General features: G+C 44.5%; 108 protein-coding genes and 4 pseudogenes (1 of these 112 running past the window's edge). 37 read left to right on the top strand and 75 right to left on the bottom strand.

Annotated features, from left to right (window positions below):
- Positions 1-214 carry the 3' end of a GTP cyclohydrolase II gene (locus BLS49_RS13965; protein WP_091231477.1) on the top strand. Its footprint begins 527 nt before the window's first position, so only the last 214 of its 741 coding nucleotides appear in the window; its start codon lies beyond the left edge, outside the window; its stop codon occupies positions 212-214.
- A 503-nt stretch (positions 215-717) separates the two neighbouring features.
- Here BLS49_RS13965 and BLS49_RS13960 read toward each other — a convergent pair.
- From BLS49_RS13960 to BLS49_RS13895, 14 genes are all read right to left on the bottom strand, one after another.
- Positions 718-1,275 carry a hypothetical protein gene (locus tag BLS49_RS13960; RefSeq protein WP_091231474.1) on the bottom strand — a complete coding sequence of 186 codons (558 nt, stop codon included), beginning with the start codon at positions 1,273-1,275 and terminating at the stop codon, positions 718-720.
- A 330-nt stretch (positions 1,276-1,605) separates the two neighbouring features.
- On the bottom strand, positions 1,606-2,694 hold the full coding sequence (locus tag BLS49_RS13955; RefSeq protein WP_091231471.1) for a toxic anion resistance protein: 1,089 nt from the start codon (positions 2,692-2,694) through the stop codon (positions 1,606-1,608).
- Between the two features lie 17 nt (positions 2,695-2,711).
- Positions 2,712-3,380, bottom strand: a complete 669-nt coding sequence (locus BLS49_RS13950; protein ID WP_091231467.1) for a hypothetical protein — start codon at positions 3,378-3,380, stop codon at positions 2,712-2,714.
- 231 nt (positions 3,381-3,611) lie between these two features.
- Positions 3,612-4,637: an ATP-grasp domain-containing protein gene (locus tag BLS49_RS13945; RefSeq protein ID WP_091231462.1), complete on the bottom strand. Its 1,026-nt coding sequence runs from the start codon at positions 4,635-4,637 to the stop codon at positions 3,612-3,614.
- A gap of 11 nt (positions 4,638-4,648) precedes the next feature.
- Positions 4,649-5,473 carry an HAD family hydrolase gene (locus BLS49_RS13940; RefSeq protein WP_091231458.1) on the bottom strand — a complete coding sequence of 275 codons (825 nt, stop codon included), beginning with the start codon at positions 5,471-5,473 and terminating at the stop codon, positions 4,649-4,651.
- The gene (locus tag BLS49_RS13935; RefSeq protein ID WP_091231455.1) at positions 5,470-6,615 is read right to left on the bottom strand and encodes a cysteine protease StiP family protein; all 1,146 of its coding nucleotides are present in this window, start codon (positions 6,613-6,615) and stop codon (positions 5,470-5,472) included. Before BLS49_RS13935 ends, BLS49_RS13940 begins: the two co-directional genes overlap by 4 nt.
- Positions 6,616-6,640: 25 nt before the next feature.
- Entirely contained in the window at positions 6,641-8,029 is a 1,389-nt protein-coding gene (locus tag BLS49_RS13930) for a phosphoribosyltransferase family protein (protein WP_091231452.1), read from the bottom strand.
- Positions 7,950-9,176 carry an HpcH/HpaI aldolase/citrate lyase family protein gene (locus BLS49_RS13925; RefSeq protein WP_091231449.1) on the bottom strand — a complete coding sequence of 409 codons (1,227 nt, stop codon included), beginning with the start codon at positions 9,174-9,176 and terminating at the stop codon, positions 7,950-7,952. Before BLS49_RS13925 ends, BLS49_RS13930 begins: the two co-directional genes overlap by 80 nt.
- Positions 9,177-9,315: 139 nt before the next feature.
- A complete protein-coding gene (locus BLS49_RS13920) occupies positions 9,316-10,122 on the bottom strand; it encodes a TerC family protein (RefSeq protein ID WP_376769599.1) in 807 nt (268 codons plus the stop codon).
- Between the two features lie 27 nt (positions 10,123-10,149).
- Complete coding sequence (locus BLS49_RS13915) at positions 10,150-11,379, bottom strand: TerD family protein (protein WP_091231443.1); 1,230 nt, start codon at positions 11,377-11,379, stop codon at positions 10,150-10,152.
- Positions 11,380-11,399: 20 nt separating this feature from the next.
- On the bottom strand, positions 11,400-11,981 hold the full coding sequence (locus BLS49_RS13910; protein ID WP_091231440.1) for a TerD family protein: 582 nt from the start codon (positions 11,979-11,981) through the stop codon (positions 11,400-11,402).
- A 79-nt stretch (positions 11,982-12,060) separates the two neighbouring features.
- Positions 12,061-12,636 carry a TerD family protein gene (locus BLS49_RS13905; RefSeq protein ID WP_091231439.1) on the bottom strand — a complete coding sequence of 192 codons (576 nt, stop codon included), beginning with the start codon at positions 12,634-12,636 and terminating at the stop codon, positions 12,061-12,063.
- 25 nt (positions 12,637-12,661) lie between these two features.
- A complete protein-coding gene (locus BLS49_RS13900; protein WP_091231436.1) occupies positions 12,662-13,264 on the bottom strand; it encodes a TerD family protein in 603 nt (200 codons plus the stop codon).
- A gap of 1,990 nt (positions 13,265-15,254) precedes the next feature.
- Positions 15,255-15,599, bottom strand: a complete 345-nt coding sequence (locus tag BLS49_RS13895; protein ID WP_175471412.1) for a DUF5597 domain-containing protein — start codon at positions 15,597-15,599, stop codon at positions 15,255-15,257.
- Positions 15,600-15,965: 366 nt separating this feature from the next.
- On the opposite strand from BLS49_RS13895, the gene BLS49_RS13890 reads away from it, so the two are divergent.
- Positions 15,966-16,385: a hypothetical protein gene (locus tag BLS49_RS13890; RefSeq protein ID WP_091231432.1), complete on the top strand. Its 420-nt coding sequence runs from the start codon at positions 15,966-15,968 to the stop codon at positions 16,383-16,385.
- Positions 16,386-16,452: 67 nt separating this feature from the next.
- Here the strand turns inward: BLS49_RS13890 and BLS49_RS13885 are convergent, their stop codons facing one another.
- Complete coding sequence (locus BLS49_RS13885) at positions 16,453-16,989, bottom strand: hypothetical protein (RefSeq protein ID WP_091231426.1); 537 nt, start codon at positions 16,987-16,989, stop codon at positions 16,453-16,455.
- Positions 16,990-17,161: 172 nt separating this feature from the next.
- On the opposite strand from BLS49_RS13885, the gene BLS49_RS13880 reads away from it, so the two are divergent.
- The 3 genes from BLS49_RS13880 to BLS49_RS13870 are packed head-to-tail and all read left to right on the top strand — an operon-like array spanning position 17,162 to position 20,087.
- Positions 17,162-18,958: an ABC transporter ATP-binding protein gene (locus BLS49_RS13880; RefSeq protein ID WP_091231422.1), complete on the top strand. Its 1,797-nt coding sequence runs from the start codon at positions 17,162-17,164 to the stop codon at positions 18,956-18,958.
- A complete protein-coding gene (locus tag BLS49_RS25790; protein WP_091231418.1) occupies positions 18,955-19,497 on the top strand; it encodes a MauE/DoxX family redox-associated membrane protein in 543 nt (180 codons plus the stop codon). Before BLS49_RS13880 ends, BLS49_RS25790 begins: the two co-directional genes overlap by 4 nt.
- A gap of 26 nt (positions 19,498-19,523) precedes the next feature.
- On the top strand, positions 19,524-20,087 hold the full coding sequence (locus BLS49_RS13870) for a redoxin domain-containing protein (protein WP_091231415.1): 564 nt from the start codon (positions 19,524-19,526) through the stop codon (positions 20,085-20,087).
- Between the two features lie 526 nt (positions 20,088-20,613).
- On the opposite strand, the gene BLS49_RS13860 is transcribed toward BLS49_RS13870, so the two are convergent.
- Positions 20,614-23,220, bottom strand: a complete 2,607-nt coding sequence (locus BLS49_RS13860; RefSeq protein ID WP_091231409.1) for an adenosylcobalamin-dependent ribonucleoside-diphosphate reductase — start codon at positions 23,218-23,220, stop codon at positions 20,614-20,616.
- A 433-nt stretch (positions 23,221-23,653) separates the two neighbouring features.
- On the opposite strand from BLS49_RS13860, the gene BLS49_RS13855 reads away from it, so the two are divergent.
- From BLS49_RS13855 to BLS49_RS13845, 3 genes are all read left to right on the top strand, one after another.
- Positions 23,654-25,441 (top strand): DEAD/DEAH box helicase, encoded by a 1,788-nt coding sequence (locus BLS49_RS13855; RefSeq protein WP_175471411.1) that lies wholly within the window; start codon positions 23,654-23,656, stop codon positions 25,439-25,441.
- Positions 25,442-25,445: 4 nt separating this feature from the next.
- The gene (locus BLS49_RS13850; protein WP_091231403.1) at positions 25,446-26,390 is read left to right on the top strand and encodes a YqhG family protein; all 945 of its coding nucleotides are present in this window, start codon (positions 25,446-25,448) and stop codon (positions 26,388-26,390) included.
- Positions 26,391-26,540: 150 nt separating this feature from the next.
- Positions 26,541-27,548, top strand: a complete 1,008-nt coding sequence (locus BLS49_RS13845) for a hypothetical protein (protein WP_091231400.1) — start codon at positions 26,541-26,543, stop codon at positions 27,546-27,548.
- Between the two features lie 63 nt (positions 27,549-27,611).
- Here BLS49_RS13845 and BLS49_RS13840 read toward each other — a convergent pair whose 3' ends face one another.
- Entirely contained in the window at positions 27,612-27,803 is a 192-nt protein-coding gene (locus BLS49_RS13840) for a YqzE family protein (protein WP_091231397.1), read from the bottom strand.
- Positions 27,804-27,934: 131 nt separating this feature from the next.
- On the opposite strand from BLS49_RS13840, the gene BLS49_RS13835 reads away from it, so the two are divergent.
- Positions 27,935-28,639: an N-acetylmuramoyl-L-alanine amidase family protein gene (locus BLS49_RS13835; protein ID WP_091231495.1), complete on the top strand. Its 705-nt coding sequence runs from the start codon at positions 27,935-27,937 to the stop codon at positions 28,637-28,639.
- A gap of 82 nt (positions 28,640-28,721) precedes the next feature.
- On the opposite strand, the gene BLS49_RS13830 is transcribed toward BLS49_RS13835, so the two are convergent.
- From BLS49_RS13830 to BLS49_RS13810, 5 genes are all read right to left on the bottom strand, one after another.
- Positions 28,722-29,588 carry a divergent polysaccharide deacetylase family protein gene (locus BLS49_RS13830; protein ID WP_425432150.1) on the bottom strand — a complete coding sequence of 289 codons (867 nt, stop codon included), beginning with the start codon at positions 29,586-29,588 and terminating at the stop codon, positions 28,722-28,724.
- A 50-nt stretch (positions 29,589-29,638) separates the two neighbouring features.
- Positions 29,639-30,217 carry a putative ABC transporter permease gene (locus tag BLS49_RS13825; RefSeq protein WP_245742405.1) on the bottom strand — a complete coding sequence of 193 codons (579 nt, stop codon included), beginning with the start codon at positions 30,215-30,217 and terminating at the stop codon, positions 29,639-29,641.
- Between the two features lie 78 nt (positions 30,218-30,295).
- Positions 30,296-31,486 (bottom strand): Ger(x)C family spore germination protein, encoded by a 1,191-nt coding sequence (locus tag BLS49_RS13820; protein WP_091231391.1) that lies wholly within the window; start codon positions 31,484-31,486, stop codon positions 30,296-30,298.
- The gene (locus BLS49_RS13815) at positions 31,479-32,582 is read right to left on the bottom strand and encodes a GerAB/ArcD/ProY family transporter (RefSeq protein ID WP_091231386.1); all 1,104 of its coding nucleotides are present in this window, start codon (positions 32,580-32,582) and stop codon (positions 31,479-31,481) included. The genes BLS49_RS13820 and BLS49_RS13815 overlap by 8 nt, the downstream gene beginning before the upstream one ends.
- A gap of 24 nt (positions 32,583-32,606) precedes the next feature.
- The gene (locus BLS49_RS13810) at positions 32,607-34,268 is read right to left on the bottom strand and encodes a spore germination protein (protein ID WP_091231384.1); all 1,662 of its coding nucleotides are present in this window, start codon (positions 34,266-34,268) and stop codon (positions 32,607-32,609) included.
- A 264-nt stretch (positions 34,269-34,532) separates the two neighbouring features.
- Between BLS49_RS13810 and pdxR the strand changes: the two genes are divergently transcribed.
- Complete coding sequence (pdxR, locus tag BLS49_RS13805; protein ID WP_091231381.1) at positions 34,533-35,966, top strand: MocR-like pyridoxine biosynthesis transcription factor PdxR; 1,434 nt, start codon at positions 34,533-34,535, stop codon at positions 35,964-35,966.
- Positions 35,967-36,054: 88 nt separating this feature from the next.
- Here pdxR and BLS49_RS13800 read toward each other — a convergent pair whose 3' ends face one another.
- Together BLS49_RS13800 and BLS49_RS13795 are read right to left on the bottom strand one after the other, a co-directional pair.
- Positions 36,055-36,798: a YggS family pyridoxal phosphate-dependent enzyme gene (locus tag BLS49_RS13800; protein ID WP_091231379.1), complete on the bottom strand. Its 744-nt coding sequence runs from the start codon at positions 36,796-36,798 to the stop codon at positions 36,055-36,057.
- A gap of 15 nt (positions 36,799-36,813) precedes the next feature.
- A complete protein-coding gene (locus BLS49_RS13795; RefSeq protein WP_091231377.1) occupies positions 36,814-37,350 on the bottom strand; it encodes a pyridoxamine 5'-phosphate oxidase family protein in 537 nt (178 codons plus the stop codon).
- A gap of 251 nt (positions 37,351-37,601) precedes the next feature.
- On the opposite strand from BLS49_RS13795, the gene BLS49_RS13790 reads away from it, so the two are divergent.
- Complete coding sequence (locus BLS49_RS13790; protein WP_091231374.1) at positions 37,602-38,252, top strand: hypothetical protein; 651 nt, start codon at positions 37,602-37,604, stop codon at positions 38,250-38,252.
- Positions 38,245-39,951 (top strand): GMC family oxidoreductase N-terminal domain-containing protein, encoded by a 1,707-nt coding sequence (locus BLS49_RS13785; protein WP_091231372.1) that lies wholly within the window; start codon positions 38,245-38,247, stop codon positions 39,949-39,951. The genes BLS49_RS13790 and BLS49_RS13785 overlap by 8 nt, the downstream gene beginning before the upstream one ends.
- Positions 39,952-40,322: 371 nt before the next feature.
- Here BLS49_RS13785 and BLS49_RS25340 read toward each other — a convergent pair whose 3' ends face one another.
- The 4 genes and pseudogenes from BLS49_RS25340 to BLS49_RS13770 all read right to left on the bottom strand — a co-directional run bounded on the left by BLS49_RS25340 (position 40,323) and on the right by BLS49_RS13770 (position 43,023).
- Positions 40,323-40,847, bottom strand: coding sequence for a glycoside hydrolase family 32 protein (locus BLS49_RS25340; RefSeq protein ID WP_245742404.1), 525 nt, complete (start codon positions 40,845-40,847; stop codon positions 40,323-40,325).
- Between the two features lie 400 nt (positions 40,848-41,247).
- Entirely contained in the window at positions 41,248-41,670 is a 423-nt protein-coding gene (locus BLS49_RS25330) for a hypothetical protein (RefSeq protein WP_245742402.1), read from the bottom strand.
- A 10-nt stretch (positions 41,671-41,680) separates the two neighbouring features.
- Positions 41,681-41,953 (bottom strand): annotated as a pseudogene (locus tag BLS49_RS13775) (sugar ABC transporter permease); the annotation flags it as partial.
- A 101-nt stretch (positions 41,954-42,054) separates the two neighbouring features.
- Positions 42,055-43,023, bottom strand: coding sequence for a LacI family DNA-binding transcriptional regulator (locus BLS49_RS13770; RefSeq protein WP_091231369.1), 969 nt, complete (start codon positions 43,021-43,023; stop codon positions 42,055-42,057).
- A gap of 255 nt (positions 43,024-43,278) precedes the next feature.
- On the opposite strand from BLS49_RS13770, the gene BLS49_RS13765 reads away from it, so the two are divergent.
- From BLS49_RS13765 to BLS49_RS13755, 3 genes are read left to right on the top strand one after another with little or no spacing between them, the layout of a single operon-like run.
- The gene (locus tag BLS49_RS13765; protein ID WP_091231366.1) at positions 43,279-44,808 is read left to right on the top strand and encodes a spore germination protein; all 1,530 of its coding nucleotides are present in this window, start codon (positions 43,279-43,281) and stop codon (positions 44,806-44,808) included.
- Positions 44,805-45,974, top strand: coding sequence for a Ger(x)C family spore germination protein (locus BLS49_RS13760; protein WP_175471410.1), 1,170 nt, complete (start codon positions 44,805-44,807; stop codon positions 45,972-45,974). The genes BLS49_RS13765 and BLS49_RS13760 overlap by 4 nt, the downstream gene beginning before the upstream one ends.
- Before the next feature lie 27 nt (positions 45,975-46,001).
- Complete coding sequence (locus BLS49_RS13755; protein WP_245742392.1) at positions 46,002-47,105, top strand: GerAB/ArcD/ProY family transporter; 1,104 nt, start codon at positions 46,002-46,004, stop codon at positions 47,103-47,105.
- Positions 47,106-47,491: 386 nt separating this feature from the next.
- Here BLS49_RS13755 and BLS49_RS13750 read toward each other — a convergent pair whose 3' ends face one another.
- The 4 genes from BLS49_RS13750 to BLS49_RS13735 form a co-directional block, all read right to left on the bottom strand.
- On the bottom strand, positions 47,492-48,268 hold the full coding sequence (locus BLS49_RS13750; protein WP_091231355.1) for a DUF4367 domain-containing protein: 777 nt from the start codon (positions 48,266-48,268) through the stop codon (positions 47,492-47,494).
- Positions 48,269-48,361: 93 nt separating this feature from the next.
- Positions 48,362-49,366 carry a DUF4367 domain-containing protein gene (locus BLS49_RS13745; protein ID WP_091231350.1) on the bottom strand — a complete coding sequence of 335 codons (1,005 nt, stop codon included), beginning with the start codon at positions 49,364-49,366 and terminating at the stop codon, positions 48,362-48,364.
- The gene (locus tag BLS49_RS13740) at positions 49,335-49,907 is read right to left on the bottom strand and encodes an RNA polymerase sigma factor (RefSeq protein ID WP_091231347.1); all 573 of its coding nucleotides are present in this window, start codon (positions 49,905-49,907) and stop codon (positions 49,335-49,337) included. Before BLS49_RS13740 ends, BLS49_RS13745 begins: the two co-directional genes overlap by 32 nt.
- 144 nt (positions 49,908-50,051) lie before the next feature.
- Positions 50,052-50,744 (bottom strand): DUF2628 domain-containing protein, encoded by a 693-nt coding sequence (locus BLS49_RS13735; RefSeq protein ID WP_139173138.1) that lies wholly within the window; start codon positions 50,742-50,744, stop codon positions 50,052-50,054.
- A gap of 515 nt (positions 50,745-51,259) precedes the next feature.
- On the opposite strand from BLS49_RS13735, the gene BLS49_RS13730 reads away from it, so the two are divergent.
- Positions 51,260-52,228 (top strand): tyrosine-type recombinase/integrase, encoded by a 969-nt coding sequence (locus BLS49_RS13730; RefSeq protein WP_091231339.1) that lies wholly within the window; start codon positions 51,260-51,262, stop codon positions 52,226-52,228.
- A 285-nt stretch (positions 52,229-52,513) separates the two neighbouring features.
- Positions 52,514-53,146 carry an HD-GYP domain-containing protein gene (locus tag BLS49_RS13725; protein WP_091231336.1) on the top strand — a complete coding sequence of 211 codons (633 nt, stop codon included), beginning with the start codon at positions 52,514-52,516 and terminating at the stop codon, positions 53,144-53,146.
- Positions 53,147-53,160: 14 nt separating this feature from the next.
- Here the strand turns inward: BLS49_RS13725 and BLS49_RS13720 are convergent, their stop codons facing one another.
- Positions 53,161-53,364 (bottom strand): hypothetical protein, encoded by a 204-nt coding sequence (locus tag BLS49_RS13720; protein WP_091231333.1) that lies wholly within the window; start codon positions 53,362-53,364, stop codon positions 53,161-53,163.
- Between the two features lie 240 nt (positions 53,365-53,604).
- Between BLS49_RS13720 and BLS49_RS13715 the strand changes: the two genes are divergently transcribed.
- The 3 genes from BLS49_RS13715 (at position 53,605) to BLS49_RS13705 (ending at position 56,628) form a co-directional block, all read left to right on the top strand.
- Positions 53,605-53,988 carry a BlaI/MecI/CopY family transcriptional regulator gene (locus BLS49_RS13715; RefSeq protein ID WP_091231330.1) on the top strand — a complete coding sequence of 128 codons (384 nt, stop codon included), beginning with the start codon at positions 53,605-53,607 and terminating at the stop codon, positions 53,986-53,988.
- Complete coding sequence (locus BLS49_RS13710) at positions 53,985-56,321, top strand: DUF5301 domain-containing protein (protein WP_091231326.1); 2,337 nt, start codon at positions 53,985-53,987, stop codon at positions 56,319-56,321. The genes BLS49_RS13715 and BLS49_RS13710 overlap by 4 nt, the downstream gene beginning before the upstream one ends.
- A gap of 133 nt (positions 56,322-56,454) precedes the next feature.
- Positions 56,455-56,628 (top strand): sigma factor, encoded by a 174-nt coding sequence (locus tag BLS49_RS13705; protein WP_091231323.1) that lies wholly within the window; start codon positions 56,455-56,457, stop codon positions 56,626-56,628.
- A gap of 412 nt (positions 56,629-57,040) precedes the next feature.
- On the opposite strand, the gene BLS49_RS13700 is transcribed toward BLS49_RS13705, so the two are convergent.
- From BLS49_RS13700 to BLS49_RS13685, 4 genes are all read right to left on the bottom strand, one after another.
- A complete protein-coding gene (locus tag BLS49_RS13700; RefSeq protein WP_091231320.1) occupies positions 57,041-57,823 on the bottom strand; it encodes an SPL family radical SAM protein in 783 nt (260 codons plus the stop codon).
- A gap of 371 nt (positions 57,824-58,194) precedes the next feature.
- Positions 58,195-58,566 (bottom strand): retropepsin-like aspartic protease, encoded by a 372-nt coding sequence (locus BLS49_RS13695; protein ID WP_091231318.1) that lies wholly within the window; start codon positions 58,564-58,566, stop codon positions 58,195-58,197.
- Positions 58,556-58,813, bottom strand: coding sequence for a hypothetical protein (locus tag BLS49_RS13690; RefSeq protein ID WP_091231316.1), 258 nt, complete (start codon positions 58,811-58,813; stop codon positions 58,556-58,558). The genes BLS49_RS13695 and BLS49_RS13690 overlap by 11 nt, the downstream gene beginning before the upstream one ends.
- 364 nt (positions 58,814-59,177) lie before the next feature.
- Positions 59,178-59,465, bottom strand: a complete 288-nt coding sequence (locus BLS49_RS13685; RefSeq protein WP_091231314.1) for a DUF6809 family protein — start codon at positions 59,463-59,465, stop codon at positions 59,178-59,180.
- Between the two features lie 148 nt (positions 59,466-59,613).
- Between BLS49_RS13685 and BLS49_RS13680 the strand changes: the two genes are divergently transcribed.
- Both BLS49_RS13680 and BLS49_RS13675 read left to right on the top strand, forming a co-directional pair.
- The gene (locus tag BLS49_RS13680) at positions 59,614-59,832 is read left to right on the top strand and encodes a helix-turn-helix domain-containing protein (RefSeq protein WP_091231311.1); all 219 of its coding nucleotides are present in this window, start codon (positions 59,614-59,616) and stop codon (positions 59,830-59,832) included.
- 119 nt (positions 59,833-59,951) lie between these two features.
- Positions 59,952-60,170 (top strand): helix-turn-helix domain-containing protein, encoded by a 219-nt coding sequence (locus BLS49_RS13675; RefSeq protein WP_175471414.1) that lies wholly within the window; start codon positions 59,952-59,954, stop codon positions 60,168-60,170.
- 105 nt (positions 60,171-60,275) lie between these two features.
- Here the strand turns inward: BLS49_RS13675 and BLS49_RS13670 are convergent, their stop codons facing one another.
- Positions 60,276-60,623 (bottom strand): hypothetical protein, encoded by a 348-nt coding sequence (locus BLS49_RS13670; RefSeq protein ID WP_139173137.1) that lies wholly within the window; start codon positions 60,621-60,623, stop codon positions 60,276-60,278.
- 114 nt (positions 60,624-60,737) lie between these two features.
- Positions 60,738-61,667, bottom strand: coding sequence for a DsbA family oxidoreductase (locus BLS49_RS13665; protein ID WP_091231301.1), 930 nt, complete (start codon positions 61,665-61,667; stop codon positions 60,738-60,740).
- 143 nt (positions 61,668-61,810) lie between these two features.
- On the opposite strand from BLS49_RS13665, the gene BLS49_RS13660 reads away from it, so the two are divergent.
- On the top strand, positions 61,811-62,161 hold the full coding sequence (locus BLS49_RS13660) for a winged helix-turn-helix transcriptional regulator (protein ID WP_091231298.1): 351 nt from the start codon (positions 61,811-61,813) through the stop codon (positions 62,159-62,161).
- A gap of 73 nt (positions 62,162-62,234) precedes the next feature.
- Here the strand turns inward: BLS49_RS13660 and BLS49_RS25035 are convergent, their stop codons facing one another.
- The 11 genes from BLS49_RS25035 to BLS49_RS13610 all read right to left on the bottom strand — a co-directional run bounded on the left by BLS49_RS25035 (position 62,235) and on the right by BLS49_RS13610 (position 74,265).
- Positions 62,235-62,570, bottom strand: a complete 336-nt coding sequence (locus BLS49_RS25035) for a hypothetical protein (RefSeq protein ID WP_217640065.1) — start codon at positions 62,568-62,570, stop codon at positions 62,235-62,237.
- 109 nt (positions 62,571-62,679) lie between these two features.
- Positions 62,680-63,651 (bottom strand): helix-turn-helix transcriptional regulator, encoded by a 972-nt coding sequence (locus BLS49_RS13650; protein ID WP_091231293.1) that lies wholly within the window; start codon positions 63,649-63,651, stop codon positions 62,680-62,682.
- A gap of 228 nt (positions 63,652-63,879) precedes the next feature.
- Positions 63,880-63,975 (bottom strand): MerR family DNA-binding transcriptional regulator, encoded by a 96-nt coding sequence (locus BLS49_RS25630; RefSeq protein WP_342707198.1) that lies wholly within the window; start codon positions 63,973-63,975, stop codon positions 63,880-63,882.
- Positions 63,976-64,227: 252 nt separating this feature from the next.
- Positions 64,228-64,605: an aldo/keto reductase gene (locus BLS49_RS13645; protein ID WP_245742390.1), complete on the bottom strand. Its 378-nt coding sequence runs from the start codon at positions 64,603-64,605 to the stop codon at positions 64,228-64,230.
- Between the two features lie 159 nt (positions 64,606-64,764).
- Complete coding sequence (locus tag BLS49_RS13640) at positions 64,765-65,886, bottom strand: metallophosphoesterase (protein WP_091231290.1); 1,122 nt, start codon at positions 65,884-65,886, stop codon at positions 64,765-64,767.
- 228 nt (positions 65,887-66,114) lie between these two features.
- Complete coding sequence (locus tag BLS49_RS13635) at positions 66,115-68,052, bottom strand: sigma-54-dependent Fis family transcriptional regulator (RefSeq protein WP_091231287.1); 1,938 nt, start codon at positions 68,050-68,052, stop codon at positions 66,115-66,117.
- 32 nt (positions 68,053-68,084) lie between these two features.
- Positions 68,085-69,386 (bottom strand): RNA polymerase factor sigma-54, encoded by a 1,302-nt coding sequence (gene rpoN / locus BLS49_RS13630; RefSeq protein WP_091231285.1) that lies wholly within the window; start codon positions 69,384-69,386, stop codon positions 68,085-68,087.
- Positions 69,387-69,553: 167 nt separating this feature from the next.
- Entirely contained in the window at positions 69,554-70,945 is a 1,392-nt protein-coding gene (gene lpdA / locus BLS49_RS13625; protein WP_091231282.1) for a dihydrolipoyl dehydrogenase, read from the bottom strand.
- 13 nt (positions 70,946-70,958) lie between these two features.
- Positions 70,959-72,290 carry a dihydrolipoamide acetyltransferase family protein gene (locus BLS49_RS13620; protein ID WP_091231279.1) on the bottom strand — a complete coding sequence of 444 codons (1,332 nt, stop codon included), beginning with the start codon at positions 72,288-72,290 and terminating at the stop codon, positions 70,959-70,961.
- 41 nt (positions 72,291-72,331) lie between these two features.
- On the bottom strand, positions 72,332-73,312 hold the full coding sequence (locus BLS49_RS13615) for an alpha-ketoacid dehydrogenase subunit beta (protein WP_091231276.1): 981 nt from the start codon (positions 73,310-73,312) through the stop codon (positions 72,332-72,334).
- On the bottom strand, positions 73,309-74,265 hold the full coding sequence (locus BLS49_RS13610; protein ID WP_091231489.1) for a thiamine pyrophosphate-dependent dehydrogenase E1 component subunit alpha: 957 nt from the start codon (positions 74,263-74,265) through the stop codon (positions 73,309-73,311). Before BLS49_RS13610 ends, BLS49_RS13615 begins: the two co-directional genes overlap by 4 nt.
- A gap of 534 nt (positions 74,266-74,799) precedes the next feature.
- Between BLS49_RS13610 and BLS49_RS13605 the strand changes: the two genes are divergently transcribed.
- From BLS49_RS13605 to BLS49_RS13595, 3 genes are all read left to right on the top strand, one after another.
- On the top strand, positions 74,800-75,219 hold the full coding sequence (locus tag BLS49_RS13605) for a bacteriohemerythrin (RefSeq protein ID WP_091231273.1): 420 nt from the start codon (positions 74,800-74,802) through the stop codon (positions 75,217-75,219).
- The gene (locus BLS49_RS13600) at positions 75,216-75,671 is read left to right on the top strand and encodes a chemotaxis protein CheX (RefSeq protein WP_091231269.1); all 456 of its coding nucleotides are present in this window, start codon (positions 75,216-75,218) and stop codon (positions 75,669-75,671) included. The genes BLS49_RS13605 and BLS49_RS13600 overlap by 4 nt, the downstream gene beginning before the upstream one ends.
- Before the next feature lie 235 nt (positions 75,672-75,906).
- Complete coding sequence (locus BLS49_RS13595; protein ID WP_091231267.1) at positions 75,907-76,392, top strand: tetratricopeptide repeat protein; 486 nt, start codon at positions 75,907-75,909, stop codon at positions 76,390-76,392.
- Between the two features lie 132 nt (positions 76,393-76,524).
- Here the strand turns inward: BLS49_RS13595 and BLS49_RS13590 are convergent, their stop codons facing one another.
- From BLS49_RS13590 to BLS49_RS13560, 7 genes are all read right to left on the bottom strand, one after another.
- Positions 76,525-77,490 carry a LacI family DNA-binding transcriptional regulator gene (locus BLS49_RS13590; RefSeq protein ID WP_091231264.1) on the bottom strand — a complete coding sequence of 322 codons (966 nt, stop codon included), beginning with the start codon at positions 77,488-77,490 and terminating at the stop codon, positions 76,525-76,527.
- Positions 77,491-77,526: 36 nt separating this feature from the next.
- Positions 77,527-78,375, bottom strand: coding sequence for a sugar ABC transporter permease (locus BLS49_RS13585; protein WP_091231261.1), 849 nt, complete (start codon positions 78,373-78,375; stop codon positions 77,527-77,529).
- Complete coding sequence (locus tag BLS49_RS13580; protein WP_091231259.1) at positions 78,372-79,685, bottom strand: carbohydrate ABC transporter permease; 1,314 nt, start codon at positions 79,683-79,685, stop codon at positions 78,372-78,374. The genes BLS49_RS13585 and BLS49_RS13580 overlap by 4 nt, the downstream gene beginning before the upstream one ends.
- 94 nt (positions 79,686-79,779) lie before the next feature.
- On the bottom strand, positions 79,780-81,066 hold the full coding sequence (locus tag BLS49_RS13575; RefSeq protein WP_091231257.1) for a sugar ABC transporter substrate-binding protein: 1,287 nt from the start codon (positions 81,064-81,066) through the stop codon (positions 79,780-79,782).
- A gap of 5 nt (positions 81,067-81,071) precedes the next feature.
- Entirely contained in the window at positions 81,072-82,226 is a 1,155-nt protein-coding gene (locus BLS49_RS13570) for an MFS transporter (protein WP_245742407.1), read from the bottom strand.
- A 71-nt stretch (positions 82,227-82,297) separates the two neighbouring features.
- Entirely contained in the window at positions 82,298-83,659 is a 1,362-nt protein-coding gene (locus BLS49_RS13565) for an alpha/beta hydrolase (RefSeq protein WP_091231253.1), read from the bottom strand.
- A complete protein-coding gene (locus tag BLS49_RS13560) occupies positions 83,634-84,983 on the bottom strand; it encodes an alpha/beta hydrolase (protein WP_091231249.1) in 1,350 nt (449 codons plus the stop codon). The genes BLS49_RS13565 and BLS49_RS13560 overlap by 26 nt, the downstream gene beginning before the upstream one ends.
- A gap of 234 nt (positions 84,984-85,217) precedes the next feature.
- On the opposite strand from BLS49_RS13560, the gene BLS49_RS13555 reads away from it, so the two are divergent.
- Both BLS49_RS13555 and BLS49_RS13550 read left to right on the top strand, forming a co-directional pair.
- The gene (locus BLS49_RS13555) at positions 85,218-85,577 is read left to right on the top strand and encodes a BlaI/MecI/CopY family transcriptional regulator (protein ID WP_091231245.1); all 360 of its coding nucleotides are present in this window, start codon (positions 85,218-85,220) and stop codon (positions 85,575-85,577) included.
- An 80-nt stretch (positions 85,578-85,657) separates the two neighbouring features.
- Positions 85,658-87,376, top strand: a complete 1,719-nt coding sequence (locus BLS49_RS13550; protein ID WP_091231242.1) for a M56 family metallopeptidase — start codon at positions 85,658-85,660, stop codon at positions 87,374-87,376.
- Positions 87,377-87,473: 97 nt separating this feature from the next.
- Here the strand turns inward: BLS49_RS13550 and BLS49_RS13545 are convergent, their stop codons facing one another.
- Positions 87,474-88,055, bottom strand: coding sequence for an LOG family protein (locus BLS49_RS13545; protein WP_091231239.1), 582 nt, complete (start codon positions 88,053-88,055; stop codon positions 87,474-87,476).
- A gap of 22 nt (positions 88,056-88,077) precedes the next feature.
- A complete protein-coding gene (locus BLS49_RS13540) occupies positions 88,078-88,392 on the bottom strand; it encodes a MazG nucleotide pyrophosphohydrolase domain-containing protein (RefSeq protein WP_091231237.1) in 315 nt (104 codons plus the stop codon).
- Positions 88,393-88,608: 216 nt separating this feature from the next.
- On the opposite strand from BLS49_RS13540, the pseudogene BLS49_RS25325 reads away from it, so the two are divergent.
- Positions 88,609-88,974 (top strand): annotated as a pseudogene (locus BLS49_RS25325) (ABC transporter ATP-binding protein); the annotation flags it as partial.
- Between the two features lie 133 nt (positions 88,975-89,107).
- Here the strand turns inward: BLS49_RS25325 and BLS49_RS13530 are convergent.
- From BLS49_RS13530 to BLS49_RS13475, 12 genes and pseudogenes are all read right to left on the bottom strand, one after another.
- Positions 89,108-90,529, bottom strand: a complete 1,422-nt coding sequence (locus BLS49_RS13530; protein ID WP_091231235.1) for a glycoside hydrolase family protein — start codon at positions 90,527-90,529, stop codon at positions 89,108-89,110.
- Positions 90,530-90,544: 15 nt separating this feature from the next.
- Positions 90,545-92,257 (bottom strand): extracellular solute-binding protein, encoded by a 1,713-nt coding sequence (locus BLS49_RS13525; protein WP_091231231.1) that lies wholly within the window; start codon positions 92,255-92,257, stop codon positions 90,545-90,547.
- Positions 92,258-92,309: 52 nt separating this feature from the next.
- Positions 92,310-93,248, bottom strand: a complete 939-nt coding sequence (locus tag BLS49_RS13520; protein WP_245742386.1) for a carbohydrate ABC transporter permease — start codon at positions 93,246-93,248, stop codon at positions 92,310-92,312.
- Entirely contained in the window at positions 93,224-94,081 is an 858-nt protein-coding gene (locus BLS49_RS13515; RefSeq protein WP_091231227.1) for an ABC transporter permease, read from the bottom strand. The genes BLS49_RS13520 and BLS49_RS13515 overlap by 25 nt, the downstream gene beginning before the upstream one ends.
- A 200-nt stretch (positions 94,082-94,281) precedes the next feature.
- Positions 94,282-95,922 (bottom strand): response regulator, encoded by a 1,641-nt coding sequence (locus BLS49_RS13510; protein WP_091231223.1) that lies wholly within the window; start codon positions 95,920-95,922, stop codon positions 94,282-94,284.
- Complete coding sequence (locus BLS49_RS13505) at positions 95,919-97,655, bottom strand: sensor histidine kinase (protein WP_091231221.1); 1,737 nt, start codon at positions 97,653-97,655, stop codon at positions 95,919-95,921. Before BLS49_RS13505 ends, BLS49_RS13510 begins: the two co-directional genes overlap by 4 nt.
- Before the next feature lie 289 nt (positions 97,656-97,944).
- A pseudogene (locus tag BLS49_RS25785) lies at positions 97,945-98,227 on the bottom strand (substrate-binding domain-containing protein); the annotation flags it as partial.
- Between the two features lie 354 nt (positions 98,228-98,581).
- The gene (locus tag BLS49_RS13495) at positions 98,582-99,274 is read right to left on the bottom strand and encodes an ABC-2 family transporter permease (RefSeq protein ID WP_091231218.1); all 693 of its coding nucleotides are present in this window, start codon (positions 99,272-99,274) and stop codon (positions 98,582-98,584) included.
- Entirely contained in the window at positions 99,252-100,193 is a 942-nt protein-coding gene (locus tag BLS49_RS13490; RefSeq protein ID WP_091231215.1) for an ATP-binding cassette domain-containing protein, read from the bottom strand. Before BLS49_RS13490 ends, BLS49_RS13495 begins: the two co-directional genes overlap by 23 nt.
- An 886-nt stretch (positions 100,194-101,079) precedes the next feature.
- Entirely contained in the window at positions 101,080-101,757 is a 678-nt protein-coding gene (locus BLS49_RS13485; protein WP_091231213.1) for a TetR/AcrR family transcriptional regulator, read from the bottom strand.
- A 75-nt stretch (positions 101,758-101,832) separates the two neighbouring features.
- Positions 101,833-102,228 (bottom strand): hypothetical protein, encoded by a 396-nt coding sequence (locus tag BLS49_RS13480; RefSeq protein ID WP_091231211.1) that lies wholly within the window; start codon positions 102,226-102,228, stop codon positions 101,833-101,835.
- A 36-nt stretch (positions 102,229-102,264) separates the two neighbouring features.
- The gene (locus tag BLS49_RS13475; RefSeq protein WP_091231208.1) at positions 102,265-103,083 is read right to left on the bottom strand and encodes an oxidoreductase; all 819 of its coding nucleotides are present in this window, start codon (positions 103,081-103,083) and stop codon (positions 102,265-102,267) included.
- Between the two features lie 328 nt (positions 103,084-103,411).
- Here BLS49_RS13475 and BLS49_RS25780 point away from each other — a divergent pair, with 328 nt between their 5' ends.
- Together BLS49_RS25780 and BLS49_RS25030 are read left to right on the top strand one after the other, a co-directional pair.
- Positions 103,412-103,804 carry a HAMP domain-containing protein gene (locus BLS49_RS25780; RefSeq protein ID WP_425432149.1) on the top strand — a complete coding sequence of 131 codons (393 nt, stop codon included), beginning with the start codon at positions 103,412-103,414 and terminating at the stop codon, positions 103,802-103,804.
- 30 nt (positions 103,805-103,834) lie between these two features.
- Positions 103,835-104,209, top strand: coding sequence for a hypothetical protein (locus tag BLS49_RS25030; RefSeq protein ID WP_091231202.1), 375 nt, complete (start codon positions 103,835-103,837; stop codon positions 104,207-104,209).
- Positions 104,210-104,568: 359 nt separating this feature from the next.
- Here the strand turns inward: BLS49_RS25030 and BLS49_RS13460 are convergent, their stop codons facing one another.
- Positions 104,569-105,825 (bottom strand): Zn-dependent hydrolase, encoded by a 1,257-nt coding sequence (locus tag BLS49_RS13460; protein WP_091231199.1) that lies wholly within the window; start codon positions 105,823-105,825, stop codon positions 104,569-104,571.
- Between the two features lie 465 nt (positions 105,826-106,290).
- On the opposite strand from BLS49_RS13460, the gene BLS49_RS13455 reads away from it, so the two are divergent.
- From BLS49_RS13455 to BLS49_RS13445, 3 genes are all read left to right on the top strand, one after another.
- Complete coding sequence (locus tag BLS49_RS13455) at positions 106,291-107,880, top strand: PTS transporter subunit EIIC (RefSeq protein ID WP_091231195.1); 1,590 nt, start codon at positions 106,291-106,293, stop codon at positions 107,878-107,880.
- A 102-nt stretch (positions 107,881-107,982) separates the two neighbouring features.
- A complete protein-coding gene (locus BLS49_RS13450) occupies positions 107,983-108,735 on the top strand; it encodes a glucosamine-6-phosphate deaminase (RefSeq protein WP_091231192.1) in 753 nt (250 codons plus the stop codon).
- Positions 108,736-109,106: 371 nt separating this feature from the next.
- Positions 109,107-109,886, top strand: a complete 780-nt coding sequence (locus BLS49_RS13445; RefSeq protein ID WP_091231189.1) for a MurR/RpiR family transcriptional regulator — start codon at positions 109,107-109,109, stop codon at positions 109,884-109,886.
- Between the two features lie 284 nt (positions 109,887-110,170).
- On the opposite strand, the gene BLS49_RS13440 is transcribed toward BLS49_RS13445, so the two are convergent.
- On the bottom strand, positions 110,171-110,404 hold the full coding sequence (locus BLS49_RS13440) for a hypothetical protein (RefSeq protein WP_091231185.1): 234 nt from the start codon (positions 110,402-110,404) through the stop codon (positions 110,171-110,173).
- A gap of 863 nt (positions 110,405-111,267) precedes the next feature.
- On the opposite strand from BLS49_RS13440, the gene BLS49_RS13435 reads away from it, so the two are divergent.
- The 3 genes from BLS49_RS13435 (at position 111,268) to BLS49_RS13425 (ending at position 112,976) form a co-directional block, all read left to right on the top strand.
- The gene (locus tag BLS49_RS13435) at positions 111,268-111,645 is read left to right on the top strand and encodes a BlaI/MecI/CopY family transcriptional regulator (RefSeq protein ID WP_091231181.1); all 378 of its coding nucleotides are present in this window, start codon (positions 111,268-111,270) and stop codon (positions 111,643-111,645) included.
- 192 nt (positions 111,646-111,837) lie between these two features.
- Positions 111,838-112,722, top strand: coding sequence for a M56 family metallopeptidase (locus tag BLS49_RS13430; RefSeq protein WP_175471409.1), 885 nt, complete (start codon positions 111,838-111,840; stop codon positions 112,720-112,722).
- A gap of 17 nt (positions 112,723-112,739) precedes the next feature.
- Positions 112,740-112,976: a hypothetical protein gene (locus BLS49_RS13425; protein WP_091231175.1), complete on the top strand. Its 237-nt coding sequence runs from the start codon at positions 112,740-112,742 to the stop codon at positions 112,974-112,976.
- 115 nt (positions 112,977-113,091) lie between these two features.
- On the opposite strand, the pseudogene BLS49_RS13420 reads toward BLS49_RS13425, so the two are convergent.
- Both BLS49_RS13420 and BLS49_RS13415 read right to left on the bottom strand, forming a co-directional pair.
- Positions 113,092-114,615 (bottom strand): annotated as a pseudogene (locus BLS49_RS13420) (IS1182 family transposase).
- 189 nt (positions 114,616-114,804) lie between these two features.
- A partial coding sequence (locus BLS49_RS13415) for a transposase (protein WP_139173136.1) occupies positions 114,805-115,343 on the bottom strand: 539 nt, incomplete at its 5' end.

Raw genomic sequence — 115,343 nt, 5'->3', positions numbered from 1 at the left:
CAGAAACTACGGAGATGCCATTAAAGTGCTTGAGACCCTGCGAACCAAACCAGTTACACTCATGACCAATAACCCGAAAAAAATCGAAGCACTAAAGAGTGCCGGACTAGTTCTGTCCGGAAGAGAGCCGATGTGGGGTGGTAAAACCGAGTTCAATGAAAATTATTTAAAAACCAAAATCCAGCGTTCTGGTCATATAGGGGAAACTAAATAATATACCTGCTCTACAAGCATCGGCTGGACTGCTAGATCAGTGCAAATTCCTGCAAATGTGCAGGCTTTGGCCTCTTATTTCAAACATATACACGAAATTACTGCAAATGTGCAGGCTTTACTCACAAACACGCTAATAGCTGACTCAGTATCAAAAAATTGCTGCACATTTGCATCCTTTCAACGAAATTTAACTGTTTCCTTCGGAAAAACTGCATTTTTATATTAACTAATAAAAAACGTTGATTTATCAATGCTCGTTTTCATAATTAATGATAAAATCGAGTAAAAATTTTTTCAATGTATGCTCTACTTCGAAAGCGATGCTTAGTAAATATTGTAATTTTTCTAAATTGATATCATCAATTCTTACTCGATTTCGGAGGCTTCGTTGAAACCAGCTAATTTTACATATTCCCCCACAATCAAAGCCCCCCCTTTTATCTGAAAGTCGTTTTTTACCTAGATGACCATTCATTTTCACTGATCTCGGTAAATTAGTTGTTAGAATCTTTTTCTATCAGGAAAGTGAGGTCCGCTGGATCCTTGGATGTGATCAACAGCCGTTTCGAAGGCATGAATAATACGTTGAACAGCTATGAACTCCGGATCATCTGGTCCTAAATCCTGCATAAACATCAACTGAAGAATCTGTCTGTAAAATGAAATTCGCTCGTTAAGACGTTCCTTTTCCAAACAAATAATGTCATCAAGAGTGTGTGATTGGATAAACTCCTTAACTGGATTTCCCTCGGAAGCTTTTGCGTCCCGTTCCCAGGTTGTAAATATCATTTCTTCGGAGTCAGACAAATCAATCGAGGAGCGAATACTATTAAACGTAATCTGTTCTTTTGCTAACATGACGTGAAATGATTTGTTTTGAAACAGCTCTTTGAGAACTAAAACACACATCTGTCGATTACCGAGCAGTATTCCTTCAAAAGGATGAATGATCCAATATCCCTCCTTCGGATACATGTTGAAGGTAAAGAATTCCCCACCATAGTTGTACTTTATCTTAATCGACATATTCGACATAAGCTCATACTGAAACTCTTGCATATCTTTCCTCCCGCACCACTTCTACTAATTCTTATCATAGCAGAAGTGGTGACGTTAAGCATCTCTATTATGATTCAATTCAGTTATGGATTCTGAACGTTCGGATGCTGCCAAAAATATTAGTGTAATCAAGAGTCCAGCGCAGACAATGAAACCTAGCATTGCTTCCACCCCATGGCTTTTTCTACTTTATATGCATTCTGGTGAAGGTATATGCTATTCATGATTCCCACTGTTCTCTACTTATATAATGTTATGTGATGAATAAAAGGGGGCAATGCCCCAATGGCCCCCCCCACATTTGATCAAGAATTATGAGATTAATAATTTCTATTCCAGAAGTCCGAACTCTGCACTTTCCAACTCGGGGTTTGCTTTCGCGCCTGCATTCAAACCAATACGCTGACCCATCTGCTGATTGATTGCGCCAAGACGTTTGTTTTGCTCGCTCGCTGTCTGAATAATGGTGCGGTTTGATTGTTCGAATAAATCCATGGCAGCAAAAAGATCCGAGATACCCCGTTCAATGGATTCAATCTGTAATCCCGGCTTACTCATCAACTCGTTCGTCTTCTGAGTCGTCTCTTTCAGCAAACGCGAGTTTTCCTCGAACATACTACTTAGCGTAGCATTTGTATTGTTGACGGCTTCAATTGTTTGCGCCTGGTCCTCCAAGGCCATCGAAATCATAGCCGATACCGTCAACAAATTTTGAGTTTTCTCGATCGTTGCATCAACCGCATCAATGAGCTTGTCATTATTATCGTTAATAATATCGGTACCAGCGATAGCCTGCTGATACAGGATAATCATTTCATGAAAGGACTGAATTCGAGTAACTACCTTACGTAGACCCCGCTCCAAATGTGATTTTCTAGCCTCATTTTCCGACTTCGCTATTTCTTCTTCGAACAAGGACTTTAGTTTCTCTCCCATGGCAATTCGCATTTGGAGCTGATATACATTTTCGATGGAGCTTTTCTTGAGAGTTTTCATGTAGGCCATGTTCTCCTCGAGCGTTTCCTTACCATTGCGAAGCGATTGAACAATAGCATTCACATTTGTTTTAACGGATTGATACTTATATATGTAATTTTTCAGCGGTGTTTTTTTCAGAAGCTTGTCCATTAATCCAAGTTGTTTGCTTTTGCTCAGGGAATCGATCTCACCACGCAACTTCAAGATATTGTTTTGAACCTCAGAACGTTTTCCGGACATCAGTTCATTTACTGGTCGTTCAAGCATCGTGAGTGACTGACCTGCTGACTCCATCGTTTTTGATCCCATTCGACCGATGCTATCCATGAGAGTTTCCAATTCCATTGTATCGGTTGCTGATACTTTACTGAGCAGCAGCTTTGCCTCTTCTTCGACTTTCATCAAATCCGTTTGTTTCAATTCAACAAGTTGTGCAGACATTGTTACTCCTCCTCTAATTAGTCGGCAGATCCATACCTTTGATGGATAAGTTCTACCCGTGTTTGAAGTTCAATAAGATCTTTTTGCTCGATTGACTCAACATACGAAGAAAGCTTTGTATGGATATCTTTCAGACCATTCAGCAGCAAGCGACGGTTAATTCGCTTACCTTCCCCACTGAGTTTCAAGAACGGGTTGATCGCTCCATTCAAGTCCTTAAAAACTAGGCGCTGAATATTGTGGTTCATGTTGCCAGCATTCATTTCCTTGAGTTGAGGGATCAGATGTTTAATTCTTGTGAGAAGACTTAAGCTTTTTTCGACGATCTCATTATCTAGTGCGTCTTTCTGCCCCTCTGAAATGATCATCTCTTGAAGGACGTCTATGTAGTCCTGAATCGGTCCCCAAAACGGATCTTGTGCGATAGCATGTTCCGTTTCTTCGATCCCTAGCCCCTCACTGACTCGATTCTGCTCATAGGTCGGCTTCTGCTCTGTGATTGTCTGAGCCGGAGTAGTAGGACCTTTCAATGCGATAGATTGCTTACTTAATATGAGAACCCCAATGATCGAGATCGCTGTTGGAATCAATAGAACCAATGCTACAGGAAGGATCAAAGATGTTATCAAACTAATGATATATCCGGCTGCCGTTGCACTTATTGCTAATTTGTATTTCAGTTGCAAAGAATTTGCACCTCCATCTTATGATTGTTGGTAAAGTTCTCGGTTAAGTTCGTGTATTCCTTTGAAATTCCATTTTCATAGTGCTGTTGATGGAATAGCAATCAAAGAAAGATATGAATATCTCAGCTAGGACACCAGAAGGATGGGATGCTTTAGATGATAAAAGAATTGTTGATTCCTGTCAATTAAGGGAATGCAAAGAAACCGATCCAATAAGGATCGGGAAGTGAATCATAGATGGTGTTTAAGTATGATTTCTTTTTCGTAATGCGTAGCCATGATATTAAGCTGGTATTCTTGAATCGGGACATCCCTTCCAAGTAGGAGTTTCAACGCCAGGTAGGGAAAATTGACCCCACTCAGGCAAGAAGTATACATTCCACCGGACATTCTCGGATTTATTTCAAGCAACTTTGGCGTGTCGCCCTGGTATATGAATTGAATATTGAAATTGTATTGCAAAGGAAGCCTTCGGTGAATCGCAGTGGATAGTCGAATTAGGTCATTGTTATCTTCGAGCGCCCTAATTCTCCCTTCGACCTTTTTACGTGGAACAGCGGCAAGCAACTGCTGCTTCGTTCCTAAACAATCCACACTATACTCTGATCCTTTTAAATGTTCCATGATCATAAGTGGTGCAACTGGCCCTTTGTGCTCCTCAAGCAATCGAAGAATATCACCAATGCAAATACGTGGCTTCACTGACTCGTACAGGGATTGAATGGTTGGGGGGGCATTATCAATAATTCGAAAACCCGCTCCACCTTCAGCTGTTACCGGTTTTACACAAACATCTAATCCCTTTGTAAGAAGGTTTGTGTACGCTCTTTCAAATTCATCAAGCGTAGTAACCACATAATGCTCCGGAATGTGAAGTCCTTCAATGTCTGCTAACTTATTGAATAGTTCACCCTTATCAGAGACGATCTTTAATAGTTCTGGATCCCCGGAGAGCATTACTTTGGTTCTGATCTGATTGAAGTCTTCAATATACGGGGCAATGTCCGTCAGTCCATAGTGGGGAAAAAACACATCAATTTGGTGCTTTCTGCAGAAGTCTAAGCAATATTTCACATATTCATCCATTGGTAGAGTTGGCTCGAGCTCTGAATAATCAGCTGCTTGAAGCATCAAGGAGTGTCGCTTCGGATGGGTAGCGTAAATTTCCACCTTCAGATCGTCAGGATTATTGCGAATCATTTCAACATAATGAATTGCTGTTGCGAAGGTTCGGTTAAACCAAATACGTAATGTCATGGGACTTCCTCCTAACGTGAAGAAATGAGTTGACTCTTGTGTTCCAGAAATCCACGATGTACCCATTCCAGAAGCTCCTCCGAGGCCCTTATCCCCGAAGATTCAGTGAATCTATAATGGTGACTGTCCCCATAGAGCGCATAAAGTTCTCCGTGTCTTGGGGAAATTGCATAATTTGCAACTTTTAAGAGACTTTCGTCAAGTAATGAATCTCCAGAAGCAGCGATATATGTAGCTCCGATTCGTTCCTTTAGATATAACAGGGCATCCCCTTTAGTAATCCGCTCCGGCACAAGATAAACCTTTCTTCCTTGTATGGATAATACCCACCCTTGAGCAAGCAACTTACTCCTAAATTGATCAAGTATTTCCAGTGGTGTCTTGTCCGGATCAATGATCATCGTATAGAAGAGATCATCACAAAGCCATCCACGTAGGGCCCACTCGGGGGAAGATATTTCATCATACATCATCTTAATCTCTTCCCTGCTGGCACTACTTTCTACAGCTAATCTTACGTGTTCGCACCATTCTTGGTCAGGCTCCCCGTCAACAAGTATATTTCCACCATTACTGGTAACTGCATACTTCACATTCACGTTCTTCGAAAACTGAAAAACCCTACGATATTGGGAGATGGTCCGTGTGGTAACAGGTATGAATGAAGCGACTTGGGTGATCAAAGTCAGCCATGACAATGCACTTTGGGTCATGAAGGAAGTGAAAGCACCCCCATTTTCCTCTACTGGTACAAGTTCATCTTCAGATAAGGTTTCTTTCATTGATTTTTTTGAATAAATCAAGGTTTTGTCGAGATCACTTGCGAATATCATCATGACTGATCACCCCCGTTTACAGGCTTTATGATCCCGCAGCATGAATATGTCAGATCAGGATATACCTCTACAGGGACATTACGATCTTCGGCCAACAACAAGATGTGTTTAAGGTGTGGATTATCCATACGGTCCACAAGAATCTTCCATGGAACACGGCGTAAAAGGACACGAGTCGTTTCTCCAACACCCGGCTTCACTAAGTTCACATCCGCGATGCCAAAGTCTTCTTGGATTCGATTAATATCTTTCATACCTTTCCAAGTTACTTCTGTTTCATGGGGGTTGTCATAGAGATAAGTTGCTTGTTGCTTGGCTTCCTCTTTTACGTCAGCGAAATACCTTGAAACGGTATCGACAAAGAGATTGGATACATCGTCTTTCAACCATTCCTTATAGAACTTGGCACCATGGTAATCATCGGGCCCAATTAGGTCATCACGCAAAACAGTTCTACTCATAAGACCTGATACGGTTGAATTTAAACAGGCGCTAGGAATGAGAAAGTCTTCCCGGGTACCGAATGTTGCCGAGCAACGAGCGGGATCTGCTAAAACTGCAAGGTCATCATCAATGATGATCCCATACTTCATTTTCAATGTTTCCCGAGCTTGGATAAGGACGTTTCGAATAACCCCTTTCCCTGTCCATCCATCAACAAACTGAATGCTAAATTGAGGATGTTGTTTCAACATATAGAGTACAGCGTTTTCGTCGATCCCTTTTCCTCTGATGATGGAAATGCTGTAGTGAGGAAGATCATGTTGGTAAACCAACCGAATGTAGCGCTTAATCAAGATACCGATCGGTGTTCCGGCTCTAGCAAGAGAAGCAATAATCGTATTTTCCCCTCTTTTACTCCATATGAGTTCAGCTGTAATCGCGGAAGCAAGCGCGACATTCCGTGCCGTGGTTTTTAACGTATCATGGAAAAGTTGAATATATTGTTGCGTTGGCTGATACTCCATCGGCAACATTTCAGAGTAATGTGTTCCTGACTGGATGGCCTCTTCCCTATCTTCCATGTCCTTTTCCAACTCAACTGTACTTAGATCCTTAAGCAGGAATACGACATCTCCAGGACTATAACTGCCGAGCGGTGTAGGTTGGGGAAGGTTCTTTACAATCGTTTGAATGGACATGAGACTATCCTCCTTGTTGATAATGTTAGAAATGAACAAAATGAATAATAGGGATACCGGTTCCTTTTAGTGCATCGGTTAATGGGGTGAGCATTTCGCTGGAGGACACTCTCTCCAAAAAGACGAATACTTCATCATACATACCAATATTGATATTGTAAAAAAAATTGCTTACTGAACGATCATCTTGGCTTTGGAATGAATAAACATTTCGTATGGCGTAATTATCGTCGTCAAAAGGATGAATTGGGCTCCGTGTGCTGGATTGATATGATATTCCCTCACCCATTTCCGCCGCTATACGCATGGGCAAATACATGAATTCGCCTGTCCCCATACATAACGTCCTTTGACCACACCTTTGGCTCTTTAAAACGCTTGCGCACTTGGAGATACGATCATCAATCGCAGGTCTATCATTACCTGTTATGCCGAATCGTCCTGTTTCCATAAGGTATGGACGTACATTCTTTGTACCATCTTCAAACGATGAGACGAAGGGAATATACTTGAACATGTGGTCGATAGAATAATGAAGAATGGTCGGCTCAGACTTTGAATTAGCACATGTCTTGGAAGAAGGTCGGTCTACTGGGCCTCCGTTTACAACAATTCTTCCTTGTAGAAAAGTAAGACAAGTAATCGAAATCCCCAGTTCACGCTCAACTTGATTGAATCTCTCTATATCCTCTTCGGAACGCCAATCCAATAATGACGCAACGATATATTTGTGCCTCGGTGACTTTGCATGCAGATCACGAATAATATTGAGTGCAGTCTTACCTGTCGTAATCTCGTCATCAACCAGCACAACCGTTTCGGTTCCCTTCAAAAAGTGGTTGTCCGTGATATAGCACCGATGTGCTGATGCGTGGGAGTGTTCTTCCTCAAACACTATGGATGGCTGTTTATTGGTGACGTTTTCCCTAGTTGTATGGATATATTTTGTTGGGCCGCTGAATACATCAAACATGCTAGTGCCCAGTGCCGTTGCTGTTTCAGCAAATCCTATAAACAAGGTCGGTTCCGATAATTGAAACGGGTTGCTCTTTATGCTTCGAAATACCTTTTCAGCAACCTTCGGATCTTGAAATGCCGATTTAATCTCCGTTTGATCCAAACTGATCGGATAACCCTCTAGTTTGTAATAAAGCAGACCAAGTATTGCTCCACCCATTAAAGAAATGTAAGGATTCACTGGGAGATGTTTTCCCAAAACTTTACTTACGAAGAGGAAACTTCTCTTCTTATTGATTCGCGCTGCCATTTGAAAAAGTGCTTCAAGAGGCAGATCGAACGGGTTGTTCATAATTTCTATGGAGACTTCTAAGTCATCAAGAATACGAAAGGATTGTCTTCTCATGTTGTGAAGATTCGTGTCCGAGTAAGATGGAAGTATAGTTTTTGTTTTCATTTAGCACCCCATAAATTTTCGCTCTCGTCAGGATTCGATTTGCCCAGTTTAGATGTGGTTTAATTTCGTTCATCTTATTCTCGTGTTGACTCTTTACCACTCCAATCATTCCGTTATTGCTGTTCACGATGTTGGTTGCATCGAGATATTCTTCATACGTGACAACATACGAGGACTGAACCGGAATAATGTGACTCGGATGAATAATTGACTTTCCGATGATTCCATTTGCCTTGTCTAGGGAGACTTCACGAATTAACCCTTCCATGTATTCATTGACAATATCTATACGTGTACGTTGACCCGCTTTTCCACCCGCGTCCTCAAATGTTGCGGCTCGTATATGAAGTTTCGAGGCACGCTCATTTTTGAAATATTCCCAGACCGGTCCAGAAATCACGTATTGGTCGTTAGCTCTACCAAATATGTTTACAACATCAATGATACAATCACGGATTACACCTATATCATATATGGTCATATCCGGGCTCCGGCGAAGCCCGAACAAACTTGAGAAATCCGTTGCTCCAATCCGAACATTCAGAACAAGATCTCGGTACTGCGACAACAGATCCTTGATCCCATGAAGCGTGGCGTACCTGGACTCTTTAAAAATGACATCTGACGTTTCCAGAATAGGCATAACATATAATGTCGGGAAATTAGATGGCTTGTGCCCATTGTAAGAGCGAATTATATCGAAATATTCTGTCCCAACCTCCACACTGAATTTCGGTAACACAAAGCCGGTTACAAATTCTAAAGACGACTCAAGCAAATCAATAATTTGCTCCATCTGCTTCGGTGTTCTGACTCTTATGAAGATAAGCGGTAAGTCGTCGGATTTTATTGCTTCCAGCTTGACCATACCTGCCAAGCGGTACATTTGCTGTTTCAAGTTTTCCTCTGCTAATTCAACTTGATGGTCACCGACTGCATCTTCGAGATCCATCACAACGGAAACAAGTCCCTCGTGCTTGCCCGACGCGAGTTCATCGGCAATATTCAATCTTGTAGCCGGCATATACAGAGCTGCACCGATGGAATGAGACAGAATTTCTCGGTCCGATTGATTACTGAAGGTCATTGGTGAGGAGTGAAAGATCCGTTCTTCTTCATCGTGAGTGAGATAATTAAAATACCGCATTTTCTACCTCCTTATTTATAATATCGAGGTTGATACCTAATCGTTGTCCGACAAATCTGACGCTTTAGGAAGAGGTATAAAATATCCCTCCCTGATAGGGAGGGAAGATTTATTAAATTCTTGTATTCCGAAGGGAAGATTAAGCCGATTTCGTCGTTGTATCTTGGCTTTTTTTGCGAAGGGTGCTCAAGATGATTGCTCCTACAAATACAGCGATCAAAAGGGCGAAGAATACGATATGCGGAAGGTGAAATCCTACGACTGCTGCAAGCATTTTAAGTCCAATAATGATAATGAGGATGAATGCTGCTTTCTCAAGCTCTGGGTAGCGTCCAATGAGTTTCAAGAAGACTTGAGCTACACCACGCATCATCAGAACGCCGAGGATGCCTCCAAGGAACAAGACCCATACTTGTTCACTTACACCAAACGCCGCTATAACGCTGTCGACACTAAATGCAATGTCCATTAGCTCTACAGTCAGAACGGTCCGCCAGAAGCCTCTTGCTTTGTTTTCCACTTGGTCTTCTTCTGCCGCATCATTGTTCCTTCCTATGTAAGGAAGTACAGGAATTTTACCTGCGCGCACCCATTTAACTTCGAGGTGGAAGAGGTGGCTACATGCAATCCACAGAAGATACAGGCCGCCTATAACTTTAACCCAAGTGATTTTTACAAGGAAGGTACCAATACTAATTGCGAGGAAGCGGAATACATAGGCACCAAGCAATCCGTAAAATAAAGCCTTCTTTTGTTGCTCCTTGGGAAGGTGCTTAACCAACACTGCAAGTACAAGGGCATTGTCTGCGGATAACAAGCCTTCCAACAATACTAGGCTTGCTATAATCCCCCAGCTAACTGGGTCCGAAAGAATCGCTACAGTATGTTCCCAGTTGAAATACTCAGAAAAATTGTCAATAAAACTATTAATAAAATCCATCATAATTCTACATCCCACCCCGAAATTTTGTTATCATTTGCTTCCTGCTACCCAATTTAAGTCCCAATTGTAGGCCCTGTCCAACTCCTCATGACCCGAAAAATATTCAACAAGTCTTTCTATGCTGAACGTCTGGTCGTTCACATTCCGGATCATAGCAATGGCGCACATTCCCTTGCGATTATCGTGTTGGTCGAGTTTAACCTCAATATCGGGTCCCCCGTTTTGTTTAATGGTGACAACCCCGTCGGCATCGGACCACTTTGTAACCCCTTCATATATAAAGGCATATACGACAATCCGCTTAATATCTGAAACATGCTTGCCGTTAATTCGAAGATTCTCGCCCGATGTTACAGCCCCCGTGCGGTCATCCCCGTCTAATGCAACGAAGGGAACTCGATTGAGACTTCCGAAACTATCACCAAGAGCCTGAATCGCCCCTTTACGACCGTCTTTTAATTCAAACAGGCAACCTAAGTCGAGATCGATCCCTTTGGACGCAAAGAACGAACTTGATTTGCCTCGATTCCAATTCAGGTTTACCAGAACCTCACCAATTGGGCCGCTACCTTTCTGAAGGTTGATGACATCCCCCTTTTTCTTTAATTCAATCTTTGAGAGATTAATAGACGGTGGGAAACTTGGTGCAGGAGTAGATTGATCACGAATTTTTGGTGTTTCTTGTTCTTGATGGATTTCTTGGGATATATCCACTCCATAGCTTGTACAGAGCGCCTCTAGTCCTCCAGAGTACCCAGATCCAATCGGATTGAATTTCCATTCTCCGTTATATCTATAAAGTTCTCCGACGACAATTGCTGTTTCGACAGAAAAGGAATTTCCAATGTTAAAATGCAACTGTTCCTTTCTTGAAACTGTATCAATGATTCGTATGTAACAATCATCCAGCATCGAGAAATTTTGTTTTCTCTTTTCTCCTTCGTAAATAGTTAAAGCAAAGGAAATTCTCTCGTATTGAGAAGGAATGTCTCGCAAAGAGACAGAAACTTGTGTATTGTCTTCTGACAGTGAAGATAAATTAATTACCTGTATCGAATTGTTTGGTCCCGTAGGATTTCCATAAAATATTAAATCCTCATCTTTAGTAACTTTGGATTCTACGGTGAGGAGAAATGCCGAAAAGTCAACTTCAATTGAGGTATTGGGAGTTTTCCACCCCATGCCGACAATGATATTATTTATAGTAGGATTACCTTTTGTGAGGTCTGCCTTTTGACCTTTTACAAGTTCGGTAGACATGTATATCAACCTTTCAAATGTTATTGAGCATCCAGACCATAATTTTTACACAGCGCAGCAAGCCCGCCATTGAATCCGGAACCAATCGCTTGGAATTTCCATTCAGATCCATGTCTATACAGCTCGCAGATTACAACGGCGGTCTCCAGAGAGAATTCCTCACCAAGATCGTACCGGAGAACCTCACGATCTGTAGCTGCATCTACAACACGAACGAATGCATTGGATACATGTCCGAAGTTTTGTTTACGCAATTCAGCTTCATGGATCGTAACTGCGATACCGATTCTCTGGATGTGTTCCGGGATTTTCGTGAAATCGATGATAATCTGCTCATCATCACCATCACCTGCTCCTGTACGATTGTCGCCAGTATGCTCGACTGCACCGTTATAGAGTTTAGCATTATTATAATAGAGAAAGCCTTCTATCCCCTGTACTCTGCCGTCTGCCTGAATCAAAAAGGCGGAAGCATCCAAATCATAATCTGCGCCGGAGTTATATTTATTGATATCCCACCCCAAACCCACAACCACTTTTGTTAGTCCCGGGTTTGTCTTGGTAAGATCGATACGTTGCCCTTTGCTTAAGCTGATTGTCACGATATATACACTCCTTTATGTATCCTCTTGAATTAAAAGACCGTCCGAGTAGACGGTCTTTTATGTGATTGATAGTCAATCAAGCCAGGCCGAAATCCTTAACCAATCCGCCTAGACCATCCTTATAGCCAGCGCCAACTGCGCTAAATTTCCACTCACCGCTATGGCGATACAACTCACCAACAACGATTGCTGTTTCAACAGAGAAATCTTCCCCAAGGTCGTAGCGTACGATTTCTTCACCAGTTGCTTCATTCAAGATGCGAACGTAAGCATTGGAAACTTGGCCGAAGTTTTGGCTTCGTTCCAAACCTTCGTGAATGGTGATGCAGAAAGAAATTTTTTCCGCTTCAGCAGGAACTGTGGCGAGATCCACTTTAACAACTTCATCATCGCCGTCCCCGTCCCCGGTGCGGTTGTCTCCGCTATGTATGACAGATCCATTTGTATTTTGCGGATTATTGTAGAAAATAAAGTCATTTTCCGAAGCTGCCTTGCCGTCTGCTTTCAACAGGAATGCTGAAGCATCTAGGTCGAAGTCCTTGCCGCCGTCATACTTATTTGTATCCCAACCAAGACCGACCAGAACTTTAGTGAGTCCAGGATTTGTTTTGGTCAGATCAATTTTTTGACCTTTAGAAAGATTGATAGCCATGTTTCTAATCCCCTATCATTTTAGATTATTGGTAGCGTTGAGAGAGAATATCGATGTGGGCTGCATGTGCCCCCTCACCGATAGCGTTAAATTTCCACTCGTCGTTATGACGATAAATTTCGCCAACAATCAATGCGGTCATTCCCGCGTAGCTATCAGTAAGATTAAAACGAATGAGTTCCTGATTCTGAACAGAGTTCAACACGCGGATATAGGCAGATTTGATCATTCCGAAATCTTGACCTCGTGATTCGCAGTTGTAGATGTTAACGCACATCAAGATTCGATGAACATCTGCTGGTACTTTGTCGAGGGATATAAGGATCTGTTCGTCATCACCATCACCCTCGCCAGTCAAGTTGTCACCAGTATGTTTTACGGAACCACAAGGGCTCGTCAAGTTGTGGAAACAAACCACGTTTGTCCGCTTCGCCAATCTGCCATTTGCATCAAGCAATATAGCAGAAGCATCACAGTCGATGTTTACACCCGTCTTTTTCTTTCGCCCGAAGAAGCCCACACTTTCTGTTTCAACCGGGTCCCAACCAAGACCAACCGTGATACGTGTAAGACCGGCATTACCCTTCGTTAGATCAATTTTTTGACCTTTTACCAATGAAATAGTCATATATTTACACCCCCCCTCAAATTTCCCTGCAAATCTAATTATGCTATCTTTTCGCAAAATATGCAATTTTTCGACGGTATTTTTTTCCTATTAAACCAGACGAGCCAATAGAAAGATTCAAATTTCAAAAAAATTTTTGAAAGCTCGGACAAAGAAAGAAGCATCACAGAACATAGCATAAAGCCTGTCTGAGATGCTTCTTCGTCCATCGTATTCAATTAAATATATTATCTAGTAAATCAAGTAGTGTTGTAACACGAGGAGTTTTATCTAGTAATTAGAGTCCGAACTCATATAGCGCTAAACCAAAAATATTGCAAATGTCCCTAATTACACCTTTTTCTTGTCCAGCAGCTAAGAATATCCTCGCTTGATGCATTTGATCTGATGCTTTTTACCATTAATTTGTTCTTATTGCAGTAATTCATATGGACACTCTGATTAGGCGTAACCATAAATGGATTCTGCTGATAAACATTAAGTTGATTTAGCAACACGATAATCACCCTAGAGAAAAGACCAGATAGCACATAGCGGCCGTCCAATATTCAACATTTAATTACATTTTTTATGTTAAATCATTCATTTCTAAGTGATTCTGTTACAAAATATCTTACTGATTTAGAAACAAATCCATTTAAGTGTGTGCCGTCAGAATTAGCTATTTCCAGAGTTAGTGAGAACGACATTCCCTCGAAAGCTGCTGCATAAGCCTGATCTTCACAATTCATGAGAATACCCGCACAATGGAATTGCATAATTATTCACAGCATGCATCTTGCAATGTTAGCCATATTCGTTCCACTTAACACACTCCATTCGATTGGCACTACGGCATGAAAGTTGCAAACAACGTATGAAAAATGAAAGCAAAAAAATTGCTTACCCATTAAAAACAACGGTAAGCATTTCTGAATATTCAACTGTATACCTTATGAACCATATTAATTATTGCTTAATGTTGATTACATGAATTAATCTATTGATCTATAATCTATATCTTCGACTTTGTTAAATGTCTCGAGGCGCAGGATATGTTTAATGGTTCGAGGCGCCTCTTCGGGTTGAATGACTTCTACTAGTAATTACCTCTTATAGCTTTTCTATATTCAATATTTTAGTTTGTGATTCATCAATTACTAGTTTTACCTCTAGCCTAACTACTTCATTTAAATCAGTATCTTTGATAAATATATCTAGCAAAACCGCTCCAAATGTTTATTCGTTTTCATTACACCGCCTGGCTTTTCTATTAAGAAATCGCTCAGCAGTATATAATTAACCCGATAAGATAAGCCCTTTATCTCAATATCTGCAAGTGAGTCACTCTCGTAACAGAGATAAGCGTCCACAATTCGGTCGAGAATGCCTCGTAATTCCCTTAACTTCGAGCGCTGCTCATGATTATGCTCGTTCCTCGATACACAATGGAGGATATAACGGTCAATCTCTGAAAAACTCTCTTTAATATTCGTATGGAATCAGTAAAGTTAAAGCCATACGGTCGCTTCTTCAGACGTGGAGAAGGAATGAACCGCATTTGAATGAATAACTACGATGTCACCTTGCTCGGAAGTGTACGTCGTCTCCTCAACGTAGATCGCATCGATCCAGCCTTTTATGACATAGGATATCTCTACACTTAATGCCAGTGCCTCGGGACAAACTGTTCAGCATCCGAGGTGTGAAGTATACTTTTCACTGGTGATTTCTCATCAAGTTTAACGAGCTCATACATGTAATTAATCTCAGGCCAGCTCTCTTGTCAATGCGGATTTTCAGTTTATTAGCAAAAAACCAGTATACCATCCTCAATGCAAATATTATTTTTAACTAAGTCTAAGAGCAGACAGGGCAGGCGATAATTTGGACGGCAATAGCTCTCCTAGGAAAAGCCTTATATTCTTCAGCTTTTGCGAGTAGAGCCATATACTAATGAATCCTATTGAGCTTATATGATGACTTACTTTAAATGAATACCAAAGTGATTCTAATATGCGAATACCTTTACCTTTTTAATGGAGTAAATTGGATTAAATCGGACAACAAGCTCATCCCTTTTTAAGCGTCTGGAACGCACCCAGGATTCCTGATCGAATTCTCCTTCTTCAATGGCGATAAACTCTGCTGCATAGTGGCTGTCGGACAACGGTGTAAATTGAACATCGAAGTTTAATCCTGCAAATATAAATTCATCCTCACTTACTTCAATGACGATTCCTCCACCAGAAATATCCATATTTTCTGAGAACGGCGGATAAGAAATCTTTAAACAATATTTCGAGGTCCGTATAGTGTGACTTGGATAACGATCCTGAAGAAATCCTTGTATCAAAGTTCGCTAATAAGAAAACAGGGTCGCCTAATAAAAGAAACAACCTTGTTTATTATGAATTACAAAAGCTGCCAATAGAAAGCTGAAAACCCTTATGGTAATGTACTATTCTTACTGATCAGTCTCCTTGCAGTTTATTCGGTCATAAAGGTTTAATATCGAATCTTGAATAAAACACGGATCGATCTATTTAAATGTCTAGATGAAGAGACCACAAGCTCTGCCCAAATGTGGCAGAAACTCGAGGTCTCTTATTTTATGTTAACCAAAAAATAATTATAAATTTGGAACTTATACTAAAATATAGGATATAACTTCCGATAATAACGATAGAATACTCATTATTCTGAAAGGAGGTGAAACGTCTTGATATCCAATGTAGGGACCTCATACGTTAACAGACTGGGAATTAACGAACAGACAAGCATCTTTAATAGTACGCAAAAAAACAACAATTTAGATGAAGCGCTTAAGATTGCCTTCAGTGATGCTACACCTAGACAAAAGAAGCAGATGTTTAACAATTTAATGCTCAAAAAACGAGCAAAAAGCTTGGAAGCACAATTTAAGCAACTTTCAGAAAATCAAAAGAATATTAAAAAAGCAGAGGAAGAGAAACGAAACCTAGAAAACAAAAATACAACTAATCATGATGGAGATACCGCATCCATCTCCAAGGAAGCAGTACAACAATTTGAAAAAAGTTCCCTAGTAAATCTATCAAGAACAGAGATTGTTGTATCCAGCGAACCTGTAACTCCATCTGAGACAACACCAGTTTCATAATGCTTGGTATGTTGTCTTCACCCTTGTATGGTTATTCCAAAACAAAGATGAAGGCAACTGCTCTTTTTTAATAATTTGAAATACTTTTATAAAAATCCAAGTTGTTTAATAAGCCATCCGGAACGGAGGAAGCATACACAATGAATTGCTCTTTATTAACAAAAATATAATAGGGAAATTCATTAATTTGATATGCCTCAAAAAACTCCCCATTTACATGTAGTATCTGCAACTTATCGTTTTCTGTATATAAATTTGAATAACGAGAACCTTCTTCTCCTCGGATTAAAACAATAAATTCTAAACTATATGTATTGCTGCTTAGAAATAACTCCAACGAAGGAATACAATGAGGGCAATCTAAATCAATAAATATGAGCAGAAGGCCCCTATCTTCGATCCATTTGCTTAAGTCAATTTTGTGCATATTACTATTTACTACTAATTCAGGAGCTCGTTGATTGAGAAGGCTATAAGCTTTGATCCCCCCAAATTCACTACTAAAAACCTTGGATTGTTTGAGTTGAACAGATAAGTATCTGTATACGCCGAAGGAAGCTATTAAAATTAATATTACCAAGGAAAACTCCACATAGATTTGCATAATTACTATGCTCCCTTTTTTCCGAGAATACTAAAAACTCGCTATTTGCTTTGTACATAGAACACCTTTCTATTATTGCAAAATCATTCCAATTAATGTATAATGATACCATAAATTATATCTTTATGCTACATTAACAATTTTATTTATTTACTTTGGAAAGAGGAGCGGAATGGAGTCATTCAAAGTCTTAGCAAGGGGCGCAGTGTATTCCCTGATAACTGTTTGGTCTATAAACAAAACGTTTCTATTAAAGTCTATTTTCATTAGTGTAGCACTTGGCTTAATTCCATTTATTAGTGTTTGGCTTATGCAAGAATTAGTAAATGAAGTTATTACAGTTATTCAGGAAGGAAAAAGTTACGAAAAAGCTATTTTATATCTAATTTGTCAAATGACTATTATCATTTTGGCCTTTATACTCCAGTTGCTATCACAACTGAGTGTTCAAAAATTAGAAAATATAGCTGGACTAGTTTTAAAAAAAGCTGTACTTACTAAAATAACAAAACTACCACTACTAACCTTTGAAGATCCTGCATTTTATGATAAAAATCTCCGTGTTATAAACAGTCATTCTTACATCGTATCCATGGTTAAGGATTTATTTTCCTTAGGTAGCTATATAATTACAGTCCTGTCATTGGTTATTTATCTTGCGAATATTCATTGGTTTTTGATTTTAATAGTGTTTATATTTTCAATCCCTATTCTATTAATCGATATTAACTTTGGAAATAAACGCTACAATTTAACCCAATTTCTAACTCCTCACCACAGAAGGGAACTTTATATAACTGACTTATTAAATCAGCGTGACTCCGTAAAAGAAGTTCGTCTCTTTGGACTAGGTTTCTACTTAATTGAACAGTGGTCCTTCTATTTCAAATTAAACGCACAGGAAAAATATAAATTGCTGCTTAAACAGAGTAAGTGGGAAGTAATGGGAAGTATTTTAATGACACTTACATATATTGCATCAGGCATATTTATTGTTGGGTTAGTCTCTAAAAAAAAGTTGGAAGTAGGTGTATTTTTAGGTGCATTGCAATCCATTCAAAACATCCAATCGAATTTAATGGAAATTATAAAAATTATTTCAAGTTTATATGAAACGAGCTTGTTTATAAGAGAATTCGAATTGTTCCAACATCAAGAAGAAGTCGAATCTTCATTTCCACGGGCACATTGTAATGCAATATATACTATATCTTTAAAAAATTTGTCGTTTACTTATCCTAATCAACAACAATTGTCCCTAAAAAATATAAATCTATGTATAGAAAAGGGAAAAAAGGTTGTTATCGTCGGAGAAAATGGGTCGGGTAAAACCACTCTAATCAAATGTATTGCCGGTTTATATAAGACTAGCGAACAAATGATATATGTAAATGATGTCCCGTTAGAAGTAGTTGATACTGCATCCTATCAAAAAAGAATTTCTGTATTATTTCAGGATTTTGTTCAATATGAGTTTAGCGTAAAAGACAATATTGGTTTTGGAGATATTGAACGACTAGACAATCATTCTGAAATCACTAATGCCGCTCAAAGCACAGGGATTCACGATCATATTCTCACTTTGCCCGAACAATACAACTCTTTACTTGGTCGTTTTTTTGATGGTGGAAACGAACTTTCTGGTGGTCAATGGCAAAAAGTAGCGATAGCTCGCGCAATATTTAAAAATAGCGATGTAATAATACTCGATGAACCCACGTCGGCCTTAGACTCCCAATCTGAACTGGAAATTATTGAGCATTTATTTAGGGATTCAGAAAAATCCGTTCTAATTATCACACACCGACTAGGAGCTGCCTTTCTTGCCGATCATGTTATTGTCATGAAACATGGAGAAATAGTGGAAGAAGGATCTCATGCAGAATTGCTTAAGCTAAAAGGTGAGTATTCTCGCCTATACCTTGCTCAAACTAAAATGTATGAATCCAAAAAAGAGGTGGTTGTTTGAACGAGTTGATATCGATCACGCAAAATTTATTGGCTGTAGTATTTTTAATGTCCTCTTTAGGAAAAATAACGAATTTCACCCAGCATACACAAATAATAAAAGCATATCGAATAGTTCCAAATCTATTTTTAGTACCTTCCTTAATCGTCTTTTCTCTTTCCGAATTGACTATTAGTTTAACCATTTTTACATTTGGAATTACCATCTATCACACTTATGGAATAGTACTGTTGTTATGCCTATACACATTGGCAATAGCTTTTAATTTATTTAGAGGACATCAGGACATCTCTTGTGGTTGTGGAGGGATTTTAGAGCATGAACGTTTAAACTGGGGACTGGTTTATCGAAATGTGTTATTAATTACTATAGTAATAATTATAGGAATTATTTGTGAAAATATGGTCATAAAAGCAGATGTAATCTCTAAATTCGCACTATTTCTTATATCTATTTCCTTGTACTTAACTATATACATATACAAAAAAATAAATATCATTCGCTCTAAAATTAATTTGTTACTTGAGTTGCTATCTTGAGGTTCTGTTATAGAAAGGATGGTTATATGAGTGATTTTATTGTAATCACAATACTCGTATTGGTTCTGGCTCAATTATATTTAATTTTTTTACTCGCTAGACTTGTAGGGGAGTTTATAAACAAGATCCGGAGTGTCCGAGGAATTACATTATCGGAATTCGAAATAGGAGATCAGGTTCCTTTATTTAGAGAAATCAGTGATAAAAAAGTGAAAGTACTATTAAAAGATTTACTCAGCAAAAAGAAGACTCTGTTGATTTTTATCAACACTACATGTGTTACATGCAAGACGATACTACCAGATATAAATAAAATAGTAGAAAATTTTAATATTAATGTAGTCGTAATTAATGGTGATCGTGATTCTAATGATGAACTAATACTTGAAGCATTACCAACTACTATTACTTACATTCGCTCACCTGAAACAATGGGTGCATACCATGTTTCACAAGTTCCGTACGCCTTTTTAATAAGCCAGGAAGGTACTCTTGAACAGCATGGTCCGTTAAAGAGCTTTAATAATCTCTGGAACTTACTCATTAGTGAAGAGAATTTGATTTTACAAGCGAAGATAACTTCGCTATAAATTAGTATTTTACAATATATTCTATTATTGAAATATATTAATAAAAAAGGTATATTATATTTATTATTACAAAGGAGGTGATTAGTATGGCGTCAAATTTCCTAAATAAGTTGGTCGGAATTCAGCCTGCACTTGCAAGTTGTGTCTTAACTAGAAAAGTAACCACCTGTAGATCTGATGTTTTGTGCGTTATTCAAGGTGTATCAACTTGGGAATATTATGTTGATCGCGATTCAGGGATTCAATGTACTACTCCTACAAAAGTAAAATGCGGTTGCTAATTTTAATGCAGTTGCTTATCATCAATATGGACGATCCAATACATTCATGAAGAATCCGACTTTTGCACAATCATTTAGCAGATTCATTTTTTACCTGTTTATTTCGTTTCTTACATCATCAATAATAATAAAACAAGCGATCAATCGAGTTACAAGGTTTAACCGCCTTCTCGATGATCGCTTGTTTGTAGTGACCACACTTAGCCACATTTCTTAAAGAAGAAAATATACTTATTGTTTAAATTTTACGAACACTTACTATACCCGCAATTACTGCAAGTCTTACAACCCTCAACATTGATCAACGAAGCCGAGCCGCAGGATGGGCACAGGTCACGAGAAGTTACTGCTGCGCTGCCATGATCGTGAGTTCCGTGTGAATCCGAGCTTACATGATCATCATGATGCGCTATTGTCGCTGCAACAGGTGCTGGATCATGATCATCGTATTGGTTGTTTTGAATATGAGTTTCCAGCGCTTTCGCTACTGCGTCAGCGATTGATTCTACACGGTTAGGACCAAAGCCGATTGCACCGGAACCGCCGATTCCTTTTAAGTGCTTGATGAGCAGCTCTGCCTTCTGACCATGGTCTCCGTAACGTAGGAACAAGGAGCAGACACGACCGAGCGCTTCAGCCATCGCGAACACATCAGAACCTGCTTTACCTACGTTCAGGAATATTTCACTTGGAACACCGTTCAAATCATTGATTGTAATGTATGCCATACCGAATGGCGTATTGATTTTATAAGTTGCACCGCGAAGAACCTGTGGACGTTTCTTATACTGCTTGTCGAACACAGCTTTATCCTTGGCACTGACGGATACAGACAATGTCTTATCCAGATCATCCAGAGATTCTTTTTCTTCGTTCGAAGGAGCATCAGCATCCGTGCTCTTCACTTCAGCTTTATCTTCCTTTTTCTCTGTTTGAAGAACTTGAGTATCACGGCTGCCATCACGATAGATCGTTACACCTTTACATCCCAAATCAAATGCCAACTCATACAGACGTTTTGTCTCTTCAACTGTGAAATCAGCAGGGCAGTTTGCCGTTTTAGAAATCGAGCTGTCTACCCAGCGTTGAATCGCAGCTTGAGCGCGAATATGATCCTCAGCAGAGAGATCCATCGCTGTTATGAAATAGTCTGGCAAGGATTCGCCTGGATGGCTGTCCAGCCATTCTTGGGCAATCGGTACAAACTGTTCATCGAAGCCAAGACGACTTTGACGATAATATTTGAAGGCAAAATACGGTTCAATCCCTGTAGATGTGCCTACCATCGTACCTGTGCTACCTGTTGGAGCCTGAGTAATAATTGTAACGTTACGAACACCTTTTTCTTGAATCGCTTCTCCAACCTCAGGATATACCTCTGTCATCACCTTCATAAATCCACTTTGCAAATATTTATCTGCCTCAAAAGCCGGGAATGAACCCTTCTCTTCTGCAATTTCAGCGGAAGCAAGGTACGCTTCTTTCGCGATGAAGCCATACAATTTATCAAGGAATTCCAGTGATTCCGGGCTGCCGTAACGGATTTTCAGCTTGATCATCAGCTCAGCAAGTCCCATCGTTCCGAGACCTACGCGGCGTTCTTTCTTCTGGTTTCTCTCATTTTCTTCAAAATGATACGGCGTTCTGCTAATGACATTATCCAGGAAACGCACAGAGTAATGAGTTGTTGTCGCTAGCTCATCCCAAGCCACATCATTGTTCTCTTCATCATAGAACTTGGACAGGTTCATCGCAGACAAGTTGCAGACGCCCCAACCTGGCAGACCTTGTTCCCCACAAGGATTTGTACAAATGATCGGATTGAAATACCAGCTATTCGACATTTGATTGTAGTATTCCATGAACACAACGCCTGGTTCAGCAGACTTCCAAGCTGATTCAATGATCGTATGCCATATTTCACGTGCTTTAACCGTCCGGTAGTGAACAACTCTACGTCCATCTGCCTTCCATTTGTCCAAATCGCCGTCCCATACTTCGTTGTAATCCTCATATGTTGTATCCGGGAATACAAGCTCCCAGTCCAAATCTTCTTTAACAGCTTTCATAAAGCCATTGCTGACGCAAACAGACAAGTTCGCATTAGTCACTTGACCCATCGTTTGTTTTACCGTAATAAAATCAAGCACATCCGGATGCCAATCATTAATCATGAGCATAAGCGCACCACGACGGCTGCCGCCTTGTTCAATCAGGCCAGTTGTATAACTGAACAATCCGCCCCATGATACTGCACCACTGGAGGAACCGTTCACGCCTTTAACGATTGCCCGGCGAGGGCGCAACGAACTCAGGTTAATACCAACTCCGCCACCACGAGCCATAATTTCCGTCATTTCCGACAGAGTTTCCATAATGCCGCCACGGCTGTCTTTTGGCGAAGGAATAACATAGCAGTTGAACAGAGTCAGCTCATCACTCGCACCAGCACCTGCGGCAATACGACCGCCTGGAACAAGCTTCCAATCGTCCAGAATGGAACGGAACTTGCCCTCCCACTCCTTCTGAAGCTCGGGCGTTTCTTCTACAGAAGAAATCGCCTTGGCGAGGCGATCCCACATTTCCTCTGGCGTTTTCTCGATATTCAGCGTCAGCTTCTCCACATCGGTCTCTACGAGCTCACCGCGACGAGTTTTTACCGTTGCATTACGTCCCTCGCGAGCAACGATTTCACCGACTTCCTTAGTAGGAAATTTAGGATCATCCTTGGTTAATACGAGAACAACATCTCCAACCTTCGCATGACTAGGATCTGCATCCTTCCACGCATACCGGTCTAAAAAGATTTTCTCGCTGAGGCCTTCAAGGCGCTGTTTTTGCACTGTATTCAAAGAAACACCCTCCTATAAAAAATATGTCCACAAAAAAAATGTCGATTACAGCGAGCATCTGGAGGCGCTCAATTAACCGAAAATAAGGCCATCCACGTCGTTTTGTACCGCTCTGCAATCGATAAGCATAAAGTATGATTTATTCCTACAATATGTATAATCACAACATATTGTGTACGTTTAACATTATACTATACAATATCTCGTTATGATAGCAATTGAGCATGAAATTTTAGCCACAAAAATCATATTATCCTGCATGATCACAGTTTTTCTCCAAATCCCTCTTTATTTCGACAGCCCTCCATGAAACACAGCTGAAATATTTCCATATCCCTTCATTACAAGCTTCTCAAGTTATGAACTTTCTCTTTTTCGTCCATACTACTTCTACGTCTGTTTCTTTGTCATTATTAAGGGAGGTTATATCATCGTGCATCCTCATCCCCCGAATTCTGGCGACAACTCCGCCAATTGCTCCAGTACCACACCAGTACCGATTGTATTTCAGAATGGCTGGTACGAGGATCTGGACAATCGTCTGAACAAAGGTGGTCCATGGGACGACTGGAATCTGTTCAATCTTGCATCCCAAGCCGAAAGCGCTACCTTGGTTACAAGCTTTGAAGAAATGTTGTGTATGAAGCATTTGCAGAGTGTAATTCCACTGCCCCATCAGACGGAGACGGCCAGAAAAGTATTGTTCGAAATGCGCGGTCGCGCCATTCTCGCAGATGAGGTTGGATTAGGCAAGACGATAGAAGCCGGGCTCATTCTTAAGGAATATTTTGTTCGCGGTCTCGTCCGCAAAGCGCTCATTCTCGTTCCTGCTTCTCTTGTACTGCAATGGGTACGTGAGCTGAACCAAAAATTTGGAATTCCCGCCGTCGCGCAAAAAAAAGAACACTCGTGGCACAACGATGTTGTTGTTGCTTCCATCGATACGGCCAAACGTGATCCACATCGAGATATTTTACTTAAAAATGAATACGATATGGTCATTGTTGATGAAGCGCATAAGCTGAAAAACAAAAAAACGACGAACTACCAATTTATGCTGGGACTGCGCAAAAAATATTGCCTCCTACTAACTGCAACCCCTGTTCAGAATGATCTGAGTGAGCTGTTCAACCTGATTTCCCTGCTCAAGCCGGGCCAATTGGGCGGCCAAAACGATTTTGCATCCAACTTCGTCGTTGATAAGCGTGTACCTAAGAACGAAGAACAGCTTAAAGGTGAGCTATCCAAAATAATGATACGCAACCGCCGCGGTGACGGTGAACTTGATTTTACTAAACGAATTGTTAAGAACATTCATGTAGAACTTTCACCCGAAGAGAAAAAGCTATATGACGGTGTCACCTCATTTGTTAAAGATCAATATCAGGCAGCTGGCGGTGACATAAGCAGCATGCTTTCTCTCGTAACCCTGCAAAGAGAGGTTTGCAGCAGCCGTGACGCTGTCTTCGTTACTTTAGTGAACTTGTCCAAGAAACTCGCACCGGATTCTCCCCTGCGGGATAAAATTTGGGAGCTGGTCGACATTATCCGGACCATAACAGCGAACAGCAAGGCTGAAAAGGCTATGGAGCTTATTTCAGGCATGGAGGATAAAGTCATTATTTTTACCGAATACCGTGCTACTCAGGAATACTTGTTGAAATACTTGAAAGACAGGGGCATGATCGCTGTTCCTTATCGAGGCGGCATGAACCGTGGGAAAAAGGATTGGATGATGGATCTGTTCCGCGGCAGAGCCCAGGTCATGATCGCAACAGAAGCAGGCGGTGAAGGCATTAACCTGCAGTTTTGCCATCATATGATTAACTTCGATCTTCCATGGAACCCGATGCGGGTCGAGCAGCGAATTGGTCGTGTCCATCGTCTTGGGCAGAAAAATGACGTAAAAATCTACAACCTGTCTACTAAGGGAACGATCGAGGAGCATATCCTTCATTTACTGCATGAAAAAATCAACATGTTCGAAATGGTTATCGGTCAGCTTGACGTTATTCTCGAGCGTTTTGAGAAGAACGGTGCTCTGGAAAAAAACATCGAAAAGAGCATTTACAAAATCATTCTGGAGTCTGCAAATGAAGAGGAGCTTGCATCCAAGGTAGAATCTTTAGGTCAATCTCTAAACTCCATTCAAGCAGAGTTAACACATGATGAGCAGAACCAAGATGGAGAAAGTGGTCTCAAGCAAATATTAGGAGGGTGATGGCATGAGTATGACTAAAGAGCAAATTCAGCAGTATGTCATGACCTATCTGGAGACTACAGAGTGTCAAATTATCGAGAAGTCTCCACATCACGTTACAGTCAAGCTATCCTCAAGAGCAGATCGCGATTTGACCAACCGCCCGTATTACTGGGGTTTTATCGATCGAACCGGTGCAGAACCGGAGACGATGAGCTTTTCTTTTATTTTTGATCCAGAGCAGCATAAACGGCTTGCCAAACAACAGGAATCCAGTGGGGACAACAATAATGACAACAAGGAAGATACTATCCTCGGCCGCCATTTCGGCGCTGTTCGACCCCTGCCCACTCTCGGTCCTGGACGAATTCAGCAAGAAGATCTAGTGTTTGGCAGCCCAAGGCTCAAACAAATATTTTCCGCAGCAAGACAAGGCGGTCGCTGCGTGTATCTATTTGAGAATCCAGGCCAAAAACAACGTTTGACTCTGATCTCTGCGGCATACGAGCCTTGGCTCGGCGTATGTTTCAAAATCGAGTTCTGGTGTGATATGAAGCGTGAGGAGCTTCATTTCTTTGGGGTCTCCTTGCTGACAGGGCTGATCGATGAATCTTTTGCATCAAGGCTACAAGGAATCACACTGCAGCCTCGTATGCCAGAGAATGTTCACATTGAGCCCACTCGAGTAACTCTTTCAGAAGGTAAAGCTTTCCTTGAGGGTCTGGTCTGCAACAAGCTTGCTGGTTATGATCATAGCTGGGCCGAACAAGCCAGAGATCGGTTGAATGATGAACTTGCCCTCATCGATTCCTATTACAGTGATCTGCTAAAGGAAGAAGATGAAGAACTGCGGACCTTTAATCATGAGCAATACGAAGCCAGACGCGGAGAAATACGCTGGCAATACGAGCCGAGAATTGTCGTATCCGCCGTAAACTACGGCATCTTTCATCTACGTTCGCCAAGGTAACAATCTGACGACTGTTATCGCTAAAAGACCGCAAAAATAGAATCATACTGGTCACAGTCAGCACGACATGATGCAACACTCTTTTTATCCAGTGTTCGTTACAATGGACAAGTCCAGCCTGACCAGAAATGAAAAGAAGGTGAATCTATTATGAGTATTCGAACTAAATCCTCTGTAATGGCAACCTTTTTACTGTTCACCAGCGTCTTGTTTCCGTCAATATCGCTAGCAGCATCCCATTTTTCCACTAGCCCGAATACGATCAAATATTCCATCTTGTCAAGAGCAGGAATTAAAGAAGATACTGCACCGGAAGAGCTTCGTAAGTTCGCGGCAACAGTCATTCAGGAACTAGCACAGCAGCCGCCTTTTACGGCTTGGAGCGAAGCCATAACAACGATCGAGCCACTCGGTCCTGGTACTCATAGCTGGCTTGTTACCATTCAGGATCGTGAAACAAATTCCACCAGCTTCCCTTCTGGTTACCTGATCATTTCCATGACAGAGGCCGGAGAATATAAATTGATCGAATACGGTATGGGTCCCGATTCCGTTTACGCCATATCTACACTGGAAAGCGCGCTTAAGAATGCGGGACTTTCCTTGAGCAATAATAACAATTTAGAAATCGTCCCGGTATACAGCGGACCTGTTCTTGCCGAATGGGCCATCATTCGGGCGGGAACATCGCAAGTGGAACATTATCTCGATGCTCAAACCGGAGAGCTTTTGCCAGAGAATGAATCAAGCTGGAAGCTTCAAGCCTCCCGTTACGTTCCTCCGGTAAAAGCGGCAGGGAGCAGTTCAACCCATCCAGAATACCTTGCCGGAGAAGAAATGTCTCATCTGAGTCCTGACCAGCTCGTCCACACCTCAGATAGCTTTGATCCTTACGACAACATCTTATGGATGGTCGAAAACGCCATGAATGTCAAATTTGAATCTTTCGAGAATGTTCTTGTAAAGCATAAAAGGCTCATATTTGTTTCTTCCAGCCAAGATCGCACCTATTCCGCCCCATTACCTGTTTTTGGATATCAAAAATGGTCTTTAAACGACGATTCCACACTTTATATCATGAGCGGCTCTGAGTCTTCTCCTCGTTTTATTTCTTTACAAGCCCTGACTGACTCAGGTAAATTTATCAAATACAAATAACAAACAAGCGATCATCTTGTCGGAAAATCGATAAGAGCGATCGCTTTATTTATACCGTTCAAGTTATAATTTCTTCTTCCCTTTGCGAGGAATCCGCTCTACCCAAAGAGAGATCGAGAATGGAATGAGTCCAAACCATCGATTAACCCACGGCTCCCTGTACTTTACTCGTTCTTTACGGACTTCACGCGGTGTCTCTACGTAGTCAACCACTCTTTCGGTTATATATTTAACCAGTTCATCGCCCTTCGCCATGCACGTTTCCCCCCTTTTTACTTAAGTGTGCACCGATTTGCCGCTTCGTAAACAGCGGAGCAAAAAGACGCATGAATTGTCTCCATTTCGTTCAAGCTATATTAGGAAAAGAAGCCTTGAGAGGTGAGATGATGAAACGACGACAGCTTCCTGCATTGTTAATAGCCGTTACAATGGCTTTCCATGTGTTCTGCACCCCTGCACTTGCTTCTGAATTGCCAGAGGACAGAGATCTCCGGCATGCTTTCCCCGAACCGGTCATACTTATTGATGTCGGTCATGGAGGCATTGATGGCGGAACCTCCTATGGCGACATTCTGGAGAAGGACATTAACTTGGCAATCGGGCGTAGACTGTATATGGTACTGAGAAGTCATGGATACCGAGCTATACTTAATCGTACAGACGATTATGCCTTGAGTGACGATAATCGCTGGCTTAAGAATCGTTCAAGACATATTCGTGATTTGGCCCAGCGTAAAGAATTGAGCGAACATATTCCCGCCTCCTTAGTTGTCAGTATCCATGTCAACTGGGGACGCAATAAATCAAAACGCGGTCCGTTGGTTCTTCATCAGAACGAGGGCCGGAGTGCACTGCTTGCTCATTCGCTTCAACGTTCACTTGGACAGCTGTACAACAGCAACAGCTTAAAATATCCAGAGCTGGGAAAACCCTTCTATCTGTTGAATCATATCGATTCTCCAGCGGTTATCGTTGAAGCAGGCTTTCTCAGCAATGCGGAAGATCGGGCGATGTTAACTAATCATCGAGAACAACAAAAAATCGCTGAGGCCATCTACTCGGGAATTCTGGAATACTTCACTGTTTCTTGATTCTGCTTCCACGTGCTGCTCTCATTAAAAACACCACACCTCCTGGCTTTGGCATAAGAGATGTGGTGTTTGTTCTTGCTATCTATGGAAGATTAATGCCCGATCCCGGAGCAAAATCGAAATCCTTCCTTTGGTCCCGAGCAAACTCCGAAATACCGACAAAGGTAATTCCCTTTAACTGAAACTCCGGAATCATTTCTTTTAATACTTTAGCGGTTTTGTCGCCTTTCACCCCAACATGTCCAATAGTTACGCATTTACCACGCTGCTCAAGCAATTCTTCTATCTTGTGAAACTGTCCAGCAATGTGACGCTCTGTATGAACATCATCAAGAAAAATGTCATTATGCAGCTCTGGCAATCCCTTTTCACTGGCAAGATCCCCTGCCACTGACCAGTAATTTGTCTTGCTATCTACAAAAAACAAGCCTCGTTCACGGCATACATCCAGAATAACTGACATAATCCTTTTGTCGCCTGTTATTTTGGAGCCCATGTGATTGTTAATACCTACGGCAAAAGGGACATTATCAATCGCCTCTTCCACCTTCTTCCGAACTTCTTCGTCCTTCATACTGGAGAGAATAGCTCCTGGACCCAACCATTGTGGTTTTCCCTGTTTCGGTTCAAGCGGCAGATGAATCAGCACATCATGTCCCCGTTCGTGTGCATTTCGCGCATCTTGCTCTGATGATGGCAAAAAAGGCATGACCGCTACCGTTAGCTTTACAGGCATTGCGAGAATCTCGTCAGTACCTTTCATCTGATTTCCCAGATCATCAATGATAACTGCAAGTCTTTTTTGGGATTGGGCATTTGGCTGCTTCAACTCATTCGGAGGAGCATCAGCAGAAACTATAACCGAATCGCTCCAACCTCCTGCGGCCAGCAGCAACAATCCGCTCAATAGCCACCTCAGTACTCTGAGCTTTCGCAAATCGCGTATCATCATATGCAGCTCCTTTGCCAGCTAATTGTATTTTATCCGTTTCGCTTCATTCACACTCTACTCTGCTTCCAGTCTCTTCTTCTTACACTCGTAGTCCATGCAAAATCCGCCATAAAAATCAGCAACAGTAATGGCCCCGCGTACGCCCAAACGGATTGTATTTTCAAAAAAATTTGCGATAGCAATGGTTGAAGACCATAGAGACACAAAAGCGATAAAGCCCCCCAATAAAGGGAAAATCGCATACATATATGACCATGAACTTGTCCCACATATCCACTGTAGTCCCACCACTGCCGTCCAAAGCATGCCTTCAGTAAATATCCGCTGACGAACTCAACCACTGTTGGAACGATCATACACAGTATAATCACCGCAGTCATTCGAGCCCCCGGTTGTCTTAACATACTCTCTTCTACATCAATTAACAGCAGCAATATAACAGGAGCAAAGCCATACATCGGTTTATAAGGTCCTAGTAGAAACCCCTCTTTCCAGAACACCCCACTCGTAAAATAACTGTACACATTTTCAAGAACCCAGCCAAGGAGCGAGTACACAAGGAAATAATACAATGCTTCATCCAGTGACATATCAAACTCAGTCCCTCCATCAGTAGTAGATGCCATAGAGATCATCCTCACTATTATCTTCTCTCCCGTAAGCAATTATGAATCGATGATCAACTTGAAAGACCTGAATATATGTTATTTTAAAGACGAACCGAAATCTGTAATCTTTAACTTGATATCGAAAGTCACTGGTATCTGGCTGAATTCCTCATCCCAATGATCCTTTACTTTTTTCCATACATGCGGATGTTGGATGCTCAGACATTCTCCAAAGCCTGCCACATCAACTTTATATTTGGACTGCATTTTCCACATCAGACTATCGATCATTTGGGACAACCTCTTCTCGAAAATCTTCTCCGCCTCCTCCATAAACTGAGCTTTCGATGGATCATTTTTGATGTCCCAGTTTTCTGTAAACCGACCTTGAGATTGAATATCTACATGAAAGGAAATATCATCCCCCTGCACCTTGGCCTTCATTTTACTTTTCATGGATTTGATCTCATAAATAACTGGCACATTTTTTTCCGTGTAGCTTTTTATAGCTCCTCCCTGGACTTCCCCCTTTATCCAAGAAATACTTTCTACATCCGGTTGATCCAAAGACCCAATCCAGTTACCTGTCTCTCCTTTTATGATTCCTGCACCAGCAAATTCAAGATCTTTTTTCGTTGAGATAATATTTTGCAGAACAAAACTTCGCTTCGAATTCATTAAAGCATCCAATTGAGACAAGTTAACGCCTTTCATTACTTTGCTGGTTCTATAATGATTACGCAGCATGCCCTGGATACGAAATGCCGAAACCTCGCCCGGACGACTCGCCTCCAAAACATCCATCGCCTTGCCTTCGCTTAAAAATACTGTACAGCTTGGACGAATATCATTATCTCGAAGCACAAAATCAAGGATTTGATCCATACTTTGCTTCTGAGCCAGCTTAGTAGAAATAATGATGACCTTGAGATGGTGACCAATTACCATACGCTCCAGACGAACGGAATACTGGCGTAAAATCTCCAGCAGGGAATCCCCGGTCTCGGATATGTTTAGATATTGAGCAGTGTGCCCTTTATCCGATTTTGACTTGCTTCCAAAAGAATTAACCGGAACAATCTGTATTGTAGCTGTGATCAGATTTTTTCTGGGATAAGAGCCTCCTTGCTTGTTCAAATCTTGCTCTGTTTCTGTTGGTTCACCTTCATCCAGCGCCAAACCGCCATATAAGCTCAAATCTTCAATTTCAAAGCTGCTCCAGCATCCTGTTTGTGTTAGAAGCACTCCCATTATGAGCATTAAATTCAAAAGCTGACGCCTACACATCCTGCTTCAATCCTTTCTTTCTAATTATGTAGATGACAGATAGCATCCCGGGTATTAATACAAACATTATGATTCCCATGACTCCGATGGCATCACCGAGATTGAACACGTCATTTATACGTTTAGGAATCATGGATGTGAGAAAAATCAACGGCATTAATCCAAAAAAGACAGAAGGAGCTTTAAGGCCGAACACCTGCGAAATACCTAATGAAGCGTTAAAATAAAAGCTGATGAAATTGCAAAACATTTGCATCAACCAAATGACCAAAAAGGGAAATTCAAATCGTTCAAAAAATAAACCTGCCACTTCAAAGCTTCTTAAAAGGTCAAGTGTAGGCCAGGTACTTCTTAAGACACCGTCTGTAGATAACCCCCCTATTACCATTACTACAGTCAACAGATACAGTACAATTGGAATGGAGATGCCTGTAACTACTGCTTTGACAGCCTGCTCCGGATGCTGCATATGGGCAACCAGGTTCATAATCACTTCAAATCCGGTAAAAATAAGAATCGTAGATTTCAGCCCCTTAATGACGGGAAGTATACCTTCACCAAGAAAAGGACGCAAATGATCGATATCAAATATCCTTACGCTAAGAAAATAAGACAAAAGCAGAATCAGGATGCTAATAGGAAAAACAATCTGATACACCCGCGCGATCGAGTTAATCCCTCCAAATATCAAATAAGCCCCTACCCAAATAAATGAAATGATAATCGCCCAAACAGGAGTTCCTTCTAACAAATAAAACAGAGTTACTTCAGCCATTACCCGGGCTTCAAAACCGGCAATAATTATAAAATAAATGATCAACAGCAGACATAGGACGGCTGCCGGAATTGTTCCAACGATTCGTTTGGAATATTGAAATACAGTATTGCTCGGAAATTGTTGGCTTAATTTCACCATAAGGATTGCAAGCAGAATGATCATTACTCCCCCTAGCAAAACAGATATCCATGCATCCGGGGTTTGCACTACATTCGTAACACTTCGGGGTAAAGTCAAAATGCCGGCTCCCAATACCGTATTGGTTAGAAATATTGAGGTTTGTGATGTTGAGATTTTGTCATCAGAACGTATAAACAAACTTGTCCCTCCTAGTTCGAACAGCTATGATCTGCGTTTCTTTTGTTGAGTCTTCATCATGTCAGGTCTTTGTTTCATTAATGGCAAGGGTGCACGAAGAAACAAATCCTTCCAATCATTTATGCGGAATGGTGAAATAGGTGTAACATAGGGAACACCAAAGCTTTTCAGCTTCGTCAGATGACTACAGATCAACAAGAAAAACAAGACCGTTCCGTACATTCCCAGTGTGCCTGCAAATAACATCCCGACAAAACGTAAAATTCGCAAGGTTATGCCTGCACTAAACATAGGTATAGAAAACGAAGATATAGCGGTAAACGCCACCACAATAACTAAAAATGGACTGACAATTCCTGCCTGTACCGACGCTTCACCGATAATAAGGCCTCCAACAATGCCCATCGCAGGCCCAATTGGTTTTGGCAGTCTGATCCCTGCTTCTCGCAAAATCTCTAAGGAGATTGCCAATATCAAACCTTCAATCGTAGCAGGAAATGGAACTCCCTGCCTTGCCTCGATAATCGAAATGGCCAGCTCAGTTGGAATCAATCCAGGATGGAAGGAAATGAATGAAATATACAGCGCGGGAGCCATCAGTGCCATAAAAGCGGCAAAAAACCGCAAAATACGCAACAGTGTTCCCGGAATCCATCTCTCATAATAGTCCTCAGGCGATTGCAGCAGCATGCTAAAGGTTACCGGAACAATTAAAGCAAACGGCGTGCCATCCAGTAAGATCGCAATTCGTCCCTCCAATAGAGCACTAATGACACGATCCGGTCGTTCTGTATTTTGTCCCTGCTGAAATGGACTTAAAATATTATCTTCAATTAATTGCTCCACATAACCCGATTCTGCGAAATAATCCATATCCATCTTTGAAATTCGTTGTTTTACTTCCTCAAGCAGATCCAGATTCACAATATCCTTCATATAAGCAACAACTAGATTCCTTTTGAGATAGTTCCCGACTTCGTACATAGTCATTTCCAGATTTTCAGTACGCCCTTGACGCCGTAGTATGGCAGTATTCTCACTTAACACTTCAGTGAAACCGATCCTTGGTCCACGAATCAGAGCCTCCGAGGTAGGCTCCGTGATGGATCTTGTTTTTTCATTCGGCATGCTCATAACTAATGCGTTTGGCATCCCTTCAATAAATAAAGCAATATGACCGTTCAGAATGGATTGATTCAGATCTCTTATATCTACTACCTCTTTTATTTCACAAACAGGAAGCAGCTTTTGTTTCATGTAAGCAGATAGCTCAGAATTAGAGGGCAAGCTCTTGTTGTCTTTAGAATCTTTCTCTGCATTCATCATCAGAATTTGCAAAACCTGTGTGTTGATATGCTCCGCCGCCTGCATTCCGGCAACAAAGATCAGAGTTGCCCCGACCTCATATCCACCCATGATGAATTCCCGAAAATGAACATCACAATTGTTGCCTATCGCTTGCTTGATTAACTCCACATCAGACTTATAATCCCCTGCTAATTTGCTGCCGGAGGTCTCACCTGAAGAATCCGTGGACAATGCTCTTTTCTCCGTAGAATTCTGCTCCTTAATCATTGAATGAAGAGATCGAAACGAATAACAGATTATTATCGGAATCAACAACGTCAACCCCGCCTGCATAAATGTTGTCCAATCAGGAATATAAGATACGAATTGTGACCACATACTAATCATCCCTAACTCAATTTACTGGTTTTTATACTACCCGGAAATTCACATTTGAATGCAGCATGGTTAAAATCTGTATAATAAAAAGGTTTATAAAACGGCTGCCAGAGCCATTTTATAAACCTTTCAATCTTCAAAGCCAGTTGTTGCAAAAATAATTAGTGTCATGATAGTATACCAATCAATGGACTGTATAAATTAACCCACAAATCACAATCAATAACAATCCATATTTCTTACTGAAATACAAGAGGTGAGTAAATGCTTAAAGTAAACCGAGATGACAAACGTCCCATTTGGCAGCAGCTTCTGGACCAATCGATTCACAATATTACAACTGGAAAATGGCCGCCGGGCGAATTGCTGCTCCCATCTCGCGAACTCGCTCCATTGATTGGCGTTTCCCGTTCGACCATACAGATTGTTTACGAGGAGTTATTCAGCCGCGGGTACACCGTCACCTCTCGTCGCGGCGGGACAAGAGTAAGTGAATGGATAGATGTGACTCGCCCTTCGGAGGATGCAGCGATACAAGGACCCGTTCCTCCCGAATTACCTTTATTAAACGCTGCAATCGGTCATTTGCACAGTTGGTTCGGAGACAAAGAAAACAGAAAAGCAGAGATCGATTTCAGTCCCCATGAGCCTTATCTGGACGAACATTTTCAAAAGAATTGGAGGCAATCATTTTTACAAGCCTCCACAGCAACAGACCTGGACCGTTGGGCTTACGGTGACGCCTATGGATTCCTGCCCTTACGGGAACAGATTCAACGTTTTTTATCACTTGAACGGGGCGTTCATGTGGATATCGATCAAATCATATTAACTTCAGGTGCACAACATAGCATCGATTTGATCGCCCAAGCCCTTTTACATGAAGGAGAAACGGTTTCGGTTGAAGACCCCGGCTTCCCTGCTGCCTGGATGGCGATGAAGTATCGGCGTATGCAGGTTGTATCCGTTCCTGTCGACGAGTACGGGCTATGCGTAGACCACATTCATCCCGGGTCCAAACTTGTGTATGTTACACCCTCGCATCAATGTGCGGTTGGAGTAATTATGTCGGAACCTCGCAGGCAACAATTGATACACATGGCTGCCGGGCAGCGGTTCTGGATTGTTGAGGATGACTACGACAGCGAATTTCGATATCGTGGTGATCCAATTCCTACCTTGTTCAGTCAGCGACCTCAAAACACATTGTATATGATGAGCTTTTCTAAAATGATTGCTCCTGGTATACGGATATCGGCAATTATTGGTCCCAAAGAGGCCATTCGTCAGCTTGCCCAAGTCCAGGAATTAACCTATCGTCATCTTCCGATTATGGAGCAATTAACGCTTACTCATTTTATTGAGCATGGTCATTTCATGCGCCATATGAGACGAGTTCGAAATGTATATCGGCGCAGACACGAGGCCATGACCAAGGCCATCAACACGACGGGTCTGAGTGAACGCTTCACACTTAGCGGTGTAGAAACAGGGTTGCACATGCTTCTTGAAGCTGATAGCTCGTTTGATGAAGAAGCAGTGACGAACCTGGCGCTCGAAAAAGGAATCCGTATTTATCCGCTTAGCAACTATTGTTTGGAAAGTGATCGAAAAGGATGGATACTGGGTTTTGCAAAAGTAGATGAAACAACCATTGAAGAAGGTATTAATCATCTAGCGAAGATATCCCTTAGTTGACAATGACAGATATTTAAGCGGCTATGTTCGGTGATATCAGATCACAACCGCGCATCGAAGAGGATGTTGTTCTCTTGTCTCACCACTTCTAATCGTCCTGGGGCGCGGTTTCGTTCCAGTAATAGCTGTCCGGCAGGTAACGTTGGCCGAATACGCTTGTCCCTACACGGATGATAGTTGCTCCTTCTTCGATAGCCACCTTGAAATCACCGGACATGCCCATTGAGAGGATATTCATTTCTACAAGCGGAAACTTTTTCTCCCTGATTTGTGTTTGAATAGATTTTAATAATCGGAAGCAATGCCGTGTCTCGTCGTTTGTAGCATTCAATTTTCCAATCGTCATTAAGCCTTTCACGTTTAACGTTTCGAACTGTGACAATTGTTCCACTAACTCCAGTGCCGTTTCCGGAGACGCACCAAATTTACTTTCTTCGTAGGACGTGTTGATTTGTAACAGAATATCCATAGTTTTGTTCTCTTTGACGAGTTGATGGTGCAGGGCCTGCCCCAATTTCAAACGGTCCACAGAATGAATGAGCGTAACATATTTGACAACGTCCTTCACTTTATTCGTTTGCAGGTGTCCGATAAAATGCCATTCCACCTGATTATATTGTTGCATAAGCGGAAATTTGTCCCGAAGCTCCTGCGCTTTGTTTTCACCAAACAGAGTCTCACCCGCTTGTATAGCCATTTGTAATTTTTCAATCGGTACGGTTTTAGTCGCCAACAACAATTTCACGTCCTCGATCTTGCGCCCTGAGGTTTGGCAAGCCCTCTCCATCTGCTGTTTCACGATTTTGAGATTTTCTTCAACCTGATTGCCCATGTGTCCACTACCCTTTCACACGGTTTTTCCAGGCTTGAACATTTTTTCTTCTTCAATCGGATTCTCTTTCCCGGTGATATGATGTGGATCTATTCGGTACACCTGAACCGGACCACCGAATACGGCTGACCGGTATTTGTCTACGTGCTGCTTGGGTAACGGCCGTTTATAGTAATCAGGCACATACTTATTAATCAATTCTTGCAGCATATGTGTTGCTTCATCCAGATCGACGATGGGCTGTGCCTTGCCAAAAATCATTACACTCATATAAGCTGTGTCCGTCTTGGCTGGTACCGGATCAGTAATAGTTCCATATTCTTCACATACCGTAAAACACACCTCAGGATTAGCATTCATAACCTCATTTCTTCTACCACCGGTGGCTCCATGGATATAAAGCTTCTCATTAGTCCAAACAAAATTGAGCGGAACAACATACGGCAGATGACCATCAACCATTCCAAGATGTCCAATTCGAGCCTGCTGCAGAAATGAATCGATCCTGCTCTTGTCCAACACTTCTCTTAACTTGTAACGCACTCCATCCATTATTATCACTCCTATGTATCAATGTATTAGTTATTATGTATGTAAGTTTATCAGTCATTGGAATGAACATAAACGTCCAAAATAATAGAATAAGGGCAATCCAAATGGCGACACAGTTCAACTTCTCCATACTCGCCTTAAATTACCATCATTATCAAATCCATAACGCAAGTGGGTAAAATCATAAATGTTGAAAAAACTGCATATTAAGGAATAAAGGCTGTTTAATCAAGTTAGAAAGGGGCTGTCCCGTGCAAATTGCAAAAACGTATGCGGCCCAAGTCGATCCAAGCACCTATGAAACATTCCGTTCGCTAGTAGAGGCGATTGTCCCGACTACCCCATGCTTCGGGGCGGAGCAGACGGCAGGCGCAGTCGACCTGTGCGTACATGAATATATGATTTGGGAGCTCGATCATACCTTGGCGCTTATGCTCGGAATCAACCTGACTGTATTCCCGTTGTCCGCCCCCACCGCCGGGATGCTGAATTCAGGAGCAGCCCAGTTCGTCGCCAAAGGCGGTGCACAGGACGCGCCGTGCCGTCCCGTATGGGCGCTCAGTCCGTTTTCCGCCCTCTGCCCCGCCGACCGGATTGTAGTACTCTCCTTGCTGGAGCAGCTCTGGTTCGACCTCGGCCTCCTGCCTCCCCCATACCAGCATGATGGCGGGTTCCTTAAATTCATCATCGACTATTTGAACCGCGGAACGATGTTCGGAAATTACTCGGAATGGCCTGCTTACGGAACGACACGCCTTAATACCCCAACCCTCCGCAGGCTGGAGTGCTTCCCGACCGGATGGCAGCAGACAGGATATCCGGGTGTTTCTTCCGGTTATCGCGCATTTCGCGGATTTATGCTGTTCATTGTCCGGGACAAAGGAGGTTACGAAATTGTATGACGCGGACGTTATCGTAATCGGGTCCGGTGGAGGCGGAGCCGTCGCAGCCAAGGAACTCGGGGAAAAAGGATTGAAGGTGCTTGTGCTGGAGGCAGGAGCTTTTTACGGCAACAAAAAGTGGCCGCAGCCAAACAGCGATCGCGGCGGAGAATGGAGCTCCAGCTTCGACGATCTCGACGTAGGGATTTATAAACAAATTTATAATCGATACGAGAACAACATGAACGATGTAGTGTCTGGTGTTTTCCGCTTTGGCCCCGCCGATCGGCGCCGCGCGCCGTGGCACAGGGTATTGCGCCAAAAAGGAGACATCTGGCAGCTGTCCGGTGTCGGCGGAACAACTCAGCATTACTGGGCCCAATCGCCGCGGGCCTTCCCGGCATCGGTGGACAACGTCTGGCCAATCAGCTATGCGGAGCTCATTCCTTATTACGAGAAGGTTGAAGCAACGCTGCCCGTCAATTTCTCGCCGACAACACCGAAGGAGGAATTGTTCTATTATGGAGTAAAAAAAGCGGGCTGGCGGCTTAATCCTACACTTGATGTAGTATCGCCCGGCTTTCGTCCAAACCCCAATGCCATCCTGCCGCCAAACGCAGAGCTGATGAATCCGTGTTACTCGCTCGAACAGCTTAACGAAATGGAAGGCTGCAATCTGCAGGGGCACTGCATGAACGGCTGCACAGCAGGCCCATCGGTCGATCGGATTGCCAAGCGGGGAACACTTGTCAGCTACGTCCCCCTTGCCCTCAGAACCGGAAATGTGTCGATCCGGCCCAATTCCTTCACGACCAAAATTTTGACCGATCATGATCCGCAAGGCGGGCTTCGGGCAACGGGCGTGCGTTTTCGCGACACGTGGACTGGCGAAACCGGCGAACTGTCAGCGAGAGCCGTAGTCTTGGCCGCCGGCTGCATTGAATCGCCGCGGCTTTGGCTAAACTCGGCGCTGCCTTACAATTCATGGGTGGGACGGGGATTGACCAATCACTGCTTCGATTGGGTCGGCGGCGTATTCGACGAACAGGATCTGATGAGCATTATGGGGCTGCCTGCAGTTTATCCTTACATGGGCCAGACATCCGGAGCCAGGGTCGATATTCCCGGCACCGGGGTTTTCCAGGTGTCTTGTCTGAGTCCGGGACTGATGTCCTTCCTCACTTACGGGTTCAGCGAAGCAAGCTATGACGCCTTGCGGCCACCGGAGCCGGGAGAGCCTTGGGATATACGCGGCCGTGTAGTTGGCCCTCAATTAAAGGAATTGATGATGAATTACAGCCGTACAATGACGTATCTGCTTTTGACAGATGACGAAACGCTATATCACAACAGAGTTGAGGTCGATCCGCTGCTGAAGGACGAGAACGGACCGATTCCGGTAGTTCATTACACTCCAAGCCCGAAAACTCTGCAAAGGCGCGACCAGCTGGCCAGATATGCCTGCGAATCTCTGAAGGCGGCTGGCGCCAAACGGATCATCCGCTCGGATACCCCCTTCGCCTTCCAGCTGCATCTTGAAAGCACCATGCGAATGGGCTTCGTCGTGGACACGAACTGCGAGGCCTATCAGGTCAAGCGGCTATTTATTGCCGATAATAGCGTCCACTTCAACGGCATTGGCGGTCCGAATCCTACGCTGACTACGCAAGCGCTGGCTACACGGACCGCCGACAAGCTGGCGATCAAATATTTCAGTTAACCTGCTTACCCGGTTACGGAAAAATACAGAACCACGCCTGCTAATAAGATAATAGCCAAAAAAGCGATAGCCTTACCGAAGCTCTTCATTCCCCGTTCACCTTCTTTCTCTCGATGGAAAATATCCCTTCCCCGGTCGAGTCTTCTGAATGCATAAAAAGGATAAGGATACCATTTACCTATTATTGGGATGATTGGACGTTTTCATCCGTACCCCTGGCAAATCATGTACAAACGGTATTGGCGGGCAGAAGTTGCAGCAACCTGAACCATTCAGAAAAAAACTTGACGACCTCTCCCCTGTAGATTACCGGGAATCGATCGCCACATAAATTCATTCCTTTTTAACTATCTACTTTACAAAGGGAGCGCCTAAGCGCTCCTTACTACCAAATTGACTGCATACCCCATATTTCTATGGATTTCTCCATCTCCCCAAATCTGAAGTCCCGTAGCGTCCAAACGGCTAGGATATACCCGGGTTGTCAAGCTTTTCAATCCGTTTGCATAAGCCTCCACCATGGAGCGATCCAAATAAATATGAAGCTTCAAATTTTCCTCTAGCAATTCAAGCTTGCCGCCCTGAATTCCTCCGCACTTTTCTCCAGAATGCAGCGTCGTTTTCGTTCGGTCGGCCAAAAGCATGGACTGATTCAAATCATAATACAGCAGTGTTTCTTCTTCTCCATCCGCCAGATCTGCGTCCCTATCCTGTGAATAAGTGCTTCTTGCAAGCGCTACGCTCTGATTCGGCGAAGCACTGTCATTACCAGCAGTAAAAAACAAGACAGGCAGACCGTCTGCATCATAGGCTGCGCTTCCCGACCAGATTCCGTCCGGGGCGAGCTTATCTTTCTCGGGCACCAGAGCGACGGGCAGATCACGCCAATTCACCATGTCCTTACTTACCCAATGCCCCCAATGGATCTGATGAAAAAATGGGCCGGCGGGCTGACATGATATTGCGGTCTGTGCCGGTCAGGCAGAAGAGGCGTCCGATCCAGCTTGATGTTCTCATAGTTTAATTTCGGATGCGCTCCTCCTTAAACGGAATCCAGCACATGCTGAAGCAGATGCCACCTCTTTGGCACTCAAGGCACGATTATTTATCTTGAGTTCATCGATGATTCCGCTAAACATGTGAAGGCTAAACACCTCGGCCAGAAGGCTACTGTGATTGTTTTTTCCAATAAGCAGATTTGTACCAACGGCCTCGACCACACGGGAACCGCGCTTCATTTCCCCCAGATTGCCATCGAAAACCGCACTCACATAAGACCATTCATTTTTGGGCAGTTCATAACCATCCGGCGACCATATTTCCTCCCAAGCTTTCCAGACCAACCTGAAAAGACCATGACCCGGGACGAAACATGCCTAACAAATAACCTTGCTTGCGATCCATATTGTAGCGGTTGACAATGGCGCTCAACTTGCCATCATCTCCCCATTCATAGGAACGTGGCGCAACCCATACTCCAATGCTTAGCTCCGACAAATATTCCTGATCGCAGATTGGTTCTTCCGCTTTGACCGGATGGGCTATGTAAGTAGAAAATCCATCAAATAGAAGCCCTTCCCCCAATACTCCCTGCCTCCACTGTGGTTCGCAAGGCTCGGTAAACTCGGCATGATTAAATACATACTGAATCTCATTCTGGATATGGGATATACTCTCAAGAGCGCTTGCACCGCTTCCTTCATCAAAAGACCAATACATGATCAGACCCTGTCTGGATAAATTTCTTGTATCGCTTGCCCAGCATTTGATTCAGCATAATTGCGATGATTATCGGAACCGGGAAGCCTACCCATTCGCTGCCCCAAATCCCCTGGCTCGGTGAAAAATCCTTAAATGCAATCTGCACGCCATACATTGGATAGTACTTGAACAGAAGATAAACCAGAATAATCGGCAGCAGAAACAGATATAGCTCGTAATTGCGTTTGACCCGACTCCAAGTGTTACGTTTTTGTTTGATCAAAATTTGATCTGCTTTAATATTGAAACGTTTCCAATTAATATTAAGGAAAAAAATCTTCCGGTATATCACTTGATAAAACGTACTTCGCAACTGATGTTACCTAAGCTCATTGAAGATATTCAAGTAGTTTCACCTTGTCTAAATAACACCGGAAGACGATAAACTTCCTGATCCAACGTTTCGCCTTCAATCTTTTGGTAGAGCAGCTTTATCGTCATACGAGCCATATCCTCTACGGGTTGCCTGATCGTAGACAGTATCGGATGGAAATAAGGATGATCCTGAATGCCATCGTATCCGATGACCTTTACATCCTCAGGAACGCGAATTCCACGCCTTCCCGCTCTTTCAATATATTTGGCTGCAAACATATCGGTAATGGCAAAAATACCATCTACATCGCTATGCTTAATCAAAAACTCTTCAAAATACGCATCATCATCCTTAACAGGGTCCGGTTTCTCGTAAACTACATAGTCAACTCCCATTGTTTTTGCCTCATGAATGAATCCTTCTCTCCGATTCATGGTTTCAGTGAACACGGAGGTCACACTTCCCATAAAGGCGGGTTTTCGGGCTCCCGCTTTGACCAGTTCCCTTAATGCCAGACGTCCGCCTTCATAATTGTCCGAGGTGACGCATGTGATTTTCTTGCTGAAATATCTGTCAATGCTGACAATCGGAATGTCATTGCTTACATTTTTCACAATATCGTTGTACGTAATGCCGACAATGCCTGCCACTTTGTTTTGCTGAAGCATATCAAGATAATACAGTTCCTTTTCAGGTTTACCACCGCTATTGCATAGCATAAGCTTATAACCTTCCCGGTCCAGCTCATCCTCAATATAATAAGCCAGCTCAGAAAAAAATGGATGCCAGATGCTAGGCAGCAGCAAGGCTACCATCTTGGATTTCCGCATTTTGAAATTGCGGGCAATCTCATTAGGTATGTAATTCAACTCTTTGATAGCACTCTCTACTTTTCTGCGTGTAGCGGGTTTTACAGCACCCGAATTGTTAATGACACGGGACACGGTTCCTACTGCAACGCCAGCCAAGTTGGCTACATCTTTAATACTTGACATCTAACCCCCCACTTAACTCTCTTATGGTACTCATGATAGCACTGAATTGGAAACGTTTCAATATCTCTTTTTTAAGCGCTTACGAATAGATACAGATTCACACTTTTAAGCCCGGTCTTTTTCTTTGTGTTCTCATCGCGCATAAATTGGAAATTGCAGGATACCCTATTCTAAGCATGAAAGGAAAAAGATTGTATTCACTAAAGCTGCTGTTGCTCTATTGTCCTGGCAGTGCAAATGAAGGAGGGAAGTCCGTTGAAAAGAAGAAAGCATCTATCGCAGCGCCTGACCCAAAAGCTGGAGGGGATCGATCCGATTTCCGATACGCCGTTATCCGACAGCCTGGATCGTAATGAGGAGGCTATCCGTCAAGCCTTTGTCAATTGCACCGATCTGATCACACGCAAATTTTACATTTATCGTTCGGTTCCTTGTCTGGCCGTTTACCTTGATGTGCTGGTCGATCACGCCTTATGGGATGACGGTTTGCTGACACCGTTGATGAGCTTCGAAGACAATGAGACTGACTCCTCCGAACAGCTCATCGAGCGGCTGAAAGGTCATTTGCCATCGGTCGTTATTCCGGAGACAACGCGAAGCCTTAAGGATGCTGTTCAACGGATCGTCAAAGGCGAGGTCGTTTTGTTCATAGATACCTCAATTGAGGCACTATCCTTCAAAATCAAGGACAATTTACAGCGGCAGTTGGACGAGCCAAGCACCGAAGCGGTGATCCGCGGACCACGCATCGGTTTTATCGAGAAGCTCAGCGTCAACATGGCCCTGATTCGTCATAATATCCGCTCGCCAAAGCTTAAGATGGAAAATGTCGTTCTGGGATCAACGACACAAACTGAGACAGCCATCGTCTATATCGAAGGCTTGGCTTCGCAAAACGTCGTGGACGAGGTAAAGCAGCGTCTGGCTAAAATCGATATGGATAGCGTATTAGGCTCAGGGTACATTGAGGAACTGATCAGCGACCATCCCAAGTCCCCGTTTCCGGTCATTCAATCAACGCAGCGGCCCGATGCGGTGTCAGCCTCCCTGATTGAAGGAAAAGTGGCAGTGCTTGTGAACGGCTCCCCCCTCGCGCTGGTTCTGCCCGTAACGTTCTGGTTCGCTTTTCAGACCGTCGAGGATTATTACATCAATTTTCTGTTCGGCTCAATGCTGCGGATGCTGAGGTATTTTTTCGCCTTTCTGGCGCTATCCCTGCCCTCCTTGTTCGTAGCGATCACAACCTATCATTCTGAAATGATTCCGACATCGTTGACTATAAGCCTCGCAGCAGCACGGGAGGTCGTTCCGTTTCCCGCCCTTCTTGAATCGATCATTATGGAGATCACGTTCGAAGCGCTGCGCGAGGCTGGAGTCCGCCTGCCCCGTCCCGTCGGACAGACGATCAGCATCGTAGGGGCGCTCGTCATCGGACAAGCGGCCGTTCAAGCCGGGATTATTTCAGCGCCGCTTATTATCGTGGTATCGTTGACCGGAATTGCCTCGTTTCTTATTCCTAATCCGAACATGAGCCAAGCAATTAGTATTTTAAGGTTTCCACTTCTGTTATGTGCCGGAACCTTCGGACTCTATGGAGTTAGCGCGGGATTGATGGCGATTCTTATTCATTTATCCAACCTCAAATCATACGGCTTACCCTATCTGACACCTGTCTCACCGCTTAAATTAACCGGATTATTAGATGTTTTCTTCCGTGCACCATGGAATGCGATGTACAAACGGCAGCAGCGGGTAAAAGACGAAATGGAGCTGGAGAACAAATGAACCTGCGACGTATTGGTTTGGCCTGCACGACGCTTGCTCTTTATCTCGGCCTGCTTACGGGCTGCTGGGATCGCAATGAGATGGATGAATTGGCCTTTGTGATGGCCTCCGGTCTCGACCTGGCTGATGATGGAGAGCTGGAAACCTCCCTGCAAATCGCCTTGCCAACCGGAATTCAGGCCTCAGATCAGTCCGGGGGCAAAAAAGCTTTCATGGCTGTGTCAGAAAAAGGGAAGGATGGCATGGACACTCTAAGCAAAGAGCAACAGCAATTGTCCCGAAACATCAATCTCGGACACCGACGAGTTATCGTCATTGGAGAAGCCCTTGGCAGAAATGGTATTAATCAGGTGATGGACACCTTGCTACGATCCCCGGAGAGCAGGTACAACAGTTACATTGCAACAGCTTATGGGACGACGGCCAAAGAAGTTATCAAAACCCCATACCTTTTGGAAAAAATTCCTGCTGTCGGCCTTAATAACATCATGGAGGGCAATTTTTCGATTTCCGTTAAAACCGACGAGTTTTTGGATGGGCTTGCCACCTACGGCAAAAATCCGGTGACACCAGGTATACGGATCACAAAGGACGCCCTAGGCAATCCGACCTTCGTGCTGGACAAAATAGCCGTTTACCGTCAGAACAAACTGGTCGGCTTTCTTTCGGATGAGCAGCAGAAGGCGTTCATGCTTTACAGAGGAAATACTCAGGTAATTACCTGGTCGTTACAGCTTGTGCCTCCCAAAGAAGAATATAAAGGAACCGTAAATATACATTTTTTGAAGGTGCGAACAAGTGTTCTCACCCGTATGGCTGAAGGCAAGCCTGCTGTCGACCTGCGTATCAAAACAACGTGCCGAATCAGCGCTAACGATACCGAGCTGGATTTCAGCCGACCGGAAACGCTTGCCCTTCTGGAGCAAAAATATGAAGACGAGCTGCGTAAAGCGGTCGCCGGAGTCGTATCGGTATCACAGCAGGAATTTAAATCAGATATATTCGGCTTCGGCAGGAAGGTGCACATTGACCATCCTTACGTCTGGAAGGAAATAAAGGAAGACTGGAACGAAATTTATCCGTCGGTACCGGTGGACGTCAAAATCGAAGTCAAGATCGAGCGGATCGGAAGAACACAGGCTCCCGGACAATTAATGAAGTACTGACAAACGAACGAATCGAGGATGGTAGAAATGAAAATCACCGGGATGCAGGTTTTCTGGTTAATTACTCTGATGAGTATGGGAATGACCCTTGTCATGACGTTGACCCCCAGCGTGACCTCAGCCAAACAGGATATATGGATGTCTGTAATCGTAGCCAGCTGTATCACACTGCTGATTACCTTTTTCACTACACAAACGTCACTGCTTCATCCAGACCAGAATTTGGTTCAGCTGTCCCGAACCATTCTGGGAAAATGGCTTGGCAGCGTGGTTATGCTCGTCTATTTTATCCAATGGTTTACCATCCTCCCGATCGTTTTGCGGCAGTTTAACGACGTCATCCATATTATGATTCTGCCCCAGACACCGAAGTGGGCAATTATGCTGATCATGCTAAGCTTGATCACCTATTCGACTTATTCGGGAGGGATCGAGTCCATCGCTCGCTGCAGCGAGATTCTCGGGCCAATCGTTATCATCATGGTGCTGCTGACCCTGCTCGCCAGCGTTAACAACGTAGACCTGCATCTCCTGCTTCCCGTCTATGCCGATAGCGGCTTGTCGGCAATATTTAAGGGATCGCTTGCCCCGGCCTCCTATCTCGGTCACTCCGTGGAATATCTAATGCTTGCCCCGTTTCTGATCAAACCGCGCAAGGGTGGAAAATACGCTTTCGCCGCCGTTATTACGGCCTCTAGCCTCGTCCTGCTCGCCATGACGATGGCGATAGCGACAATGGGGGTACCGATCACCCCTAAAATGTGGTATCCCTTTTTCGAAATGTCGCGGAAAATATCGCTGTTCGGCTTCATCGAAAATCTCGACCCGCTGCCGATCGTCGTCTGGGTCGCCAGCGTATTCGTCAAACTCGCCGTTTATTTATTCATCACGAGCTACGGTACAGCACAATATCTGAACATAAAAAACTGGCGCATCATGATCTGGTTCATTGCCCCTATAGTGCTGATCTTCGCTTTCATTCCGCAGAATGTAACCGAAGCGATCTCCAATTACTTGTTCAACTATTGGATTCCCATTGCACTTCCGGTCAATATGCTCGGCCTGCCTCTGCTGTTGTTGATTGTTGGAAAGATCAGACAGGTGTCCGGACGTTCAGCGCAGAAGGGGTGATATGATTATCAGATATTTCTCACTAGCTTGTCTTCGATAGTTAGTACACACCAAAGAAAGAAGCTGTCCCAAAAGTTATCTAAAATAACTTTGAGGGGCGATCTTTTTAGCAGTGGAAAGGCAAGCTATCAGGAAAAAATGCAAAAATGCAGTTTTATTAAAGTAGCCATGAAAGGATAAACCATATTCCTGCAAAAATGCAGGAATATGGTTCAGAATAGACTAGTTTGAAGAGAATTCTTAGAGAAAGCCTGCACATTTGCAACAATTTAGGGCATTTAGAGGCTTTACATAAATAAAGCCTGCACATTTGCAACAATTTCAGGAAGTCCACATCATCCTACTTTTAAGGATAGCCTCTTGGAATCATGCTATAATTCCCGCTCTCACTCCTGCATAATGCTTTCCGCAATCGCTACAAGATCTTCCTTCGACAACGGACTCTTTTTATAGGTTGAAATAGTGTACTCCAGATTGTTATCCACATCCTCCCAAGTCAGATTTATTGCGTAAAGGGCATTGGAATTCGTGGTGTATATGGCTTCGATTCCGTCAATGCTCAGCTTCTCAAATTTCTCGCCCTTTCCCGCTACCTTCGTAACTTCAGTAATGAGTGGATGCATTCTTTTGGCACTGATACGGATGATGTCCGAGTCTTTGGAGAAGACAAGCACAGCTTCCCCGGCTTCGCTCCATTTCAGTTTTTTAGCGTAATATTTTTTCCCCTCCGCCTCCGCTTTGAGTTCCTTCAACATTTTTTGATACGGCTCGCTAAGGAAAAAGTAGTATGGAGGCACGATTTCACCAGATTGAAAAGCATACCCTTCCGGAAGCCATTCCGGCTGTGCTAATTCTGGCGCGTTGTGTTTGGACAACAACTTCGAATATTCATCATAATCTGCACTGGTTATAGCGAGAAAGCTAAAAGACAGCGAATGGTCAGTCCCATTATACAGCACGGTTAAATCGCCCGGCTTTTTCTCTTTGGAATGAATGGCCATAGCCTCTTTCTTCTGACGTTCAACAATGTTCTTGTTAGAAGCCGACTGTGTCTTTGACTGTTTCTGCGGTGCTGCGGCAGCATCCACAGTAAAACCGCTAGCTGAGCTCAATGCCAGCAGGATGCTGGCAGCGGCAATGATTGTTTTTTTCGTAGGGGTCATAGGTTGAATCTCCTTTCGGCCATATAGGCGCTTGTGGTTTTGTTTACTTTTATAACCCCTGAACCTCTTGAAAAGGGACACCTCTGAATGAAGTTATTTCACCATGCTGCCCACAATACGGATAAATTCAGACTTGGACAGAGTACTTTCCGGATTATCGAACACAGAATAAAAAATCTCCGCCTTCTCATCAAGCCATTCCAATTTGTGCTTATAAAAAACAGTATCAGCCTCTGCGTTCTCTGCCTCTATATAAACCATCTCCTGTCCGCCTAACGTCAGCTTCTCGACCGATACTCCCTTTGGATGCTTCGTTATTACCGTGGATGGATGTTTCTTACGCTTATAAGTGATAATATCAATGGTATCCTTTCCGTTACTATAGATCACCTTAGCACTTCCCGCTTTACTCCAGGTCAACGGCTTGATGAATAATTTAGCACCACTAGTAGAGGATTCAGCCATTTGGATAAACTCTGGCTCCAGCTTCTTCAGATTTTCCAAACTGGCCTCACCGTCTGTTACACTGGCAAATAATTTTCCTTCTGCAAATGAGTACCCTTGAGGCAAATACTTGGGCTCAGACAGCAGCGGTCCGGATTTAATTTCAAGCTGCTTCCTCAATTCCGTGTAACTGCTGTACACAATCGGTTTAAACTCGGTTTTAACCTTATTGCCTTGGTTATAAGCATTCAGCGTATCATCATGGACGTAGTAAGCCACCAACTCGCCCGGTTTGAGCTGGTCTTGGATGCGTTCTCTATACTCAGACAGCAGCTTATGGTGCGTCTTGGCATGTGGAGTATACTTATCTTCTCTAATTTCCTTCGTCTCAACAATTACTTCACCTTTGGAGTTCAAAATTTGCACATACCGGGAAGCCGCATAACCAGTCAGGGAGGTCAGCACAATAATCAGACAGCTGATTGTTACAATGGCTCCGGCCCGGTGCCTGACCGTTTTTTGGCCGCTGCGCCGTTCATGAATTTCCCGAACCCGTTCCATCACATTTAGTCGCACATCGATAGTCTTCGGCTCTTCCTTGATCATAAGTTCCTTTAGCGTTTCATCTTGAAGTGTAACTTTGGCCTTCAGCATAGCCCGCCCCTCCCTTCCGCTTCATCAGCTTCTGCAGCTTCAGCTTCAATCGCCCGTATTTTTTCTTTACCGCTTCCGTGCTTTTCCCTGAAATTTCCCCAATCTCGGCAAAAGACTTCTCCTCGAGCACCCGTAATATCAACAAACTGCGCTCCTCCGAACTCAAGCTCCGTATGGTGGAAGACAACGGCTCGCCGAATAATCGGCTTATCATCGTCTGCTCCGCGCTCTCTGTTACCGTATCCTGCCGGAACCAGTTTTGGAATTTACGCTGTACGCTACGCCTACGCAGCAGATTCAGACAGTGGTAATGTGCAATCTTATACAACCAGGATGAAAAGCTGACGGTCGGTTCATACATTCCTATTTTTTCGTACCCTTTCACCAAAATGTCCTGCACCGCATCCTCCGCCTCCTGCCGGTCCCCCAGCATACGGGTGCAATATCGGTACAACGGAGCCTGGAATGCTTCAACGATATGTACATACTTACTAATTTCTCCCGCTTTGACTTCCTTAACATATTTTTCCACAAAATCCACTAAGCTGCTCCTCCTCTCTATCTACTATATAACACTTCAGCAGCGGGAAAAGGGACAGTTAGTTCAGGCCAAATAAATGGAAAACAGCCCTCTACTGAGAGCTGCCCCTTCCTGCATTTTATATTCTGTATGTATTACCAACGTTCAAGATAATATTGCTGCCAAAAAAACCTGCAAAAAGGCTCCAATTAGAATCATAACAATTCCATAGACAATGCCCCAACCCGAGGTTCCACCTTTTTGTTGAATTAAGGTACGGCGAATTTCCGGATCTCCATGTAAAAGAAGGATATGATCAATCTCTTTTTTTGCTTTGCGATAATATATTTTATTTCCTAAGATCCCATTTGAAATAGCGATTCCTATAGAGACACCCCGAAGTGAGTGGTCAAGCAGTAGTTCAAAAAAGACCAGCATGACAATGGCTCCTATGTATAACGCACACTCAGCATACATTTTTCGATAACCAGACCATAGAGGAAAAAAAAGAAAGGACGGCCAATTCCATTTTGAATTTTTATGCCATTTTTCAACATATTTAACGCTGTGGGAAAATAACCTTAACCATTCTTCCTCTGGTACATCATAAGGGTTTGATTGCTGATTTGGCCATGCAGGAGCTTGATATTGATATACTCGTTGCTGGTAAGCTTGCTGGTGATTTACTTGTTGATTTGCTTGCTGCTGATATGTCTGCTGTCGATGTGCTTGCTGCTGATTTGCTTGCTGCTCTAAAGACCTACCACAACTTTCACAAAAGCGTGCTGTCATACTTGCACGCTGTCCGCATGAAGAACAATACCTTGCTTCCAAACAACATCCCTCTTTCTCCGCCAATATGTTTCTCCATTTGCCAATTCACGGTCCTTACAAACAAGTTTCCATTAGGTATAAGTCTCTATTAGCTATAGTTACATTCTACTATAAAGTGGAATTAGATGAGGGAGAAATTAAGCACTATTAATGAAATAAATTACCATCGGGAGTGTCGGTGATAGTATCGCATTTCTAAACCAAAAGAAATCGGAGTTTTTGATCAAGCTGTGAACCGTTATTTTATTCAAATGAAAATCCCTCAAAAAAACAAGCGAGCCCATGGGATAACCCTGAACTCGCTTGGCAAAAAACGCTGCTGGTAAATCAATTACGAAGAACAATTGCAACCACTTCTCGGACGGCTCCTCAAATATGTACATAGAACAATATATCATGATGAACTCAAGGTGAAATGGGTAATAAATAACTTAAGCAATAAGCTGCATACAGTATGACAAAGCAGCCCACAATAGTAATAATAATAAAGCAGGTCGTATAATGATAATTATCCGACAATATTTGGGGAGGATGGATGAATGTCTACCATTAGCAACAAGAATCTTACTAACCAGTTAACCTTGCTGCACACAAGTTCGAATATCTATAGTGACGATAAAATCGTGAACATGTTTGTAAGCACCTGTTGTACAGCAGATAATACGAGGAGAAGCTACTTGAGGGCTATTCATTGCTTTCGGGAGTTTATCGAGTTCAAGAAGCTTGATTCGGTAACATGGAGAGAGATTGAGGCCTTTAAAATGTACCTTCAGCAGCGGGAGAAATTCACTTCCAAGCGCGCATTGTCGCCGGCCAGCATCGCCGCTTTCATTGCCCCGCTGAAATCGTTGTATAAGTGGGGGAGTGACAGCAACGTAGGCTTTTTTGAAAGGAACCCCACATCGAGTGTACGCTTGCCGGTGATTCAGGTGACTAGCCATCGGAATTTTTTAACCAAAAAGGAAGTAGGGTTGTTGATTAAGGATCTGCAGCAGCAGAGTCAAAGGAATTATTTGATGGGGCTGTCGTTAGTATTGCTTGGTTTGCGAGTGTCTGAATTGAACTCTATATACTGGAAAGACTTCCACACAGATCCGTTGGAATCGAGTGTTTGGCTGACGCTTCATTATACAAAAGGAGGAAGAACGAGAGAAGTAAAGGTCCCCCAGCATTTATGGGAAATATTTGCCGAATATGCGAGGAGTCTTTCCGGGGGTATGGAACCGCCTGGTACGCTTAGACTGTTTCCTATTTCTACTAGACAAATTGAACGCATAATACGTAAAGCCGGAGAAAGAAGTGGGATTACGAAAAAGCTAACGCCCCACTGGCTGCGGCATACCAATGCAACTTTGGCCTTGCTGGGAGGAGCTTCACTTCAGCAAGTGCAGGAAACGTTAGGACACGCGCATATCAACACGACTCAGCGATATTTGCATACTGTAGAGCAAATGAAAAAAGCAGCTCCGGATTATGTACAGGACTGCTTAAAGGAAATTATTTACTAATACACTATGCAAAAGCGTGCAATTTGGCCTATAATTTGATTAAACACTCCGAAATCCTATCTTTTTTTCTATATTTTTACCTATGTCTTTTGTCGGATAATTATCATTATACGACCTGACGTGACCTTTGTTGACTGGCCCTTAGACCAGCCGCAAGAGAAAAGACATTCACAGGGCTGCCGGAGGTTATGTCTTATAAGGAAAGGAGGGCTTTTCGCCAAGGTCAACACCTTAACTGAAATGGCTTCTGTTTTCTAGTATGTCACAAAAAAAGGAGAGAACACCATGAGCTCCTTGCATAAATTTATGGATACTCATGCAATGATACAGCAAGATTCAACATCACTGATTCAGTTGATCGACTTTATGCGCGAAAAACGTCCTGAAGTCTATCAGCATAGTATACGCGTAGCTATGCTGGCAGAACGTATAGCTACCGAAATGAATCTGAAGGCATGTGAAAAAGAAAACTTGCTGCGCGGCTGTTTTCTTCACGATCTGGGTAAAATCATGCTGCCTTTGGATGTGCTGGAACAGGCTGCGCCCCTTACCCCGCACCAATGGAGAATCATCAAACTCCATCCGCAGGTAGGCGCCGACCTTTTACATAGCATATCCGAGTTTGATGAATCGGTCATCGAAGTGATTCTTCACCATCACGAGCGTTGGGATGGGCAAGGTTATCCCCATGGATTGAAGGAGCAGGATATTCCTTTATTGGCTCGCATCTGCTCTGTGGCCGATGCCTTTGACGCCATGATGTGCGTGCGTCCATACCGTAAAAGTTTGACATTGGAACATGTCAGACAGGAGCTATGGCGGAACAGCGCCATCCAGTTCGATCCTGTAATCACCCGCCTGACACTTGAATTGCTTGAGTCAGACAAGTCTTATTTCGGATTTATGCAGGAACGGTAGGGAAAAACAAGCTCTTAATATATTTGGTAAACTAGAGATCCATTCCTGTAGCTGACAAAAAACAAACGTTTTGTTCCTCTATATTTGAACTTAGGACAATTCGAGATGATAGATTTTTTTGGAAAAATTACCTCGTCATCGGGATGATCCCAATGGTGAGCCAGATCGTTTACTACAAACTTTTGTCTCGCAGCTTCTGATTCTTGTATACATGCCATAAAAGAGCCTCCTTGGTTCGTGTTGGGTTCGCGCCATTAACACTGCCAAGGTTTGGGCTCTTTTTCCAATGAGAGTTGGCGGTAGCCTGCCTCAACTTTTTCCAAACGGATTGATGGTATCAGATCAGGAACAGTAAACCTTACTGCCAAGCCTGTAGCTTTCGATTTGCTTGACAACAGTCGTGCATCGTGGTACGTTGTTTAAATTGAACGACAACGGTCATGCAAAGGAGAATGCCAATGGCAAACGATAATAATACGCTTATCAAAAGCGAGTGGCACATCATGGAGAAGCTCTGGGAGGGTGCTCCCCTTACCTATGTACAGCTATGCCATGAGTTAAAAGAAAACCCCGGCTGGAGCCGCAGCACGGTGCAAACCATGCTGGAACGTATGACGGAAAAGGGCATCCTTCGGTATGAGGTGGTAGGCCGGGCAAAACACTATTATCCCAATGTTGCGCGGGATGATGTCGCTATAGCCGAAACACGCTCCTTATTGGACCGTGCCTTTGAAGGCTCCGCCAGCCTGATGATGAGCACGCTGGTGCGCAAAAAACAGCTTACCAAAGCGGAAATTAACGAGCTTTATGCCATATTACAGGAAGCAGAGGTGCAAAAATGATAGAAACCATCATTACCTCCTCTGTGTTGATTTTAATTATCATCGCGCTTCGGTATCTGCTCCGGGGCAGAATTTCCTCGCGGCTGCAATATGCTCTGTGGGCACTTGTCGCTGTTCGGCTTTTGCTGCCGTTTTCCCTGTTTGAAAGCCCTGTCAGTGTAATGAACGCCATACCGAATATTCAGAGCGATTATTCGGCAGTTAAGCAGCCTGTCGATTCTGTGAATTCCAGAAATACCGTGCTGCCGTCCAATAATTCCCCGATACTTCAAAGCGGTCATGAAATATCAGACAGCTCAGCCGGTACAGCAAACACAGTCAATGGAGAAGCAATAGCACGATTCGTCTGGCTTAGCGGTTTGATTCTCAGCGGAGTGCTCTTTGCCGCTTCCAACATCCGTCTAAGTCGAAATCTCAGGCGAATCAGAAAGCGAATAGAATTTCCACAGTATCCATTGCCTGTTTATGTGGCAGACGGACTGCCTTCCCCCTGTCTGTACGGAATCAGAAAGCCTGCCGTTTATGTCACGCCGGAAAGCCTTTCTGACGAAAAACGAATAGAATATGTGGTTGCCCACGAACTGACACATTACCGCCAGAAGGATCACATCTGGTCTTTTGTCCGTATTCTCTGCCTGTGCGTACACTGGTTCAATCCGCTGGTGTGGATTGCGGTTGTATTATCCCGTAGGGATAGCGAGCTGGCCTGTGATGAGAGAACACTCCGCAGGATCGGGCCTGAGAACCGTATGGAGTACGGCAGAACGTTGATTGAACTGATGACCTCACCATCTAAGCCCTCTGATTTATTCTGCTGTGCCACTACCATGACCGGCAGCAAGGGAGAAATGACAGAACGTATCAAGCGCATTGCCAAACAGCCGAAAACGCTGATGATAACATTGACTATCGTTGTGGTCGTTGCTGTGGCGGCGGTTGCGTTTACCTTTGGAGGTGCTGCAAGGAATGTTCCTGTTGTGCTGCCCGATAGCAGTGCAGTGACCAGCATCACGATTGAGCAAATAAACGAGGGGGAAAGTCTCGGTACAGTCCATATCTCTCAAAAATCGGATTTGGAAGCCGTACTGAGTGCCTTATCGGACACTGACAAGACTTTGCGTCAATCCGTAAATGATGCACCGAACCGGGATAATTATTTTCAGATTGATATTGAAAGCACAGATGCTCGCAGGTTCTATCTGTACAACGATGATAAAAAATATTATTTGGAGGAGCCTTATGCCGGGATTTACAGGACAAATCGTATAACGAGTGCTACCATTGCCAAGGTTTACGCCCCGAAAGGCAGAGCCGATCAATCTATAAATGCGCAAGAGCTGTGGGATGCCCGGACCCTTTATGTAGGAGACAATTCCTCAGTAGGTACGCTGCTTGGCCTGTTACCCCTTTCGGAAGGACTGTGGCATGACCACTTCGCCTTGCGCACTGCCGACAATGAACGCAGCATAGAGTGGGTTCTTCAGGGCGACGATACGGCATCCTATGAGGGAAGTACGCTTCATTTGAATGCCTTGCTTCTCTTTGCATTGGTTGATAATTTACAGGATTTTTATGTAACGATGAAAGACTCCGAGCAAGATGAACCAGCTTTTCATTATGACCGCACATGGGCTGATGAAATAGCTGGCCGTGATGTGCGGGAGTACGCGGAAAGCCCGGAAAAACTGCAGGAGTTGCTTGATCTTTTCGGAACTGAAAGCGCCTTTGCCCAATACAACATTGCCAAGCTTGGAAAAAACGGTGAGATTTTGGACGGTTACTTTCTCGTAAACCAACAGCTTGCATTGGCTATTATTAACGATTACATGGTAAAGTCTGCCGTATGGGAGGGTGTTGATGTCATGACGCTGGAAGAATGCTATCTCATCCGTCAGATATTCCCGGAATCGCTTGAAACCCACGATTATTACGCCTATTTGCGGGAAGACGGCACAGCCGTTTTACAGTCCGGTACGGATGGGCGGTACAGTGTGCTTTCGCCGGAACTTTATTCTGAATTGGTGAAAGCCATTGAGACTCTGTCCACGGATTCATGGCTTGAAAACAAGTATACCGAAGGTGCTCCCCGTCCGGATTTCGATAATATGGTATGGATGGCAACGGATGATGAGAATGGGTATTGCACCGCTTTTTATCAGGATGTCAGTAGAGAGCAGATCGAACAGTATCTTAAGACATTGGAGGATGATGGCTGGCAGACAATCCGAGATTTGTATGAACATACTAAATTGGGCGGTCGTTATCAAAAAAATAGTCATACAATCAGTATCCAGTTTTACGATGACCAAGAAGTGGCCATATATTTTTCATGAAATCAAGTTTGAGCCGCTGCAGCTTTTTATTGGCGCAAAAGACGTAATGCCATTTAATTAGCTTCAGCTAATTAAATGGCCTGTAACCTTTCTGGCGAATCTGCTTTTTTAGGGTGAATGGGCAAGATAGGGGATGTGCGTTAAGAAAGATGCTTTGGACGAAGTATACCGTCTGTATTCCAAACAGGTCTATCTTTACGCCTATTCCCTTTGCAGGAATTATCATATGGCCGAAGACCTGATCCGCGACACGTTCTATACGGCAATGCTGGCACTGGATAAGGATATGCCTAACATAAAATATTGACTTTTACGGGTCTGCCATAATCTGTTTTTCGATTGCTGCCGGAAAAGGCATGAAGAGGCGCTGCAATTGGAGGAAGCATTGCTTTCCGGGTGTCCATCATACCTTCTTTGACAAGGAATGACGGTCTGCTTTATGCGCTTGAATGTCTGGATTTTTATAATCTTGACCGTATGTATTATAGATTTCATATTCGTACTCCTAGCCATTGAATTGGGGATTTCATTGAGTACTCCTCTCTCTGCAAACACTTCAGGTCATTTCATCTAACGTTAGTGTATCTACGAACCCGAGAGGCTTAAGTGAGCAACGCGAACGGGTCGACAGACTTAGGCTCGTAGTGAATATGTTTCTTCCGCTGCGTGAATGTGATGTTAGCTGAAGTCAACTGCTTCTCGAAATACTATCATAATTATTAATTACTCGACTCGAATACAAACTTTACTCTCTCAGTTTTACCCCACTTTTCTTTCATATCTTCATAGTAAATATCCGTATTATTATATATTATGTCTTTGTAAGTCTTAGCTAAATGAGGGTAATGATTGTCGATGAAACGTTCCAACGTTAGTGCTGGTCTAGTGTTTCGTTTTAATCTAACCTTATCTAAAGATACAGGAATGTCCTGATCTATAGCGTTAATCATTAAATCTACATCTGTAATACCAGGTAAAATCGGAGTAATAAATACCCATACAGTAATTCCCATTCGGTGTAACTGATTTGCTGTCTGTATATTACTCATAAGAGTATAATCATCGATCTTACTCAACTGTTGTAGATTAGATAATCCTAAAAGTAAAGTAAATTTATTCCCCATAGGTTTTATTACATCAATATCTCTAAAAATAAGTTTTGACCCGGCTTTAGTTGTAACCATACATTTCAAATTTAACTTACTTAATTCAAGTAAACATTTTCTTGTTAATTGGTATTTCCGTTCTATCTCCATATAAGGATCACACTTACTACCCAAGTACACAATATCTTCTTTATTCCATTGAATAAGTTCTTTTTGCAAAACATCTGAAATATTAAGTTTAACATACAAGTTAGTATTCCAAGTCTCATCGTCTAATTGGAAACAGTAAGGACATCCAATTGTACATCCATCATACGGGTCTATAATCGGTATTGTCGCCCCATCAGGGGGATATTCATAAGTCATTGCACGATCAACAAATATTTCCTTGAGCATTTTTACCATCTCCATTCGTCTTATAACAATATGGTAAATTAACCCTCAAAAAAAATATAGACTTATAATTACTGATTTGTTATGATGTTGAATAAGGTCTTGAAAAAAAATGACATACGAATCCATGGGTCAAATGTTGATCTATGGTTTTTTTATGTTTTTGGTTGGTTTTAGCTAACGTTGCGCATTTACGACGCGACCCGACCTTAGATAACTCTTATCTTAGGTCGGGCCGTGTGTTGTCTGAATATTCTTTCTTCTATGCTTTCACACCTGACAACCAAGGGGCGAATGCCCCGCAGCCTAGATGTATTGTTATATGATGTCGGCGACTTTCCGATTCCACTTATTAATTTCATTCAATCCATTTGTTAAGTACGTAGTTCTAATGTTTTCAAGTCAATAATAAAGTTTTGTTGTTTAAGAATATCCAATCCAAGTAACCCTTTATGGTCCTTTGGCAGTATACCAACATCTATTTCTATATTTTCAATGCTTCTTGTACCTATTTCAATCCTGTCCATAATTTTTGTGTAGAAAGGAACGCTTCCGCCAATCCCGTATGCTTCATATATAGAATCCCCTATTTCGTAGGTCACACCGATTTCCTCCAAAATATCAGGACTAATTATAGTATGTGAGGACCCTGTATCTATAATCACATCATCTATTCTCAATACTCTTTCTCTGAATGTAACAGTAAGCGACGTCGTAATTAATTGTCCATCATAGTTAATTTTCATTACTACTACGTCTCACTCTCATTAATGGGTCCCGACGAAGATGGATCACAAAATCTTGATTTGAAGTATGGTACACCAAACTCCCAGGCTCTGCTTGAAAAAATTCTTTATTAGCATCTTGTTCTGATATAGTACGAATCGGAGCAACTTCATCTACTATTTTTTTGTTGCCCTCCTCATGATAATTAAGTATGGAAACCAGAACAAATTGATCAGGGAACAGTTCTCTAACTTCTTGCCATTTCATTCGTTCTACCTCCTACAAATTCTTCCCAATTCTTTTTCCTATCTTGATTTTATCATACTTATAGTTCAGTATTCTCATAGTATTTTTTATTATTTCGTCGATTTCCTATAACGTCATATTCACGAAGTACGTGAAACAACAAAATCCTGCTGTATATACGAACAATTTTTCTATAGAAATAGTCTAAATGTACTACATCTTATTCTACTATAAAAATGGAAGAATATGACGAATAATTAATTTTATGCTCGAAAATAAAAAAACCCCCGCTTATATAAAAGCGAAAGTATTGAAACACTATCTCCTTAATGATTCCATATTAAAATTCAAACCAGTCTCCAAACCCTATCTTATCCCATCAATCTCACTCCTTAAAACTCTTCACCTCCCCACAAAAAACCTCTACCATCACTAAAGCCCCCATCCTAAACCCCTGTACAAAAGCAGTGTTTGTAAGCATGGAATGGGATTCACCAGTCAAGTCAAAGATTTGCTCAAGAACTTCAAAATCGCTTTCGGACAATCTTTTCTTCACTTCTTCCTTTAATTCAGAAATTTTTCTATTCAGCGGACGATAATCGGGGTCCGTCGGAACCATTCGTTCTTCAGGTTTAAGGTTGGCTCTGTATAGCTCATCCAAAATACTTTTCATTCTAATTCCCCCTTGTAGAAATAGATCAACAACATCATTGAATCCAAAACCATCCAGTACTTTCCATATAAATATATTTTATGCGAAAACTGCATAAAACTCAATATGCATTTTTCGCATATTTTAAACTTAGTTTGGGTGATACACTATGTACAAGAGGATACGCGATTTGCGTGAAGACAGGGACCTGACGCAACAACAACTGGCGGATCATCTGAACATCTCTCAAGCAACCTATTCCCGATACGAGAGCGGGAACTTGGATGTACCAAGTACTGTATTGATAAAATTATCCGAATTTTACGACGTTAGCATCGACTACATTCTTGGTCAGACGAATAACTCCAAGCGATCCAACGGAAAATAATCTTGAAATTAGAGTCCTGAAAAATTCAAAAGCTTTATACAAATAGATTTTATGCGAAAACCGCATAAAATCCGATATGCAGTTTCCGCATATCTTAAACTGAGCTTGGGTGATTCATGATGTACAAAAGAATACGCGGTTTGCGTGAGGACAGAGATTTGAATCAACAACAACTGGCACATTATCTAAATATCTCTCAAGCAACATATTCCAGATACGAAAATGGGAATTTGGATGTGCCGAGCTCTGTGTTAATTAAATTATCCGAATATTACGGCGTTAGTATTGACTATATTCTTGGTCAGACGAATATATCCAAGCGTCACGACGGAAAGTAATCTTAAAAAACTCAAAAGGCAGAGTATACTCCAAAATAGGTGTATACTCTGCCTTTTTCACACACTAACTTGTTTTTTCTTATTCTACAGTTGAACTTTTCTTCCTCAATACTCCCCATTATACTCAACACAACTGGTTTCTCTGACTCGTGAAATATGATAAGGCATATATAAATTTTTGGATTGCGGGGCTAAATCCTCAATATATTGAATCGCGGCGTCAACCATCTCATCCGAGCTAAAAATGATTTCATTCAAATAGCCACTGAGCAATGCCGCATCACCCTTGAACTTGAGATATAAATATCCAAAACCAGGATCTACAACAACCAAATTAACAATTTCCTCTTCCTTTGGCTCTCTTGAACCATCATAAAACCTTACCACGATATCTTGATCCTTATAAAATATATCTACATCAGCAATAATTAGCTTCGTTATAATCTTTTCCAACACCCATATATATTTCGAATCAGCTTTGTTTTTACCTTCAAATCACTGCCTGTACATCTTTATTAAGTGAAACAAGCTCATCGCCGAGTATCGAGCCTGATAATAATATGCTGTTCATCCCCTCTCTTTTTTTACAGACTCGATATACATTTCTCCCAGAATATGATAAATACGATATGAATCCTGAGGCAGCTCGGACTGAACAAAGGCCAGCACTTCATTTTGCTCGAGGTCATACATCATTTCAATTTCCTTTGAGAATAGAGGATGTCCCTCTTCAAGCCATTCGAGTAAGTTTGGAACATCGTCCGGATTGACCCGCTCTGGCAAAATTTGCTTCAATCCTTCTACATAGGTCTGGAGCGGCTGGGCTCCCACAATTTTAACCCCTTTGTTCTCCTCATTAACCATAATGACAGTTGGAAAGCCTTTAACGCCAAGGCTACTGGATAATTCAAAATCCTGCTCCAACCGATTCTGCGCGGATTCCAGACCAGACTCTGCAACTATTTTTTCTCCGTCTAGCCCCATTTGATGGACAAGATCAATAAGCACCTCATCCTCCCCTATATTCCTGTTGAATACAAAAACAGCTTCTCTAGCACGCCGTAAAAATTCATTTTCCTTGCCCTCATGTTTTTCTTGAATAACCTTAAATACCCGTGACGGAGGGTATGAAGAAAGAATGGGATGATCATGCCACAGCGTTCCATCGATGGGCATGCGGGAATGCTCCCCTACCTCCTGCCAATGCTGCGCCACATCAGACGGCTTCTGGATACCATTGGATTTGTCAGCGAAACCATGCCAGCCTGGCAGCAATCCCCCCATTACAATCTGAAGCTTAAAATATGAAGCATATTGCTTGATAAAACGGTTCAAAACGGGTTCCAATGCCCAACAATGCGAGCAAATAGGATCTGTAACATAGTAAAGTGTAATCTTTCTATTTGATCGGGTTAAATCGATAACTTCCAGCTCATCTTCACCGTTAACTCCACAAACTCCTGTCTCCAGATCGCAAAACATATTTTCATTATTCAAGGATTGTCCCTGCCCTTCGGTCTCAAAAATACAAATCGTCTTAAAACGCCTTGTGTAGACGATTATAGTACAAGCAATTATAATAACAAGTACTATCATTTTTTTGACTTGGTATAAAAAATATACTGTAAGGAGGAAACTCAATGAACTATGCTGCTGATTTAGAAAATCTGTGTCCGGCAACCTTTGCCTTTCATGTGATTGGAGGAAAGTGGAATTTACCCATTCTTGCAATCCTGTGTAAAAATAAAAGCATTCGGTACAACGAATTAAAAAGAAACTTAAACGGCATCACGGGAACCATGCTGACAAATTGTTTAAAAGAGCTCACTGAATACGGAATCGTTAATAGAAGGCAATACCCGGAAATCCCCCCTAAAGTGGAGTATTCACTTACTGAATCCGGAGAAAGGCTGGTACCTATCATAGAGTCAATTGTATGTTGGGGAGAACAAAATATAGACCTTCTCAAAGCACCGCAAGCTTCAGATTAACTTCAGCCATGCAAAAAAGCTCCCAAATGTCGCAAAGACAATTCAGGAGCGATTCATTGTTAAGCTGATCAGCCTATTTCAAATACATCTGCATAGGATAGGACAAGTACTCGACAGTATCCATTTTTTCAATCGTGTAAAAGCCTGCTGGAGCATTGATTACATTCGGAATGCGGTTGACGACAGTGGCGCAGGTATGCTCGACGGTTGCGGGTTTTTTCACAAAGAAGGTCGTGTCAGGCTCACCGATGATTTTCCAGTCGCACATATCGCCGTCATTCGGACCGGGCGGGGAGGTTTGATAGCGCTGGAAGTTTTGCAGGTTGCGCTCGATCGCCCTTTTCTGATATTGAAGATCGCTAATCTGCACGTCAATTTGCGCGCTTCTTTGCTTGAGTACACTTTTCATTAAGGAGGGATCACGCTGCTCCAAATTTTTTTTGATAGCCGCAACCTTTTGCTTACCTGCTTAATCTGTTTTGACTGGCTTGGAAGTCATTATCTGTGAAGGAGCGGTGTCAGGATGTTATCATAACTGGTCTGATATACTTAAAAACCCGTTCTGGATTATAATAAAAGTAAATTATTCTACCGGGGGAAGTATCAAAGCAGTAGCCAGTGCTTGAGAAATCAAAAGTTGCCATTGCCTTTTCAATCTTTTCCTCCACACTACGATTTTCCTGCTCATAATCGAATGGGCCATGTTCAAAAACAATATACTCGGCTTCGGGAACATCAACCATAAACATTTGCGGTGGCACTTCCCCTTTATAATCAAAAGGAAGTCGTACGCCCCAACACTCTGTACGCGGAATACCCCAGTCGCAGAGCCTGCCATCCGGGTCGTTAATGTACGCCATAATCTGACCACTTCCGCAGTTAGGTTCGCTCCCACCATCATCATCTAATTTGCCCTTGATACTATCGAGTAACCCGCAAATTGTTTCATAGTCCTGTCCCGGAATAAGACTTTGCTTCTGCCAAAAATCCCAATACCCATTACTTTCATAGTTTTTAATGTGCAAAAATTTGTGTGCGGGAATGGTTACAAAATAAATTTTAACATCATCTGTGGATTTCATCATTCCAATCTCTCCTAATCCTAAAAAGTAGCGGTCAAAAGGGTTTATTTTTGTACGAAGAACGACAGGCTTGGGCTTTTTTCGGTATTCACTTGGAGTTATACCATATGTTCCCTTGAAAGCTCTGGTAAAAGCTTCATGTGATGAAAAACCATAATCAAAAGCAATATCTAAAAGGCTTTTTTCACTATCCCGAACCTCTTTTAGTGCAAAGGCTAATTTTCTATGCCGCAGATAATCCCTAAATTGCATACCCGATATTTCCTTGAATTTTCTTGTAGTATGAAATTCGGAATAACCTAACTTGCGAGAAAGAAATCGTAGCGTTATTACTTCACCGTTACGATTTTTAATACACTCGTCAATTTCATCAACGATTATCTGGATTTGCTTGTGCCACTCATACATTCATCTGTTCACCTCGTTTCAACCACTCTATAGTTACTATAGAGTAAGGGAAATTGCATTGCTTGATTTTACTTGCGGAAAAGAGAGAGGATATATTTTATTCCTTAATTCGCTTAATATAAATTTTCAACGCTTACACAACATCAAACACTAAGAGCAGATGAGAAAACTACTCTGCCTTGGATAATATCAACGTTATCATTCAATGACAATTCAAACGTTTTGGTCCTAACCAAACACCAGCCTCACCTTGTCGTAATACCGCAGCGTCTGCTCGGAAATATTGTTCAGCTTGGCCATTTGGCCAATCGATAATTTGTTCACATTGGATACTCTCCAGCGCCTTCTGTTCGAAGGCATGATCATGAATCCCAAAGTATAACAACACTATATCAACAAAACTTAGAAAAGACGGCAGTCAGAGGTTTCTTACCACTCCCAACTACCGTCATATCACAAAGCAAGCTATTAAATTGATGGCAAGGCATAACACTCGTATTTTCTATGTAGAGTGCGTGTTATCGAATCCTGCGAGTTATCCATAGAAAAAGCTTGTTGTTTTGGATTGACAAATCCTTATTTGTTTTGATCCAATGCGGATATTCTGTTCATTTCCTCTTCTGATAAGCCAAAATCAAAAAGTTCCATATTGCTTTTCAGTCTTGCGGGATTTATGGATTTTGGAATAACTGCGATGTTGCGCTGAATACACCACCTGAGCATGACTTGCGCTGTACTTTTACCGTTCCCTTCCGCAATTTCTGTCAGTACAGGATGATTCAACAACTGCTTGTTGCCATGTCCGAAGGGCCCCCAAGCTACATGCTGTATGTTGTGCTTAACCAGGTATTCATGGAGGATTGATCCCTGTTCCATTACCTTTTCCAGATGCTGCTGCTCAAAATTGGCCACGCTAATGGCTCTGATTTTTCCTTCATTATAAAAGCCCTCCAATACCTCCCAGCTGTAGAGATAGTTAGCTGCAGGCCAATGAATCAAATAAAGATCAATTCATTTTTAATTTTATAGACGCCAAGGCCAACCTTCGGCATGAAAACACCATTATTCAACACGTAATTTTCCATGTGGAATCCCCCTTTTTGCTCAGGTAGCTCACAGCTCAATGGAGTGTGTCGCCCCGGTAAATCGCACAGTGATCTGCACAATTTCAGAACGGCTGCCGATTCTGATTGGAGGGCCCCAAAAGCCGTAGCCGGATGAAACAATCGAATAGAAAGAATCCTTCTGCAGCAGCCCCCAATCATTCTCATACATCGCTTGTGTGATCAGATGAGCCGGGGCAATTTGACCGCGATGCGTGTGGCCTGACAGCATCAAATCAACACCGTTCTGCACAGCCTTGTCAAATTCATAAGGCTGATGATCCAGCAGTATAATCGGCTGGTCAGTGGATATTCCAGTCATCAGTTCCGCCAAGGAAGACCTGTCTTGTTCCGTCTTATCCTTACGACCGACAATGATCAATTCATCATTGACGACAACACTCTCATCATACAATACATCCATATTGCTTCGTTCAAGAGCCGCGATCAGTTGCTCCATATTTCCTTGGTACTTATCGTGATTACCTAACGAGGCATAAACGCCATAGGTAGACTTCACATTAGAAATAATTTTGTCGATTCCTTTATTCAAGTACGCATCCAAATCATCGTCAATGATGTCGCCCGGATACAGCACCAAATCGGGTTTCAATTCATTGATGATCTCCACCATGCGCTCAGCATGCTTACGGCCGGAAAGTAAGCCGAAATGCATATCTGAAGCCATGACAATATTCAGTTCCTTCAGATTACCCGCCGGTTTGTCAATATTTACTACATATTTACGCACAATTGGGTTGTAGGCATTAAACGAACCATAGAAAATAAGCGTAACAATCGCTATAAGAGCTACGGCACCCGTCCATTTTTGAATACGATGGTAGGGCAGACTTGTTAGCCCGATCAGCCACAGTGCCAAATGAACTACGGGTACAATAAGCAGCGAAATTGAAAAAAAGGCGAGCCAAAACCAACCCACGGCACTAAAAAACGGAGCACTCACAAAACGGCTCCAAATAAAAGAGCTGGACATAAACAAGAGAGCGACAATATAGAACCATTTGAACCTTGCTGATACCAGCGGCTTCATCCATTTCCAACTGCTCCATCCAATATAAAAGACGAGAAGCGAATATAGCAGCACTATTACAATTGCAATCAGAATAAACATCCTTATTTAAATCTCCTTTAATAGTTTGAATCATTATACAATATATTTACGGATATAGTTTATTCAGCAAGAAAATCGAGATCCTATAAAAGATTCAGTGAGCCTGCAAATCTAAAGCAAGCCGCCACTCAGGACTCGCTTTCCTGATCCGGACACAGTAACTGCAAAAACCGAAAAGCCAAAAAACAAGCGAGTTCCAAAGCATAACCTGGAGACTCGCTTGTTGGGTTACTTACGTCTGATCCCGTATTCGTCGATCTTTCTGTAAATGGTGGATTTGCCGATGTTCAGAAGCTTTGCCGCCAATACTGCATTTCCGTCACATGCTTGCAGCGCCTGCTTAATGCCCTCCCTTTCCATATCGCGGAAGCTTGTCATTCCGTGCCGTCTGGCCGCCGCACCGCCTTCACCCCGGCTTGCCCTCATGCCATACGGTAAATGAGATTCGTCGATAATTTCCGATTCGCTTACATAAAAGGCACGCTTGACGATATTTTGCAGCTCACGCGCGTTTCCTTTCCATTCTTGCTCCTGCAGCGCCTCCAGGAAGGAAGAGCTAAGCTTCTTCGGCAGTCCGGTACTTTCCCGGTTGCATGCGTACAAAAACGATTTGGCCAGCTCTGCAATATCCTCCTTACGTTCCCGTAAGGGCAGAAGCTGTATATTAATCACATTCAAGCGATAATATAAATCGCTCCGGTAGGAATGCAGTGCAACCTCCTCCTGCAGATCCCTGTTCGTCGCGGCGATGACCCTGACATCCAGGGTTCGTTCATGCCGTCCCCCGATTCTTCTGACCTTGTGATTGTCCAATACCCGCAGCAGCTTGGCCTGTATTTCCAAGGACAGCTCACCAATCTCGTCCAAAAAGAGAGTCCCTCCATCTGCAAGTTCAAATTTTCCCGGACTCCCTTCGCGCAGCGCACCCGTAAAAGAGCCCTTCTCATACCCGAACAGCTCGCTCTCTACCAGATCCTTGGGCAATGCAGCGCAATTGATCGCGATAAACGGACCGTTTGCGCGACTGCTAGCCTGATGAATCGATTGTGCGAACAGTTCCTTACCGGTTCCGCTCTCACCTTCAATCAGGACGGTACAGTCCGTTTTGGCGATTTTTTGAGCAAAGGCAATCGTTTCCAGCATTACCGGATGGCGCGTTACAATATCTCCAAAGCTGTAATTGGCTTTAAACCCGGCAATTTGATGGACTGCTTTGCGTACCTGCCCCGCTTCCCTGATCAGGATTGCGGCACCCAGAACCCGGTTGTTGAATTCATAAGGAAAAATATCGACCATGCAATCAATTCTGTGCTCTCCGGCCTTGATGGTGCAGTCCGGATAGTTCAGATGCTGCTTGCGGCTAAAAACCGCTTCCTCGATCTCCCCGGCATCCAGCATTTCCCGCACGTTCAACCGGTATATTTCATCCGCATCCAATCTGAATATTGAGGTCAATCGGCTATTTATTCTTTCAATGCGGTAATCCGTATCGATCAAAAGAAGTCCATCCATCATCGAATTGAACACTGTGTCCATCAGACCGTGCGTTTCCATGACATTAAGCTGCTCCTGGATACTGATGACGGCGGAGACCACAATCCCGAACGTATGAGTGTGAACATCCTCCGCTTTGCCCGATAAATCGAGGCAGCCTATAATGCTGCCCCTGCTGTCGCGGATCGGCGCCGCCGAGCAAGTCCACGGATGATGGGATGTACAGTAATGCTCTCCCCCGAGCACCTGAATGGGCCGGCCTGTCGCCAGCGCCGTTCCGACCGCGTTCGTGCCCACGCTTCGTTCATCCCACCGTGCCCCTTGAAAAAAATTAACCTTCGCGCATTCCGGCTCTATGTCCTCATTATGCACCGTTTCCAAAATAACGCCGTCCTGATCGGTTAATACAATGCCGTAGACTGTGCTTTTTATTATTTGAAACACACTGTCCATTACAGGCCGGGCCACGGCGATTAGTTGCTTCCGTTCGCTCAGGCGAACGAAGAGCTCTTCAGATGAGACCTGCTCCCCTCGGCCATGCAGGGGATCGACACCGGCTTCACGGCAGCGAATCCATGATTCGGCAATCTCCGTCCTTGTATCCGCTGTTAGAGTACCGTATTTCGTGAACTGCTCCCAATTTCGAATGGATTTTTCATAGCTGATCAGCAAGCGACATTCACTCCCCTGGCTCTGGCTTTTTTTCAGATCGCGCGCTGCCTGCGGTCCGCAGCGCTAGCTATATTCATGGACTCCCGGTATTTGGCAACGGTTCTGCGTGAGATGAAGACACCCTGTCGTTGCAGCAATTCAGCGATTTCCCGGTCACTTCTCGTTTTGCTTTTATTTTCACGATCAACAATATCACGAATCATCCGCTTCGCATCATTCCCTGACATCCCGGGGCATGTGTTCGGATTCAACGCGGGTGCAAAAAATCGCTTCAGCTCGTACGTCCCCCAATCACAGTGGACATATTTATGTCTCGTAGCCCGGCTTACAGTTGATTCGTGCAAGCCCAACCGATCGGCAATATCTTTCAGCACCATCGGCACCAAATATTTCGGACCTTTCTCGAAAAAAGCGCTCTGCCATTCCACAATCGCCGCTGTTGTGCGAAACAGGGTGCGGCGGCGCGCTGCGATGCAGCTCATGATCCATCTGGCCTGATCCTGCTGCCGATTCATGTATCGCTGGATATTCTCATCGATATTTCCTTCCAGCAAATGCAAATATGAAGACGAAATCGCCACTTCAGGACAAACGACGTCATTCAGCTTGATGTCAAACCCGTCATTCGCAGCGGTGACCAAGACGTCAGGCACAATGTATACGTTTTTTTGCCCGCTGCCAAACCTACTGCCCGGACGGGGATTTAACGAGCGGATCGTCTGGTATGCCTCAAGAATCACGCACTCGGAAACTCCTAAATGCTTGGAAATCGAGTCAAACCGTTTTTTACTGATTAGGTCGAGGTAACGTTGTATTATCTCTTTAAGTAAAGGTGTCATTTGACCCGTATGCTCCAGCTGCAGCAGGAGACACTCCCGTAAATCGGCCGCACCGATGCCAGCGGGTTCTAGGGATTGCACGATGCGCAGCGCACTTAGCACAATGACCAAATCCACTCCCAATGCTTCCGCCGCCTCTTGCGGGGATACCTCAAGGTATCCGTTGCCATCCAGGCTGCCGATCAAGTAACGTGCTATCTTGTATTCCCCATTGGGGAGAGACAGCAGATTCAATTGCCCGATCAAATAATCATGAAGGCTTTCTTCCTCGGGAGCAGTCAGCCTCCCTTCGTCTGGAAAAGACATACCGGGATTGACCTTATCCCTGCGGTTAAGCCGATCCGCGAATGTGGTCACTTCGATTAGCGGATTATCGGCCACCAGCCCCAAGATATATTCCTCCAGCTCCTGTGTGCCCATCCGCAATATTTGCACCGACAGTCTCATTTGCGGGGCAAGTGACGCAGCCTGCTTCATTTCCATAGAGGTTTTCATACGCTCACCTGATTGTCATGAAATTATGAATACGCTTACATTTTGTTGCTTTAATTATAAATCGGCTGCACCAATAAAAAGACTGAATAAGATGAACAAAATATGAAACATTCATCTTATTCAGGCTGAATTAATGAAGCTGCCGGCGAACCGGCTTCCATCGTTCTCTATCCGTGCAGGTGAATTGCCCGATGATGAGCCGCGTGAGCTGCTTCGAGAAGCGACTCGGCCACTGTGGGATGGGCATGGATGGTCGTCGCGATTTCATCCAGGGTCGCTTCAAGTCGAATGGCCAGCGCTCCTTCCGCAATAAGATCCGTTGCTCTGGGTCCGGCGATATGAAGGCCGAGGATTTCATCCGTTCTGGCGTCGACGACAAACTTGACCAGCCCGTTCGTCTCGCCCATAATCATTGATTTCGCGTTGACTTGAAGAGGAAACACTCCTGTTCTCACTTCAAATCCCTTCTCCCTCGCCAGCCTCTCCGTCATCCCTACCGAAGCAAGCTCCGGCCTCGTATAAACACAAGACGGTATCGTCCGAAAGTCGATGTCTGAAGAAGATTCAGCCAAGATCGCTTCCGCAGCAATCATTCCCTCGGCTGAGGCGACATGCGCCAGCATAATACCGCCTGTGCAATCGCCGATCGCATAAATGTGGCTGGCGCTCGTCTGCATACGCGAATTAACCTTGATTCCGTGTCTGTCAGCATTTACTCCGATGCACTCCAGCCCCAATCCGTCGGTAACCGGCCTTCTTCCCGTCGCGATCAGCACCTTATCGGCCTCGATCATCCGGCTAACACCCGACGATGTCGTGCTTACTTTCAATCCGCTCTCTGTGCGTTCAATTCTCTCCACTTGCGTACTCGTAAGGATTTGTATACCCTCTTTGGCAAACTGCTTCATCAGACAGCCTACCGTATCCTGATCCATGGTCGTGATCAGTTCAGGCAGCATTTCGACGATCGTCACTCGGCAGCCGAGACTGCTGTACACGCTGGCGAATTCGCAACCGATCACCCCACCGCCGATGATGCACAGGCTCTCCGGCACCTCGGGCAGCGCCAGCGCTTCATCGCTGGATATCACCCCATCCAGATCCGCACCGGGAATCGGAACTCGCGCCGGCTCGGAGCCGGAGGCGATAATAGCATAGTCAAAATTCACCGTTTGCCTGCTTCCATCCGCCGCAGTCACCTTCAGCTCATGTTCACCAATAAAGGTGCCGCTGCCCATCACTTTGGCGATTTTGTTTTTCTTCAGAAGGGCGTCGATTCCCCCGGCGTTCAGTTTGATAATTTTATCCTTTCTCTTTTGCAGCTGCGGCCAATTGAACGAAATATCCGCAGCCTCCAGCCCGAGCTCTTGGCCATCCTGCTTGAGCTGCGCGTATAGCTCCGATGTATGAAGCAGCACTTTAGTCGGAATACAGCCGACATTCAGACAGGTTCCTCCGAGCGCCTTTCGCTCGATCAGCGTCACATCCGCCCCAAGCTGCGCCGCCCGGATCGCCGCCACGTATCCGCCGGGTCCTCCGCCTAATACTACAATTTTCATATTTTCTACCCCCTTATAGTAGAAGAAGCGCAGGTTTTTCAATGTACTTTTTCAACTTTTGCATAAAAGCGGCTGCTACAGCGCCATCCACCGCTCTATGATCAGCAGTGAGGCTCAAATTCATCAGCGGCTTCACGGTCACTTGGCCGTTTGCTGCTACCGGCGTCTCGATAATTGCATTTACGCCCAATATCGCAACTTCCGGCTGATTGATGATCGGAGTGAATGATTCCATCCCGTACATTCCCAGGTTGGTAATCGTGAATGTGCCTCCCGACATATCGCTCGGGGCAAGCCCGTTATTTCTCGCTTTGGCAACCAGCTCCTGCACTTCCTCCGACACTTCGCGCAGCCCTTTGCGGTCGGCATGCCTGACAACCGGAACGACTAAACCTTCATCCAGCCCGACAGCAACTCCGATGTTGACATAATTTCTCAACACTAATTCGTCGTTCTCTATGGAGCAGTTTAACAATGGATATTCAATCAGCACCTTCGCTGCGATTTTTACTAGCAGATCGGTGTAGGTTACTTTATAAATATCTTTCAATTGCTCCCGCAGCAGCGCCAAATTCGTCGTATCCACCTTCATATTGTAGGTCACCGTCGGCGAAATCCGCTGGCTTTCCAGCATCCGTCTCGCGATCACTTTCCTCATCGCGTTCATCGGCACCCTGCGCGCCTCATCGGCCGTGCCGTTAGCAACTTCAGCCGGATGAGCGTTTGCATAATACGACTGCACATCCGTCTTCATAATTCTCCCGTCTTTTTGGATGCCGGAGATATCCACGCCCAAAGCAGCGGCAGTCTTCACGGCGGTTGGTGACGCCTTCGTTTTCTTATCCCCCTTTGTATCTGCTGCTTGCTGTACATCCGCCTCTATAATCCGTCCTCCCGGGCCTGTTCCTTGGACTAGCGCCAAATCGACTGCTAAATGACCGGCTGTTTTTTTGGCGAGAGGCGATGCTATGATTCGGCCATCCACTTTCCCAGCTTCGTCCGAGATGACAGGCGTGTCAGCAGGCTCTGTCGCTTCAGGAAGGACCTCCTCGTCGGTTCCGCCCTGAACATTACCGCCTTCGCCGGACAGCAAAGCGCTGATATCCTCATCCTGCGAGCCGATGATCGCTACCGGACGAAACACCTCGATTTCACCTTCCTGAACGAGGATTTTTCTGAGCATTCCGCTTACTTTGGCCTCTATTTCATTGGACAATTTGTCGGTCTCCACATCGAACAGAATGTCCCCTTGCTCAATGTGCTCTCCCTCGGCTTTCCGCCAATTGGATATAGTTCCTTCTGTCATGGTCAGCCCCAGCTTGGGCATCACGATAAATTCGGCCATTTTACGTACCTCCATGTTTGAGCTGTTCTATTAAATGAACCTTATTTTTTCAAGCCCATGCCCTTGATCCCATTGACGATATCTGCAACATTCGGGAGCACCGCCGCTTCCAGATTAGTAGCGTAAGGAACAGGCGTGTTCAGCGCGCCTATCCTTACCACAGGAGCATCAAGCTCATCGAATAGTTCCTCTGAAATCATAGCGGAAAGCTCCCCGCCGTAGCCGCCACGCTTCACCTCTTCCGTAACGACGACCGCACGGTGCGTCTTGGCGACGGTAGCACGGATGGCTTCCTTATCGAGTGGATACAGCGATCTCAAGTCGATCACCTCGGCCTCGATTCCCTCCTGCGCAAGCTGTTCCGCAGCCGTCAACGCATCGTGAACCTGCTTACCGTAGGTGATGATCGAGACATCGCTGCCTTCCCGTTTAACTTTTGCCAGACCGAACGGAATCGGAGCAACATGATCCGGCACTTCACTCTTGCGCGAATACAGCGCCTTGCTCTCCAGATAGCAAACCGGGTTATCGTCCTCAATAGCCGTCAGCATCAAGCCCCAGGCATCCTCCGCATTGGATGGAAACACCACCTTCAGGCCGGGAATATGAGTTACCCAGGCTTCAAGCGATTGGGAATGCTGTGCGCCCGCGTTCATTCCGCCCCCTGTCGGCAGACGCAGAACCATCGGAACAGAGATTTTGCCGCCAAACATATATCTCATCTTGGCCGCCTGATTGACCAGACCGTCCATCCCGAACGTCAAAAAATCCATAAACATAAGCTCAGGGACAGGTCGCAGCCCAGTTGCAGCTGCCCCGACCGATGCGCCGACAATAATGCCTTCTGATATCGGGGTGTCGCGAACCCGCTGCTCGCCGAATTCCTCCCACAGTCCTTTAGTCACGCCAAAGGTACCACCGTAAGGCCCCACATCTTCCCCCAGAAGCACGACGTTTGGATCTTCCTGCATCTTAATGCGGAGTGCCTCACGGATTCCTTCGCCATAAGTCATTTTTCTCATCGTACGCGCGCCTCCTCAACCAAATCCGAGTATATATTCAGAACCGATGTTCCAATCTCCGGAACCTGACTGCCGGATGCAAAATCAAGCGCCTCACGAATTTCAGCTTCCACTTCCGAGCATATTTCGCTTATTCGCTTCTCATCGGCTATTTTTTTATCCAGCATGTACCGCTCCAGTCTCGGAATGGGGTCTTTCTTGAGCCATTCCTCGACCTCTTCCTCCGGTCTGTATGCTGCCGTGTCCCCTTCAAAATGGCCGCGGTGCCGGTAGGTTTTAAATTCCAGCAAGCTCGGTCCCCCGCCGGCTCTCGCCCGTTCGATCGCCGTATTCACATGCTCATATACTGCAAACACGTCATTACCGTCCGCGGTTAATGAAGGAATGCCGTAGCCCGCCGCTCGCAGGGAGATGTCCTTGATCGCCTGATGTCTTTCCTGGCTGACCGAGATGCCGTACAAATTGTTCTCACAGACGAATATAACCGGCAGCTTCCATACGCTGGCCAAATTCATCGCTTCATGAAATGAACTGATATTTGTGGAAGCGTCACCAAAAAAGCAGACGCTAACCTGATCCGTCCCTCTGTATTGCGCGCTCCAGCCTGCACCAACCGCGATATTGTGACCAGCCCCGACGATGCCGTTCGCTCCAAGAATACCGAGTTCCGCATCCGCAATATGCATCGAGCCGCCTTTGCCCTTACAGTATCCGCTCTCTTTACCGAACAGCTCCGCCATCATCAGCTTCAAATTACCGCCTTTGGCCACGATATGACCGTGACCGCGGTGCGTACTAGTTATAAAGTCATCGTCCCTTAAATTCGCGCAGGCGCCTACGGCTACTGCTTCCTCGCCGATATACAAATGCACAAACCCAGGGATCTTGCCTTCGGCAAAAAACGTCGCCGCCGTTTCTTCAAACTTGCGGATACGCTGCATTTTTTTATACATCTCTAGAACAAGCTCTTTTGGAATACTCAAAGCCTTCCCACTCAAAACAATCCCCTCCCGGTCGCTTTCGTTTGGATTTATCCCGCTTGGTCGTATCGGGTTTGCTAAATCAGGTATGCTCTGTCAGGCTTGACACCCATCACTCCTTCCCCCTGATCCGCTTTTCCCCTACAAACAAGCGCTCACCCTTATAACAAGCAAAATCCGTGCCAACTTTGTTCAGCGTACGGAAAACTTATTTTTACGACAGCTGCAGGAACTTGAGGGCCTCAACAATTAATCAGGACATTGAAAAATTCCCAAAATGGGAATTTAAACGTGAGAATCGTCCCGTTTTGGGAATTTTAACGATGCTGGCTTAACGCATGTCTGACAGTCCTCTGCCAATTGAGCGTTAGTTAGAGTGAATTATTATCCTGAAATGATTACCCGAATTGACCGCAACAAATTTCATAGTTACTTTGTCGGTATGTGTCGTATAATGAGGATTGCCCTTTTTAGATTTACATAAAATACCAAGGAGGACACCTACTGATGATGTGGAAGGACAAGTATACGCTCGGCGTGGATTTGATCGACAAGCAGCACATGGAATTGTTTGAGCGGGTGGAGAGCTTTTTGATCGTGCTTCGCTCCAAAGAACCATGGGAGCTTAAGGTCGAGAAGGTGAAAGAGACGCTGGAATTTATGAAGGAATACGTGGTGAAGCATTTTCACGACGAAGAGTGCTATCAGAGAAAGGTAGGTTACCCCGATTGTAATCGGCATTGCGAGATTCACGCTGAATTCACCGCCGAGGTTCAGGAATTCGTGAAATTGTTCGAGGAACAGGGCTATGAGGAACCTCTCGTGCAAAAATTCGCAGGCAAGCTGGTCGCCTGGCTGATCAACCATGTGGCTGCCACCGATCAAAAGATTGCCGACTATATCCATCGGCTGGAGGTGGAAGCATGACGGACTTTTCCCATCCTTTTTTTAAAGCAACCCAGGAGGTGTTTCGGCTGATGCTTGATCTGGACATTCAGGAAACGACGCCGGAGCAGCTGTCAGAGCTGAAAAATAAAGCCGTCAACGTCAGCATTGGCATCGTCGGCGATTTAGAGGGCAAAATTGATTACTGCTTTCCTGAAAGCATGACTCTGGAGATCGTCCGCATCCTCTCCGGAATGGAAATGAACGAGCTGGATGATTTCGTCGCCTCCGCCATCTCCGAGGTCGTCAACATCATCAGCGGCAATGCAATGACCGGTCTGTTCGAGCACCAGGTACAATGCGATATCCAGCCTCCTTCAATTGAGATTGCCGATACCTGCTCCGGTCGGAACCAATCTGATAAGATGCTCACGCTTGAAACCAGCATCGGCCAGCTCCTCGTCGACATTCAGCTTGTTAAAAAGGTTGCATAGTATAATTGCGACGCTCATACGAGAGATGTACAGAAGTATCCTAGTGATACACTGATTACCGGGAAGCCCTCGTCTTTGATGTAGGGTTTCTTTTTTTAGTATTTCTGCAGCTTAAAAAGAAGGCTCTGTTACAGGTAAATGTTGATCTTAGATACGTGCCGAATTCCTGATATAATCATCATAGGAACAGATTTGTGTTCTCGTGGCCAACCGGTAAAACTTGGAGGTAAAAGTGATGGAAAAAGAGTTAGATGAAGCGATTGATTTACGAAGGAACGGAAATTACAAAAAATCTAACGAAATACTTATAAAGTTGGTACAGAAGTTCCCTGATAATGCATCCATTAACTATCAATGTGCCTGGAGCTTCGACTTATTAGGAGAAGAAGCGAAAGCAGTAATGTTTTACGAAAACGCAATCCAATTAGGGTTGTTTTCAGAGGAGTTAGAAGGAGCACTAATAGGATTAGGAAGTACATATAGAACATTAGGAGAATATGAAAAGTCAAAACTGATATTTCAAAAGGGGATTGAAAAATTTCCAAATAACAGAGCAATTCAAACGTTTTATTCAATGACATTGTATAATTTGAACGAACATAGTAAAGCAATGGAGTTGTTACTAAAATGTCTTATAGAAACGACAAAAGACACAAATATTATGAGTTATAAAAAAGCAATTGATTTCTATTCGGATAAATTAGATGAAATTTGGGAGTAATTTTGTGAAATTGTTTTAACAAATAATAAGAGTAACCCCAAGATTTAACAGATCCAAAAAAGAAAAGGGCTCGCAAATCACTGCAAAAGCGATTCACGAGCTTCATACCTTTTCCCCTGATTCATGATCGGTTCACTGCAGCGGAATGGAAACGTACTGGCCGTATCCCGTTCCCGTTCTCAAATATTCGGGATTCTTATCCTTCGATTCAATATAAAACCGCATAATCTGAAATGCAACATCGAGTTGTCCCCGGTTCTTTTCCGTTCTCAACGTGCGAACATCCGGAGGTAGCAGCTCCGGACAGCCGCTCGTACACAAGACAGTCAGCTCAAGCTCCAGCCCTCGCGAGGCGTTAGCCACGAACACGCCGACAAACTCGTTCAGTACTGCGCCGCTCTCCCCTTGATGCCGCGCCAGAAAGTCGGGCAAGCGATCCGCGTTGTCGGCCGTTAGCACGAAGACCGATTCCGGGTCGAGCTGTGCAGCGTCGACGATTGCCTTCATCATACTCTCGTTTGTGAATGTGTCCAGCACAAGGAAGCGCCGTCCGTCTCTGCCGACCGACCGTTCCTTCCATAACGCGAACGCCTGTCGGTAATCGATCACGACCTTGTGAAACAGCGGATCGTCGATATAGCTGTCCAATAGCACGATCGGCACTCCGATGTTGAAGTGGATGGAAATGTCCCGAAATGCTTCCTTCTTCACGTCAGCCAGCAGCACCCCGTCCACTTCCCGCTGCTGCACGATGTCGGGACTTGGCCGCTCTGCGTCCATGCCAAGGACTAGCAGGTGGTAGCCCGCCTGCTCGCAGAGCGCTTCCGTTCGTTCGGCCAGCATGCCGTAATACAGCTTCTTCCAGATTCCGTCCCGTTCGCTGCGGTTGAATAGCAGCGCCAACATACCGGACTTCCCCTTGACGAGAGAACGTGCCGTCAGGCTCGGAATATAATTCAGCTTTTTGGCGGTGTCCAGCACCCGGCAGCGCGTCTCGTCCGTTATTTTCTGGTTATCCACTTTGTTCAAAATATAGCTGACCGTCGCCACCGAAACATTCGCTTCGCGGGCGATGTCCTTCATCGTCACTTTTTTCACATCCAACACCTCATAAATTCGCTGCTCTCGACCGGATTAACCCTTGGAAGCTCCCGCCGTCAATCCCCCGACCATATAACGCTGCAAATAGAGAAACAGCACCGTAATCGGAATTGCCACGAGCACTGCACCTGCCGAAAACAGTGTAAAATTACTGCTCTGGTAGGATGATACCATATCCCACAAGCCGACCGCCACTGTCCATTGCTCCTTGGAGCGCAGAATCAGTCTCGCGAAGATGAAATCGACCCACGCGCCGACGAAATTCGTTAACGCTAAATACGTCAGCATCGGTCGTGCCAGCGGCAAATTGATCGACACGAACACCCGAAAATGGCTAGCGCCGTCGATGCGGGCCGATTCGTCAATGCTCCGCGGAATTGTGTCCAGAAAGCCTTTGGACACAAACGTACCGAAGATCGGAGCCCCTGCGGAGTAGACGAGAATAAGGGCAAGATGCGTGTCCAATAGCTTCAACTGGAGCAGCAAAATATAAATGGCAATCATGCTCATGAAGCCGGGAAACATGCTGAGCGACAACAGCACTGACATGGACGCGCGCCTGCCATAGAAGCGAAACCGCGAAAAGACGTACGCCACTAGCGTCGTCAGGAAGGTCCCGAGAATCATGCTGACGACTGATATTTTCAACGTATTCCAGTACCATCTCGTAAAGAGTAGCGACCGGGAATCGAACAGCTCGCGGTAATGCGCCAGCGTGCTCGCCTTCGGCAACGGGGTAGGGCTGTACAGCGAGCTGCCCTCGCGAAATGAAGACAGTACGACCCACAGGACGGGGTACAGCGTACCGATCGACAGAATGACGAGAATGGCGTAGCAAATAACGTTCGTCCAGCTTCTCTTGCTCTTGTAGCCACCGTTCATTGAATCATGTCCTCCTCTCTGAAAGATCTGGATCGGCGATAGCTGCCGACAGACAAGCCGGCGACGATGATGAATATTATGATTCCGATCGCTGAAGCCGTGTTAAAATTGTTGGTCTCCAGCGTCAGCTTGTACAGCCAGGTGACCAGCAAATCTGTGCTGCCCGCATATTGATAGTCCGGCTGGACTGGATTACCGTTCGTCATCAGGTAGATGACGTTAAAGTTGTTGAAATTGCCTGCGAACTGAATGATCAGAATCGGTGCGGTGGAGAACAGAATCATCGGCAGCGTGATGAACCGGAACTGCCTCATTCGTGACGCCCCGTCCACTTCGGCCGCCTCATACAATTCCTTCGGAATCGTCGACAGCACGCCAATCATCAGAACCATCGTCAGCGGCATGCCGATCCACATGTTCACGGTGATGACCGTCGCTTTCGCCCACAGCGGATCGGTCAGCCACGGCAGCTTGCCCAGGCCAAAGTAGGACAAGTACTGGTTGACTGGACCGAATTGACCATTGAATAAATTTCGCATAACGAGCAGAGAAATAATTTGCGGAATCGCATAGGGCAGAATCAGAATAGTTCGCCACACTGTTTTCAGCCGGATGCCCCGTTTTTGAATCAGCAACGCGACGAAGATGCCGCCAAAATACGTTGTAACCGTGGACAGAACTGCCCATACGATCGTCCAGCCGAGGATGCCGTAGAACGTATTGCTCCACGTTTTGAGTTGAAGAAGATCGACGAACGACTGGAAGCCTGCCCAATCCACCAGCTTGGCCGGCGGAATATGATCTGGAGCGGAATAGTTCGTAAAGGCCAGCAATATCATGAATATGATTGGCATAACCGTAAAAACCAAAATTCCGATCCCCGGAAGGATGAGCATCAAGTAAGCGAATTTATGATCCAGCAGCGCGCGGACATCCTGACGGAAAGTGCGGGGAACCAGACCGGACGCTCTCATCCGCTCCACATGCTGCGCATCTTTGACGTTCAGCCAATAGATGAAGACGTAGACGGCAGCCAGCAGCAGAACGATCAGCCCTTCGATCATCAGGTAGATGGAATGGTCTCCGGGGATGTGCCGATATATTTTTCCAACCAGCTCTATGCGGGAGCTCTCTTCCCCTAGCGTAACCAGCCCTTTGAGCGCTCCCGGCACATATCGGATGGCGTAGAGCAACCCGGCGGCATGAGCCGCGAGGAACACTATCCCTTTCTTGAATTGCCGGTTGTATAATTGGCCCAATCCCATACAGAGCAGCGAGAGTAGAGAGGCGGTTTGCGTATAACGTTTCATGACCCACAATTCCTTTCTTTGTCAATTAGGGAACGCTTCACCCGCTGGATGCCGGGGGGCAGCGCTCCCTCCCCTGGTGCAGAGCGGCCGTGGATTACAGCCCGCCTCCGGAAGAACCGCCGGATATCGAATCCTTGATCTGGCCTACGGCATGGTCCAGCGCGGTCTTCGCGTCCGTGCCGTTGTTCCAGACATCCGCCATCGCGGCGGCAATCGGAATCCAGACGGAACTCATCTGTTGAATAGACGGCATCGGTTGGGAATGCTCGAACTGCTTCGTAATGGCGCTAACGAATTCATCCTTCTGCACATTCGGGTCCGTCATCAGTTCCGAATGGGAAGGCGCCGCACCGGTCAATTGGAAGTTGAGCAGCTGCGCTTCCTTATCAGACGCGAAATGGGCAAAAAGCTTAGCCGCGTTCGGATATTTCGTGTACGCATTGACATACAACGATTTCACCCCAAAGAAAGAGACGGCGGGCTTCCCGTTAATTGATGGAAGCGGAGCGGCGCCGAATCGGTCTTTCTGCTCTCTCAATTCGTGGATAAGCCAGGGACCGTCAATATTCATCGCAAGCTGGCCGCCCAGAAACAGACCCTTCTTGACGTCGTAAGTCACGTCGCCAGTACGCATTGGCAGCAGTTTGTCTTTCAGTGTGCCGTAGTACGCGACACCTTTTACCGCTCCTTCGTTGTTAAGGCCAATGTCATTGAAGTTGACCCCGTTGTTGCCGAATACATATCCACCATCGGATGCGATGAACATATAGTTGAAATAAAAGTTTTCGATTTCCCACATTAACGCAAACTGTGACTTTCCAGGATCGTTGAACCCTTTGGCGAATTCCACCACTTCCTCAAAGGAGGCAGGCGGCTCCGGCACGAGCTGCTTGTTGTAGAACAAGACGTTGGATTCCAGGGAAAGCGGATAGCCGTACATGATATTACCGTACGTGACGGCTTGGATAACGTTGTCCTTATTCGTTTTTCTCGTATCCTCCTGCCAAGCGTCGTTGGGCAGCACCAGTCCCGCGGAGACCGCTTTGCCTAGTTGATCGTGCGTAAACGTAACCAGATCGGCCCCAATCTGGGCCGGACCGTCCGTAGTCAGCTTGCCCAGCGTATCGCTGGCTCCGACTTCCTGGATCATGACCGGAACACCGTATTTTTCAGTAAACTGTTTAGAAATCTCATTTATAAACGGAAGCTCTTCTTTGCTCGCCCATACCAGCAGCTCGGCTCCAGGCTCCTGTAATACCTCGCTGTCAGTGCTGTTTTCCGTCTGGATAGCAGTACCGGCGGGCTCCGTTTTATCGTTGCTGCAGGCAACAATAGCGAGTAGTGCTGCGAGTGCAACAACAAGACTCATCATTTTTTTCATGATCTCTACCTCTCTCGTGTGTGATGGGGTCGGGCTTCAGGCGATTGTCGGTAACGAACGTGAACGTCTCCACCTCCCTTCAGTCTGCTGTACGCCAGCCATACCACCAAAAATAGAAGTGTGCTGCCGCTGATCAAATAGAAGCTGCCGGACACGCCCAAATAGTGAAGGAAAATGCCAGTCAGCATATTCCCAAGTGGAACAAACCCGTTTAACAGCATGTTGAAAACGCTTGCTAATTTGGCCCTGTCTCTCTTCGAGCCTTCGCGCAGCACTGCTGCGTTCGACATAGTGATAAAGCCCGTCAGGAAAAATCCGTATATCGCAAGCAGCAAAAGGGTCGGCAGCCCCCGCGGCAATGAGGGCAGTACAGCGTAGGCGACGGCGATGAGCGCGGGAAATAACGGAATGAGAAAATTATGCCGAAACCAGCTGCTTCGAAACGTGATCATCACGGCTGCCGCCAGAGAGCCCGCCCCCATGGAGGCAAGCAGTCGACTGTAGCCGCTGCCGGAGTCCCCTTGCTCAGCAGCGAACATCGGCAGAAGTGTATTGTAGTTCATGAGCAGCAGCCCGGATACGAAAACAAGCAGCAGCACCTTCCATATCCGGGGCTGAAGCCGGGCTGCTGTTTCCGGCTCTGGCCCGGCCCCCGCCTGCGTCCCGTCGCTCTCCGCAGGCGACTCCACCAGCAGCAGACAACCGAACGCAGCGGTGAATAACAATCCGTTGACGGCGAATCCCCATGACAGATCCGGCGACACGAGGAACAGACCTGCAAGCAGCGGACCAACAATTCTGGCGCCATTGAATGCAACGGAGTTTAGCGCAATCGCCTGCATTACCCGTTCATTCCCGAACAGCCGGGTCAGCATCAACTGCCTTCCGGGGAGATCGACGGTGTAGAGGATTCCTGATAGTAGCGCCAGTGTCATGAGCGGGCCTGGCGCCATTCGATCCAGAGCCAGAAACACCGCATATGCCATCATAATGACCGCCTGAAGCGCCTGTATCCATAGCAGCATCGTCTTCACGCGCCATCTGTTCAGCAGAGCACCAACGAACCAGGAAAAGAGCAGTGTCGGCAGGCTGTAGGCAGCCAACGTAACCCCCAGCCATAAGGCCGATTCCGTCAGACGCAGCGCCAGCGTAGACAGCATCGTCAGATGCATCCAAACGCCAATGACGGCGAACGCTTGGCCCGCAATGTAGGGGAAGACTGCTTTCCTTTTCATATCGCTCCGTTCCGTCTCTCCCAAGTCTCCACACGGTATACAGGATTCCGTTCCTTACTCCAGTGGATGATCCGGTACGGAATATCCTCTCCGTTCGGCCCTGCTTCGTGTATCCCAAGATCGGTCACGATTTTGCAGCGGACCGTCATATCCCTCGGAAGCAGGAATTCACCGCAGAACAACTGGTCGGATGTACGCGGAACAACTAATTTCCCGATCAGGAGAGCTGCATTGGCCGGTGTATCCGGAGGAACCTCAATGCGGACCGACACTTTCACATGCTCGGACAAATGCCCAATCACCGTTGCCTCTGTCTGCGCACGCACGTCCTGTCCGCTATAAACAATGCGCGTCATTCCTTCACGGAATGGCTTGACGACGCCGTCTCTTCCTACGGTCAGTATCGAAGGATCGTCCGCCTCAAACGTACCGTTCAGATCCGTCATTCGAAAGCCGGTGTCATACGCGATGACCGCGTTAAGCCAACCCGTCATGCCTGTCAGCCCGAATTCGGCGCTTCCGTAAAGCTCGGCGGCAACTGCTTTACCCGGATAGCCGAAGAAGTACAGCAGCGGCAAATGCACCCGTACTGCCCAATCCTGCTCCGTATGTGCTGCTCCCGGCACCTCGTAAAACATCAGATTGTCGCCAGGAGTATAGCCTTGCTCCACCAGTTCCTCAACAAATCCTCTTACATGGCGGACGAGAATGTTCGCTTCAATCTCTCCGATGTCGATCCACAGCTTCAAATCTGCGGTTCTGGCATATCGATTATAGAACCGGGTTTCCTCAAGTGTGTTCGGGTCCAAGCGAATGAAATAAGGCGACAGAATGCCCAGCTTCGAGAAAATATGCGGATTTCGGAAACCAAGGTGATAAGTGGCGAGACCGCCCATCGACGAGCCCATCAGCGCCGTATGCTCCCGGTCCGGCAAGGTGCGGAATGACCGATCGATATAGGGCTTAAGTTCCTCGATCAGAAATCTCTCGTATGCCTCCCCCTTGCAAACAATGTCCGGAGCGCCGGGGATACAGGTTCCTCCCCCGACAGCGAAGGCGTATTCGTTCAACCGATCCTCGCCGTTGTTGTCGATGCCCACGATAAGTATAGGCGCCATCAGCCCTTCCGAGATCAAACGGTCGGCCGTCCGGTGAACTTGCCAGGAGCTGTTGGAGAACGGATTCGGATCGAAGATTCCCTGACCGTCGTGCATGTATAGCACTGGATAATGCCTGTCTGGCTCCTTGTCGTACCCGGGGGGCAAGTAAATATGAATGCCCCGCTCATTCCCCAGCGCCGCGGAGGCGAAGGCGGGAATCCTCAGCAATCGCTCAGCCTGCGGTTTCGGATGAATCATCCTCCCACTCCTCTACGATGAAATGAAGGCTGACCGGCTCGGAGGTGTTGAACCGCCTGCTTGTTTCCCTTTTCTCATGAAAGCCGAAGCCCCGTGATACTTTCACATCGAACACCAGATCCCTTGGCAGCACAAAGCTGCCCTTGTAAAAGCCGTTCCCTACTTTCGGAATTTCGAAGCCCGCATGTATCCGGGCATCAGCGGGGGTGGTCGGCGGGACGGTTACACTGATTTCAACCGACACATTATCCGACAATTCCGGGACGACCTCGAAGCGAGCCGATCCGGCTACACCGTCATACGTGACCGTCACCTCCGCCTCCCCTTCGGTCAGCGGAACGATCAAGCCATCTGATCCAACCGTCAGCACTTCCGGTCGGTCCACCGTATATTCAGCAGCCAGCAAATTCATTTCGAAGCCTGTGTCGTACGTAACCTTTGGATATAACTGAACCCGCAGCCCCTGCAGGCCAACTTGCCTTCTCCCTGTTAGCCGCAGGCTGCTGGGGCGGCCGATCTCGCCGAACAGATACAGCAGCGGGCTATGCAGCCGTCTCGCCCAATCCTCCTGGGAATGGCCGGCCTCCTCGTCAAGCATAAACATCAGATCTTCACCTGGCTTAAAGCCCGCCTCGATCAGTTCGTCGACAAGTGCACGTACGTGACGGGGCATGATGATGCCCTCCGCTCCGCCGATATCGATCCAAACCCGCACAGACGGCTTGACACGGTAAGAGCGATAAATTTTAGTTTCGCTCACCGGTTCATGCTTGCTTGTACCGTCTCCTTGCTCGTTCACAACAGCATGCACGAAAAAAGGCGACAGAATCGCAACCTGACCGAATACGTCCGGTCTGCGAAACGCGATATGGTATGAGACAAGCCCGCCCGCCGACGAACCGATCAATGCGGTATGCTCCCTATCCGCCAATGTGCGATACATGCCATCGATCATCGGCTTCAGTTCCTCGATGAGAAACCGTTCGTACAGCTCCCCCTTGCAGGTAGCGTGGAACGCTTCACTGACTCCCGAATTATCGTGGAAATATTCTGACACCCGTTGATCCGAAATCGACGAGATGGCTACGATAATCACTTCTTTCATCCAGCCTTCCCTGCTTAACCGATCCGCCGTCCGATGCATCTCCCACGAGGAACCCTTCCCGTCGGACGCGAACATGTGCTGTCCGTCATGCGCATAAAGCACCGGATACCGGCGCATCTCCGCTTCATGATAAGAAGGGGGTAAATAGACGAAAACATCACGTGAATTGTCCAAATGCTTCGAATACACATTAGAAAGTGTGACGATCTCCACTCCCATTAGAAATCAGCCTCCAATAAAAAAAATATTATACTTAATCGTTTAATGTATACCACTTATACGTTTAAGTTAAGTAGATTCTAATCCAGCCTTTTATTTTTGTCAACATGGAAAATGATAATGAGACACAGGGTTGAATAGATTTCCTGAGATTGACAATATCGTTCTACTGGAATAGAATAAGTGTGTGCACGTTCTACTGCAGTAGATTGGATACGTAAAAGGAGTGTCATCATGGAAATTAAATTGTTTGATTCAGAGCTCAAAATTATGGATGTCCTGTGGAAGAATGGTGATATTACCGCCAAACAGGTGGCAGAAATCTTAAAGGAGCAGGTCGGCTGGAGCAAAACCACTACCTACACACTGATCAAGAGATGCATTGACAAGGGAGCTATTCAACGGCTTGAACCAAACTTTGTCTGCCATCCGCTGGTGTCCATTGATCAGGCAAGAGAATTGGAAACTACAGAGCTAATCAATAAAATGTACGATGGCGCAGCCGATCAGCTTGTGGCATCCATTTTAGGAAGGAGCAATTTATCGCCGGACGAGATCAACAGGCTGAAAGAGCTTGTCAGCAAGCTGAAATAAGGAGAAATTGCTGTCGAATAGTTCCGGTCTCCATTGCTTCAGCTACTAAGCGTGAGACGCTTTGAAAGAAGGTGTTGGTATTGACCCTATTAAATATGAGCCTGTCGGCGGCCATTCTTATTTTAGTCATTCTCATCATCCGTTCGCTTGCATTGCATCGGCTGCCAAAGAAGACATTGCTTGCACTGTGGGCTGTAGCACTGTGCCGCCTGCTCATCCCTGTCTCCATTCCGTCGTCATTCAGTATTTTTGAGGCGGCAAATATGCTGAAAAGCAAATATTCAGCTACAGACGTTCAGATGACTGAGACCAATGTAAATCATACGATTGACATAGCAGCTGGTACGTATAGCAGCCCGTTGGTGGAAGCAGCTACCTCCAGCGTCTCCCCTTTTCTTATGATCTGGTTAGTCGGTATGATTGCCAGCGCTATGTTTTTCCTGATCACCCATCTGCGCTGCCGCAGAGAGTACAAAACCGCGCTGCCCGTGAACAACGAATTTGTACAGGCCTGGAAGTCGGGGCATCCAACATGGCGAAAGGTAGAAATCCGGCAGTCTGACAGGATATCCACCCCTTTGACCTATGGAATTTTTCGTCCTGTGGTACTGCTTCCCAAGACAATCGACTGGGCAGATGAAACAAGACTGGGATACATCCTGATGCACGAGTTTGTGCATATTCGCCGTTTTGACACACTGACAAAGCTCCTGCTTGTCGCTGCTCTGTGTGTACATTGGTTTAACCCCCTTGTGTGGGTCATGTACATTTTGTATAACCGTGACATTGAATTGTCCTGTGACGAAACAGTAGTTCGATCATTCGGAGAAACGCTGAAATCCTCATACGCCCTGACCCTCATCGGACTGGCGGAAAAGAACAATGGCTTCGCCCCTCTAATTAACCATTTCAGTAAAAACGCGATTGAAGAAAGGATTGTGGCAATCATGAAAATGAAGAGAACGTCAATTCTGGGAGTAGTCCTTGCCTCTGCACTGGTTGTTGGCACTGTGACTGTTTTCGCTACGAACGCAGCTTCCGGGGCTGATCATAAACCGGAGGCTACTTACGCTGAGGAAGCCGTTTACACGGAAACGCCGGAGAACAGGGCCAAAATGTTTGCTGTTTATGAGCCATACGGACTTACTTACACTGCAAGTACGGATCAGTTATTTTACAAAGGAGAATTGGTCAGGTATTTTGAAGACTTCTACCCGATTGGAGAAAGCAGCAGCACAGGAATCGACTATTTGAATGAAAAAGGTACGATAGACGTGCATGGTGTACGGAATAAATCAAAATTGCCCCAATCCGATAGCACTGTTGACTCCGGCGGCAAACTGATAGGAGTAGAGGCTTACAGTCAGGCGGAGTTTGACGCGAGGGATATCGATGCGCTTAAAAGTCCGTCTCAGGCTTATGCTGTATCCGACGATGAATCCTACACGGGCGATGACACTGCCTCTACACAGGAATTGTTTCAAGGAAGCGCTTCGACTGCATCTAGCTCGGAGGATACGATGACACCGGATGAGCTCGCAAAAATGTACGCCGTTTACGAGCCGTTTGGCTTAACCTATGATAAGAAGAAAGACTACTTTTATTATAATGGAAAGCTCGTTCGGGAGTTTCTTGACATCATATCGTCAAATGGAGAGGCTATGGATAGCGGAAAATTCCAGGGCTCTATTCGCCAAATCTATAACCCTGATGATAAAGGAGAAATCAATGTTCAGACAGTACGTGACTATACTGCTGACGGAGAAGGAAAGCTGACTGGAATTGATATCGTAGACTAATTATTAAGGAGACGAAGAGATTTTATCGCAACCCCATAAACAGAAAGCTGATATTGGGAAGATGATCCCGCGATAAAACTCTTCGTCCCTCATTCCGTTAAACTCTTTCTTCCGTAAGATATGTTTTGACAGATGGAGACTTGTAATGGGAGAACTGCTCCAGAATTCCTTGCGGAGTAGTGTCAGTAACGATCATAGAGCGGTATTTCTCCTGCATGAACTGTTCCCCTAACATTCGATCAAACAAGGTAATAAGCGGATCGTAATAGTGATTAATGTTCAACAAGCCGCAGGGCTTCGAATGCAGACCGAGCTGTGCCCAAGTGAAGATTTCGAAATACTCCTCCATCGTCCCGGGACCTCCGGGAAGAGCAAGAAAGCCGTCCGAAAGATCAGCCATTTGGGATTTTCGCTCATGCATAGATTCGACAACAATAAGCTCCGTCAAATTTTTGTGGGCAATTTCTCTGCTGTCCAAAAAATGCGGAATCACACCGATCGCTTTGCCTCCGGCATCTAGTACAGCATCTGCAACCGCCCCCATCAAACCAACGCTTGCTCCCCCATAAATAAGGGTAATGTTTCTTTCCGCCAGCTCTCTTCCCAGCATCATGGCATTTTCCTTATAAACCTCTGATGCCCCTTCACTTGATCCGCAAAATACTGCAATACTGTTCATGTCTTCTATACTCTCCTTAAGTTTAAGAATATCTGCCCGCCAATTTGCTCTGATGCGCTTCAAAAACTTCGGTTAACGATATATCATACTTATTTGCTATAACAATTAAATTGCCCAGAACATCCCCTAATTCTTCCGTTAAATTTTTTTTATTCTCTTCATATGTTCCTGCTGCCTCATCCGGCCGATCTCTGCCGATTTCAAGAGCACGTATAGCTCTGGCTACTTCTCCGGTCTCTTCAGCGAGAAAACCGATGCGGATAAAAATATCCAGACCGGACCAATTTCTTTCGTCGTAATATTGCTTGACCCATTGTTGAAATTCATTAATGTCCATGGCTCTGACTCCAATCATTTAATGAGATCATATGTTCGCCGTAGTATTATAGCATAGATGATTTATAATGAACAGCTTGCAGAAATCCCGCCGGTGATCTGCCACGGCATCCAAATTAACGAGAGCTTTAATGACTCGCGTGACAATCCGATGCCATATTAATGCAGGATGTCAGCTTGACGGTAAGACCCAATGAAATGGTAGCCATTGTCGGTAGGCACGATTGCCCAAAATATTGCCTATGGAAAAATGGATGCTACCCGCGATGAGATAATACAAGCTGCTAAAGCGGCAAAATGCGATCATTTTATCCGCACTGGAGCATGGCTACGATACGATGATCTCCAGCGTTGACACCAGAACGGAAGTGGAGGTACAAAAAGCAATGGCTCAGATCATGAAAGGAAAGACCAGCTTTGTGATCGCCCATCGACTGTCCACCATCAAATCGGCAAACATCATTCTTGTGATGAAAAACGGGACGATTATTGAAAAAGGACCCATGAAGAGCTGCTTGCGGGAGACATCTTCTATGCTGACTTGTACAATAGCCAATTCGCTAACGGAGCCGCAGCCGGTTAAACCGCCGAGCCACTCTTCTGTTCAAGCACTCATAATTGTTCACCATACTGCTTCAGGGCACGCAAAATGTGAAAAGAGAAATTACCGAAAGCGCGCGGGAGAAAATTCTCCCGCGCGCTTATTTGGCGATCATCTATTCCAAGATACTAAGCTCCAAAAACTCCGCTTCCCCATGCTCGATAAAAAGTCCGCAGCCGCCCGGCTCGTAATCATAGGATCGCGTGGCCAGCGCTATGTCGTTGACATAAATAATGATTGCATTGCCGTTTACGAACACCTTGACTTCGGCCTCATACGCACCCGCCAGCGAAACATATCGTTCTTCGATAAACATCTGATCCCCGTCAAATTTGTTGGAACGGTCGAAGACCACTCTGTTCCGCGCGGGCTCCAGTCGAACCTGACACCATTTCTCCAGCCGCGCCCCATCGGTATGTAGCATGAGCCCGCAAGCGAGGGTTCCCGGCACCCAACGAAGCTTCGCCTTAACCAGACACGCTTCGCTCATGCTTCCGATTTCAGCCCAACCGAAGCCGTAAAGCTCACTGCCGCGCACACCGTGATGAAACGTCCATGTCCCGCGGTGAGCGGCCGGAGCTTGGGGCAGCGCTTTGCGATAAGATTCAGCCAAAGCCTGTACCGGTTTTACGCCGAGCGTCCCATCCGGACGCTGTAACAGTTCGTGCACCAAGGCGCTTCCTCCCCACTGGTATGGCTTCTTGTCGTCCATCCCGGGGCGGATGGCCTGCCAGCCGACAAGGTAGCGGTTTGTGCCGTTAGAGACCGTTTTCGCGGCATAAAAGGCCCGGCCGTCAAACATATCGTCAACTGCCGGCGTGATCCACGGCCCCGCCGGGTTTTTGGCCATCCGGTAACGCGTTTCCCACCAGCGCGTATAATTGGAGAAGATCATGTACCACCATTCGCCCATTTGGAAAATATCGTGGCATTCATGGGTGGCAAAAGTTCCCGGAGCGTAAATCGCCATACCAGGACGCCAGCTTTGCAAATCGGATGACTTCATAATATGGGTGCAGCCCCCGCGGTTATGATCTCCGTCCTTCTCAGTCGCCGTCACCGCCATCCAATATTCCAGCTCCCGGTCGTTCCAGAACACCTGGGGGTCTCTCCAATGCAGGCCGCCGTAATGCACCGTGTCCGGTGTTACGCGAAACGAGTCGTCCTTCTCCCAATGGACGAGATCGGTGCTGACGGCCCGCATTAACACCTGTTCATGCTTGCCCGCGCTGTCCCGGTTGCTCTCGTTAAAGCCGGTATAGTAGAAATGGAACACGCCCTCGCGTTCGACGACGCTCCCCGTGCCGATATGCCAGTCCTGATCCTCCGGGCTGCCGTTCGGGATCGCCAGCCGCGGCTCTCCGTAATGGACGAAATCTGCAGTAGTGACTTCATACACGCAGTATTTATGCAAGTAAAACAAGTGATATACTCCCTGATGAAAGAACGGCATAAAATCACCGCAAGTATCCGGTCCCGGCATGTCCCTCCGCTCTGCCTCATGCATATAAAATCGGTGTCTGCTTCCCTGCTTCATCTGATCTGTCCCCTCTTATTTCGTTTCAAAAGTGGCGTTGTACCATTCATTGACTTCTTTGGTGATTTGATCTCCGCCAAGCTTCTTCCAGTTTTCCACAAACGCGTCGAATTCGGAGACCGGAGCGCTGCCCGTAATGATCTTAATGAACGTCTCCTCCTGCAGTTTATCCAGTGTGGCGCCCTTCTGGCTCATCGTTGCCGTCGGCAGTCCGAACCAGGCTGACCGTTCAAGCAGATCGTTGTCACGGTAGTACCCGATCACCTTCCAGGAGCTTTCGGGACCTAAAAATTTGTAATAATTCCAGCCTAGAGGATCAGCTCCTTTATCCATCCCGTTGTCCATATAGTTCTTGATCGTGTTGTAGTAACGGATTGCTTCCGGATGGATATTTTCCAGCTTCTCTTTATCCTGCAGCACGTCGTTGATTTGTTTGAAGTATTTATTCGGTTTGTCCTCGGACGGATCGAGGCCGCCAAAGGCGTACGCAGCGAAGTTGATACCGCTCTCCGGATCCACGCCGAATGTATTCAGAGTTTCCATCGTCGTTTGCGGATTGTTGATTTTGTCCTGGAACAGGTTGATGATTTTCAGCAACGCTTCCGGATGCGCAACATCAGCACGGACGGCAAAATAGCGCTCCATAGTTACCGTGGTGGCCGGTTTGGCCGGCTGGCCGTCGGCCGAGACGATCGGCAGGCAAATCCATTCAGCCTGCGGATTGTTAACAATGGCGTCCTTGGCGCTCATCCAGGGCAATCCTTCTCTTCCGTAAAATAAGCCAACTTTGCCCGCAGCGATATCTTCGCCCGCCTTCTTCCAATCCTTGACGCCGAACTCTACGTCTATCAGATCATCGGCGAACATTTCTCTCAACTTCGCCAGTGCGTCCTTCATCCCCGGCTTAATAGCCCCGTACGAAATCGTTCCATCCTCTCCGCGTATCCAAGCTTTTCCATAGGCATGATAAGCGGCAAAAAAGCCCTCGAAGCTGGCGGTCGAACTAACCAAATCCTTCTGAAAACCGATGCCGAACGTATCTTTGACGCCGTTACCGTCAGGGTCTTCATTCCTGAACGCTTTGGCAATCTTCACTACGTCATCCAGCGTCTTGGGCACGGAAAGGTTCAGCTTCTCTAGCCAATCCTGGCGAATCCAGATCATATCCGCCGTCGCGTCGAAGCCGCCCGTCTGCGGAATCCCGTAGAGTTTTCCGTCTACGTAAGCAGTTTTCATCTGTTTTCCACCGTCCGCGTTTACCGTCGATTTCAAGGTGTCCGAGGCGTATTTGTCGAAATATGGTGTGAGATCGGCCAATTTTCCAGCTTTGGCAAGTGTGAAGTAATCTTTCGCCGGAAGCGTCATAATATCAGGCAGATCATCGGAGGCAACCGCCATGGTCACCTTTTGCTGAAAACCTTCGCCGGCCACCGCCCATTTATAATTAATTTTGATGCCGAGTTCTTTCTCGTACGCCAGGGTCCAAACATTGTTGTTCAGATCATCGCCGGGAAGGTAACGCTCATCCCCGTAGAGATTCTTCATCGACGACAGTTCGATGGCCGGTTCGTACTTCACTAGCGGGCCGTCGTTTTCTGGAGCAGAAATGGCTCCGCTGCCGGTCTGCTCCGGTTTCGCCGCGCCACCGCAAGCCGATAAGGCAGTCATCGCCAGCGCAAGTAGTACAATAAGAGATCCTTTCATCACGATCGTATTCCGTTGTTTCAAATCTCTCTCCCCCTCTTATTAATTCCTGTCATGACCCGAATACAGACTTTTTCTAGCCTTTGACGCTCCCGAGAAGCATTCCCTTGACGAAAAATCTCTGCAAAAACGGATAGACCAGCAAAATAGGTAGCGTACAGGCCAGTATCATGGCCGATCTGAGCGACCTTCCGGTAATTTCCAAAAGCTGCGGATTGTTCGCGAGCGCCGTTGACGAAAGCTGAGACAAATCCAGGTTTAGCACCATCGTTTGCAAATAGGTCATCAGTGGATAGCGGTCCGGCAAGTTCATGAAAATCAGCCCATCAAACCAACTGTTCCAGTGTCGAACAAGAATGAACAGCGTGATCGTTGCCAACGAAGGCAGACTAAGCGGCAAATAGACCCTGACCATTGTAACCAGCCACCCCGCTCCATCGATCAGGGCTGCCTCCTCCAACTCGCCGGGAATCGTACGGAAGAAATTCAACATCAGAAGTACATTGAACATCACCACTGCCTCCGGCAAAATCAGCGACCAGACGGAATTGACCAGGTCCAGCTCATTGACTACGAGATACGTGGGGATCAGTCCGCCGTTGAACACCATCGTCACCATGAAAAACCAGACGTAGACGCCTCTTAGACGAAAGACCTTTTGGGATTTGGACAATGGATAGGCGATCAGGATTGTTAACCCCAGTTCGACAACCCAGCCCAGGAAGGTCCGTTCTACCGTATTCCACAGCGATTTAAAAAATTGCGGATTGGCAAAAATATATTGGAACGAGCTGGTGTTGAAGCCTTTGGGCCATAGCCCCACCTGATTGGCCTCCACGACCGAGCGGGTGCTGAATGAAACCGCAATCAAATTCAGGATCGGCAGCAGGCATAAAAAGGCTATAAACGATAAAAGCAACACGTTAAACACGACAAACACTTTTCTGGATGCGTAATTTTCCATAACGAGGCTCCCTTTCATAAAATCGGCTAGAAAACCTTGTACCCCGCCCATTTATTGGCCATCTTATACCCGATGACAATCAGGACGAATGATACGGCCGATTTGAAGAAGCCGACAGCGGTGGCGGGGCCAAACTGCACATCCACGATCCCGATGCGGTAAACCAGCGTATCGATGATGTCGCCGGTTCTGTAGACCTGCGGACTGTACAAGTTGTAAACCTGGTCAAACCCGGCTTGTAGCACGTTGCCGATACCGAGCACCATCAATAGTAAAATGACGGGCGCCAGCGCCGGCAAAGTGACATGAAGCGTCTGCTTCCATCTGCCCGCTCCGTCGATAATGGCGGCCTCGTATTGAGTCGGGTCAATCGTTGTGATCGACGCCAGGTAAATGATCGTTCCCCAGCCGAATTCTTTCCAAACATCGGTGAGGACGAGCGTGTACGGGAAGGTTTCTGGGTCGCCGAGAAAAAAGATCGGCTTTATCCCTAACGCGGCAAGCGTGTTGTTGATGATTCCCGACGAAGGGGACAAAATATCGACGAGCACTCCGGCCAGCGCCACCCATGACAAAAAGTGCGGCAAATACAGCATGGTCTGTATCGACTGCTTAAACAAGCGGTTGCGCACTTCGTTAAGCAGCAGGGCGAACATAACCGGCACGGCCAGATTGCCGATGATTTTCATCACGGCAATAAACAAGGTGTTCCACAGCACATTGAAAAATCCAGGCAAATTGAAAACGTACTCAAAATTGTCCCAGCCTACCCATCTCTGATCAAAAAAACCGAACACAGGCTGATAATCCATAAATGCGATGGACAATCCCGCGATGGGAACATAACGGAAAATGATCGTCAGGATGACCCCCGGCAAAAGCATGACATGGAACGGAAGCTCCTTGAGAAACCACTTTTTCTTTGATTTGCCGGATGTTGCGATTCTAATCTCCCCCTTTTAAAGCGTTTACTTTGCGATCGCAATTTCATTATCCGGCTTTTCCACTCTATTTCCCATGCTAATCTTTGGACTTTTATCTCCATTCCTTTACTTGTTTTCGGGTATTCTCGTGCCTGCCCTAGTTAAGCATGACGGTTTCTGTATTCTTGTGGCGTCATTCCCACCGTCAACTTGAAGATACGGATGAAATAGTTGGTGTTGTCGTATCCGCATTTTTGCGCGATTTCATAAATTTTCATTTTCGTGTAGGTTAACAACGACTGGGCCAACTCCATTCTGCGCCGGGTGATATAGTCGTGAAGTCCGATCCCCGCATCCCGCTTGAATATCCGCGATAGATAGCTGGGGTTGAAGCCTGTCGCCCGGCCAAGTGCGTTTAAGGACAAATCCGACGCCAAATGCTGGCCGATATAGTCTTTGATCCGGCAAATCGTCGTCTCCGCGTTGAATCGACGTTCCGCATCCGCCGCCTCGCACAGCGCCCTGCCCAGCTGCTTCAGATATCCGGCCCGTTCCGGCCAGCCCTGCAATCGGGTAGGCGTGTACAGCAGCCCCAAATCGATATCGCCCGGCAGCGCGGAATATAATCGGGTTACGTTCAAATGTCCGAGCAGTGCCTTTCCTGCCGCCAGATAAAGCTCCATGGCATGAAGCGGATAGCCACCGCGAACTTCGGACAGAACCCGGCACAGCTCGTCCAGAAGACCTCGGAACGATTTCAGATCCCCGTTCTGCAGATGGGTCTTAAGCAGCTCCACTCGCGGCAGCAGACGCAGGATATCCGCACACTCTTCTTCCTCCGCCAAGCAAGACTCGCCGGAATATCGTTCTCCCTCCATGGCGATTCCTTCCTGACTGCACAGATCAAAGATCGCCAGCGTTCTTTGGAGCGAGCGGTAAACGCGGCCGATCTCCATCCAGTTAACCTGCTCTCTCGCCAGCACAAAGGAAAGCTTGCATCCCGCCCGTTCCGCTAAAATCGTCTGAATATCCTCCAGAAGCGGGACCGGTACCGCCGGCAAGCCTGGCTCGCTGTCCCGTCCGACCAAAAACCAGAGAATATCCTCCCCATAACTTGCGTTAAAAATTTGCGAGGGCGACGGATGAAGCTGTGTCCGCAGGATTTGCTCCACGGTCAATTGAACGAGCCCTTTAACTGGCAACAGCAAATGATCCGTGCAGCTTCGTCCGAGGAGAACCAGCACGCGCTGGGCAGGCGTAAACGATTCATCCAATTCGGCCATCGCCCTAAACATCGTGTCCGCATCAGGCGAAGATTCGGTAAGCAACGCCGCCAGCAAATGATCCCGAAATACTGGAAACATCGTGGCAAGACGTGCTTGGGCCTCCGCATATTGGCTTTGCAAACCTTGCTCGTAGGCGATCCGATCCAGGGCCATAGTAACCGCGGCGATGACTTTGTCATCCCCCTCGGTTTTCAGAATATAATCGAAGGCGTCTTGCTTGATAGCCTTGTAGGCATACTCGAAATAGTCATAACCGGTCAGAAAAATAATTTTGACGGCAGGGTGCTGTGCGCGCATGCGCCCGGCCAATTCAAGCCCGGTGACGCCCGGGATTTGGATGTCGAGCAGTACCACATCCGGGCCAAACTCCGCAAAAACGCCGAGCGCCTCTTTGGACGAATAGGCGACTTTCACCTCCAGCCCCATTTCCTCCCGCTCACAAAACAGCAACTGCAATCCGTCCGCAATCGTGGGCTCGTCGTCCACGATCAACAGCTTCCGGCCTGAATCGTTCATGTTATCCCCTCACTTTCTTCATCCGGAATACGAATTTCAACGCAAAGCCCGCCGAGCCATGATTTGGAAATGGATAGTCCGGCCCGTGCATTGAAATAAATTTGCAACCGTCTGTGAATATTCGTTAACGCCGTGATCTGTCCGTCCTCACTTCCCGCCTCGACCAGACTTCGGATATGCTGCACCGTTTCCGTATCGAGCTCCCCGCTGTTCTCGACGCGGATGGTCAGTTCCCCTCTGTGTTCGCGGAAGGAGATGCTCAGGCAATTGAACGAATCCGAAGAAACTTTTTCAAATACGTACTGAAAGGCGTTTTCCAACAAGGGCTGGAGAATCAGTCGGGGAACGGGAATATTCGCCCAGTGATCAGGCAACTGAGCAATTTCGATCTTAACGCGCTGTTTGAAGCGGTAGCCCTGAATGGCCGCGTAGTTCCGCGCATGCTCCACCTCTTCCCGAAGCCTCTTCTCGTCCTCGCCATCGCGAGTAATGTACTCGTAAAATTTGCCGAGATGCTCACAGAAAGCGACGCTGTTCTCGTAGTCTTTCATTTTGATCATGCGATAAAGAAGATAATAGCTGTTGTACATAAAATGAGGATTGATTTGAGCCTGCAAATGCTTCAACTGGGCATGGCTGATCAGAAGCTGCTGTTTTAAATCTTGTTCGATCAAAAAATCGATCCGGCCGACCATTCCGTTGAAGCTGTCGTACAGCTTGGCAAAATGCGATTGCTCACCCCGGGTAATCCGGTACTTGAAGTTTCCTGCCCGAACCTGCTCGAAGGCATCCTCTAGCAGGAGCTTCAGCGGATGATACACCCGGCGGTAGGATTCCAGAAAACCGAACAGCACGATGGCCGCGATGATCGCGATAAAGATCAGCAACATTGTAAGGGCGGTCCCGATCACCACCTGATTTGTATTATCGACGTAAAACCACAGCAGTTGTGTCTCAAGTGCCCCAGATTCGCTCCGGATAACATCGAACTGCCTGTCGGCAAGCATAATACGCTGTGCAGCCTCCGTCCCATCGACCGTCATGGAATACCCTTCACGCGAGCTGGAGACGATAAATTGCCGCTCCCCACCGGTCAGTACGATGATGTCCTCGTCAGTCAACTGGGCATTCTTCAGTTGCTCTTCGATCGCCCGTTGATCTAGCTCCACAATCAGAACACAATCAAGATCCCGACTATCCACTCCTCTTGTAATCGCTTCTATAACAATCAAGCGGTTATGATAAGTCAGCAGCGTGGACGTATTTTTAAACAACTCCTGTTGCATGTCCTCCCAGGTATCCGAGTTCAGATCGTTTATTTCGTCGTCACTGATCACTTTGCCAATGGATTTCAAGTAGATTTCCGCATTAGACACCAGGCGGCTGCTATTCTTCAGCGATTTCATTTGATCCATCATGGAGCGAATCATTTGATAGCGCTGGAAGTAAGGGCTGGATGCATAAAGATAACGTATATTGTCCACATTCTCATCAATCATGACGCCGTACTGGATACGCTTGATCGTTTCAATCTCACTTTCGATATCGTGATGCACGAACTTTAGCCGTTCGACCTGTTTGTTGTAAATAATTTCCGAATAATACCGCTGGCTGCGCAAGAACAACACGGCGCCGAAAACAATAGCGATCACCAGGATTGCGGCAATTACCAGCAGAAAACGTTTATAGAGTATGTCGAAAACAAGATTGTTTATATGCGCTTTGCTTCTCATAGCTCCATTCCTTTACCTTGATCTTCTCAGTCCCGCCAAACTTTCAGCCATTATGCTTTTGTGGTGGGAAGCATCTTCATACACTTTCAGGGAGCTCTCTCCAATAGAGTGAAACGTTTCCACTTTTACTCGAAACAACCTCTCTCTCAGTAATAGCTCATGTTGTCTCACCCCGCCTGAAAACGACTGGCAGTCGGTAAGATTATGTCATTTTGAAACGTTTCCAACTGACATTAAAAAATCCTCCGATAAATAACTTGATGAACATACTTCACAACTGATGTTTTCCTTAGCTCATTGAAGATAAACAAGTAGTTTCACCTTGTCTAAATAACACCGGAAGACGATAAACTTCATGATCCAACGTTTCGCCTTTCGATCTTTTAGTAAAGCAGCCTTATCGTCATATGTGCCATATCCTCTACGGGTTGCCTGATCGTAGACAGTATCAGATGGAAATAAGGATGTTCCTGAATCCCATCGCATCCAATGACCTTTACATCACCAGGAACGCGAATTCCACGCCTGCCCGCTCTTTCTATATATTTGGCTGCGAACATATCGGTAATGGCCCCCCCACTTAACTCTCTTATGGTACACATGGTAGCGCAAAAATGAAAACGTTTCAATATTTTTTAACGCTTTCATATTCTCAGCCCAACCATTCGACCTTAGATCCGATGCTTTCTACGATCCCTGCAAAGACGCGACCGACTGGCCAGATACGCCTGCGAATCGCTGAAGGCGGTAGACGCCAAAAACCAGGGGGCTAAGCGCGAATAAGCCGCTTAGCTCCCTGGTTTCTGTTCACATGTCATCTAATTTGTTTCTGAAGGTTTTCCAAAATTACTTTTTGGGACAGTCTCTTTAAAACACTGCGGTCGAGAGGACTTGAACCTCCACGGTGGTTAGCGTGATGACAAAAACTATAACTCTTGCTTAAAAAAGACAAGACAAGATGCAATATAGGTAGATAAAATATACAATAGGCTGCTGATAATTGCTATGTGTTTATCTCCCTGAATACTTGAGATGACTTGTAAGGATTGCAAAGGAATAACGGGTGTAAAATTCGTTGAGCTTAATGCTGAAACTGCTATACTCGACAATATAATAAAAGCCAAATTAATCATAATAGATTTTATTAATGTTTTACCAATAATTGATAAAAAAAAGACAACAGATATGATCGATGTATAGATCAAATAATAAAGCGTAATGGTTTGGATATTCTCCATGTGTATAGATACCTTATTAAGAAAAATAGGTATTGCCATAGTTATAGCCGCATGAATGCTGATTATTACAGAACTAACTAACCAGAAAATCACATATTTAGTCGTGATTATTTTAAACCGACTCAATCCACATCCTATAAGCACTCTGTAATTATTTGAACTGTAATCACGATTTACATAGAGGCTTGCAAATATAGTAATGTAAAGCATCAATACTGCTGATGAACTTAAAAAAGCAATATTGAGAAGGTTATCCGGTTCACTAATATTCATCTGAACTGATATAGACACACCCAAAAATAGTGAAACAGGTATGACCACGAGCATAAGATACAATAAATTTGGCGAATGCGAAATTTTATACAGCTCTACTTTGTACATTCTGATCCCCCAAACTGGTCCGGGTTAGACGAACAAAATAGTCTTCGAGTGTCTCCTGTTGATAAAAATACTCTGTAATTCGATAATTTGTTTTTACTAGCATGGATAGGAGCTCTTTTGGAACGTTTGCGGTATCTCTTATTATTATGTCATTGCCCTCTAACGATATTTGAGTAACCCCCTTGTCCCGCAAAAAACTAACAACATCCTCCACATTCTCATCATGCTTGATCTTTATGGACGGTCTGCACTGATGCTCCATTTCTTGAGCAGAATGCAGAGCAATTAAACTGCCCTCATGTAAAATGCCATAGCGGGTTGCAACCAGATGTAGTTCTGTCAATATATGACTGGATATTAGAAAAGTTATACCCCTGTCCTGATTCAACTTTTTGATCAAATTTCTCATATCGATGATACCATTCGGATCAAGACCATTTATTGGTTCGTCTAGTATTAAAAATTGTGGTGAACCTATCAGAGCCATTGCAAGACCGAGACGTTGTCGCATACCCAAAGAAAACTTATTCACCTTTTTTGAACGAACATCGTCCAAGCCTACTATTTTTAACGTTTCTCGTACTAGTGATTTATCCGGGATTTTTTTTGCTAACCGAATAATTTCCAGATTATCAATAGCAGACATATCACCGTAACATGCCGGATGTTCAATTATGACCCCCATTTCCTTCCGGCTGTTTTGAGTATTCTGGTTCTCTCCCAAAATAGCAATTTTACCTTCTGTCGCTCGGCTGCTCCCGGCAATAATCTTCATTAACGTCGTTTTCCCTGCACCATTTTCACCTATTAAACCAAAGATTTCGCCACGATGAATGGTTAAGGATATGTCATTTAGTACCGTCTGTCCTTTATACTCTTTTGTTACATTTAATACCTTCAAAATGATATCCTGTCCCATGCATTCACCTCCTACCTAATACCTTAATTATTCCTATCATATTTTCTTTATCAAACCATTTGTCCTTACATTTTATAGAAATGTCCCCACTTAAGCAGTAATATTTATAACTCCTTTTTCAACTATATTGACTTTGAGCACACCTTCGGGATACTGGCATGTCAATTGCCGATATGCAGCTATTCGCTAATCTGACTCCTGGGAGACCCAAGTAGCTACTAAAGAGCCGCAATAATAATTATTAGGAGGGGCCATGAATCATACATTATTAGGTAGCTCAGGTATTCAAGTTAGTCCTATTGCATTATGCTTTATGGAATGAGGGGTGTGTAGGTGGGAAAAGTGAGACCTTACTAGATCATTGGATGCACGAGCGGGGCAACCGTTCCTAAGTCATTCTCGCAACCAAAGCAGGTGCCAAGCCGACTTATCCAGGCGGAGGATTTAAGAATAAAGAAGACTTAAGCCTTAAACGCTTAAGAACCGATTATATTGATATGTATTACACGCATATGTCTAAGCTACCCGAAGCAGACTCGGGGGATGGGGATGATTGTGGGGGAACCCGGCGCGGGGAGCGAATCGCCAAAAAAACAAAATCAGTGCTTAACAAAATAAAGGAAGAACCTAACGATACGGGACAAGTTGTACATCTGTTATCCAGAAAGTACCCTTTAGTCGTTTTGACTAATAATATTCCTCAAAATCATCTTCCAGTGTCATACTTTTTTTGTCAAACACTGATATTTTTTCTGAATATGCCCTGAAATATATCAAACCCTTATAGTTATATTAGGCTCAGATGGCACTATTTTTATGTTTCTTTGGATTAAAACAAGTGTTTCTAAAATGGAACACGAACTCAAGCACCGGCTTCTTTTTCCAGTCATCTATTATCCTTACGAGTGACGATATGATTCTTATAATATCCGTCCAGATAACAATTCACCGTTTTCCGAACATCTTCCTTAAAATTACGTTGAAGTCCATCCAGACCATTTTTCTCGATGATATCAATAACTTCCTCGGGCAAGGTGGCTGATAATTTACAGCCGGTTATGATGGAAGCCTCTGCTTGGAGAATCTCCATCACATCCTCTTGGGTTAATGCGTGTGAAGCGCAAATGATGGCCACTAGCTCTGACAACAATTTGTACAGATTGATTTTATGGTTCAGCATGGTTTCCGGGTCCACATTCTTCTCGAAAACCGCTGTGCGCATAGATTCCAGCCTGACGTAAAGGGGATTATGGTCGACGAGTTCCATCAGCTCATTCATTACGAGATTTTTGAAGTCATCGAAATTCTGCACAGGTATTTCCTTTGCCATCTCCGCCAGACGTGCGAGCCGCTTCTCATACTCCCGGCACAGCAGGCTAAAAAACAATGCTTCTTTTGTTTTAAAGTACACAAACAGAATCCCGTTTGACATGCCCATCTGCTTGGCTATATCGGACATCTTTATTTTTTCGTACTCTGATGAAAGAAACATTTCAGCCGCTTTATCCAGAATAGCCTTTGCCTTTAAGGCCTTTGCTTCGGGAGTCATTGCACGTTTTGCCATAGTATTTATCACCCCATTCGATTTATTTTAAGACCTAATCGATCTGGAGTCAAAAATAAAACCGCCTTCCTTTCTTTATTCTTTCAAGAAGGCCCTAACCGATTCGTCGAAATCGCTGCAAAACGCTTTGGACATTTTATCTGTTCCATTGCTTCGGGATAGCCGGTTAATCTGCATGGCAGCAACAACATCACTTGTTAGCGTAGCGACTTTTTTCGGGATTTCATTGCTGACTTCCATCGCTACCTCGATCCATACTTTATTAACCTCCTGTGTCCAAGCTCCTTTTGCCTCACGATTATCTATGACGATGGCATCCGTTTCCTTGTCACGATGAGCTTCCTTAAGCAATTCCCCAATGGCGTAAGCTTCCTCCATGGTTACAAAAAAATTCGTATGCTTGATAAAGAAAATGCCGTCCACTTTCCAGTAAGTGGTTGTTTTCGGCAGAAGAGGATCAAACTTAGCCATATTATTCACCCTTTTCAAAATGATTGTATTGTTTGCTTAGCCGAACCTTTTGATGATTCTGTCGTAAGCACGATCTCCAAAGACTGTTTTCATAAATACCATCGGTTTGGCCATAAAACCGACCAGATAACGCGTTTTTGGTCTTTTTACGGTTACCGCTTTGCCGATGGTGCGTGCAATCAACTCCGGTTTTGATAATTGATTACCTGTATAATTTTTGACCATTCCCTCGGCCGCTTTGTTTGCAGCCTGAGCATACGGTCCTTTTGCCGATACCTTTTTCAGATTTTCCGCGGCAATGATTCCCCAGTCCGTTTTAATTCCGCCTGGCTCCACAACAATGACATCAATACCAAACGGTTCCAATTCCAGTCGAAGGCAATCCGAAAGACCTTCTACTGCAAATTTGGTTGCATGATACCATCCGCCAAAATTGGTCCAAATCTTACCGCCCATTGAGGAGACATTAACAATTTTGCCGAATTTGTTTTTACGCATGCTCGGCACCACAAGCTGTATCAGTCTCGCCAGCCCGAAGACATTCACTTCCATCTGGCGCCGAGCCTCTTCCATAGGAATATCCTCGACCGCTCCATATGAGCCATAGCCTGCGTTATTAACCAGGATGTCAATTTTTCCTTCCTTTTTAAGAATCTCATTGACGGCCTGAATCATGGATTCGTCATTGGTGACATCCAAGGAAATGGGACGAATGCCTTTTGTCGCAAGATCCTGCATTTTGTCGATGCGTCGTGCAGCCGCATAAACCGTAAAACCTTTGTTTTTCAGCTCAATGGCCGCCTCCTTACCGATACCCGAAGATGCCCCTGTAATTAATACAACTTTTTGACTCATGAATAAAACCTCCACATTTATTCTTATTTGATTATGAGTCAATTATAAGTGACTTAGAGTCAATTGTCAATAATTCAGAATAACTTTTTCAATTGTGTAGGGATGGTATTAGGAAGATGGCTGTTCCTCTGCCATAGTTTATCCTGTACGGAAACCTTTAAGATATTCAATTCACTGTAAAAAAAACGTTTTGATGGACAGTTGATTTACGTATGCCCCTCATTTGCGATATCGTCGTTCGCGGTCTAGATGTGATCGGCATGGTCAAAATTGACAACAACCGTTTCCTGCTCAGGATCGAAATCGCCGATGACCCTATCAGACAAGACTGCCGGTATATGGACATGACGAGTTGTCCAAAATGGCGCGAAGCTTCAACCATATGGCGGATGAAATCCAGCGTCAAATGATGGAGTTAATTCAAAGTGCTGAAAAAAAACAGCAGTTTATCGATAATTTCGCTCATGAACTCCGTAAACCGATGACTGCTATACATTGGTATGCAAAATATTTGCAGAAGGCCACCCTCACGGAGGATGACAGACTGTCCGCATTTGCTACATCATGTCGGAAAGTCGGCGGCTGCAGACGATGGCTCATCAATTGCTCGAGCAAACCAATCTTAAACATGATCATATTGTGTGGAAAACACAAAAAGCTTACGTCTTTTTTCAAGTCGTCAGGCAGACACTGCATAGAAAGATGGAGAGAAAAAAATTAATATCATTTGGGTATGTGAATTGGATGTGATATGGGGAAACGTCTGCTTGCTGCAAAGTCTGTTCGTCAATTTGATCGACAATGCGATCAAGGCATGCGACCCGGGCGGACATATCGTCGTGCGAAACGCATTTACAGACAAGCCATTCAAAGTGCTTTGTGGATTAAGTATGAAATAAACTTTTATAGTAGAAATTACTTGATGGGGAGCAATGTTTTGTATCTTTTCATTTTAGCGTTGATCTTAGTCGCACTTTGCATGCCAGGCATATGGCTAATGAGCAAATATACAGCCAGCGATCTTTTTGATAAAGCAGATAACCAACTATCCAAACAAGCCTTATTTATCATGCTGGTCATACAAACCATCATGAACGTCATTTTGTCAGTTACAGCAGGGTTTTAGTTACTATTCTTTCATTCGGTCTACAATTGACACGGTCTCCGTGCTGGCTTCTGAGCAAGCCAGGCAACAGGACTTGCAGCACGAATTACTTCTGGTGGTATCACAGAGAAAAAGATGTTGTTGCACCAACAAAAAATAAGCCATATTGCAGGACAACTGCGGTTGTGCAGCTGTCCTAATAAAAAATCATCTATGGTCGGCGTCTCGGAATTCTTTTATAACTATGGAGTTAATCCGCCGTAAGCTTATCTATACAACGAATATGATCGAGAGTTACCTACGGCAATTTCACAAAGCCGAACTCTACTACAAATATTGTATTTTGCGACAATGGATGTCACTCGTAAATCAACATGCCATTATTTACATATTTCCAATACTAAATGCAGCATTACATCGATCCCTTTTTTTAGATCCTCATAATCTGTCCATTCATCGGGATGATGGGATATACCGCCTTTACTTGGTACGTATATTAAATTAGTGGGAGCCAGATCTGGCATAATCATTGCATCATGGCCTGTCCCATTATTTATGATTGTATATTTATATCCTAAATTTTTACAAATATTCTCCATAATTTCTACATTTTCTTTTAACATGATGCTAGGCGGAGTTGGATTAGGATAGCCGATGCGCGCCATTTCAATCAATTCTGCCTCAACGTTCGTCTCTTCCTGGATCGCCTTTAATTCGGCCAATAAACGATCGTATAGATTAATGTTTTGAAGGACTTTTTCATCAAATGTTCTGATTTCTACTTTCGCTTGAACGTAATCCGGCACAAATTGGTGAGAGTTAGGTGAAATCTCCATTTCTCCAACTGCTCCTGTAACCCCGGGTCCTAGTGACTTAATAATTTGATTAACAGCGATGGCAAAATTTGATGCAGCAAGCAATGCATCTTTCCTCGTTTCCATCGGTGCAGTAGAGTCTGCTACTTTTCCATGGAATTTCACTTTGTAACGTCCTATTCCAGGAAGGTATTCGACTAAACCTACATCTATTTTCTCATTATCAAGAACAGGTCCTTGTTCTATATGGAGTTCGATAAAATTTTTAATCGTCCCTTTTTTTCTTTTTGCACTTTCTAAATCCGGAATCAGACCATACTCTCTCATCGCTTCTCTTTTGGTTAGACCTTGTCGATTTTTGACGGTATCTAGCTCTTTATTTGTTAATGTCCCGACAAGTGCCCGGGAATTTGAAACTCCTGTACTTGGCCCAAATGTTTCTCCTTCTTCAGCATTCATCGCGATAATTTCTATCGGATATTCATTTTCAATATTATTTTCATGGAAAACCCTGAGGATTTCTAATGCCGCTACAGTCCCCGCTACTCCATCAAAAGCCCCGCCATTTACCACAGAATCATAATGAGAGCCAATCAAAACAACGGGTGCTTCAGGGTGAGTCCCTTCTCTACGTCCAAATAATGTGGAGAATCCATCCTCCCATACGTTTAACCCGGCTTTTACCATCTCACTTTTCAAATATTCTTTTGCTAGTTTATCTTCATAAGAATATGATGACCGGGTAACTCCATTACCTGGTGTTGCAGTAAAGGTAGCCAATGTTTCAATGTCTTTAATTACTCTGTCTAGATTAACCTTCATGCTTATCGTCCCTTTCAAGTATACAATTAGAATTCTTGTCAGGACCCATCGTAGCACTAGATAAATTTGGGGACAATAATTGTTATAGATAAAGATTTTTTATTCTTATTTTGAATAAAATTTCATATTTGAAAAAAAGTACAGCAAATAATTTCTCAGAATATTTTTTCGTGATGTGAATGAATATTCAAAATTAGAATAAGGAATTTTAATGATACGAAAATATTGTTTGCTAATTTTTTAAGTGATACCATGACTTCAGAAAGTTGAGATGAAACGGCTTTCTCATAATGAGTAACGATCTCTAGAGGGAATTTTGTAATTAACAGGAGTATGTTTCCGGAGAACATACAAATATCGGGGGGGGGATATCGGAAATTAAGATTGCTGTAAGGTTCATATCTTTATCGTCACTTTGAATGGATTCATTCAATAGTTATTCCTAATGTAAAAGGCGGGGAATATATGAGAACTAGTATCCAAAAACTTGGAAAAACACTAATGGGACCTTTATCAATCATTGTAGCATCGGGGTTGCTCTTAGGTATTGTCTCAATCTTACAAAATCCATCAATTATCGGTGAAACTATTTCTAGCGCTGCTGCTATACAGAATTTCGTAGGCGGCGTTCGGGCGATTGTTGGTACGATGTTTGGTTTGCTTCCTATTCTATTTGCGATTTCAGTGGCGACTGGAATGGCAAAAAAGGATAAGGAAATTGCAGGTTTTGCAGTTGTTATAGCTTTTATTATCTTCCATGTCGTGATTGGCTATTTATTAAATCTAAATAATATTACAGCCGACACAACTTCAGTGGATTATTTGGTAGAACACGGGAAAACTCAAATTCAAGCATCAGAAATAGCAAATGCCTATGAACAAATATTAGGTGTATTCACGTACCGTATGGGTATTTTTGGAGGAATACTTGTAGGATTATGGACCGCTTTTATTCACAATAGGTATCATACGAAACAACTTCCTACAGCATTTAGTTTTTTTAGTGGTAATCGTTTTGTGCCAATTGTCATTATTGTGACGATCCCATTCATTTCTATCATAGCATACTTTGTTTGGCCGTATTTTAATATCGCGGTTAATAGCTTGGGGAGTTTGATTGGTAAAGCAGGAGCACTTGGTACTTTTTTGTATGGTTTTTCAGAACGGATGCTTATTCCAACAGGGTTGCATCACGTATTGAATCAGTTGATTCGTTTTACACCAATCGGCGGTACTGCCGTTGTTGATGGGGAGACAGTATCTGGAGCATTAACAATATTTAATTCAGTACTAGCATCACCCAACCCGGATATTCAAACATTAAGAGAATCAACCCGCTTTTTAACACAAGGCAACCATCCGTTCATGTTATTCGGATTACCTGCCGCATGTTATGCCATGTATAAAACAGCTTTTTTGGAAAACCGACCAAAGATTAAGGGGATGCTGTTTGCAGCTGCAGCAACTTCGTTTGTAACTGGTATTACTGAACCGATCGAATTTGCCTTTATCTTTATATCCCCAATCCTTTGGTTATTCCATGCATTTATGTCGGGCTTGTCATATCTCCTAATGACATTAATGAATGTTGCGGTTGGGAATGCTGGAGGCGGGATGATTGATTTAACTATCTTTGGGATTTTACAAGGTACTTACACCAGATGGTACTTGGTTGTTCTAGTGGGTCTTGCTTATGCAGTAATTTACTACTTTGTCTTTAAATTTGTGATTCTGAAATTTAACGTAAAAACACCTGGTAGAAATACAGACTCTGAATTAATTGAAGAACAAGTTACTGCAGGTTCAGATGAAGATGATTTAGGAACTACAATTCTTAAGGCTTTAGGTGGAAAAGAAAATGTGGTAGAGATTGATAATTGTATTTCAAGATTACGGTTAGTCCTGAATGATACCTCATTGGTAGATGAATCATTACTAAAAACAACAGGCTCCATGGGAATGGTTAAAATTGACAAGAGTAATATTCAAGTCGTATATGGCCCCAAAAAAGTAGAACAAGCTGCGCATTCCTTAAAAAGGGAAGTTGAAAAATAAAGCTTCGATAATATGATTACTCTTCATGATGAAACCAGTAATATACTAACATCCAGGGGGAGGGAAGATCATTAAAGCGATTTTGCTTTAATGATCTAACAAATGAAAACTATTTTTGTGAGAAACTATGATGATATGTCAGTAAAAGGATATAACATCATTAAAAAAGTGATTGAAACAAAAGGAGAACCTGTTATCTCTATGACTACGGGTGGTACACCTAAAGGAATATTTAAGTTATTTGTTGAAGATATTCAAAATGGTTTAGACATTAGCAATACGACAATTATGAACCTGGATGAATATGTGGGTCCCCAAGATTCCGTTTATACAGTAAGAACATTTATGTATAAAAATCTGTACAACTTAGTCAATGGGGAACCCAAAAATATTTTCTTAATTGATGGGGAAGCTCAAGACACCGATAAAGAAATTGCCCGATATAAAGAAATCCTTAACCAATTTCCTAGAGATATTCAATTATTAGGTTTAGGTACGAATGGTCATATCGGTGCGAATGAACCTGGGACTCCTTTTGATTCCACCATGTTCTTAGCGCAGCATGACGAATCTACGATTCAAAGCACAATGAAGGAGTATGGAATCACAAGAGAAGAAGCGCCAACCGAAATGCTTACACTTGGATTTGCTGAAATTTTAAAAGCAGAAAAGGTATTACTGATCGCATCCGGAAAACATAAAGCCGAGGCAGTGAAAGCTCTACTAGAAGGGGAAATCACACCAGATTGTCCTGCTACTGCATTAAGAAATTGTGATAATGCGATTGTCATCATCGATGAAGACGCTGCCTCCTTATTAGAAAAAGACCACAAAAGTTATAATTCGTTCCTATAGTACTGCAATTACCCCAAATAGTAGCACAGACCAGTATGTTGGTTTATGCTACTATTTTTTTGAAATGCCGGAGTGTTAAATGCAGGGGAGGATATGGGGAGGTGCTGCGTAAAAGGACAAGTTCGGTTATGATATTTCTTCCAATTTACACAGGGAAAAAACAGCCATTGAACCGCCTAAGTACGGCTGCTCTTAATGGCTTTTTTGAGCATAACTATACAAAATACATGTATTTTCACTGCTAAAAGTATATTTAAATGGATTAAGGTGCATCATGATATTGATGTTGAATCATGATCGGCATGTTATAGTAATGAAAATACCTATTAAATTACAAGGTGTTAGGAGCATTTTGGGAGGTAATCTTGATAATGAATTTGGAAGGATTAATTAATAAATATTATGATCAATTAAACGATAATGATTTGCATATCATCGGTTACATTAGTCAAAATATAGAGTTGAGCAAGGACAAAACAGTCACCGAAATTGCAAAGTATTGTAATGTCTCGCCTTCTACGATCATTAGAACAACAAAGAAACTAGGCTTTAGTGGCTATAGTGAATTTCGTTATTTTTTAAAAGAAGAGGCTGACAGACTTAAAGAAATAAAAGTACCTAACAATCAATATTTTAATAGTTCTGTTTTATTAAAAGATGTGCAGGAAACGATAAAACTTTTTGATGAAGATAAAAGTTTAGAAAACATTTATAAGTTATTTTTAGAGTCCAAAAATATTTTTGCTTATGGGACCGGTTATGGGCAAAACTTGATGCTTAAAGAATTTTCCAGATGTTTATTGAATAATAGTATTTATTTAAACATCATACCGAGTAAAACGGAGCTCGAATTAATCTCTCAACTAATAACCCCAAATGATTTATTAATCGTTGCCTCCCTATCTGGAAAGATCGAATCAATTGATTCTTTGATAAAGAGTATTGTAGTAAAGAAAGTACCAACCATTTCAGTTACCGTTTTTTCACGGAATGATCTAGCTTATTTAGCTAACTATAATCTCTATTATCAGGTTACCAATTTGAATAAAATCAGCCAATTAAACAACTCTTCATTCTGTACATTAAATTTAGTGCTGAGTTTACTGTATGAAGGGTTTACAAATTATGTTAACGAAAACCAAAGGCACTGATATAATTAGATGACGCAATTTAGGTAAAACCGGCCCATACTCAACTATTGAGGACCGAGTTATCGTCAAACGGGAAGACTTGAAAGGATGCATGATGATGCCTTAGCTACCGCATAAGCCATCCTCTGTTCTTTTTCAACTATGGAAACGATAACTTCGCGAGTGACCCCGCCATTCTGATGTAGCTTGGCTATTGGGTGTAGCAAACCAAACAAGGCCGGTCACGCTGCAAGGTTAATCCATCGACAAAGCCGACTTACCGAATCGCCAGCCTGTCGTGCAGATTATCCTACACCATCACTTTCTAGCAAGGAATAAAAATTATCGCGATCTTCGTCATCAAATTTGCCAAGCGTCCGTACCCTGACAAATTCATGTCCACAAAACATGCCCACTTCCTTGCCATACCTATTGTAGAGCACGATCATATTACCCTCCTGATTCAACTCCATATCCCCGTCTGATTCAGACGCTTCTACGTAAAGGATCATAAATCTGATTTTGTCCACTCTGTTCATGCAGCTACTCTTTTGTCTTTCGTAATGTCCTAGAATTCATTGCGTTCTGTCCTTTGTGTGAATATTCCGTATCTCCCATCGACCTAAAGAAAATTTTACGTGAAAATACTGGATGAATTGGAAAAGGCGATAGCGCTATTCATACTCTAAAATTATTCCTGTAGCTGTCACAGTATCGAGTGCTAATAGTGCTTGCACCTGTACTACAGGTCTAAATCCATCCTCGGTTATGCCATCTGCTTTAGACTTTTCTTCTGCTTCAGCAGTAAGAATTTGATCTTGCTCAATGGTCGCTCAGAGCTCTGCTTCAAAGTCTGCTGCACTTACGACTTGGATGCGTTGCTGAGCGGCCGTATTATCCACCCCAAGCTGCTTCAGCTTTTCATCGGTAGCAGCGGTAATTTTAACCCCCTACTCGGCACTGAGTTTTCCCGAATCTCCTGGTAGGTCGCTTCATTCCCAGCTTATCCGGAATTACGATCCACACTGTCCGCTGCAAAAGCAATTCCGAACATACTGGTTACAATCAACAAAGCTGAAAATACAAATACCATCTTCTTCACTTCATTTCCTCCGTTTCCGACTTTGGATTAGTTTGGATATTATCTTATTTTTCATATAGCAATTCTCATTTCGACAATAAAAATTATACAATCTCTTCAGGTGGCATATTAGTCTCTTTAGGAACAAATCGTTCTTCACTAATGATCTGAAGGCTATTGCTAACAAGCACCTGGATAAATTGCTCATTTCCAAAAAAAATCATTTGACATTCACTATATGGCGTAGTAAATTATAAATACTACAATAAGTAGTAATAAAAGCGTTTGGGACACATACAGCTATATAAAGAGGTGTACACATTGAGCCATTTACTTAAATTTTCTGACACAGAATTGGAGCTGATGGAAACAATTTGGGAATGCCAGCATCCTGTAACCTCATCCGAACTGCTACGTATTTTCGGGGAACGAGGAAAACATTGGAAGTCTCAAACCATTTCAACATTTCTGTCACGACTGGTGGAAAAAGGGGCTTTACGCATTACAAACCGGCAAGGTCGAACCAATTCCTATACCCCTTGTATTTCACAAAAAGACTACAGGCTTCAAGAAACTCAAACCATTATAAATGGTCTATACGAAGGTTCAGTCAAAAACATGATTTCCGCTCTATATGACGGAGAAAGGCTTTCAGACAGTGATATTACTGAACTAAAGCAATGGTTTTCGAGAAAGTAGGTGCAAATTATGCACGTAATTTTAGAACTTCTTGTCTCATTGACCGTCTCAGGAAGTATTGTTATGTTCAGCACCCTATTACTAAACTTTTGTCGTTTCCGGTTGCCTTCCAAATTTCGTTATATGCTTGGGAAACTGGCTATTGGTTTATACCTCGTCCCCATTATCCTGCTCTGGAAGCTGATTAGATCCATGTTACAGATTGAACGAACTGCCGTTATTCCAAATACGGCTTCCCTGTGGACATTTCCATATGAAGTGGGGATGTACCTTTTAGGAATATGGGGAATAGGTGCAATTGGGTTTGCCGTATGGCAAATTTATGTTTACCGACGCTTTGTTAAGAAAGTATATCGGAGCCTTACTCCTATTTCGAGTAACGACAGGATCATTCATCAGTTACACATGTTGAGAAAAACGCTAGGCATCCGCTCTAATGTACAAATGGCTTATAGTACAGTTGTCCATAGTCCTGTTCTAGTAGGCCTACGTAGGCCTACAATATTCTTTCCTACAAAAATCCCTTCAAATGCTAACCTATCGATGATAATTCACCATGAATTGATTCACTTAAAACGCAAAGATTTGTGGTTAAAAGCCCTTGTTCTGTTGGTAGGGAGCTTGCATTGGTTTAACCCCTTAGTTCACATGCTCCGTAAAGATATTCATATTTGGAGCGAGCTAGCCTGCGATGAAGAAGTCGTTACGAAAATGACTCATAGCGAACGAAAGCGATACGGCGAAACGATTATGAGCGTCATGATGAGTTCCTCTAAAGTTCCTGTTCGATTCAGTGCTTCTTTATCAGATGATGGAAAAAAATTACAAAAAAGGCTGAACTTAATGTTAGGCGTAAGTAAAATTAAAAAGAGAATTATAATTATTACAACATTGGCTATTATGGCTGTAGGAACAATTAGCGTAGCATCTGCTGTTTGGGCTTCCAAGCACATTCCTGTTGTGGAAGCAGATACGAAACTGGCAAAAATTACGACTCGGACTTCAATTAAAAGTGAAGGTGTCATTGAACGAGAATTGAGTCAACATCAACACGAAAAAAAACAATTTCAACCGTAAAGGAGAGAAATTAAACAATGTTGCTTTTAATCTTGATTGCTGTTATTGGTATTCTTCTATGGAATAATGGGAACGCAAGAACTCGAAAAATTATCATGTACACTTCTTTGGGCGCTCTAGTTATTGCCATAGTCTATACTGGATTACAATTGAATACTTCGACACAAAATTCAGTGGTAGAGCAAAGCAAAAATGTTATAGTCAAAAACATAAACGATCCAACACCCGAAAAACAACAACAACATACTCCTTGATCCTTGTTCTCTTTTCAAAAGAATAGGGGCTTTCCCAAAAGTAGTTGGCTCACTTTAAAGACGGTTCGCCTGATTAAAAAACGTGGCAAAACTAGAAATAGCGGTGCAAGGGAGACTATCCCTGCACCGCTATTTTGGACTTCCGGTCTATTGCCGCCTTCTTGAGCAAATTGTGGGCGAGCGAAAGCCATCCGACCTCAAGGCTGACTTCCGGCAGGCCTCGAAGCAGAAAACGCCGGAATCCAACACGCTTTCCGGTTCAATCATCCTTCGAACCGACAACGCGTATCCTTCCTCACTCCTGAGTTTCTCTCGTGCTTGTTGCTTGTAACGCAAATATTTCAGACTCACGCTGATTTCACGGTTTCCTTTGGCTTTCGTACAAGCTTCTTTCAACGGACCATCTTCGCAGCCTTCGCTTCGATAATGCCGCTTCCTTATTTCATATCCGCTTTCAGTCATTTCCTTACTTTCATAGCGAAATACCAGCTTACGTCCAGCCGAACATGTCCATATATCTTCGACCTCATCGTACTGCCAATTGTCCAATTTACTGATATCTTGCTGCCATTTCTTCGATTTTTCCTTATGATACGTGCTGTACTTCACGATGGCTTCCAGTTCTTCATTTTCCAAATAAGCGTAATTTTCTTCGGAGCCGTACCCCGCGTCAGCGATCATGGTTTTCGGTAGTTTTCCAAGAGCGGCTTTAACCTTCTCCAAATGCGGCTTTAGGCAGCGCGTATCCGTCGGACGTTGATGCAAACTGTAGCCGATAATGAACTGGTTCTCTGTTCCGATCTGCACATTGTAGCCTGGCTTCAGCTGGCCATTACGCATGTGATCTTCTTTCATTCGCATGAATGTGGCGTCATGATCGGTCTTGCTGAAGCTGTTTCGATCCCCGAGAATCTCTTGCTGGGTTTCGTATTTCCGCAAACGCGGCAGCAAGTCTTTATGAAGCACACGTGCCGCCTTTTTTAGTGGCTTGTCTTTCGGCCGAGATTGCAGATTTGCTTCCAATTGCTGCACGGCCGATTCCAGCTTCTCGCTGGTTAGTGTGGACGCTTTGCCAAGCTCAGCAAGGTCTTGTCCAGCCTGCTCCTGATCTTCTTGCTTCTCCGCCGCTTCGATCGTGGCAAACAACGTTTGCACTTTTTCCTGCAACTTAGCTTTCTGCTTCACGACTGCCTTGCCCCAGACGAACGTGTACCGATTGGCGTTCGCTTCAATTTTAGTGCCATCGACGAAGTAATGCTCGAGCTTTAGCAAGAAATTGAAGCACACCTGTGAAGATGGTCTCCAGCACGTCTTTAATCCGCTCGGAACGAAAGCGATTCAGGGTACGGAAGTCTGGGCGTTGTCTACCGGCAATCCACATAAACATGACGTTTTCCCGAACCGCTTTGGCGATCTGGCGAGAGGAGTAGATCCGCTGTGTGTAGGCGTAAATGATGACTTTGGTGAGCATCTTGGGGTGATAGCTGTCACGTCCCCCACCTGGATAGGCAGCGGCGAAAATCTTGTCGTCCAAACGATTGACCGCATCGTTGACGACACGAACGAGGTGATGCGGAGGAATGTCGTCCTCCAAATCCATTGGCAGATAAAGCTGGTCCATGGTATATTGAATGTACATAAAGGAACCTCTCCTTTTGTGAATGGTGGGTCGCACTTCCATTTTACCAAGGAATGGTTTCTTTTTGTTTATCCAGAGCAAAAAAACAGGGCTGTCTCTTAGGTCACTTTATGACCTTTTTATACGAAAATGGACACCTTGAAAAAGCGCAAAAAGACACTCCTCCTTTAAGAAAAGAATGTCATTTTTTTAAGAGGCTTCGGTGGATTCTACTTTAACAATGAATCCCTGGGCCTCGATTTTTTTTACCCAATATTCTACAGATGGTGTTGAAGATTTTAGATAGTCCCAACCTACTTCACGGTAAGGTATTTTATCCTTGAGCATACGGTAGATCATTCGAAGCATGAGATGAGCCGTCGCTATAATTGCCTTCCTCTGTCCTAGTCGTTTCTGTATTCGGTAAAAGAAAGACGCAAGTCGCGTGCCCTTGGATTTACTTGCTGCCCAGGCTGCTTGGCAAAGAACAGCCTTTAAGCTTTTATTTCCCTTGGCAATTCGCGAACTTTTCTTCTTTCCAGCACTCTCATTATTGCCAGGGCTTAATCCGGCCCAGGCCGCTATTTGCGGATCACCTCCAAAATAGGACATATCATTTCCGAGTTCAGCCAAGATGACCGCCGCCGCATCTTTCTGAATGCCGGGAATGGTAATCAAAAGTTCAACGGATGGTAAGTGCGGTTCGAGTAACTGATTAATCTCGAACTCCACCTTCTCCAATTGCTTCT

It is taken from the genome of Fontibacillus panacisegetis (genome assembly GCF_900102215.1).
Taxonomy (GTDB): Bacteria; Bacillota; Bacilli; order Paenibacillales; family Paenibacillaceae; genus Fontibacillus; species Fontibacillus panacisegetis.
Note: the sequence above shows the minus strand (reverse complement) of the source record. Positions and strands in the feature narration are given on the sequence as shown.

Bases quoted from the DNA above. Each gene is read 5' to 3' on its own strand.
- BLS49_RS13960 (WP_091231474.1), bottom strand. From the start codon at position 1,275: ATGCAAGAGTTTCAGTATGAGCTTATGTCGAATATGTCGATTAAGATA.
- BLS49_RS13955 (WP_091231471.1), bottom strand. From the start codon at position 2,694: ATGTCTGCACAACTTGTTGAATTGAAACAAACGGATTTGATGAAAGTC.
- BLS49_RS13945 (WP_091231462.1), bottom strand. From the start codon at position 4,637: ATGACATTACGTATTTGGTTTAACCGAACCTTCGCAACAGCAATTCAT.
- BLS49_RS13940 (WP_091231458.1), bottom strand. From the start codon at position 5,473: ATGATGATATTCGCAAGTGATCTCGACAAAACCTTGATTTATTCAAAA.
- BLS49_RS13935 (WP_091231455.1), bottom strand. From the start codon at position 6,615: ATGTCCATTCAAACGATTGTAAAGAACCTTCCCCAACCTACACCGCTC.
- BLS49_RS13930 (WP_091231452.1), bottom strand. From the start codon at position 8,029: ATGAAAACAAAAACTATACTTCCATCTTACTCGGACACGAATCTTCAC.
- BLS49_RS13925 (WP_091231449.1), bottom strand. From the start codon at position 9,176: ATGCGGTATTTTAATTATCTCACTCACGATGAAGAAGAACGGATCTTT.
- BLS49_RS13915 (WP_091231443.1), bottom strand. From the start codon at position 11,379: ATGTCTACCGAACTTGTAAAAGGTCAAAAGGCAGACCTCACAAAAGGT.
- BLS49_RS13905 (WP_091231439.1), bottom strand. From the start codon at position 12,636: ATGGCTATCAATCTTTCTAAAGGTCAAAAAATTGATCTGACCAAAACA.
- BLS49_RS13900 (WP_091231436.1), bottom strand. From the start codon at position 13,264: ATGACTATTTCATTGGTAAAAGGTCAAAAAATTGATCTAACGAAGGGT.
- BLS49_RS13885 (WP_091231426.1), bottom strand. From the start codon at position 16,989: ATGCAAATCTATGTGGAGTTTTCCTTGGTAATATTAATTTTAATAGCT.
- BLS49_RS13880 (WP_091231422.1), top strand. From the start codon at position 17,162: ATGGAGTCATTCAAAGTCTTAGCAAGGGGCGCAGTGTATTCCCTGATA.
- BLS49_RS13870 (WP_091231415.1), top strand. From the start codon at position 19,524: ATGAGTGATTTTATTGTAATCACAATACTCGTATTGGTTCTGGCTCAA.
- BLS49_RS13850 (WP_091231403.1), top strand. From the start codon at position 25,446: ATGAGTATGACTAAAGAGCAAATTCAGCAGTATGTCATGACCTATCTG.
- BLS49_RS13845 (WP_091231400.1), top strand. From the start codon at position 26,541: ATGAGTATTCGAACTAAATCCTCTGTAATGGCAACCTTTTTACTGTTC.
- BLS49_RS13840 (WP_091231397.1), bottom strand. From the start codon at position 27,803: ATGGCGAAGGGCGATGAACTGGTTAAATATATAACCGAAAGAGTGGTT.
- BLS49_RS13835 (WP_091231495.1), top strand. From the start codon at position 27,935: ATGAAACGACGACAGCTTCCTGCATTGTTAATAGCCGTTACAATGGCT.
- BLS49_RS13830 (WP_425432150.1), bottom strand. From the start codon at position 29,588: ATGATACGCGATTTGCGAAAGCTCAGAGTACTGAGGTGGCTATTGAGC.
- BLS49_RS13825 (WP_245742405.1), bottom strand. From the start codon at position 30,217: ATGGCATCTACTACTGATGGAGGGACTGAGTTTGATATGTCACTGGAT.
- BLS49_RS13820 (WP_091231391.1), bottom strand. From the start codon at position 31,486: ATGTGTAGGCGTCAGCTTTTGAATTTAATGCTCATAATGGGAGTGCTT.
- BLS49_RS13810 (WP_091231384.1), bottom strand. From the start codon at position 34,268: ATGTGGTCACAATTCGTATCTTATATTCCTGATTGGACAACATTTATG.
- pdxR (WP_091231381.1), top strand. From the start codon at position 34,533: ATGCTTAAAGTAAACCGAGATGACAAACGTCCCATTTGGCAGCAGCTT.
- BLS49_RS13800 (WP_091231379.1), bottom strand. From the start codon at position 36,798: ATGGGCAATCAGGTTGAAGAAAATCTCAAAATCGTGAAACAGCAGATG.
- BLS49_RS13795 (WP_091231377.1), bottom strand. From the start codon at position 37,350: ATGGATGGAGTGCGTTACAAGTTAAGAGAAGTGTTGGACAAGAGCAGG.
- BLS49_RS25340 (WP_245742404.1), bottom strand. From the start codon at position 40,847: ATGGTGAATTGGCGTGATCTGCCCGTCGCTCTGGTGCCCGAGAAAGAT.
- BLS49_RS25330 (WP_245742402.1), bottom strand. From the start codon at position 41,670: ATGTATTGGTCTTTTGATGAAGGAAGCGGTGCAAGCGCTCTTGAGAGT.
- BLS49_RS13770 (WP_091231369.1), bottom strand. From the start codon at position 43,023: ATGTCAAGTATTAAAGATGTAGCCAACTTGGCTGGCGTTGCAGTAGGA.
- BLS49_RS13760 (WP_175471410.1), top strand. From the start codon at position 44,805: ATGAACCTGCGACGTATTGGTTTGGCCTGCACGACGCTTGCTCTTTAT.
- BLS49_RS13755 (WP_245742392.1), top strand. From the start codon at position 46,002: ATGAAAATCACCGGGATGCAGGTTTTCTGGTTAATTACTCTGATGAGT.
- BLS49_RS13750 (WP_091231355.1), bottom strand. From the start codon at position 48,268: ATGACCCCTACGAAAAAAACAATCATTGCCGCTGCCAGCATCCTGCTG.
- BLS49_RS13745 (WP_091231350.1), bottom strand. From the start codon at position 49,366: ATGCTGAAGGCCAAAGTTACACTTCAAGATGAAACGCTAAAGGAACTT.
- BLS49_RS13730 (WP_091231339.1), top strand. From the start codon at position 51,260: ATGTCTACCATTAGCAACAAGAATCTTACTAACCAGTTAACCTTGCTG.
- BLS49_RS13725 (WP_091231336.1), top strand. From the start codon at position 52,514: ATGAGCTCCTTGCATAAATTTATGGATACTCATGCAATGATACAGCAA.
- BLS49_RS13720 (WP_091231333.1), bottom strand. From the start codon at position 53,364: ATGGCATGTATACAAGAATCAGAAGCTGCGAGACAAAAGTTTGTAGTA.
- BLS49_RS13715 (WP_091231330.1), top strand. From the start codon at position 53,605: ATGGCAAACGATAATAATACGCTTATCAAAAGCGAGTGGCACATCATG.
- BLS49_RS13710 (WP_091231326.1), top strand. From the start codon at position 53,985: ATGATAGAAACCATCATTACCTCCTCTGTGTTGATTTTAATTATCATC.
- BLS49_RS13705 (WP_091231323.1), top strand. From the start codon at position 56,455: ATGTGCGTTAAGAAAGATGCTTTGGACGAAGTATACCGTCTGTATTCC.
- BLS49_RS13700 (WP_091231320.1), bottom strand. From the start codon at position 57,823: ATGCTCAAGGAAATATTTGTTGATCGTGCAATGACTTATGAATATCCC.
- BLS49_RS13695 (WP_091231318.1), bottom strand. From the start codon at position 58,566: ATGAAAATTAACTATGATGGACAATTAATTACGACGTCGCTTACTGTT.
- BLS49_RS13690 (WP_091231316.1), bottom strand. From the start codon at position 58,813: ATGAAATGGCAAGAAGTTAGAGAACTGTTCCCTGATCAATTTGTTCTG.
- BLS49_RS13685 (WP_091231314.1), bottom strand. From the start codon at position 59,465: ATGAAAAGTATTTTGGATGAGCTATACAGAGCCAACCTTAAACCTGAA.
- BLS49_RS13680 (WP_091231311.1), top strand. From the start codon at position 59,614: ATGTACAAGAGGATACGCGATTTGCGTGAAGACAGGGACCTGACGCAA.
- BLS49_RS13675 (WP_175471414.1), top strand. From the start codon at position 59,952: ATGTACAAAAGAATACGCGGTTTGCGTGAGGACAGAGATTTGAATCAA.
- BLS49_RS13660 (WP_091231298.1), top strand. From the start codon at position 61,811: ATGAACTATGCTGCTGATTTAGAAAATCTGTGTCCGGCAACCTTTGCC.
- BLS49_RS25035 (WP_217640065.1), bottom strand. From the start codon at position 62,570: ATGAAAAGTGTACTCAAGCAAAGAAGCGCGCAAATTGACGTGCAGATT.
- BLS49_RS13650 (WP_091231293.1), bottom strand. From the start codon at position 63,651: ATGTATGAGTGGCACAAGCAAATCCAGATAATCGTTGATGAAATTGAC.
- BLS49_RS13640 (WP_091231290.1), bottom strand. From the start codon at position 65,886: ATGTTTATTCTGATTGCAATTGTAATAGTGCTGCTATATTCGCTTCTC.
- rpoN (WP_091231285.1), bottom strand. From the start codon at position 69,386: ATGAAAACCTCTATGGAAATGAAGCAGGCTGCGTCACTTGCCCCGCAA.
- lpdA (WP_091231282.1), bottom strand. From the start codon at position 70,945: ATGAAAATTGTAGTATTAGGCGGAGGACCCGGCGGATACGTGGCGGCG.
- BLS49_RS13620 (WP_091231279.1), bottom strand. From the start codon at position 72,290: ATGGCCGAATTTATCGTGATGCCCAAGCTGGGGCTGACCATGACAGAA.
- BLS49_RS13615 (WP_091231276.1), bottom strand. From the start codon at position 73,312: ATGAGAAAAATGACTTATGGCGAAGGAATCCGTGAGGCACTCCGCATT.
- BLS49_RS13610 (WP_091231489.1), bottom strand. From the start codon at position 74,265: ATGTATAAAAAAATGCAGCGTATCCGCAAGTTTGAAGAAACGGCGGCG.
- BLS49_RS13605 (WP_091231273.1), top strand. From the start codon at position 74,800: ATGATGTGGAAGGACAAGTATACGCTCGGCGTGGATTTGATCGACAAG.
- BLS49_RS13600 (WP_091231269.1), top strand. From the start codon at position 75,216: ATGACGGACTTTTCCCATCCTTTTTTTAAAGCAACCCAGGAGGTGTTT.
- BLS49_RS13595 (WP_091231267.1), top strand. From the start codon at position 75,907: ATGGAAAAAGAGTTAGATGAAGCGATTGATTTACGAAGGAACGGAAAT.
- BLS49_RS13585 (WP_091231261.1), bottom strand. From the start codon at position 78,375: ATGAACGGTGGCTACAAGAGCAAGAGAAGCTGGACGAACGTTATTTGC.
- BLS49_RS13580 (WP_091231259.1), bottom strand. From the start codon at position 79,685: ATGAAACGTTATACGCAAACCGCCTCTCTACTCTCGCTGCTCTGTATG.
- BLS49_RS13575 (WP_091231257.1), bottom strand. From the start codon at position 81,066: ATGAAAAAAATGATGAGTCTTGTTGTTGCACTCGCAGCACTACTCGCT.
- BLS49_RS13570 (WP_245742407.1), bottom strand. From the start codon at position 82,226: ATGCTGTCTACGCTGGCGCTGCGTCTGACGGAATCGGCCTTATGGCTG.
- BLS49_RS13565 (WP_091231253.1), bottom strand. From the start codon at position 83,659: ATGATTCATCCGAAACCGCAGGCTGAGCGATTGCTGAGGATTCCCGCC.
- BLS49_RS13560 (WP_091231249.1), bottom strand. From the start codon at position 84,983: ATGGGAGTGGAGATCGTCACACTTTCTAATGTGTATTCGAAGCATTTG.
- BLS49_RS13555 (WP_091231245.1), top strand. From the start codon at position 85,218: ATGGAAATTAAATTGTTTGATTCAGAGCTCAAAATTATGGATGTCCTG.
- BLS49_RS13545 (WP_091231239.1), bottom strand. From the start codon at position 88,055: ATGAACAGTATTGCAGTATTTTGCGGATCAAGTGAAGGGGCATCAGAG.
- BLS49_RS13540 (WP_091231237.1), bottom strand. From the start codon at position 88,392: ATGGACATTAATGAATTTCAACAATGGGTCAAGCAATATTACGACGAA.
- BLS49_RS13530 (WP_091231235.1), bottom strand. From the start codon at position 90,529: ATGAAGCAGGGAAGCAGACACCGATTTTATATGCATGAGGCAGAGCGG.
- BLS49_RS13520 (WP_245742386.1), bottom strand. From the start codon at position 93,248: ATGGGCGGGGTACAAGGTTTTCTAGCCGATTTTATGAAAGGGAGCCTC.
- BLS49_RS13515 (WP_091231227.1), bottom strand. From the start codon at position 94,081: ATGCTTTTGCCGGGGGTCATCCTGACGATCATTTTCCGTTATGTTCCC.
- BLS49_RS13510 (WP_091231223.1), bottom strand. From the start codon at position 95,922: ATGAACGATTCAGGCCGGAAGCTGTTGATCGTGGACGACGAGCCCACG.
- BLS49_RS13505 (WP_091231221.1), bottom strand. From the start codon at position 97,655: ATGAGAAGCAAAGCGCATATAAACAATCTTGTTTTCGACATACTCTAT.
- BLS49_RS13495 (WP_091231218.1), bottom strand. From the start codon at position 99,274: ATGTACAAAGTAGAGCTGTATAAAATTTCGCATTCGCCAAATTTATTG.
- BLS49_RS13490 (WP_091231215.1), bottom strand. From the start codon at position 100,193: ATGGGACAGGATATCATTTTGAAGGTATTAAATGTAACAAAAGAGTAT.
- BLS49_RS13485 (WP_091231213.1), bottom strand. From the start codon at position 101,757: ATGGCAAAACGTGCAATGACTCCCGAAGCAAAGGCCTTAAAGGCAAAG.
- BLS49_RS13480 (WP_091231211.1), bottom strand. From the start codon at position 102,228: ATGGCTAAGTTTGATCCTCTTCTGCCGAAAACAACCACTTACTGGAAA.
- BLS49_RS13475 (WP_091231208.1), bottom strand. From the start codon at position 103,083: ATGAGTCAAAAAGTTGTATTAATTACAGGGGCATCTTCGGGTATCGGT.
- BLS49_RS25030 (WP_091231202.1), top strand. From the start codon at position 103,835: ATGGGGAAACGTCTGCTTGCTGCAAAGTCTGTTCGTCAATTTGATCGA.
- BLS49_RS13460 (WP_091231199.1), bottom strand. From the start codon at position 105,825: ATGAAGGTTAATCTAGACAGAGTAATTAAAGACATTGAAACATTGGCT.
- BLS49_RS13455 (WP_091231195.1), top strand. From the start codon at position 106,291: ATGAGAACTAGTATCCAAAAACTTGGAAAAACACTAATGGGACCTTTA.
- BLS49_RS13450 (WP_091231192.1), top strand. From the start codon at position 107,983: ATGAAAACTATTTTTGTGAGAAACTATGATGATATGTCAGTAAAAGGA.
- BLS49_RS13445 (WP_091231189.1), top strand. From the start codon at position 109,107: ATGAATTTGGAAGGATTAATTAATAAATATTATGATCAATTAAACGAT.
- BLS49_RS13440 (WP_091231185.1), bottom strand. From the start codon at position 110,404: ATGAACAGAGTGGACAAAATCAGATTTATGATCCTTTACGTAGAAGCG.
- BLS49_RS13430 (WP_175471409.1), top strand. From the start codon at position 111,838: ATGTTACAGATTGAACGAACTGCCGTTATTCCAAATACGGCTTCCCTG.
- BLS49_RS13425 (WP_091231175.1), top strand. From the start codon at position 112,740: ATGTTGCTTTTAATCTTGATTGCTGTTATTGGTATTCTTCTATGGAAT.